The organism is Aliiruegeria lutimaris, assembly GCF_900099935.1.
GTDB lineage: Bacteria > Pseudomonadota > Alphaproteobacteria > Rhodobacterales > Rhodobacteraceae > Tropicimonas > Tropicimonas lutimaris.
In genome coordinates this window covers 1-105,088 of record NZ_FNEK01000010.1, presented here as the reverse complement: position 1 = coordinate 105,088, position 105,088 = coordinate 1, and the positions used below count along the sequence as shown (strand labels likewise).

The following is a 105,088-nucleotide window of genomic DNA, read 5'->3' as shown; positions in this document are numbered from 1 at the left end:
AATTGAAAACCACGACCTCAGCCACACGCCACACCGCCTGTGGTTCAACCGGCATGCGCAATTCCAAATATCGGAGGGGCGAAGGTTGCTGAAATCAACGGGACACAACGCATATCGGCAAAAAGCCCGCACAAAACCCGATGAGTTTGCCAACACCAGCCCTACCAACCCAACCTGCCCAGTCAGATCCAGAGCAACCGAACGGCTCAAATCCCCATAGACACAGCTGATCCGCAAAGACCAACCCCGCGATTTCCCGCTTGCGCGCTTCTCCGACGCCAGGCAACGCCCCGCTCTTACTCAAACGTACCGCGTGGCGTCCGAGAAACCTGCACCAAAGCAGCCGGATTGAATTCGCGTCCTTCGCTCACGCAGCAAACCAGTTGTCCTGACCAGCCCGATATTTTTGCCGCACCACAGCCAAGAAAGCGGATGTTTGAAGTAAGTACAGCGATGTTGGGGAGACCTATGACCGCGTTGCAGACTTATTTGCCCGATGCTGATAAAAGTCACGTCCAAACCACAGTGGTTCGGACGTGACCGCGGAACAGATTGGGAGTGTATTCGCCGTGAAGCAACTCAAACGTCTCCTACTGCTCACTGTAAGTGTCGCTGCCGTCGTACAAGTCGCCACAGTATCCCTTGCTCAAGATGCTGAGCCCCTGTGGGCGCACGCGCCGGATACGATCTCGTCTGAATGGAGCGCGGTGCTTTCCGCACTCGGCCAAGGTCGGGACGCGGCGGTGCCTTCCCCGGATGATGTGCAAGCGTGGCAGGCACTACAGGAAGCCGACAGCACTGCTAAGATCAAAGCTGCGGCACCGTTCGTTGAGGCGTTCAACGGCACGCTTCGGGATATCACACTTGGTGGCGTCCCGACGGTCGAAGTCACGCCTAACAAACTGTTGCGCAACGACAAGATCGCAGTTTACTTGCACGGTGGTGCCTATGTCTTCAACTCCGCCAGAGGAGCCGTTACCTCGGCGATACTACTTGCTGATGAAACGGGTCTGACGGTCTTGGCCGTCGACTACACTCTGGCGCCACATGCCAAGTGGCAAGAAACAACCGATCAGGTCCTATCAGTCTTCGCCGCTCTTGATGAGCAAGACTTCGCGGCTTCCGATATCGTGCTCTACGGCGACTCGGCGGGCGGCGGTCTCTCGGCCGGCAGTGTGTTGAAGATGCGTGATAATGGCATGGAAATGCCTGCAGCATTGATTCTCTGGTCGCCTTGGACCGATATCTCTGAGACTGGGGATAGCTATGTGACGCTCCGGGATGCCGAGCCGTTCTTCACATACCAGGACGTCCTCGGTCCCTCGGCGCTGGCTTATGCCGATGAAACGGACCACCGGCACCCCTACGTCTCTCCGGTTTACGGCGACTTTGCAAAGGGCTTCTCCCCAACGCTCATCCAGGGCGGCACCAAAGAGATTTTCCTCAGCAATTTTGTTAGGCTCTATCAGGCATTGGATCAGGCCGGGCAGACAGTGAAACTCGACCTTTATGAGGGAATGCCGCACGTCTTCATGGCGGCTTTGCCAAAATCGCCCGAGTCAAGAGTTGCAATTAGAAAAGCAGGCGATTGGGTGTCCGAGTTCTTGCTGGATGATTAAATTGAGCCGCAGGAAGCGAACTGGTTGAAAACCCGCAGCAGCTAAGTCTGCAAGTGAGACTCAGTGTGCCTGTGCACTGAGAGGTCGATTTTAAGTGCGACGCATTTGATCATTCTTAATTTCTGGTTCGGGGAAGTATGCCGCACTGCCGCGACATGTTCGGCAACTTGACCAACACTTGGCGTAGAATTTCTCTGCATCAACATCAGGCAGGTTTGTCCGCTGACTTGACCTCGGTTGGGCGTGTGACGAAGATCCGGTCCACTTTGCCGAAGGCAGTTGATGAATGCGCACGGGAGGGGATGCTGCGATGCGGAGAATGACCGCAAGGTCGGCAAACCCGACATTGTAAAAGAAATTTTCGAGGGCATGAGAACAGTGTAGGGGCGTCACTGTTCCACCGGCCTCCCCGATCGGCCAAGGGTGGGGGGTGTTTGTAGGGAAAACATAAAGGTTGGACGGTTTTTCCCTCTTTGAGAGTTCCTTGTCCATTTCCCTGCTTTTGGATGGAGCCCTTTCTCTTGCGCTAGCAGGGTGGCCCACATTTCCTCGGCCGGGAACCCGTGAAGCGTGTCGGCCTCGATCAGCGCCGCCACAACTGCCTGATCGCGGGGCTGAGGTCGCGCTGAACAGGGTGTGAGGCCGTACATTTGAATCCCCGACAGGTGGCTATGCTGAAGACATCCACGCAATCGCGGGCTGGACAGGCCGGTGCGCCGTCGGTTTCTGGTCAGCGCACCCGCTCGCCGCGAGCCTCGAACGTGACGCCTGCGGCCATCAGTTCCTACACGATTTCGACCGCGGTATCCATCAGAACTCCCGCCAGTCATCGGGAACGAAAGGCGCGGCGATAGGGTGTTCTTCCCCGATACCCGGGTTTCTATCTGGAACACTGGAACTTTCATTTTTTTTCAATGTATTAGGCTGTTCCGTAAGTGGAACATTTGCGCCTGACGTTCCACTTAGGTTTTCGTCTAACTAATTGTTTATATTCGCTTGTTCCAGTGTTCCACTTAGAGAGTGGGTGTTCTGGGAAGCATACCGCGTACAGGCGTCCTCAACGTCGCTTCGTTCGTACCCATTCTTCGCTTCGCCACCAATCCGCAGCTTGCGCGCCCGCACGTCAAACGCCCTCACCTTGCGGGCAATACCAGTCTTGTTGATCGGGGACCCTCGCGACCACTCGGCCCAGGGACGGTCTTCCATATTTTCAAGGCACAATTGCATGTCTTCCGACGAAACGCGGTCGGCATTCTTTCTTTTGAACACCTCGTGCATGTCGTGCAAAAGCATTAGCGCGGCGTCATCCTCGTCATCCTCGTCATCCTCGTCATCCTCGTCATCCGCTTCCCGTGCGGATTCCTTCACGAGATAGGCCGTCCGTATGCGCTCGGGCCAGTGGCCGCCGAGAACAGCGGCGATGCGAAAAAGCGGCGTCCAGTTGTCCTGCGCTCGGTCGTTTCCGCAGTCGCCCGGTTCGTTCGTTGCTGCGCCAATGGCTTGCTTGCTGTCTTCAGCCCAGCGCAGTGCCTTGCGGCGGGTTTCGGTGCGCGAACTGAACAGATCAACGGGGATCTTTGCCTTACGCTCGCCCGGTAGCTGTCGCTTCAGATCGATGCGGATGGAGCGGTCTTCAAGCGTATCGCGCTGCTTGCCGATGCCGGTTACTACCTGAGCCGCCCAAACCGAGAACTTGCATGGCTCATGAGCATCGCCAACGAGACGAACCACGAATGCGGTTCTTCGCGTGTGACCGGCGTTCAAGATTCCGTTGGCTTCGTAATTCTGGGTAAGGAACGTATCGCTTTCATCGAGAAGGATAGTAGGCGCGTAAGCCTCAATAGTACGGAACAAGGCAGCAGCAGAGATGTTAGACACCAGCATGGGCCGATGAACTTGGGCCTCTATCAGTTCGGTGAGACTGCTTTTCCCGCAGCGCTTTGCGGGCGACGAGATAAACACTTTCGGCCAGAGCCGCCAAATGTCCATCAGGTATGTTCCAAGGATCCACAAGGTTGCCGCAATAGGATCGCCTTCTTCTTGAAATGTTATGTGGCGGCACAAGGTGTCGTGGATTTCGTCCGCCAGTTCCGCGCCATTCACTCCCGATTCCCACGGCTGCAATTGCTCGACAATCGAGTCGCCGCTTTCCTCGACTGTCCTTGTGCGGCCCCGCGCCCGTTCCACCTCGGCATCAAGCGTAGCCATTCTCACGCGCATTTCTTCAGCCTTGGCCTGCCGCTGGCGGTCGTATTCCATCGGCGTCAGTCGAGCGAGTTCGGCCACCTTTGCTGCATCTATCGTCTTGCCGTCCATTTCGAACGGTTCGGGTTCGGGCGCGTTCATGGCTGCACCTCCGTCAAAAAATCGTTCCAGTCCGTTCCGGCTTCGAGCCGCAAATTTCCTACCCGCCAGCCGCGCACGGTTCCTTTCAGCGAAAATCGCGCTAATTTCGGGTCGTTCGCCCGTCCAAGCGAATTATTCCACCCCGTGCCGCCGCCCCAAGCGGCCGGGGAATTCCTTTTGTCGGTCATCGGTCACGCAGCCTCGCCATCGCGCTGGGCTTTGAGGCGGTCAACGGCCTCGGCAATGTCGCTTTCCGGCCAGCGGGAAGAGTGGCCCAGCTTTACAGGCCTGGGAAGTATCCCAGCGGCGGCGTGACGCCACACGGTCGCCTTCGAGACGCCAAGGCGTTCGGCAACTTCGCGGTCGGTTAGAAATTGGTCGGTCATGTGATTTCCCATGAAGATTGAAGTCATGGGGTGATTCTCAATGATCCAGAACCTCAATGCACCGACAACAAGTCCGGTACTTTCTGGCGGACCAAGAAAATAGGCCTATTCGTCGTTTTCAAAGTTTTCCCAGCGTTCGAGATTTGCTCCAAACGCTTGTCGCGCTTCTGCCATACAGCGCTCCAAATCTCGCGAACTTCTTCTTCGTGATATCTTTTTTCCCTGGATTGCCGCGATACCATCGCAAAGGCGGACTATTCTGTCATTCACACCCATGGGCCGGCGGCCCATCTGCGTGGGTGGCTCCGCCATCAATGCCGCCCTAAGCAGGACGGTCACGTTTTCGGCCGGAATTGCCTCGTAATTGTCGGCCATCGTCTCAACAGCCGCAAACATCCCGTCCATGTCGCCACTCCCGGCGCATTTGATTGCTCGGTAGAGAGAGTTTTCCACAACGCGAGAAGTAGCCGGTCCACGGTCGATGCCAGCAATTTTGTACTTCTTCATGACCGTGCCTCGTTCAGTTTCACAACACTCGAGGTGGCCTTGCCTGTCACATGGTCAGCCCAGGAAGCCATGAAGGGACGGCGCTTCTCGATCAGGTCGGATCGCTGATAGGCTCTTTCCACGGCATTGCCGATCACATGCCCAAGCGCGGTTTCGGCCACCTCGAAGGGCTGGCCTGTTTCCTCGGCCCATGTACGCAAGGACGATCTGAACCCGTGCGGGCGGGCGCTCATGCCCCGATCCCGCATGTGCTTGCTCATGGTCATGTCGGAAATTGGCTTGCCCTTCAGGCCGGGAAACAACACAGGGCCACCGTAGCGCAGGGCTTGCTGCACAGCCGGTAGTTGTTCAGTCCTGATCTGACATCAGACGGCCTTTTCAAAAAACAGAACGCCCGCTGACGGGCAGCGGGCGTTTTCGTTCGTCTGGCGACCGGCAGGCGTGCCGGTCAGATCCGGCGTTTCAGGCGCAAGCTTCCTCGGCCGCTTTCTTGGCGAGGAAGTGGAAATCCGCGCGGCTCATGTTGAGATCCGCCAGATCGCGATCATCAAGCCTGTTCAACTCGGACATCGTCTCGCGGTAATGGGCATAGCGGCGGCGCCATGCGGCAAAATCAGCGAGAATACGGCGGGGGGCTTCAAACAGCGGGGCGGGGGCGAAAACAGCGTCGTTCATGCTCATGAATCTAATCCTTGGTACTTTTTGTTCCGTGTTTCCGTTATCGCTAACGGCGTCTTGTCCCCAATATAGCCCTTATGATTGCGCTAACAATTGGCGGGGCTGAATGCCCGCCTTGCTGCGGGCGCATGGGTCGTCCTGTCAAATTTCGTTTAGAATTATAGAATCTTGCCGCGCTGCAGCAGGAGTGGAGCTGTCGAAACCCGTCCCGATTTCCACCATGTCAGACATTCTCGGCCATGAAGATCTGCGCATTGGTTTCCAGGGGTTCCTCGACCTTGGCGAGGCGACCGAGTTGGCAGGCAATCGCTTCGGCGGCAAGGCGCGTTTCCCGCCGCGGGTTCTGGTCCAGAACGGCGTGGATGCGGCGCTGACGCAGAAGCTCCCGACGATTCGACGTCAACTCATGCGACACGATATGAACGGTTCCCTGCCGGCCAAGCCCTTCCACCGCTTCCACCACTTCCGTTGCTCCGACCGACAAAAGGTAGATGCCACGGATGAACGGATCGGCTTTCAGGCTCCGATGGACCAGCTGATGGGCAAGGTCGCGCTGCTCGCCCGTTTCGATCATCCGCGACAACACGCATTGCGGATGCCGGCGTTGCAGGATCTCGGAGAACCCTTTCGCACGCGCCCTGTGCCCGGCCATGTCCAGCCGGCCGACCAGCATCATCACATGCCCGCCACTCTCGCCCATGAACATCCCCAGCAGATCGCCGGCGATCCGCCCGGAGCGCTCGTCATTCGGGCCGACATAGGCAACACGGCCGCAGTCGGCGATGTCCGTGGCGAGCGTGATCACCGGGATCGCATCGCTGATGCTGCGGATCGCCTCGGCAATTTCGGGAACATCGGATGTCGAGATGATCAGTCCGTCGGCCCAGCTCCGCAAACCACGTATCCGCTTGGCAATGTCGGCATGGCCGCCCAGAGGAATGTGTACGACCTGCATCTGCACGGAGAGTGGTGCGAGCATCTTGCGCGCGGTCTCGATGCCGGCCTGCAACTCGGCGTGGAACGGATTGGTCGGCGGTTGCACCATGACGGCCACCCGGCGGATCTGGGAACTGGCAAAGTCCAGCCGCCGGTCCAGTTCGAGCAGGCGTGCCGCGCGCATCACCTTCTCTTCCTTGGATCGCTCTACGCCACCGCGACTGTTGATCACGCGGTCGACCGTGGCAATCGACACGCCCGCCTCGCGCGCAACATCCGTCAGGGTCGCTTTTCGTGCCATGCCGCCTCAAGCCTTCCGTGTCCGAAGATTAGTCAGGCTGCGGCGCCCTGTCATCCCCGTTTGATGGTTTTCCATCAAACTTGGCTTATTGGCGTGTTTTACCTTGCGGTAACGTCGGCCCCGATTGGCGGCCTGCCGCCACGGTTGGCCAAGGAGGATGGCGTATGTCGAAAATTGCCTTTGGGGTATGGGATGGAGTGGTGCACGACCCTCAGGCCGAGGCAGAAGGCGCCGAGACCCGCCTCTCCGCCCTGACCAATTTCGACGAGTTCGACGAAGGCAACGGCATCCGCGCGTTTTTCGGGGATCGCGGGTTTTTCGTGTTCGATGAGAATGTGAGCCTGGTCGATGCGCTCTACCACTACATGAACAAGGCCGCCGAGCAGTCCTGCGGCGCCTGCACGCCCTGCCGGATGGGCACCGTGCTGGTGCGTGACGCGCTCGACAAGATGCGCCGTGGGCTCGATTCTCCACTCGATTTCGACGATATCGAGATGCTGGGCGAGCAGATGCGTCAAACCTCGCTGTGCGGCCTCGGTCAGACCTGTGCGGTGGCGCTGCTGGATGTGATCCGGAACTACCGCGATAAGGTGGAAACCGAGATCGCCCATCACCGACCGATCCGCGCCCAGCACGGTATGGCCTACATGACCGCGCCCTGTATCGAAGCCTGCCCCTCCAAGATCAACGTGCCGCGTTACATTGACTATATCCGCGATGGACGACCCGAGCGGTCGCTTGGCGTGCTGCTGCAGAAATACCCGATGGCGGCGACCTGTGGCCGGGTTTGCGTGCGCTATTGCGAGATGGCGTGCCGGCGGAAATTCGTGGACGAAGCCGTGGGCATCAAGACGCTCAAGCGTTTCGTGGCCGACAAGCAGAAGGGCCCGCAGGCGCTCAAGTTCACCCGCGACATGATCCGCAAACCGCTGGATGACAGCATGAAGATCGCCGTGATCGGTGCCGGGCCGGCGGGTGTTTCCTGCGCCTATCACCTGCTTCTGCACGGCTACCAGGTGGATGTGTTCGAGAAATCCGACCAGGCCGGCGGCATGGCCCAGATCGGCATTCCCTCCTACCGGCTGCCCAAGGACACGCTGGCGATGGAGACCGACATCATCGTCGAACTGGGCGGGCGGTTCCTGTTCGGCCAGCAACTCGGGCGGGACTTCTCCATCGATGAGCTTTTCACGCGCGGCTACAAGGCCGTCTTCCTCGGCCTTGGTTGCCAGGAGGGCACCGCGCTCGGCATCGAGGGCGAGAGCGTCGCGCGCGATGGCTATTTCAGCGGCATCGAGTTCCTGCTGAAGGTGCATGACCACGTGGATGGAATCGAACGGCTCGACATGAAAGGCGAGGTCGTCGTCGTGGGCGGTGGCAACGTGGCGATGGACTGCCTGCGCTCGGCGGTCCGGCTAGGCGCCGACAATGTCCATGTGATCTATCGCCGGACGCGGGAGGACATGCCGGCCGACGAGGAGGAAATCGTGGCGGCGGGTGCGGAGGACATCCATTTCCACACGCTCACCAACCCGACCCGGCTGATCACCGAGAATGGGAAGGTCACGGGCGTCGAGCTGGTCCGCATGGAGCAGACCGAGCCCGATGAAAGTGGACGGCGCAGCGTGCGCCCCATCCCCGGTTCCGAGTTCACCCTTCCATGCGACACTTTCATTGCCGCCATCGGCCAACAGGTCGAGGATGGCACGCTTGTCGAAGGGGATGGGATCGCCTTCGACAAGTGGCGCTGCGTGTCGGCCGACAAGGGGCTTGCGACCTCGCGCCCCGGCGTCTTTGCCGGTGGCGACTGCGTGACCGGCCCCTCGACGCTGATCTATGCGATGGCCGCCGGCCTCAAGGCCGCGCGCAATATTGACGACTGGGTGCAGCTCGGCACACAACGCTTCTTCAAGCGTTCCCGGATGCGGGACCTGATCTCGGACAACCGCTTCCTGGCCAGCGACGTGGTGGAGGCCCCGGTGCGCAACGCCTATCGCGTGCATAACCCCGAACTCGACCCGGAGCTGCGCAAGCACATGTTCGGCGAGGTCGAGCAGACCATCTGCGAAAAGGAAGCCTATGCCGAGGCGCAACGCTGCATGCGCTGCTACCGGATCTATTCCGTTGTCACCCAGCATGCCATTCCCGAAGGAGCGTCCTGAGCCATGTGCACGACCGACCTCGCCCAACTCGCCGCGCGTGACCCGGAAGCCGCCACGATCTCGCTGACCATCAACAAAACCGCCTGCCGGGCCTTCCCCAACGAAACGATCCTCTCCTGCGCGCGGCGGCACGACATCTACATCCCGACGCTCTGCGAGATGGATGACATCGACCACACGCCCGGCGCTTGCCGTATCTGCATGGTCGATATCGTTCAGGCCGGCCGCGACAAGCATCAGATCGCCAGCGCCTGCGACACGCCGGTGCGCGAGGGAATGAATGTCGCCACCCGCACCCGCGAGGTTCGCGATATCCAGAAGCTGCAAGTGGAATTGCTCATGGCGGACCACCTGCAGGACTGCGCGACCTGCGTGCGCCATGGCGACTGCGAATTGCAGGATCTGGCGCAGTTCGTCGGGTTGACAGAGAACCGATTCTTCGACCGCGAACGTACGTTGGCGCGCGAGGTGGATACCTCCTCGCCCGCGCTCATCCGCGACATGCAGCGCTGCGTGCGCTGCCAGCGTTGCGTGGCCGTCTGCCGCCATCACCAACAGGTCGACGCGCTTGCCATGGAGGGCACCGGGCTGGACCGGCTGGTCACGCTGCGCCACGGCACCGATCAACTCAACTCCACCTGCGTTACCTGCGGGCAGTGCGTTCTCGTCTGCCCGACCGGCGCGCTCGGCGAGCGGGATGAATGCGAGCGTGCGCTCGACTTTATCTGCGATCCCGAGATCACCACGGTGGTGCAATTCGCTCCCGCGGTGCGCGTGGCCTTCGGAGAGGAGTTCGGCATGCCCGCCGGCACCAATGTCCAGGGGCATATCATCACCGCTTGCAAGAAGATCGGCGTCGATATCGTACTCGACACCAATTTCGCCGCCGACGTGGTGATCATGGAGGAAGGCACGGAGCTGCTTACCCGGCTCAAGGACCGCTCGCGGCCGACCTTCACCTCCTGCTGCCCGGCCTGGATCAATTTCGCGGAGATCCATTATCCCGAGATCCTGCCGCTGCTGAGTTCGACGAAATCGCCGCAACAGGTGCTCTCGACCATCGCCAAGACCTACCTGCCGGAAATACACGGGGTGAAGCCGGAGAATATCCGCGTGATCTCGATCATGCCCTGCACGGCCAAAAAGGACGAGGCCGTTCGCCCGCAACTCACCATGGATGGCGCGCCGGAAACGGACGTGGTGCTGACCACCCGCGAATTCGCCCGCCTGCTGCGGCGAGAGGGGATCGACTTGAAGGATCTGGAACCCTCCGCGTTCGACGATCCCTATATGAGCGAGTTCTCCGGCGCGGGCGCGATCTTCGGCACCACCGGTGGCGTCATGGAGGCCGCCGTACGCACGATCTATTCGGTCGTCAACAGCAAGGAACTCGACCAGATCGAGCTGGAGCAATTGCGCGGTTTCGAAGGCGTGCGCGCGGCGACGGTCGATCTCGGCGGACCCTTCGGCGAGGTGAAGGTCGCCATGGTGCACGGGCTCGGAGACACCCGGGCGCTGGTCGAAAAGGTGCTGGCGGGCGAGACGGATTTCGATTTCATCGAGGTCATGGCCTGTCCCGGCGGTTGCGTCGATGGGGGTGGTTCGCTGCGCTCCAAGAAGGCCTACCTGCCGCTGGCCATAGCGCGGCGCGACACGATCTACAATGTCGACCGCAAGGCGAATGTGCGTCAGTCCCACAATAACCAGCAGGTGAAAACGCTCTACCGGGACTTCCTCGAAGCACCCAACTCGGAGACGGCACACACGCTTCTGCACACCCATTACACGGACCGCCGCCGCGAAATGCAGCAGACCGTGAAGGATGTCTGGGACGACATCACCATGAGTTCGGTCGTCTACTGACCCCCAACCTGCTTCCCTACCATTTGCAAAGGACGCCGAATGATGAAACCTCTGTACGGACAGATTGACCGGCGCGCCCTGCTCGGCGCGCTGGCGGCCTCCGCGCTGTTGCCCCGGATCGCCACGGCCTCCGAACCACCGCTGACACTCTGGGGGATTCCGGCCTCGCCCTCGGCGGTCTTCGCCCGCGCGGTTGCGTCGGGCGATCTGCCCAATGTCGCGTTCGATATCTGGAAAAGCACCGACCAGATGCGCGCGGGAATCGCCTCGGGCCGCTTCAAGCTCTTCGCCACCTCCACCTATGCGGCGGCCAATTTCTACAATCGCGGTGCGGGCATCCGCATGGTCAATGTCGTCACCTGGGGCGTGCTCTACGTGATGGCGCGTGACGAAAGCGTGACCCGGATCGAGGATCTCGCCGGCAAGCGCGTGTTGCTCTCGAACAAGAACGAAGCGCCGGACCTGCTGTTCCGGCTGGTGCTGAAATGGTCCGGGCTCGACCCGGACAAGGATGTGGAGCTTGATTATGTGGGCTCGCCTGGTGAGGCGGTGCCGCTCTATCTTTCCGGTCGCGGTGACGTTGCCGTTCTGCACGAACCGGCGGCAACCGCCGCCCTGATGCGCGCCGCGAAGGCCGAGCAACCGCTTTTCCGCGCCATCGACATCACCGAAGTCTATGGCCAGCACACCGGACGCGGGCCGCGCATCCCGCAGGTCGGGCTCGCGGCAAACCCGGAGTTCCTTGCCGCCGAGGCCGAGCTGGTTGCCGCGACCCACGCGGCCTGCGTCGAAGCCGGGCGCTGGGTGCTCGACAATCCGCAGCAGGCTGGCGAAATGTCTGCCGCGTATCTGCCGCTCCCCGCGCCCGTGATCGCGCGCTCGCTGCCCTTCGTGCATCTCGATGTCCAATCGGCGAAAGAGGCACAGGAGGATATCGAGATCTATTTCAACCACCTCATGAGCCTTGATCCCGGCATCGTAGGCGGCAAACTTCCCCCCGACGATTTCTATTGGGGCTGAGCGATGTGAAACGCCTCTACGGCGCTTTGGGAATTCTGTTGCTGCTCGGTCTCTGGGAGCTGGGGCACCGCGCCTATGGTGCGTTGGTCCTGCCGGGGCTGGACGACACTGCCCGCGCGCTGCTGCGACTGGCGCGCGAAGGCGAGATCGGGCCGGCCCTCGCCGCCACGGCCTTGCACGCCGGTGCAGGCTGGCTGGCCGGCGCCGTGATCGGGACGCTCGCCGGTACCGCTTCCGGGCTGCGGGATGGCCTGCGCCGCATGCTCCACCCGGTCGCGATCATCCTGCTCGGCGTTCCGGCGATTGCCTGGGTGGTTCTGGCCCTGCTCTGGTTCGGTGGCGACCGCGCCGTTATCTTCACTGTCGCCATCGCCACCGGCCCCATCGTCTTCGCCGCCGCCGTTCAGGGCGCACGCAGCCTCGATGGCGGGCTGGCTCGCATGGCGCGCGCCTTTCAGGCCCCCCCCTCCGCGATGGTCTTTGATGTCTATGGCCCGCATATGCTCGGCCATCTCTTTCCCGCGCTCGCCACGGGCTTCGCCATGTCGTGGAAAGTGGCGGTCATGGCCGAGCTTCTCTCCGGCGCGGGCGGAATCGGCGATGGCATCGCCGGGGCGCGGGCGCGGGTGGATACCGCCGAAACCATGGCCTGGGTCGTTGTCATTGTTACCGCGCTGATCCTGCTCGACCACATGCTCCTGCGTCATTTGCGGCGGAAACTGGAGCGTTGGCGCGACGATGACGGCGGGGCGCAGAAATGACCGCTCCTATCCTGTCCTTCGACAATGTCGCCTTTCGGTACGGAGACATGCCTGTTCTGGACGGCATTTCCATCGACATCCCCAGAGGCGCCATCACCTGCCTGATGGGCCCATCAGGCTGTGGCAAGAGTACCCTTATCGCGATGGCCGCGGGCTTGCTGACGCCGGAGAGCGGCGTTCTTCGTCGGGCCGACGGCTGCCGGACCGCGCCGATGTTTCAGGACCCGTTGCTGCTCCCCTGGCGGGATGCGCTGTCAAATGTCGCCTTCGGGCTCAAGGCCGAGCCGATCCCGGCGGCCGAAAGAGTGGAACGCGCGCGGACGGTGCTGGAAGAGACCGGCCTGTCGGGGGCGGAACTCGCGAAGTTCCCGCATCAGCTTTCCGGCGGGATGCGGCAGCGGGTTGCACTGGCCCGCGCGCTCGCCGTTGCGCCGGATCTGCTCTTGCTCGACGAGCCCTTTCGCGCGCTCGACCCGCCCCTTGCGCGGCGCATGCATGCGCGGGTGCGCCGCGTCATCGAGGAGCGCCACGCGACTGCGTTGATCGTCACCCACGATGCGCGAGAGGCGGTGCGCATTGCGGACCGGGTGGTGTTGCTGTCCGCCGCGCCCGGCCGGATTCGTGCTTTTCGGGAGCTTCCCGACCGGCCCGAGACCCGAACCGCAGCCGAAATTGCCGAACTCGCCGAGGAACTGGACGCGCTCGCCGACGGGGAACTGCCGGTCAGGCCCCATCCTCGGGTGGGTCAAAAGTAATGAAAAGCCGATACGCGGAGTAAATGCCTGCCGCGAGGAACAGCACCGCGAAACCAGCCGAGCCCATGGACAGCTCGACCAGCCCCCAACCGACGCTGAAGCCAACAGTCGCGATCCGGACCCAGAGCGGTCGGAAAAAGGGGAGATCGAAATTGAACATGTCGACGGCTCTTCCATGGCAATCGGGGCTGTTCCCGGCATGGACAGTTTCCGCGCAAATCGCGCCGGTTTCCAGTGGCATTTGCCTGGCCGATACCGCGCAGCCCGAGGGGCCCGAGCGGACCCCTCTTTCGAATTGGCCTCGATGTCATCCTTGCCAGGGGATCCATGATCTCACAACGCCGCCGTGCAGCGCGCCCGCAGCACCTCCATGACGGCAGTCGGCAGCTGCAGGCACGGCTGTTCGATTGCCTGCCCGTCAAGGCGCAAAACGAGGGTGTGGAAATACCCCTTCTGGTTGTTCGGAGCCGCAATGAGCGAGAAATGCGTCACCCGTGCATAGGGAACGAAGATGTCATTCGACGCATACCAGGCCTCGCCGCGGCGGTGCGAGGGTTTGTCCCGGTTGACGATGACAAGTTCCGACGGTGTGTCCAGCAGCAGAACGCCTGTGGAGACATGCCGGTCGCCATTGGCATCGAAGCACCGCTGGCCCTCCGGCTCGAAATGGATGGGCGTGAAATCCTCCTCGCTGCGACGCCGGATCTCGAGCATTGCGGATCCAAAGAACAGGTCCGCATCCGTGATCTCGATCGGTGGCAGCGAGACATCCGGAAACTCCGTGCTGAGGGAGTCGCCACGCAGGCAGGCGCGCACGAAATCCGTCACCTTGTCCATCAGGTCGGTCGACACCCTGTTGAAGGTCAGCGTGCTGCGCGTTCCGTCCTTGAGATAGAGCGTCCAGACGCCCTGCAGCTTGTCGCCGTAGCTGCCCACGGCGGCCACGTCATCCCATGCCGCATAGGTCCGCGTGATGCCACCATCCTCCAGGCGGATGACGGCGACACCGTCCTTGTCCACCACGAACACGGCCTCATAGAGGTCCATTCCCGGGCGCAACTGCCGGCGGTCTGCGTTCTTCGGCACTTTGAGCAGGAACGTGGCGTCCTTGTTCTCGGCATAGAAGGCGCGGAAGCGCGGAGGCATTTCCTCTTCGGCCTTCACCGCGGTCAGCCATGGGCCGAAGGCGTCATATTCCTTGCGATCCTCGGGGCTTGCCGCCTGGTACCAGTTCAGGATCGGGGCGTGATCATCCAGTGTCGCAGCCATTTCCTTTTCCTCCACTTCGCGAAAATGCGCGGTCAGCACGTCCAGGCCGTCCGCCGCGAGGCGCCTTTCGTTCGGCGCCATCGGGACGAACAGGTCCCGCAGCTTCTCCTGACGGTCGGTTTCGAACTGGCGCGCAAAAGCCGCTCCCCGCGGCGTCAATTCGGCGATGTAGCTTCGGTCGTCTTCGGGGTTGTCGGTCCGGGCAATCACCCCCAACCCTTCGAGACGACGCAGAACCGATGTCAGGCTTCCCTTCTGCATGTTCAGCCCGCGGCTGATCCGCGTCGGGGAAAGCGGCCCGAGCCGTTCCAGCAGCATCACGACCATCACTTCGCTCTCGGTCAGCATCCGGCCGTTGCACTCGGCGCGGTACAGGATCGGGGCGATGTACACGGGCACGTGGCGCAGAAAATCCGTGACGCTCCGACCTAGCCTTTCATCGGGCGAAACCATCACTCGATTCCAAACTTGTTTGATTTCTTACTATATGCCGAAATCGGGAATATGTCAATAAAACTTGGGTGTTTGTTGCCGTCCGGGTGGGGTTTCTGGTGGGATCCTCACTCGGCCACGGTAGCCTCGCGCGTGCCCGGCGCCCGACAACCGGACGGACGGGCTTCCCGGATGATCGCGGAAATCAGGGACTTCTGCATCGGTTTGGTCAGGTAGTGATCCAGGCCGGCAGCCAGGATGTCTTCCTTGTCCCCCAACAGCGCATGCGCCGTCATCGCCACGATCGGAACATGACGTTTCCCGGCTTCCAGCCGCCGGATCTCACGGGTGGCTTGCTTTCCATCCGTGCCCGGCATGGAGATATCCATGAAGATGAGGTCGGGCTGGAAATCCTTGTAGAGTTCGATGGCTTCCTGCCCGTTGGAAGCGATTTTCAGGTCGATATCGAGTGTCTTCACCAGCTTCTGGAAAACGAACTGGTTGGTCCTGTTGTCCTCTGCTGCAAGCACGCGCATCGCCCGCCCCACGTCCTGTTTGTGCAGCGCGCCATGGCGGCATGAGGCGAAAGCGGGCGTCTCCGAAGGCTCGTTCGGAGCTGGCGCTTCGGCTTGGGGGACGGAGTCCCGATGCGCGGTCAAAGCGGCAAGCGTTCGGAAGAGTTCGCTCCTCAGGATCGGCCGCCCCAGCACGGCGTCCACCGTTCCAAATGCTTCTGAAGGATGGTTCACATGCTTGTCCGCGCACAGCAGAACCGTCGCGGAATGGAGACCGGCCAGCCGCACCGCCCCTGCGAGCTCCAACCCGGTTGCATCCGACAGCCGCTCGTCGATGAGCAAGATCTGTGGCCGGAACCCGTCGCCGATTTCGGCAAGCGCGGCGCTGCCACTGGGCACGCAATGCACATCCATGCCGAGCTGGCGGAGCTGCCGCGACAGGATCTCCTGGTCGAGATCGCCGCCGCCGACCATCATCGCTTTGGCCAGCCCGTCCGCCAGCCTTTGCGGAACGTGCCGGTTCTCTTCGCCACAGGGCAGCGAGATCCGGAACCCGAAGCAGGACCCCTTGCCCTTTTCGGACTCGACCCAGATCTGCCCGCCCATCCTGGCGATGATCTCGCGGCTGATCGCGAGGCCGAGCCCCGTCCCTTCGAAGGCGCGATTGCGCTCCTGTTCCTCCTGCGCGAAGGAATCGAAGATATGCTCCTGCATGTCGGACGCGATACCGATGCCGGTATCCTCCACAGTGACGTGGATCTGCCAGTTGTCGCCATCCGACTCGATCCCGACCACTCGGATGAAAACATGGCCCTCCTCGGTGAACTTCACCGCGTTCCCGATCAGGTTGGTCAGCACCTGCCGGATGCGCCCTGGATCGCCTAGGAGCTTGGTCGGAAGGAACAGGTCGTAATCCACATGCAGCTCGAGCCCCCTGTCGCGCGCCATGGGCGCGACCAGCGTCAGGACCTCGTGCAGCATCCTCTCCATGTCGAAGGGTTCGGGGCGCAGCTGCATCTTCTCTGCTTCCAGCTTGGAGAAATCCAGAACGTCATTGATGATCGACAGCAGGGATTCGCCGGAGCTTCGGATCGTACGCAGATAGAGCCGTTGCTCCTCGTCCAGATCGCCTTCCAGCAGCAGGTCCACCATGGCCACCACGCCATTCATGGGGGTGCGCAACTCGTGGCTCATATTGGCCAGAAAAGCAGACTTGGCGCGGTTGGCGGCCTCCGCCCGGCTGCGGGCCTCGCGCAACTCCTCCTCCCGCCGCTTCATCACGGTAGTGTCGACGGCAAGGCACACCATGTCCCCGTCGCGGGATCGCTGGTCCAGCAGGCGGAAATACTGTCCGTTCCACAGCCGGATCGTGACCTCGGGGATGTCGGGCCTGTCCCAGCGATCGAGCATATCGGCCAGCCAGTTCGACGGCGTCATGTCCCCGATATCGAAGATGCCTTTCTTGGCGGCGAAGCGGATCATTTCGAGATAGGGAATCCCCGGCTGGATGACCTCCGAATAGTCGAACAGCGCCAGCCAGGCAGAGTTTGCCGCGATCAGCCGGTCCTGCTGGTCGAAGACGGCAAAACCGTCGCTGATCGCCTCGACCGAATCCCACAGGCGACGCTCATGGATTTCGGCCAGCTTCTCGGCCCGCTCAAGCTGCGCCTGCGTCTGCTGGTTGCGGTCCTTTAGCGCTTCGGCCTCGTTTCGAACCTGCGCAACCTCCTCCCGTTGCTCGATAATTTTTCCCGACAGTTCCAGCGCATGTTGCGACAGCTTGCGGTTGGCCTCGAACAATTCACGGCTCTTGAGCTCCAGCTTGCGCTCCGCCGCCAACCGGGCCCGGCGTTCCATAACCAGTTTGTCCGTCAGGCTCATCTCGTGGCATCTCCCGCTCAGCCGGTTCAGGCGATCTCGTTGCGCAATCCTTCCCGCACTTTGGTGAACAGGGGTTTAATCCCGGCCGGGATAGCCGGTGGGGAATCGTTGCAAAGCTGCGCCGCGTTGTGTCACGCTAAGGGGTAGGCTTGCCCGCGGAGTTCTTGCCATGCGTTTCGATTATTTGAAGGTTTTCATTTTCGCCTGCTGTCTTCTCACGGCGCTTCCGATGCAGGCACGGGCACAGACATTTGACAGCCCGATCCCGGAGCGGCGCCTTCTCGTCGAGCGAGACACGGATTTCTACGGCGACGACCTGCGCTCGCTGTTCGACACCACCTTCGAGGCCTGCCAACAGGCCTGCCTGACGGACCCAAACTGCCAGGCCTTCACCTTCAATTCACGCTCCAACAGCTGTTTTGCAAAGCGCGCGGTGACGAAGCGTGAGCCCTATACCGGCGCGATCTCGGCAATTGTCGTGAAAACCCCCAGGGCCACCCTTGAGTCGGCTAAGCTGCGCTCCGCCCAACTGGGCTTCATGAGACCCGAGGATCTGGTGGCTGCCCGGAAGGAAGCCGAAGCTATCGCGATGCGCCACTTCACCAGCGGCTGGAGCCCTCAAGCCTTGATAAGCGGCATGGAGGAGGCGCGCGTCGCCGGTGACCACAACGCCGCGCTCAAATGGTCTGGCTCCTATACGGCCATGACGGATGCGCCGGACGGCTGGCTTGCTTATGCGGAATCTGCCTTGCAGGCCAAAATCAATGACCGAAACAGGCAGAACGAGCTGCGCCAGCGTGCCATTCCGGCGGCGGTGAATGCCTATCTGCGTGCGACCACACCGCAAATGCAGGCCGAAGCGCTGCTGGTTCTGGCGCGCGCATTGGAGGACAGCAAGCGCGAGCGTGAAATCCTGCCCGCCCTGCGCCTGGCCGACAGCATCGCGCCTTCTGGCGCGGTCATGACGGCCCTGAACGAGGCTATCTCGCTTTATGGCTTCCAGATCGTCGATCACCGCGTGGACAGCGACCCGGCCCGTCCGCGCATCTGCGCCATCTTCAACGAGCCCCTCGCCAAGGGCGTGGATTTCGAACCCTATTTGCAACTGCCCCAAACCGGATTCTCCGTCGAGGCCGAGGACAGGGAACTTTGCGTCGAAGGCGTGGAGCATGGTGCGCGATACCAGCTTAGGTTCCGTGCCGGCACACCTGCGGAATCCGGCGAAGGGCTGATCAAGGACGTGGATCTGAACGTCTATGTGCGCGATCGCTCGCCCTCCGTCCGTTTCCCCAGCCGCGCCTATGTGCTGGCGCGCACGCCCGATGCGGCGCTGCCCATCGTGACGGTCAATCTCGACGAGGTCGAACTGGCGTTGCACCGGGTGGACGATCGCAACCTGATGCAGATGATCCAGCAGAACATGTTCGGCGAGCAGCTCTCCCCGTGGGAGACCGACCGGCTCGAAGCCAGGCTGGCCGAGGAAATCTGGCGAGGCACCGGGGAGGTCGACCGCGCGCTCAACCAGGATGTGACCACGCTTCTGCCCATGGCGGAGGCCATCGGCGATCAGCCCGCCGGTCTTTATGCGCTGCAGGCCTCGGTTGCGGGCATGGACAGCTACGACGCGCCGACGGCGACGCAGTGGTTCGTGATCTCCGATCTTGGCCTTGCCAGCATGAGCGGCGCGGACGGGTTGCACCTCTTCGTGCGCTCCCTCGGCACGGCCGATCCGCTGGAAAGTATCGACGTCTCGCTTATTTCCCGCTCGAACCGGGTGCTGGCCAGTGTCGCGACCGATGCCGACGGTCATGCCGCCTTCGAGCCCGGCCTTGTCAATGGTCACGGCGGATCCGCTCCGGCGCTGGTTCTGGCGCGCAAGGGCGAGGAGGATCTCGGCTTCCTGTCGTTGTCCGATCCGGAATTCGACCTCTCCGATCGCGGTGTTGAGGGGCGGAAGGCCGCCGGCCCGGTGGACCTGTTCCTGGCCACGGATCGTGGTGCATATCGCGCGGGCGAGACCATCCACGCCACCGTGCTGGCCCGCGACGGCAAGGCGCAGGCGATTGCCGGCCTGCCGGTTACCGCGATCCTGTCGCGGCCCGATGGCGTCGAATACAGCCGTCATGTGACGGATAGCGGAACGGCCGGGGGCCATGTGGTCTCCATGCCGCTGGGCGGAACCGTCCCGCGCGGCACCTGGAAGATCGCCCTGCACACGGATCCGGACGCCCCCGCGCTCAGCACGCGCGAGCTGCTGGTCGAGGATTTTCTGCCCGAACGGATCGATTTCAAGATGGTGCTGCCCGAAGGCGCGCTGGACAGCACGACTGAGCCGGCCCTTGGGGTCAACGCGCAATACCTGTTCGGCGCTCCGGGCAGCGACCTGCCGGTCGAGGGCGAGGTACGCCTGAGCGTGACCGACATGATCGAGGGATTTCCCGGGTACGTCTTCGGTCGCTATGACGACCCGTTCGAGCCGCATATGGCCGCGCTCGAGGCCACGCGTACCGGCGCGAACGGTGTCGCGATCCTGCGGGTTGCCTTCCCGGATATCCCCGAGACGACCCGCCCGCTCGAAGCACAGGTAAGTGTGCGGGTCTCCGAAGGCTCCGACCGCCCGGTCGAGCGGCAGATGACCCGCCCGGTCGCGCCCAGAGGGCCGCTGATCGGCCTGCGCCCACTCTTCGACGGTGTTGTCGGCGAGGGCAGCGAAGCCGGTTTCGAAGTGATCGGGATTGGCGCGGACCTGTCCGCGATGCCGATGCGCGTCTCCTGGAAACTCAACCGTATCGAGACCCGCTACCAGTGGTACTCCGCCTATGGGAGCTGGAACTGGGAACCGATGACACGGCGCAGCCGGGTTGCCAGCGGCGAGGCCTCGCTGGAGGGCGCCCCGCTGCAGATCTCGGCCCCGGTGGATTGGGGCCAGTATGAACTGGTCGTGGAGCGGGTGGACGGGTCTTATGCCGCCGCCGCATACGCCTTCGACGCGGGCTGGTACGCGCCCGCCGAAGCGCTGAGCACGCCCGACCTGCTAGAAGTGTCGCTCGACCGCGAGGCCTATCGCGCAGGTGATACCGCGCGCCTGCGGGTCGTGCCTCGCCATGCGGGTAAGGCACTGATCACGGTCGCCTCCAATCGGTTGATCGACATGAAGACGGCCGAGCTTCCGGAGGGCGAAAGCCTGATCGAGCTGCCCGTCACCGACGATTGGGGTGCGGGCGCCTATGTCACCGCCACCTTGATCCGGCCGATGAACGCTCCCACTGAGGGCCACGCGCCCGCCCGCGCGCTCGGGCTTGCCCATGCCAGCGTCGATCCCGGCGCCGCGCGCCTTTCGGCGAGCTTCGAAGTGCCCGAGAAGGCCGAGCCGCGCGCGCCAATGGAGGTTGCCCTCAAGGTCGAGGGCATGACCGAAGGCGAAACCGCTTTTGCCACCATCGCCGCGGTTGATCAGGGCATCCTGAACCTGACCGGCCACCTGCCGCCCGATGCGCCCGGCTATTATTTCGGCCAGCGCAAGCTCGGGGTCGGGCTGCGCGACATCTATGGCCGCCTGATCGACGGGCAATCCGGCAATCGCGGCAGCCTGCGCTCGGGTGGCGATGCCGAGGCCCAGATGCGCATGCAGGCACCGCCGCCGACGGAGGAGCTGGTTGCCTATTTCAGCGGCCTGCTGACCGTGGGGCCGGATGGGTATGCGCGCACGTCTTTCGACATGCCGTCCTTCAACGGGCAGGTAAAACTCATGGCCGTTGTCTGGAGCAATTCCGGCGTCGGTAAGGCCGATGCGGATGTTCTGGTGCGCGATCCCGCCGTGCTGACCGCTTCGCTGCCGCGTTTCATGGCGCCCGGCGACAGCACCGAGATGCGGCTGGAACTGGTTCATGCCGAGGGGCCTGTCGGAGCCTTTGGTATCGAGGCAATGGCAGAGGGCGTGACGCTCGACGCGAGCGCCATCCCGACTGCGGTGGAGCTTGGCGAAGGGGAGAAGACGGTTCTCTCCGTACCTGTTCTGGCCACGGAGACCGGTCTTGCGGAGATCGAGGTCGCCATCACCACGCCCGGCGGCAAACGGCTTGAGAAGACGCTGAAACTGCCGGTGCAGGTCAACGATCCGGAAGCCGCGACCACTACGCGCTTCCCGCTGGCGGCGGGCGCGAGTTTTACCCTCTCGCGGGATGTGTTTGCCGGGATGCGTCCGGGCACCGGCTCGGCCACGCTCGCGCTGGGCCCGTTGGGCCGGCTGGACGCACCCGGCCTGCTCTCCGCGCTCGACCGCTACCCCTATGGCTGCACCGAGCAAGTGACGAGCCAGGCGCTGCCGCTGCTCTATTTCGACCAGATGGCCAGTGCCATGGGGATGGAGAAGAACGCCACGATCCCCGAAAGGATCGGACGGGCGATCGACATCGTACTCTCCCGCCAGACCTCCTCGGGCGGCTTTGGGCTGTGGAATGCCTATGACAGCGACATGTGGCTCGATGCCTATGTCTCCGACTTCCTCAGCCGCGCCCGCGCGCAGGGTTACACCGTGCCGGACCTCGCCTTCCGGCAGGCGATGGACAACCTGCGCAACGAGCTGAATTACGCGAGTGATTTCCAGACAGGTGGCGAGGATGTCGCCTATGCGCTGTTGGTGCTGGCCCGCGAGGGTGCCGCGCCGATCGGCGATTTGCGGTACTATGCCGACGTGAAGGGCGATGATTTCGGCTCGCCACTGGCAACGGCCCAGATCGGTTCGGCGCTCGCGATGTATGGCGATCAGCCGCGCGCGGATGCCATGTTCCGTCGGGCGGCGGCGCAGCTTCTGCCAAGGCTCGCCGATGAGCAGGAAGCGATATGGCGGGCCGACTATGGCACCAACCTGCGCGATTCCGCCGCCGTTCTGACCCTTGCCGTCGAGGCGGGCAGCGAAGCCTTCGATCACGACGTGCTCGTGGATCGTTTGGCCGATACCGACCGGCGTCGCTCCACGCAGGAAAGCGTCTGGTCGCTTTTGGCCGCGCATGCGCTGGTTGAAACCAGCGCGGGCGACTTCCTGATCGACGGAGACCCGGTGGACGGCCCGCTGGTGCGGGTGATGGAGGACGAGACCTCTGCCGAGCCAATCGTCGTCACCAATACCGGGTCGCAGGAGGCGCAACTCACCCTGACCACATTTGGTGTGCCCGCGCAGCCCGAGAGCCGCAACGGCAACGGCTATTCGATCGACCGCGCCTATTTCACCATGGAGGGCGAGCCCGCCGATCCCGGCATCGTGCAGCACGGCACGCGGCTGGTGGCGGTTCTGACCGTCAAGCCTTTCCAGCAGAGCGAGGCGCGGCTGATGGTGAATGACCCGCTGCCCGCGGGCTTCGAGATCGACAATCCCAGCCTTGTACGCTCCGGCGACATTCGCGGGCTGGACTGGCTGCAAACGGCCGAGGCGCGCAGCACCGAATTCCGTCAGGAGCGCTTCCTCGCGGCGGTGGACTGGCGCTCGGACAAGCCGCTTCGGCTGGCCTATATCCTGCGCGCTGTGTCGCCCGGCAACTACCACCACCCCGCCGCCAGCGTCGAGGACATGTACCGGCCGCAATTCCGCGCCCGCGGTGAGGAAGGCCGGGTGACGGTCACCGAATGAGACGGTACGGCCTCTTCCTGCTGGCGCTGGTGCTGTATCTCGGCGCCGCCGGGCGGGATGCGTTCGATGCCTGGGTGGACGCGACCGATATCCCGGTACTCGTGGTCGAGACCTCGGTCGAGGTTCTGGACCGGGAGGGGCGTCTGTTGCGTGCCTTTACCGTCGCCGATGGCCGCTGGCGGATGGCCGCGCGGCTGGCCGATGTGGACCCGGTCTATCCCGCGATGCTGGTCGCCTTCGAGGACAAGCGCTTCTATCGCCATCATGGCGTGGACTGGTTGGCCATGCTGCGCGCCACGGGGCAGGCGGTTCTGAATGGCCGCGTCGTGTCGGGCGGCTCGACCCTGACGATGCAGGTCGCCCGCCTTTTGGAGGACGGGACGACCGGGCAGATGGCGGGCAAGATCCGGCAATTCCGGCTGGCCCTCGCGCTGGAGCGGCAACTGGACAAGGAAGAGATCCTCGCCATCTATTTCGAGCGTGCGCCCTTCGGCGGCAATCTCGAAGGGGTGCGGGCGGCGAGCCTGGCCTATTTCGGCAAGGAGCCGAAGCGGCTCACCCCGGCCCAGGCCGCGCTCCTGGTGGCGATCCCGCAGGCGCCGACATCGCGCCGCCCCGACCGGCACAACCAGAACGCGACGCTGGCGCGGGACAGGGTGCTTGGCCGCATGGTCAGCGCTGGCGTGATCGATGCCGACACGGCCGAGGCCGCAAGAACAACGCCGGTTCCGTCCGCCCGTCGTAGCTTCCCTGCCTATGCGCCGCATCTGGCCGAGCGGCTTCAGGCGGAACATCCGCTGCGGGACGTGCATCTGACGACGCTCGACCGCGACCTTCAAGCTTCGCTGCAAACCCTCGCTGCGGAGGCTGCAAGCGCCTCGGGCGAGCGGCTTTCGGCGGCGATCATGGTGGCCGATCATCGAACCGGAGAGGTTCTGGCCTCGGTTGGCTCGGCGGGCTATCTCGCCGAGGAGCGCGGCGGCTGGCTGGACATGACCCGCGCCCTGCGCTCGCCGGGATCGACCCTGAAACCACTGGTCTACGGGCTGGCATTCGACGCCGGCCTCGCGCATCCGGAAACGCTGATCGAGGACCGCCCGGTCTCCTTCGGTCGCTACGCCCCGGTCAATTTCGACGGGCTGTATCGTGGCACCGTCCGGGTGCGGCGAGCGTTGCAGATGTCACTCAACATCCCCGTTGTCGCGCTGACCGAGGCCATCGGCCCGGCGCGGCTCGTCTCGCGGCTGGAGCGGGCGGGCGTCACGCCGGTTATCCCGAACGATACGCCCGGCCTTGCCGTGGCCCTCGGTGGTGTGGGCGTCACGCTCGAAGACCTGATCCGCCTTTACGGTGCCATCGCGCGGGGCGGGGTGTCGATGCCGCTGCACGACACGCTGGGTTTCGAGTTCAAGGAAAAGCGCATTCTCACGGATGTCTCGGCCTGGCAGCTCGGCCATATCCTGTCGGGCATGCCGCCTCCGCCCCATGCCGCGCGGCTGAAGCTCGCCTACAAGACTGGCACCAGCTATGGCCACCGCGACGCCTGGGCGATCGGGTTCGACGGGCGGCACGTGGCCGGTGTCTGGATTGGCCGCCCGGACGGGACGGCGGTGCCAGGTGCCTTCGGCGGCGATCTGGCGGCTCCCGTGCTTTTTCAGACCTTCGGGCGGATCGGACCAAGGGTCGAGCCGCTTTCCCCGCCGCCCGCCGCGGCCCTTCTGGCGGCGAATGCGGATCTGCCCGCCCCGCTGCGCAATTTCCGCCCGCGCAATGCCGTTTTCCGGGAAGCCGCCGATGCGCCCAAGCTCGCCTTCCCGCCCGATGGCGCCGAGGTCGAGGCGTATGACGGGCTGTTGCTCAAGGTGCGCGACGGCACTCCGCCCTTCTCATGGTTGGCAAATGGTGCGCCGGTCATCCTGCAGACGCGCCAGCGCGAGAGTCTCCTGCCCGATCCGGGCAAGGGCTTCCTCGATCTCTCGGTCATCGACGCCGAGGGGCGGACGGCGCGGGCATCCATCCAGCTGAAATAGCGCCCGCGCTCAAATCACAGGCGTTCCAGCGCCAATGCGATCCCCTGTCCGCCGCCGATGCACATGGTGATCAGCGCGCGCTTGCCGCCCGTGCGTTCCAGCTCGTAGAGCGCCTTGACGGTGATGATCGCCCCCGTGGCCCCGACGGGATGGCCGAGCGCGATTGCGCCGCCATTGGGGTTCACCCGGGCCGGGTCCAGCCCGAGCGCGCGGTTGACGGCAATCGCCTGCGCGGCGAAGGCCTCGTTCGACTCGATCACGTCGAAATCCGACACGTCGAGCCCGGTCCGCGCGCAAAGCTTCTCGACCGCCGGCACCGGTCCGATCCCCATCACCTCGGGGCGCACACCGGCATGGGCATAGCCCAGGATCCGCGCCTTGGGCACAAGCCCCGGTGCCTCGGCGGCTTCCGCCCGGGCCAGCACCAGCGCGGCGGCGCCGTCATTGATGCCCGAGGCGTTGCCTGCGGTCACGGTGCCATCCCTCTGGAAGGCCGGGCGCAGGGCGGCCAGCTTCTCCAGAGTGGTCGCTTTCGGGTGCTCGTCACGGGCAAAGGAAACGGTCTCGCGCTTCACCTTGACCTCGACGGGCACGATCTCGCGCTCGAAATAGCCCGCCTCGATAGCTTTGGCTGCGCGTTGCTGGCTCTCCAGAGCAAAGGCGTCCTGATCCTCGCGGCCGACGCCATGTTCCCCGGCGACGTTCTCCGCCGTGATGCCCATATGCCCCGTTCCAAACGGACAGTTCAGTGCGCCCAGCATCATGTCCTGTGCGGTGGCATCGCCCATCTTGGCCCCCCACCGCGCCGCCGGCACGATATAGGGTGCGCGGCTCATGCATTCCGCTCCGCCCGCCAGCGCGAAATCGGCATCTCCCAGCATGAGACCCTGTGCGGCGGACACGATGGCCTGAGCGCCCGAGCCACAGAGGCGATTGACGTTCATCGCTGGTACGCTGTCCGGCACCCCGGCTTCCATCGCGGAAACGCGGCTCAGATACATGTCGCGCGGCTCGGTGTTGATGATGTGCCCGTAAGCGACGGTACCGATCTTTTCGGGCGCAAGGCCCGAGCGCTCCAGCGCCGCGCGGGCCACGATGGCGCCAAGCGTGATCGGCGCCTGTCCGGCGAGCGCGCCACCAAAGGCCCCGATGGCCGTGCGCGCGCTGCCGAGAATGACGATGTCCTGCATGTGATCCTCCCAGATCCTGTTCCCCGGCCTTGCTAGCAAAGTGCGCGCCGTTGTGCGCGCCAAACGTGACGTCTCAATCGCCGTCTTCGCCCATGCGTTCCAGCGCGGCCAGAAGCCCCAGCCCACCCGGCCCGGTTCGCTTGAGCAACTCGGCCTGGTAGGCGTTCGCCATCTGCGCCAGCTCCTCCATCATTTGCAGCCCGGCCGGAGTCAGGGAGAGCTTTACCAGCCGGCCATCGACCGGGTGATCCTCCTTGCTGAGAAGCCCCTCGCCTTCCAACCTCGTCGCCGCGCGCGAGACCCGGCTCTTGTCCATGTCGACGCGCTTGTGGATCTCGCCGACACTGGCCGGCCCCGAGGCGGCGAGATGGGCGATCACCCGCCATTCCGCGCGCGAAAGGCCGAAGCGTTCGTTGTAGTGCCGGGAAAATTCTCGGCTCACCTTTCCGGCCAGAACAGCCAGCCGGTAGGGGATGAATGTGTCGAGGTCGAAGTCGTTCAAGGGGCACTTCCTGATCTGGTCCGCCCTATAGCTGAAACACCGGCTCGAATTCGTCAAGCGCGGTCGGTTTCGGTCGACCCCGACCAAAATTTGGGGGCATGATACGGACAACTGGACGGAGAGATCGGCATGACACCGGAATATGCACGTCACCTTGCAGAGACATTGGCCGAGATCGAACAGCAAGGGCTGATGAAGCAGGAACGCCCCATCGCGACGCCGCAGGGCGGGCATGTCAAAGTCAATGGGCGCGAGATGCTCAATCTCTGTGCCAATAATTACCTCGGGTTGGCGGACGATCCACGCCTCGTGGCCGCCGCCAAGGCCTCGCTCGACGCGGATGGCTACGGGATGGCCTCGGTGCGTTTCATCTGCGGGACCAAACCCATGCACCGGGAGCTGGAGCAGGCGATTGCCCGGTTTCTGGGCAAGGACGACGCGATCCTGTTTGCCGCCTGCTTCGACGCCAATGGCGGGCTGTTCGAGCCGCTGCTCGGGGCGGAAGACGCAGTTATTTCCGACGCGCTCAACCATGCCTCGATCATCGACGGGGTGCGGCTGTGCAAGGCGCAGCGATACCGCTACGCCAATTCGGACATGGACGACCTGGAAGCGCAGCTCAAGGCCGCGCGGGCAGCGGGAGCGCGTCATATCCTGATCGCCACCGACGGCGTTTTCTCCATGGATGGCTACCTCGCCAAGCTGCCCGAGATCACCGCGCTGGCCGAACGCCATGACGCGATGGTCATGGTGGATGACTGCCACGCCACTGGCTTCATGGGCCCGCAAGGGCGGGGCACGCCGCATCACCATGGTGTGGCCGACAAGGTGGATATCCTCACCGGCACATTGGGCAAGGCGCTTGGTGGCGCGATCGGCGGCTATATCGCCGGGCCGCAGGCGGTGGTGGACCTGCTCCGGCAGCGCGCGCGGCCTTATCTCTTTTCCAATTCGCTGCCGCCCGCGGTGGTGGCCGCCGGGCTGGAGGCGCTGAAAATCGTGGAGGCGGGCGACGCGCTGCGCGCGCGGCTCTTCGAGAACGCCGCCTATTGGCGCGCGGGATTGGAGAGCCTCGGTTTCGATTTGCTGCCGGGCGAGCACCCGATCGTGCCGGTCATGCTGGGCGATGCGCGGCTCTCGCAGGAGATGGCAACACGGCTCTACGAGCACGGCGTCTACGTGGCGGGGTTCTTCTTCCCCGTCGTGCCGAAGGGGATGGCGCGGATCCGAACGCAGATGAATGCGGCGCTGAGCCGGGAAGACCTCGACCAGGCGCTCGACGCCTTCGGCAAGGCGGGGCGCGAGACGGGAGTTCTGTCATGACACAGATGATGAAGGCGCTGGTGAAGGCAAAGCCGGAGATGGGGCTTTGGATGCAGGAGGTTCCGATCCCGTCGATCGGCCCCGATGACGTGCTCATCAAGATCAACAAGACCGGAATCTGCGGCACCGATATCCATATCTGGAACTGGGACGAGTGGGCCCGCAAGACCGTGCCTGTGCCGCTGATCACCGGGCATGAATTCGCTGGCGAGATCGTCGAGATCGGTCGCCGGGTGGAGGATCTGCATGTGGGTATGCGTTGCTCGGGGGAGGGCCACCTGATTGGTCATCACTCGCGTCAGTCCCGCGCCGGCAAGTTTCACCTGGACCCGGAGACCAAGGGCGTGGGCGTGAATGTGCCCGGTGCCTTTGCCGAGTATCTCTGCCTGCCGGCCTTCAACGTGGTGCCGTTGCCGGAGGATATCGAGGACGATATCGGCGCCATCCTGGACCCGCTGGGAAATGCCGTGCACACGGCGCTGAGCTTTGATCTCGTAGGCGAGGACGTGCTCATTACCGGCGCCGGACCCATCGGCATCATGGCGGCGGCCATCGCCCGGCATGTCGGCGCGCGGCATGTGGCGATCACCGATGTGAACCCCGACCGGCTGGCGCTGGCCACGCAGGTGGCAGATGTGCGCCCGGTCCATGTGCGCCACGAAGACCTGAAGGACGTCATGGCCGAGTTTGGCATGAAGCAGGGGTTCGATATCGGGTTGGAGATGTCGGGCAACCAGGCCGCGCTCGACCAGATGGTCGAGGCGCTGACCATGGGGGGGCGGATCGCGCTGCTCGGTATACCGCCCGGAAAATCGCCCGTTGACTGGTCCCGGATCGTGTTCAAGGCGATCACGATCAAGGGTGTCTATGGGCGCGAGATCTTCGAGACCTGGTACAAGATGATCGCCATGCTCCAGAACGGGCTGGATGTGCACAAGGTCATCACTCACCGTTTTAAGGTGGATGATTACCGGACCGGGTTCGAGGTGATGCGCGGCGGCTCTTCGGGCAAGGTCGTGCTCGACTGGACCTGAGCGCCGCCGCTTATGGTCAGGGGATCTCGGGCGCGATCATGTGAAGCGCCTGCATAGCCTGACCGGGCTGAAGATTGGGCAGGGTCTGTTCGTAGATGCGCTTCATGAAGCCGTTCTGATACATGGCAGACAGGATCTGGTCGACGAGCAGGCGGAACTCGCTATCTCCGCGTGCGAGGGCGAGGCCCTGCTTCTCGACCGTCAGAAGCTGGTTCGTGAGACGTAATTCGCTGCCGAGATTCAAGGTGTTCACCTTGTGGACGATGATCGACTGATCGCCGAAAAATGCATCGATCTCGCCATTTTTCAGAGCTTCAATGCCGCCATCGTAGCTGTCGAAGGCAACTTCTTCGGCGGAGATTCCGGTGCTGGCAATCGTATTGGTGAGCGCCCGGGCCGTGGTGGTGTTGGAGCGAACGCCGATCTTCTTGCCGTCGAGCGACTGGAAGGAGGGATTGCCGTTGCGCGGCAGAAGGACGATTGCGCCGTCGACATAGGTCGGGATCGAGAAATCGACCAGCTTCCGGCGTTCCAGGGTGATCGTCGAGGTGCCGCAGAGCAGGTCGATCTCGCCCGAGGCGACCTTGTCGAAGCGATCCTCGCCGGTGACCTTGTGAAAGGTCACGTTGAGGTCTTCCATCTCGAGGTTCTGGGCGAGGGCTTGCGCAAGGGTTACACAGACAAGGACGGAGTATCCGGCCGCGTTCCCATCTTCATTGGCATAGGAGATCGGGGCGGCGTCGGTACGATAGCCGATTTTCAGCTCACCGGTCTCGCGGATGCGGTCGATGGTCTGGGCGGATGCCTGACCGGCGACGCCTAGGGCGAGGGTCAGGACAAGGTAAAGGATGCGCATGGGCTCGAACTGCCTTGGTCTGTTTCTGTTTGGCGAAGCCTATCGGCCACGCTGCCTCGGCACCACTCAATTCCGCGGCATCGGTGTGCGCGCCTGTGGTTGCGGGGGCGACAGGCTTGACATCGTTGCAAGTGCAACGATATGGCAGATCCATAGGTGAGACGCAAGAACAGGGCGCAGCGAAGAGGAGATCTGAATGACCCGACATGAGCTTCCCGAAGGTATGATCCGGGCCGCCAGCCTGTCCGGCCCGCATGAGGGATACATGCCCGGCTTCGGCAATGATTTCGAAACCGAAGCGCTGCCCGGTGCGCTGCCGCAGGGCATGAATTCGCCGCAGAAATGCAATTACGGCCTTTATGGTGAGCAGCTTTCGGGAACGGCCTTTACCGCCCCGAGCCACCAGAACGAGCGCACGTGGTGCTACCGCATCCGGCCCTCGGTGAAGCATTCCAGCCGCTATACGCAGATCGACGTGCCCTATTGGAAATCCGCGCCGAATGTCATCCCGGACGTGCTTTCGCTTGGGCAATACCGCTGGGATCCGATCCCGCATGAGGAGCAGGCGCTCACCTGGATCACGGGGATGCGCACCATGACCACCGCGGGCGACGTCAATACCCAGGTCGGCATGGCGAGCCATATCTACCTCGTCACGGAATCGATGAAGGACGACTATTTCTTCTCTGCTGACTCCGAACTGCTCGTTGTGCCGCAGGAGGGTCGGTTGCGTTTTGCGACCGAGCTGGGGATCATCGACCTTGAGCCCAAGGAAATCGCCATCATCCCGCGCGGTCTTCTGTACCGGGTCGAGGTGCTGGAAGGCCCCGCCCGCGGATTTGTCTGCGAGAATTACGGGCAGAAATTCGAGCTTCCCGGCCGTGGCCCGATCGGAGCCAACTGCATGGCAAACCGGCGGGACTTCAAGACGCCGGTGGCTGCCTTCGAGGATCGCGAAGTACCGTCGACCGTGACCATAAAGTGGTGCGGCCAGTTCCACCGCTGCGAGATCGGCCAGTCGCCGCTGGATGTCGTGGCATGGCATGGCAATTACGCGCCGGTGAAATACGACCTGCGGACCTACTGCCCCGTCGGCTCGATCCTGTTCGACCATCCGGACCCGTCGATCTTCACCGTTCTGACCGCGCCCTCCGGCGTGCCCGGCACGGCGAATATCGACTTCGTGCTGTTCCGGGAGCGCTGGATGGTGATGGAGGATACGTTCCGTCCGCCCTGGTATCACAAGAACATCATGTCCGAGCTGATGGGCAACATCTACGGCCAGTACGATGCCAAGCCGAAGGGGTTCGTGCCGGGCGGCCTGTCACTCCACAACATGATGATCCCGCACGGGCCCGACAAGAACGCTTTCGAGGGGGCGTCGAATTCCGAGCTGGCGCCGGAGAAGCTCGACAACACGATGTCCTTCATGTTCGAGACCCGCTTCCCGCAGCACCTGACGGAGTTTGCCGGCAAGGAGGCGCCGCTGCAGGACGATTACATCGATTGCTGGGCGGATCTGGAAAAGAAGTTCGACGGAACCCCCGGCAAGAAGTAACGGTCGGGGCGTATTCCGAGCGATACCATTGGTTCGCGTCCCCCGATGCGCGTCATCAGTTCAAAGGCCAGAGACAGAAAAAGCGCGCCGGAGAAATCCGGCGCGCTTTGATGTTCAGATTGTCGCCAGCCGATCAGGCGACGTTGAATTCCAGCGGCGAAACATTGCGGAACAGGCCCGTCGCCTTGAGCTTGGCGATCACCACCGGATCGACCGGCCCGTCGACATAGAGCAGCGCGATGGCGTCCTTGCCCGGCTCGGAGCGGCCGAGGGTGAAGTTGGCGATGTTGACGCCGTTCTCGCCCATGGTCTGGCCGAGCGTGCCGATGATGCCCGGAACGTCCTCGTTGGTCGTGTAGAGCATGTGCTCGCCGATCTCGGCATCGATGGTGATGCCCTTGATCTGGATGAAGCGCGGCTTGCCGTCGGAGAAGACGGTACCGGCGATGGAACGCTCGCGGGTGTCGGTCACGACGGTGAGCTTGATGAAGCTGTCGAAGACGCCCGACTTGGCCTGCGTGGTGCGCGAGATCCCGATGCCGCGCTCGGCGGCCTGGATCGGGGCGGAGACGAGGTTCACGTCCGGGTTCGAGGCCTTCATCACACCGGCAATGGCGGAGCAGCCGAGGGCGTCGAGATTCATCGACGAGACCTTGCCGTCATAGAGGATGTTGATCGCCTTGATCGGCTCGTCGGTCATCTGGCCGATGAAGGCTCCGAGATGCTCGGCCAGTTTCAGCCACGGCCCCATGACCTTGGCTTCCTCGGCGGTCACAGAGGGCATGTTGAGCGCGTTCTCGACGGCGCCGGTATTGAGATAGGCCGACATCTGCTGGGCCACCTGCAGTGCCACATTCTCCTGCGCCTCGGTGGTGGAGGCGCCCAGATGCGGGGTGCAGACGACATTGGGCAGGCCGAAAAGCGGGTTCTCGGTGGCCGGCTCCTTGGCGAAGACGTCGAAAGCGGCACCGGCGATGTGGCCGGATTTCAGCATGTCGGCCAGCGCTTCCTCGTCCACGAGGCCGCCACGGGCACAGTTGATGATGCGCACACCCTTCTTGGTCTTGGCGAGGTTTTCGCGGCTCAGGATATTCGCCGTCTTTTCGGTGAAGGGCACGTGCAGGGTGATGAAGTCGGCACGCTTCAGCAGTTCGTCCAGCTCCACCTTGGTCACCCCGAGCTTGGTGGCGCGCTCGTCGGAGAGGAAGGGATCATAGGCAATGACCTTCATCTTCAGGCCAACCGCCCGGTCGCAGACGATGCCGCCGATATTGCCGGCGCCAATCACGCCCAGCGTCTTGCCGGTGAGTTCCACGCCCATGAACTTGGACTTTTCCCACTTGCCGGCATGGGTCGAGGCGGAGGCCTCGGGAATCTGCCGGGCACAGGCGAACATCATGGCGATGGCGTGTTCGGCGGTGGTAATCATGTTGCCGTAGGGCGTGTTCATCACGATCACGCCCTTCTTGGAGGCGGCGGTGATGTCGACATTGTCGACACCGATGCCGGCGCGACCGATCACCTTCAGGTTGTCGGCGCGCTCCAGCAGCTTCTCGGTCACCTTGGTGGCCGAGCGGATGGCGAGACCGTCGTAATTATGGATAAGCTCCAGCAGCTTGTCCTTTTCCTTGCCGAGGGTAGGAAGGAAATCCACATCGATGCCGTTGTCACGGAAGATCTGGATGGCGGTTTCGCTGAGCTTGTCGGAAACGAGAACTTTGGGGGCCATTGGAAGCTCCTTTGGCGTGTATCTTTTGTGGGGACGGGCGCCGGGCGGGTGGCCCGGCGCGAAGGCTTACTGCGCGGTGACCTCGGACTCGAAGGCCCAGACCAGCCAGAGGACGAGCGCCTCCAGGTCGGAGGTTTCCACCGTGGCGCCGCACCAGATGCGCAGGCCCGCAGGTGCGTCGCGGTAGGCGCCTATGTCGAGGGCAACGCCTTCATCGGCCAGCCGCTTGGCGACGGCCTTGGCGAAGGCTGCGCCGTCCTTGATCCGGTCGTCGGAGAATTTGAGGCAAACGCTCGTGTTCGACCGGATCGCCGGGTCGACGGCGAGGAAGTCGATCCAGTCGTTCTCGGCCACGAATTTCCCAATCACCGCGGTATTGGCATCGGCGCGCGCAATCATGCCCGCGAGGCCACCCACCGATTTCGCCCAATCCAGCGCGAAGAGGTAATCCTCGACGGCCAGCATGGAGGGCGTGTTGATCGTCTCGCCGCGGAAGATGCCTTCGATCAGCTTGCCGCCCTTGGTCATGCGGAAGATTTTTGGCAGCGGCCATGCGGGCGTGTAGCTTTCCAGCCTTTCGACGGCGCGGGGGCTGAGGATCAGCATCCCGTGGGCGGCTTCACCGCCCAGCACCTTCTGCCAGGAATAGGTCACGACATCGAGCTTGTCCCAGGGCAGGTCCACCGCGAAGGCGGCCGAGGTGGCGTCGCAGATGGTCAGGCCATCGCGGTCCGCTGGGATCGCGTCGCCATTCGGCAGGCGCACGCCGGAGGTGGTGCCGTTCCAGGTGAAGACGACATCACGGTCGAAATCGACGGTCGTGAAATCGACGATCTCGCCGTAATCGGCGGTCTTCACCACGGCGTCGAGCTTGAGTTGCTTGACGACATCGGTCACCCAGCCGGAGCCAAAGCTTTCCCATGCGAGCATTTCCACCGGGCGTTGGCCCAGAAGCGACCACATGGCCATTTCCATGGCGCCGGTATCGGAGGCGGGCACGATGCCGATACGGTAATCGGCGGGGATGCCGAGGATCTCGCGGGTCGTCTCGATGGCGTCCTTGAGCTTGGACTTGCCGATGGCGGCGCGGTGAGACCGGCCAAGCGCGGCATCCTTGAGCGCATCGAGCGAGAATGTGGGGGGTTTGGCACAGGGGCCAGAGGAGAAACGCGGGTTCACCGGCCGCGTGGCCGGAGCTTGAATAGCCATTTCTGGTATCCTTCCAGATATATGCCTCTCGTTGGGGAGAGGTGTCCCGCCGACGCTCATATGTTGGGCAGGGGTTGTCTGGCAATAGGGAAAATGGAGCTCTTCCGACTCTTCTGCGCGGAAAAACGACGGGTAAGGTCCACTATCGGAAACTTCGCGGCGCGGTCCGTCCCAAAGCCTCCGCGATCAGCATCATGCGGGGTAGCGAAAAGCTGGAGATCCTGATTTATGCAGCCTCGGACCGAAGCCAGGACAAATGCCATGTACGTCGTCACGCTCTTGAGCAATCCCGCAACGCCACGCCTTGAGCGAGCGACCGTCGAAGCCCTGCGCAACGCTTGGGGCGGTGGAACGGCGCAGTGGTTGGCGCCGGATGTGGCGGCGGAATTCGAGATGGAGTCGGTGCCCGCCAATCGCTGGCAGGTCTGGGAGGACATGCAGGCGCTCGGTGTTGACCTTGTCGTGCTGCCCGCCGAGGGGCGGCGCAAGAAGATGCTGCTGGCCGATATGGATTCGACCATGATCGGGCAGGAATGCATCGACGAGCTGGCCGATGTCGCGGGCGTGGGGCCGCGGGTGAAGGAGATCACCGCGCGGGCGATGAATGGCGAGCTGGATTTCGAAGGCGCGCTGTGCGAGCGGGTCGGGCTGTTGAAAGGGCTCGATGCCAGTGTGATCGAACAGGTCCTGGCCGAGCGGATCACCTTCACACCCGGCGGTCGCGAATTGATCGCGACGATGAAAGCCAATGGCGGCTACGCGGCGCTGGTTTCGGGCGGCTTCACGGCCTTTACCTCGAAAGTGGCGGCCGCGCTCGGCTTCGACGAGCACCGCGCGAACACGCTGCTGGAGGAAGGCGGCAAGCTGACCGGAGCGCCGGGCGTTCCGATTCTCGGGCGGGCGGCGAAGGTCGCGGCGCTGGAAGAGATTTCCGAACGGCTCGGGATCACCCATGCCGATGTGATGGCGGTGGGTGACGGGGCCAATGACCTTGGCATGCTGGAACTGGCCGGGGCGGGCGTCGCACTGCACGCCAAGCCGAGCGTCGCCGCGCAATGCGACATCCGCATCAATCACGGCGATCTCAGCGCTCTTCTCTATATCCAGGGTTATCGCCGCGACGAGTTCGTGGGTGTTTGAGGTTTCCTTTGACGTGCTGGCCATATTGGTCGGCACGGCGTTTGCGGCCGGATTCGTGGACGCGATCGCCGGTGGCGGTGGGCTGATCTGCCTTCCGGTCATGCTCATGGTGGGCGCGACACCGGTCGAGGCGATCAGCACCAACAAGCTGCAAGCGAGCTTCGGCTCCGCAACCGCCGCGCATAGCTATGCCCGCGCGGGGCATGTGGACCTTTGGAGCCAACGATGGCCGGCGGCGGTGTCCTTCCTCGCTTCGGCCTGTGGCGCGGTCCTGGTCACGACCCTGCCGACGGATGGCGTGCGCGCCTTTCTTCCCTGGCTGCTGATCGCCATTGCGACCTTCTTTGCATTGCGCCCGGGGTTGAACGATATCGACCGCTCGCCGCGCATGCCGGCGCCGCTCTTCGTGCTGACCGTCGTGCCGGCCATCGGCTTCTATGACGGTCTGCTTGGGCCGGGCACGGGCAGCTTCTTCATGCTGGCGCTCGTCTTTCTCGCAGGCCAGGGCATTCTGAAGGCCACCGCCCATACCAAGGCGCTCAACCTCGCCTCCAATCTGGGCGCGTTGGTGCTCTTTGCCTTTGTCGGCCAGATCTGGTGGGCAACCGGGCTGGTCATGGCCGTGGCGCAGATCGCCGGGGCCCGGCTTGGAGCCGGGCTTGCGATGCGCAAGGGGGCGCGGCTGATCAAGCCGCTGCTGGTGGTCGTTTCGCTGCTTCTTGCCGGACGGTTGCTGATCTCGGGATAGATCGGCCCCTGAAAAGGGTATTCCGCAGCCTTTTGGGGTGCTGACGAATCGGCCCCTTGTCGCCATGCTGTTCAGTCAGGGAGGGCAGACCGACGGCGCGCACGGGCTGCTTCCAGGATTTTCAAAGCGGGTTTCCAACAGGGAGGACACCGATGCCCAAATTCGTATTTGCATACCACGGCGGCAAGAAGCCCGAGACGGAAGAGGAAGGTGCCCAGGCAATGGCGGCCTGGGAGGCATGGTTCGCCGAAATGGGGGCGGCTGTTGTCGATGGCGGCAACCCGGTCGGACAGTCCTGGACGGTGAAAAAGGGGTCGGTCGAGCAAACCGGCGGCGCCAACCCGATCTCGGGCTACACGTTGATCCAGGCGCCGGACATGATCAAAGCGGTCAATTACGCCAAGGGTTGCCCGATGGTGAAGGACGGCTCCGGCTCCGTCGAGGTTGCCGAAGCCCTGGACATGGGCTGATCCGGGAACTTGTCGCTTCAGGCGTCAAACGCGCCGGGCACCGGCCGTAACTGGCCGGCGTCCACTCCGCGGCGGTTTAGGATACGGGGGCACATGTGCTTGAGAGCCGCCGGATGCTCCGGATCGAGCACGCCCAGCCGAACCAGGATCGCCGCGATCGCGCTGTTTGAGGCGCGCGTGCTTCCATCCTCGATCTTCAGCGCCACGCCCAGCCCCTTGCCGGGCAGGATCGCGGTGAAATAGGCCTCTGCGCCTGTCTTGATCACGCCTGCGCCACCGAGCGCGCGCATGATGTTGGTGCAGGCGCGGCCTTCGCCCGCCACCAGGTCGGGGTGTTTCATCATCGCCTGAACCAGCCGGAACTGCGCGTCCTGGCGCGTGCCCTGGCCCTCGCGCGCGGCAGCGAAAGAGGCCATTGCCCGCGCCATGCCATGCAGTGTGCTGGCGAAATTCGGCGCCGAGCAGCCGTCGATGGCGTAGCCCGTGACCGGCTCCTGCGTGACCTCCTCCCAGGTGGCCTTCAAGGCTTTCTGCACCGGGTGGAGCGGGTCGATATATTCCGGCCCGCCACCCAGATGCTTCGACAGGGTCAGGAAACCGCTATGCTTGCCGGAGCAATTATTGTGCATCTGGCAGGGCGCGCTGTCCGAACAGATCAGCGCCTTGCGGGCCTGCCGGTCGTCCGGCATTTGCGGGCCGCAGCGCAGGTCGTCATCGCCCAGCCCAAGATCGGACAGCCAGCGCGACACCCGCTCGGTATGGATCGCCGCGCCGTTATGACTGGCACAGGCCAGCGCCAATCGTTCGGTGTCGAGGCCAAACCTGTCGGCGGCGCCGGATTCGACCAGCGGCAGCGCCTGGATCATCTTGGACGAGGAGCGCGGAAGGATCACCTTTTCCGGCTCTCCCCAGGCTTCGACGATCGCCCCCGAGGCGTCGCAGATAACGGCGTGTCCCCGGTGAACCGACTCTCGGAATTCCCCACGCCGGATTTCGACCATCTCGACTGAGGCCATTGTGCAATCCTTTCTGGCGAATTTCCGCCGGGAGGGGTTCACCCAACCGGCACATCTGCGTTACCATGCGCAGCAGCGGGTTGAAATCCCAGCCGCTTCAAGGATGGTCCATCTATAAGGACCCAATGCGGTACGAAACGAGGCAGAGGCAGCTGGAGGCTGTAGTAGAGATGTTTTCCCGGATCATTGCTGGCATGATGGTTGGCGCGTTTGCCGTTATGGGCGTTCAGGTTGCCGCCCAGGAATCCGACAATCGTGTTGCCGCCAAGACGGATTGGAGCGTCTTTGTTGAAGACGACCCGACCGAGTGCTGGGGCGTTTCCGCGCCCAAGGAAACGGTGAATACCCGCGACGGGCGCACGGTTTCGGTTCAACGCGGCAAGATTCTTCTGTTCGTCACCTTCCGTCCGGGTAACGGCGCGGCCGGCGAGGTCTCCTTTACCGGCGGCTATCCCTTCGCCAGCGGCTCGACCGTGACGGTAGAGGTGGGCGACAGTTCTTTCGAGCTTTTCACCGAGGGTGAATGGGCCTGGCCGGCCTCCCCCGAGGATGATTCAAAGCTGGTCACCGCACTGAAACGTGGCGCCGAGGCCAAGTTCTCCGCCCGGTCCAGCCGCGGCACCAAGACCGAGGATACGTTCTCGCTCATGGGCTTCACCGCCGCGATGGACGAGGCCGAGCAGCGCTGCGCCCAATAAGGCGCGGCCGCTTCGGGAGGTTTCCGCCACGGGACTTGGAAATGCCTGCGACAATCTGTATATCGGGGCCTCAACCCCGAAGGATCAGCCTATGACCGCCAGCGCCCCGATCACGCAGGATGTCGTGACCATTGCCCGCAAGCTGCCCGAAACCGACAGGATCAACCTTGTCGGCCTGACTCGTACGCAGCTCAGAGACACGCTGATTGCGCATGGTACGCCGGAGAAGAAGGCGAAGATGCGGGTCGATCAGCTCTGGCAGTGGATCTACCAGAAGGGCGTGCGCAACTTCGACGAGATGACCAATCTCAGCAAGGTCTATCGCGCGGAACTGGCCGAGGCTTTCGTCATCGAGCTACCGGAGATCGTCTCCAAGCAGGTCTCCGAGGATGGCACGCGGAAATACCTTCTGCGCATTGCCGGAGGGCACGAGGTCGAGACTGTCTACATCCCCGAGGAAGGGCGCGGCACGCTCTGCATTTCGAGCCAGGTCGGCTGCACGCTCACATGTTCCTTCTGCCATACCGGCACGCAGAAGCTGGTGCGCAACCTGACCGCGGGCGAGATCGTGGGGCAGGTGATGTTGGCGCGCGATGACCTCGGTGAATGGCCGGAACCGGGCCGCGCACCCAAGGATGAGTCGCGGCTGGTTTCCAATGTCGTGCTGATGGGGATGGGCGAGCCGCTCTACAATTTCGAAGCGGTTCGCGACGCGATGAACATCGTGAAGGATGACGAAGGGATCAGCCTGAGCCGCAAGCGGATCACGCTTTCCACCTCCGGCGTCGTGCCAGAGATCGCGCGGACGGCCGGGGAGATCGGTTGCCTGCTGGCGATCAGCTTCCACGCGACCACCGACGAGGTGCGCGACACGCTGGTGCCGATCAACAAGAAATGGAACATCGAGACGCTTCTGAACACGCTGCGCGAGTATCCGCGCCTGAGCAATTCGGAGCGGATCACCTTTGAATACGTGATGCTCAAGGGCATCAATGACAGCAACGCGGATGCGAGGCGACTGGTGAAGCTGATCGCCGGCATCCCTGCCAAGATCAACCTAATCCCGTTCAACGAATGGCCCGGCGCGCCCTATGAGCGCTCGGACTGGGAGCGGATCGAGAGCTTTGCCGACATCATCTACAAGGCCGGTTACGCCAGCCCAATCCGCACTCCGCGCGGCGAGGATATCATGGCGGCTTGCGGCCAGCTCAAATCGGCGACCGAGCGCGCCCGCAAGAGCCGGGCGCAGATCGCGGCCGAGGCCGGGCTGGAGAGCTGAGGCCAGCCGCGCCGCTTTTCAGGAATACCAGACGCCACCCGGCTCGATAGCCCGGCGGCGTTTTTCATTTGACGCCGATCAGGCCTCCCCCGCGCCCTTCGCGTCGGAGGTGAATGCCATGGCAAGGGCCGAGGTGCCGTCGAAGATCAGGTTGATGCCGAGCAGGATGCCGAGCGAGCTGACGGCAGAGGCCGGGAAATTGGCGAAGATCATCAGCCCGAGTACGAGCGAGGCAATGCCCGAGATCAGCACCATCCAGAAAAATCCGCGGTCCTGCAGCGAGAAGGACAGGATGATCTTGGAAATGCCGGTGGCAACGAACATCGCTGCAACGACCGTGGTCAGCGCGACCATGCTCTTGAGCGGCTCGCCCAGGATCATGATGCCCAGCACGACGGCAAGCAGGCCGAGAAGGATGTTCCATATCTTGGCGCCCGTTCCCTCGGCGCGGAAACCGGCCACCACCTGAACGATCCCGATCAAAAGGAACATCCAGCCCGCGATAACCGTCGCGGCGACGGAAGCGGCGATGGGATTGGCCAGCGCGAAGACGCCGCCGGCAATGGCGATAAGCGCCATGAGAAACCAGAGAATGCGATTGGTCATGTGATTTGCCTCGATCAGGATCAACTGGCGCCTCCTCGATCATCCGGAAACCCAGCAACTGGATCAGAAACTTCACAAACCGGATGGCGACAGGCGTCTAAATACAGATACCTGAAATTCCTGCTTTTTCCCAAGAGGAGTTTCATGAAGATGACGCTGCGACGTGACGGGCTCGAATGCGTCCGGCAGAATGACCGCCAGTGCATCCCGCAAACTGTCGGGTGAATAGCGTGCCACCGGAAGGCCGGCGCATTTCTCGGGACCGTCGAGATCGAAGGTCGCGAGGATCGCGTGGCCGCCGGGCTGGAGTGCATTGGCCATCACGTTGAAATAGGCGTCGCGCCGCTCCGGTTCGGTCAGGAAATGCAGAACGGCCCGGTCATGCCAGACGCTGTAAGTGCGCTCGGGCGCCCAATCCAGAACATCGCCTTCGATCCAGTCGATTTCGGTCGCCCTGGCACCAAGGCGCGCCTTGGCGAGCGAAAGCGCGGTATCCGACAGATCTAGCACCGTCAGCGGTCCGAAGCCGTCTTTGAGCAGGCCGTCCACGAGCCGCGAAGCGCCTCCCCCGACATCGACGATTGGCTGGCCAGGTGTCGCGTATCGCGCAACGAGCTGGCGTGACAGGGCCGCTTCCTCCTCGAACCACGTTAGTGCAGTCTCCTCCCGACTGCCGTAAAGCGCGTTCCAATGCTCCCTGTCGGGCATGCCTACCTCCCTGGAACTTCTCCCCGCTTGATTCCGACACCTTCCCAGCTGTCGATCGCAGCAACCGCCTCCTCTGCGGTTTCCACGACGCGGAAGAGCTCGAGATCTTCCGGGCTGATCGTGCCGACCTCGGCAAGGGCCTTGAAATTGATAACCTTTTCCCAAAAATCTCGTCCGAAGAGCAGGATCGGTACCTGCCGCATCCGTCCGGTTTGCACCAGAGTCAGCGCTTCGAACAACTCGTCCATCGTGCCGAAGCCGCCGGGGAAAATCGCGATGGCCGAGGCGCGCATCAGGAAATGCATCTTGCGGACGCCGAAATAGTGGAAATTGAAGCTGAGTTCTGGCGTGATATAGGCGTTCGGCGCCTGTTCATGCGGCAGCACGATATTGAGCCCGATGGATTTGCCGCCCGCATCGGCGGCGCCGCGGTTGCCCGCTTCCATCACGCCCGGTCCGCCCCCGGTGATGATGATGTCTTCCCGGCCCCCCGAACGCGCGATGCTGCGTTCCGTCATGATGCGGGCGAACTTGCGCGCCTCGACATAGAACCGGCTCATCGCAGCCATCTCGGGCGTCAGCGCCTTGTCGGCTTCCTCCGGGGGCCGTATACGGGCCCCGCCAAAGAGCACGATGGTGGATTCCACCTCCTGCTCCTTCATCATTATCTCGGGTTTCAGCAATTCCAGCTGCAGCCGCACCGGTCGGAGCTGGTCGCGCAGGATGAAATCCAGATCGTCATAGGCGAGACGATAAGCCGGGGAGCGTGTCTGCTCGGTATCGGGCACGCCGGAGGATGTTTTAATGTCTTCCTGGGCGTCGCGGAAGGAGCGTTTGGTGGGATCGTCTTTCATCGCGCGCTTTACTGTGTTTTGTGTGTTCAACAAACGCTAGACCGTGCCGGCGCTGGAGGAAAGCCAAATGAACGACTGGAAAGAGCGGATCGATGCAGCAGCGGATCGCACCGCCGGGCTGTTGCGCCGAACGCCGCTGATGGAAACCCGCGCGCTTTGGAACGAGAAGCTCGTGGAGATCAAGCTCGAGCAGATGCAGCATACCGGAGCGTTCAAGCCGCGCGGTGCGTTCAACACGCTGCTGTCGAACAAGATCCCGGAAGCTGGTGTCGTTGCGGCCTCGGGCGGCAATCATGGCGCGGCCGTGGCCTATGCGGCGGCGAAGCTGGGCATGAAGGCCCGCATTTTCGTGCCGGAACTGGCTGGTCGAGCCAAGATTTCCCTGATCGAACAATACGGCGCGGACCTCGTCGTCGTGCCGGGCTCTTATGCCGAAGCGTTGGAAGCGGCCCGCGCCTGGGAGGCCGATACCGGCGCGCTTCAGGTCCACGCCTACGATTCTCCCGAGACCGTGGAAGGGCAGGGAACGCTGTTCCGCGAGTGGGAAGGACAGGGGCTTGAAGCCGATACGATCCTTGTCGCGGTCGGCGGCGGCGGGCTGATTGCCGGCGCGATGGCCTGGTTCGAGGAAGAACGCAAGGTTGTTGCTGTCGAGCCGGAAGGGTGCGCAACGCTGACGACGGCGATGCGTGAGGGAGTCGAAGCCGAGATCGAGGTTTCCGGCGTGGCCGCCAACGCGCTCGGCGCGCGTAAGATCGGCAAGATCTGCCATCAGCTTGCCGTCGAACAGCTCGTGGAAACGGCCGTGGTGAGCGACGCGGCGATCTTGGAGGCGCAGAAGCTGCTCTGGCAGAAGCTGCGCCTGCTGGTCGAGCCGGCCGGCGCCACCGCGCTGGCCGCGCTGCGTTCGGGTGCCTACCAGCCCGAGCCGGGCGAGCGGGTCGCGCTGGTGCTGTGCGGCGCCAATGTCGAGCCTGACCCGCTTGGCGTTGCCTGATCAAGCCCGTCCGTGTAGAGCGGGCGGAACGAATTCGAACCAACAGGACCGTCACATGTCGAGTGCTCAGACCAACGCCCAGCTGGAACAGGCCATCGAGGCCGCCTGGGAGATCCGCGACACAATCAACCCGCATACCGGCGGCGAGACGCTGGAAGCCATCGAGGATACGCTCGCCGCGCTCGACAGCGGCAAGCTGCGCGTGGCCGAGAAGCTGGAGAATGGCGACTGGCACGTGAACCAATGGGCCAAGAAGGCCGTTCTGCTCGGATTCCGTGTCAAGGACATGGAACAACACGATGGCGGCCCGCAGGGTGGTCATTGGTGGGACAAGGTCGACAGCAAGTTCAAGGGCTGGGGCGATGCGGAGTGGAAGAAAGCCGGTTTCCGCGCCGTTCCCAACTGCATCGTGCGCAAATCGGCCTATGTCGCGCCCGGCGTGGTGCTGATGCCGTCTTTCGTCAATCTCGGCGCCTATGTCGACGCGGGCACGATGGTCGATACCTGGGCCACCGTCGGCTCCTGCGCCCAGATCGGCAAGAACGTGCACGTCTCCGGCGGCGTCGGCATTGGCGGTGTGCTGGAACCAATGCAGGCCGGTCCGACCATCATCGAGGATAACTGCTTCATCGGCGCGCGCTCGGAGGTCGTCGAGGGTTGCATCGTGCGCGAAGGCTCCGTGCTCGGCATGGGCGTCTTCATCGGCAAGTCGACCAAGATCGTCGACCGCGAGACCGGCGAAGTCACGTATGGCGAAGTGCCGCCCTATTCGGTGGTCGTCTCCGGTTCCATGCCCTCCAAGAACGGCATCAACCTGTACTGCGCGGTGATCGTGAAGCGGGTGGACGCACAGACGCGCTCCAAGACCGGCATCAACGAGCTGCTGCGCGACTGATTCGTCCGAGGCAGACCCACGTGATCTAAGGCCCGCCATCCGGTGGGCCTTTTTTAATGCCTGTGACTAAAATCCGGCCAATTCTATCTTTCCGGGCGTAGCCGGACCCGGAAGGTGTTCGAATTGTGGCGCTGGCCCAAAAATGAACATTTTCAATAAATTAAACGCCAACATTCCGGCGAATTTGCCAGGCATTGTTTACAACCATGTTGGTACCCGATCCTCCCCCGCTCGGTTTCCGAGTCTTGCAGGCCATAATGGACCTGCGCGTCGCCGCCGGGCGGCAACCGCAATCGGCTATTCGCGGCATTGCCGCCAGAATCCCGCCTTCGGATCAGGAGCGCGGTGGCGATAGCCAGACGCTGACCCGCATTGTCCTGCATCAGGGATGCCGGCTCGAAACAGAGCGGGATCGTGCGTTGATCGATGCGCTGCAACTTGCCGCCTCTCAGCCCGAGGCCGACACGGCCGCCTTCTCCGCCGCCACGGCAATCCTGCTCGCCGATCGCCTTCAACATGGGCTTTACCAAGGCGAGATGGGGGATTTCTGGGAGAGCTTCCAAGATGATTACAGCGCCTTGCCCCAACGCGACAGGGCGGCCATTTTCCAGGCTTTTCTGACAGGCGCCGGCGCGGGACGCGTGACGATCACCGGTCCGCGCCACGAGACCTGCCATCTGAGCGAAAGCCGGGAAAAGGTACAGGGCGCCCTGCTGGAATACGCCAATCATGGGCAGGCACTGTTGCAGGCGAACGTTTCGGAGGCCGTTGGCGCGCAAATGGCGCTCCTGCTGCTGCCCGAACTGAACGGGCTTCTGAAGGGCGAGCGGAGCGGCAGCCTGACCGGGGACAGCCCGCTTTTCGCACCTCTGCTGGCAATGGCGTCGGACCGGAAGCACGAGGCGCATGACTTCGCCACGGCGCTCCTGCTCCGGGAAGCAATCGAAAACGGGGATTCCGAGGGCTGGTTCTCGGTGACCCTGTGGCCGGAAATGGCGGCGGATTGGCTGTCCACCGATACTCCCTCGGCCCGTCCGATCCTGGCCGGGCTGCGGTATCTCTACGAAGCCTTCCCCGACTGGGAGCCGATGCCCGTGCGCGCCACCAGCCCGAAGCGGATGGAAAAACTGCCGATGATGCCTGTCCTCGACGACAGTTTCGCCAGCGGCAGAAACGGCAGCCGGACCGGTTGACACCCATCGTTCCCGGGTTGGCAAGAATGCCGGAACCGCCTATGGCCATGTCATGAGCGAGAATAAGCAAAAGAAGCCCCGCAAGCCGCAACAGGCATATACCCTGCTTGTCGAGGTCGGTCGTCACGAGGGCGACGGGCTGCCCGACGATTCCACGGGGGCAGCGCTGATGTGCTACGCCTCCGGCGTGGACGAGGCCGAGGCCGTGCGGGAAACAGTGGCGATTCTCAAGCAGGCAGAGCTGGCCCCGCTGGACGTCACGGGTTACGGCACACTGGAAGAGCGCTTGGCCGAAGGTCACGAAGTGCCCGACGAGGAACGCGTTCTGATGCAGCGCGCGCTGGACGAGAACGCGGTTATCGTCGCCCAGATGACACCTTTCTACGACTGACGGCCTGCTGCACCACACGGCGCGAAATATGGCGATCACGTGGCGACATTGGCGCGAGGGCCGGGCATTTGCCTCAAGCCCGCCCAATTCATGACGTGGCGGAATGGGACAACGGTCCCAAGCCCACCAAACCGAGGTCGCCATGCAGATCATGCCAGCCCTTCGCACAACCGCTGCCACCGTGACATTGATGGCGGGGCTCTTTTCCGCCGGTGTCCGTTTCGGACCGATGGTTGCCCCGGAACAGCATGAAGCGGCGATAATCTCGCTGGCCGCAGCCTTTGGCGAGGATATCGGCCCCGTCAAGGCGCCCCCACAAGCCCCCGTCCTCATCGCATACTAGGTGCCCGCTCGGGCAGCTTGCCCGTTGTGTCGGCTTCATGCGAAATGCGTGGAGAACGACACGGGACGAGCACAGGCATGACAGGCATTTCGCACCGGAAGCGCATCTGGGGCTGGTTCTTTTTCGATTGGGCGAGCCAGCCATATAATACTCTGCTGATCACCTTCATTTTCGGCCCGTATATCAAGGAGCTGCTTTCGGACGGGGCGACCGCGCAGGCCGCCTGGGGCTATACAATCGGGCTGGCAGGTGCGCTGATCGCGATCCTGGCGCCCTTCCTGGGCGCGATGGCCGACAAGGGCGGGCACCGGATCGGCTGGGTCGCGGCGTTTTCACTGCTATATGTCGTCGGCTCGGCCGGGCTCTGGTTCGCGGACCCGGCGGGTTTCAGCCTTCTGCTGGTCCTGGGCCTTTTCGCCATCGGCCTGGTCGGCATGGAATTCGCGACGATCTTCACCAATTCGCTGCTGCCAGACCTCGGAGATGCCGACGAGATTGGCGGCATTTCCGGCTCCGGCTGGGCCTTTGGCTATCTCGGCGGGCTGATCGCTCTTGTGCTGATGCTGTTCTTTTTCGCCGAGAGCGCGGAGGGCACGACGCTTCTTGGCCTCGCCCCCGCGTTCGGCCTCGACGCCGCCGCGCGGGAAGGGACCCGATTTGTCGGCCCGTTTACGGCGCTGTGGTACATTCTGTTCATGGTCCCGTTCTTTCTCTGGGTAAAGGACCCGCCCAACCATGTCAGCGAACCGTTGCGGCAGGCGGCGAAAGATGCCTGGCCCGAGTTGCGCTCGACTCTGAAAAAGCTGCCGCAGGCACCGTCGCTTTTTGCCTTTCTGGCGTCCTCGATGCTCTATCGCGATGCACTTAACGGGCTCTATATCTTCGGCGGGCTCTATGCGGCCGGCGTCCTCGGCTGGGGCGTGATCGATACCGGGATCTTCGGCATCATCTCGGTAATTGCGGCCGCGCTTTTCGCCTGGCTCGGGGGGATGGCGGATAACCGCTTCGGCCCGAAACCGGTGATCATCTTCTGCGTCCTGATCCTCACCGCGATCTGCATTGCCGTCATCTTCGTCAGTCGCGAGCACGTCTTCGGTATGGCGGTCGGGGCGGAATCGAACCTGCCGGACCTCGTCTTCTACGCCATGGGCGCAAGTATCGGCGCGGCGGGCGGCGCCTTGCAATCGGCCAGCCGGACGATGTTGTGCCGCCAGGGCGACCCCGAACGAATGACGCAGGCTTTCGGCCTTTATGCGCTGGCGGGCAAGGCGACGGCGTTCCTGGCACCACTTGCCATCGGTTTGGTCACCGACATCACCCGGAGCCAGCAATTGGGAATAATGCCGCTGATAATCCTTTTTGGAATGGGGTTGGTGCTGCTAGTCTGGGTGAAACCCAATGGGGAGAGAGCAGCATGTCCACTTTCCGACTTGCCCGCGTCGCGGGACTGATTGCCCTTTTGATCTTGCCGGCCGCCGCAACGAATGCCGAGCCGAAGGCAAACCAGCTTTTCGGCGCCAAGGATACGGCATCTCGGCAGAAATCCCAGCCGATCGGCTTCTATTCCCAGGGTTGCGCGGCCGGCAACGTAGAACTCCCCGAAAGCGGGCCGACCTGGCAGGCGATGCGCCTGTCGCGCAACCGCAACTGGGGGCAGCCGGTGATGATCGATTTCATCAAGGACCTGTCGGCCTATGCGACGACGGTCGGCTGGAAGGGGCTCTATATCGGCGACATCTCGCAGCCGCGTGGCGGGCCGATGACCTCGGGCCATGCCTCGCACCAGATCGGGTTGGATGTCGATATCTGGATGAAACCAGTATCGAGTCTTCGGCTGAGCCGGCGGGACCGGGAAAAGATCAGCTCGATCAACGTGAGGGCAGAGAACCAGAAATCGGTGAACGGAAACTGGACCGCCGCGCATGCCGCGATCCTGAAAAAGGCGGCGCTCGACCCACGCGTGGACCGGATTTTCGTTACCCCGCCGGTCAAGATCGAATTCTGCAAAACAGCCAGCCGGAAGGACCGGAAATGGCTGCAGAAGATCCGTCCAATCTATGGCCACAATTACCATTTCCACGTTCGGCTGAAATGCCCCAAGGGATCCAAGGGGTGCGTGACCCAGAAGCCGACCGTAAATGAACTTTCCAAAGGCAAGGACGGCTGCGATTCCACCCTGCAATGGTGGGTGACCGACTATCTGAACCCGCCGAAAGCCACCAAGCCCGCGAAACCCTCAAAGCCCGCGCCCAAGAAAAAAAGTGCGCGTGATTTCACCATGGAGGATCTTCCCGGGCAATGTGGCGCCGTATTATCGTCGCGCTGATCGCGCTGGCGTGTCTGTTCCTTGCTGCGGGTCTTGCTGTACGCGAGATCCTTCCCGGGAATGTCACGGCCATATCCTGGAAAATGGAGAGCGAGCATTTCGGTGGATGGTCGGCGTTGGACCTGTTTCCGGACGGCGTGGGTTTCCTGGCCATCAGCGACGCCGGTGCCTTTACTCGTGGCCGCCTAGTCCGGGAAAACGGGCGTTTGGTGGCCGTGGAAGCAGGGGAGCCCGAGTGGCTGAAGAGCGATTTGGGTCCGTGGATCTACCCTTTCGTCGAAGATGCAGAGGGGGTCTCGCTCGAAAGCGATGGAACTTTCCTCGTGTCCTATGAGGGTTTCAGCCGTGTTTGGCGCCACGACCCCGATACGCCGTTGCCGGAGCAGCTTGTGAGGAGCGACGCTTTCAATCGCATGAATCCGAATGGCAGCCTCGAAGCACTGGCCAGCCTGCCCGATGGAACGATCCTGACCATTCCCGAGAAACCGAAGTCAAAATCTACCTATCCGGTTTACACTTATGACGGACAGTCGTGGCAACAGCCCTATTCGCTGTCGCGCAAAACCGGCTGGAACGCTGTCGGCGCCGATTTCGGCCCCGATGGCTGGCTTTACCTTCTGGAACGGGAGTTCGTCGGGTTCGGCTTTCGCAGCAGTATCCGCCGCTTCGACATTTCGCAGGCCGAGGAGATCCTGGACGGCGAGATGCTCTACCAATCTCTGCCGGGACGGCATGGCAACCTTGAAGGCATCGCCATCTGGCGGGACGATGCGGCACGGATCCGTGCGGTCATGGTCTCGGATAACAATTTCCGTCCTTTTTTACGCACCCAGATCGTTGAAGCCGTCCTTGATGAGGGCAAACCGGGCCCCTACAGAAACTCCGCGCTCGCCAACAGCCATCAATGACCTGCGGATTTTCTTCGATCCAGTCGTGAATCGGCTCGTTCATCGATTTGTTTTCTACCCGCGCGGCCAAGATCAGGTCCGACAAGCCGTCGGCGGGGATATCGATTCCGGACAGAAGGCGCGCCTCCTTCGGCTAAGCCGCCGTGGCATGATCCCGTCAAGCTTCCCGTTTCTTCGGCGGCCCATCGACACCCTGCCCGAGCGAGCGTTCCACCGCATCGATCAGTGCGTTGCGGCTGACTGGCTTGGTCAGCCAGGCATCGTGTTCCGGAAAACCATAATCCGTCTTGCCGGACGTGACGTCGTATCCGGACAGGAAGAGAACCGGCAGGTTCGGAACCATGCCACGGACCGCGGCCGCCAGTTCTGTGCCCTGCAATCGCCCCGGCATCACGATGTCGGTGAGCAGCAGGTCGATATCGGGCGATTGCTTGAACAGCTCAAAAGCTTCGTCACCCGTCTTCGCTTCGATCAACGCATAGCCCGCCGAGGACAGGATCGAGGACAGGACCTTGCGGACTTCGCGCTCGTCTTCCACGAGCAGGATCCGCAGCTTTCTGTTCGCCACGGTCGTGGCTGGGGCCTGTTCGACCCGGTTGGATATCGTGCCGGCCTTCAAGGCGCGGAAAAATAGCTCGAAGCGGGTGCCATTATCGGGTTCCGAGGTAACCTGAACCGCACCACCGGACTGCTCCATGAATCCCTGCACCATCGACAGGCCGAGTCCGGAGCCAGAGGCGAGCGGTTTCGTGGAGAAAAACGGCTCGTAAATTCGCGGCATGATCTCGGGCGAAATGCCGCCGCCCGTGTCTTCTACCACCAGGCGGACATAGGTTCCCGGCTCCAGCCCCTTGCACTCGCAAACCGGATCGCCCTCCTGCAACGTGACGCTCGAGGTGCTCATCGTGAGCGTTCCGCCTTCCGGCATCGCGTCCCGTGCGTTGACCATGAGGTTGATCAGGGCGTTCTCGGCCGATCCCCTGTCCAGTTTCACCTTTGGCAGCGCGTCGTCGAAATCGGTCTTTACCGTTATGGACTCCGGCATCGTGCGCCCGGCCCATGCGGCGGTTTCCCGAACGACCTGATTGAGGTTCAGAACCGCGGGTTCAAGGCGCGCACGTCGGGCGAAGGCGAGCATCTTGCGGGTCAGGCTCGCGCCCCGTTCGGTCGCCTGCAAGCTGTTCTCGACGAATTCGAGCAGATCCGGACGTGCCCCGGGACCGGTTTTCAGCGCGTCGCTGAGAAGTTCCTGGTTGCCCATGATAATGGCCAGAAGGTTGTTGAAATCATGTGCGACACCGCCGGTCAGCTTGCCAAGGCTGTCGTTCTTCTGCGCGAGATAAGCCAGTTCCTTCTGCCGCTCCAACTCGGCCTTGCGTTCGGTCTCGTCCGTTATATCGATTATCAGGCTGTACCAGCGCGTCGCTCCGTCTGGCAGTTTCGTCGGGTGCCCGCGACCTTCGAGCCATTTTTCGGTGCCGTCTGGCATGCGGGTCGCCCAGATAAAATGCCATTCCCGCAAATCAGTCGCAGACTCCGCGATCTCGTCCTGAAACCGTTCCAGAGCGGTTTCGTCGCTGACGAGGCTCCATAGCTTCACGATATCGCTTTCGAGTATGGCGGCGTCGATCCCCCAGATTTCCTTGCAACTTTCCTGGTTGAAAAAATGAACATCGTCTGCCGGTCCCGGGCGCACATGGCCGGGCGGCATCCGATAGGAAAAGATGACGCCCGGCATGTTTTGGAGTACGCCGGAGAGCTGGGTCTTGGTGGCTTCCAATGCCAGGATCGACTCCTTGCGGGAAATGGCAAAACGGTTAGCGAAGACCGCGGGCACGAGAATGATCGCGCCAAGCGCCAGCAGAAGGAGCCGATAGGAAAGCTGTGCCTCCCGGTCTGGGCGCCACCCGTCGAAGGGTCGCGCGAGGATGGTCCAGTACCCGGAAGGGAGCGAAATCCCCGACATTACGGCCTTGTCTTCCATGACATGCATCGCACCCTGGAGGACTCTTTGTGACCCCTCCGTGCCGTTCTCCTGCAGGACGAGGTACTCGATCTCGCCGGCCGGGTCCGGAATGCCGCTCAGCCGAAACAACTCGTCGACATCCAGTAATGTGGAGATCGTCCCGAACAGGGATCCGGGATTTTCATCACGTTTCACCAACGGGTGCCGCAACCCCAGAACGTTTGTGCCGTCGTCGAGCTTTTCTGGACCATATATGAAGGCGCTGATCTGCGATCTCAGACGGTGGGCGCCGTCGACAGGATCGGGCGTGCTCAGAATGTTGCGGCCGATACGCGCGCGATTTCCCTCCAGAGGATAGACGAGAGTGGTAACGAAATCGGGTGAAAACTCCCACAGGATCGCTTCGGGTCGCTGGTCAAAGGCGTCCTTGACGAGGGCCTTGAATTCGGGTTGCCGCAAATCCTTCGCCGTGCTCAGTTTTACGGCCAAATCGTGGAGTGCATGGATATCTCTGTCGAGACGCCGCTCGAAACGCGACCGGGTGGTTTCGACCGATCTTTCCACCGTATCCCTGCTGTCCTGCAACAAAACCCTGCCGTGTTGACGGTCTGCGAGAACGGCAACGAACAGAAGGATCAACGCGATCACGAATGTGGGTAAGTATCGGATTAAGGGCGGTCCTGGTATTTTTGGGGGCGATTTTCCCCCGTATGGGAAGTTTATCGCAGATGCGAATGCTGGCAAGTTCGCAACGATACCCAAACCGCCACAGAGTGACGCGCTTTTGCCTGTTTCGGGCACCCTGCCGCAAGATCAGCCGGATTTTCGGCTAGAGATAGACGGCCGGCTTGGTGATGGCCGACAAACCGGCACCTTCTAGCATCGCGGCGACTCGTTCCACACAGGCGCGATCGGCGGCCGGCCAGTCCCGTGCAGGACCGGCGACACCGTGATGTTGGAACGCGTTCAGGCGCAGCGGTGTTGCCGGATCCAAGGTCTTGATGAAGGTTGCGAGCGCTGAGATTTCCGCCACGCTGTCGGTGAGGCCGGGAATGACGAGGAGACGCAATTCCTCAAGGCGCCCTGCCTCATGCAGGTAGCGCGCGCTCTCCAGAACCTTGCCGTTGTTCCGGCCAGTCAGGCGCATATGCGTCTCGGGGTCCATCGCCTTGATGTCGAGCATCACGCCATCGGTCCATGGCAGTACTTGCTTCCAGCCGGCCGGGCCAAGATGGCCATTGCTGTCGATCAAGCAGGTCAACTGCGCAAGAGACTGGTCCTGTTTGATCGCCTTGAAAAGGGCGGTCACGAATTTCAACTGCACGGTCGCCTCGCCGCCCGAAACCGTGATGCCATCGAGAAAGACGCTGTCCCGGCGCAGCCTTTCGAGGACTTCCGGCAGGTCCATATGCTGAACCATCGGGTTGGCATGGATCGGGCACACCCGGAGACACTCATCGCATTGGTCGCAAGCGGCGGGATCGAAATGGATATGCCCATTCACGAGCGACAAGGACCCGGCATGACAGGCCGCCACGCAGTCTCCGCAATCGTTGCACAAAGCCATCGTGTGCGGGTTGTGGCAGGTCGCGCAGGAGAAATTGCACCCTTGCAGGAACAGCACCATGCGGCTCCCCGGCCCATCCACGCAGGAAAAGGAGAGGAGCTTACTGACCGTAGCCTTGGGCGTATTCATGAGCAATCACGCGTGGCTTGCGGTTGAGGATCCCTGTCAGTTTAGCCGCCTCGGCTCCGAGCCCGGTGGTATTGATCCGGGAGCCTTCCTCCCGACGGTATTTCTCCACATCCGACAGCCGGATCATGTAGCCGGTCACCCGGACGAGATCATTGCCCGCCACATTGGCCGTGAACTCCCGGAACCCGCTGGACAGCGCCCCCTTGCACAGCCGGTAAAGCGCTTGCGGATTGGCCTTGACGCTCTCGTCGATGGTCAGGATCTCGCTGATCCCCGCCGGGTAGAAGGCGTGATGCGGCGCAAGCGCCTTCACATGGCTGACGGGATCGGGCTCGTTTCCATAAGAAATCCGTACACCCGGCGTCGCGTCCAGATCCGTACTGATCCCGGCTTGTGCATGCAGCAGCGCGCGTGCGCGCCATGCGTGCCGCACCGGCGTCGCCTCGACCCGCGCGGCCATCGCCTCGGAGATGCGATAGCCAAGCGCATTCGCCTCCGCGTCCTGGCCATAGCGTGCCGTGCTGTTGTCGAGGCCCATGAGGTGATCGACTGCCTCCGCCATGCCATAGACCCCGAACATGGCCGTGAACCGATCCCGGTCGATCCAGCCTTCGCGGACGATGAAGTTCTCGAAGAAGCCGGACTGTTCGAAAAGGTAATCCATGCGCGCCTGGATCAGGCGGAATTGCAGGTCCATGAAATGCGGCAGCGCGCGTTTCAGGAAATCGTCAATGCCGCGCGCCCGCCGGGCGACCTCGTGCAGGTTCAGCCGCACAAGCGTGCCCGCGCCGCCGGCGGCCGGTAGGGCATTGTAGCAACTGACAATCCCGTAGCCGCGTTCGTCGAAGGCAGCCGCGTGAAGCGGGTGGTTGGCGATATGGGGCTTGGAGCAGGCGACGATATTGTCGGTCGCAAGGCGCAGGAGGTCCTCTCCGGTCAGTTCGGGATCGTAGAGAAGCGTCAGGTTCGGCGCGACCTGCTGCAATTCCCGGTCGACCTGAAGCACCGCGCGGGCAACGCGGTTGTCCTGCGGGCCGATATTCGCATGCAGGAAGGCATCCGGCAGAACTCGGTCGATATAACGCCAGAGAAGGCGGATCTTGCCGATCAACTCGGTCTCGCCCACCCCGTCGCAATAGGGCAGCAACAGCTGGTCGATATGACCGATGAAAACCGGCATGGCCGTGACGGAGGGCACATGGTGAAAGGCAATCATCAGGCAGTTGATCGCCTCGTCCAGCGTCTCGGGCGCGTCGAGTTCGAGATATTCGCTCCCCTTCGTGAGCAGAACGGAAAGATCCGGCAGAACGTAGCGCGGCTTGTAGGGTGCATGTCCCTCGGCCAGATCGCAGAGGATGCCATCGGCCAGCGCCTGCGCGGTTTCCGCGTCGGTTTCGGGATAAGGCAGCATGTTCTCGGCCTCCAGCGACAGGAACCGCGCCTTTTGGGCGGGGCTCAGCGTTGGGTCCGTGACGATGGCCTGAAGTCTTTCCAAGTTCTCGGGCATGGCGCCGCTCCGACTGTCCAGATCCGTCAAGTCTACCGCAAGTCAGGAGGCGACGGTATCGGCGCCTTCGCCGCGCCCGGCCCGGATATGCGGCGATAACGCCTCGATTAGCGCCAGCAGCTCGCAGGTGACGGCCTTGGTTCCCATATCCCCACCGAACTCCACTGGCCGCAGGCGGTTTGCCAGAAATCCACGCGCCACGGCCGTTTCTATCAGGGCCGCTGCCGCGCTGTATTCTGGAAGAGCCAGCTTCTCGCCGAGATAATCCAGCATCAAGGCCCCGCTGAGAATGGCTGCGAGCGGGTTCGCCTTGTCCCGCCCCATGATGTCCGGCGCGCTGCCATGGGCCGGCTGGAACAGCCCGATCTCGTCGCCGATCTCGCCACAGGCGGCCATGCCCATCCCGCCGACCAGCCCACCGGCCAGATCGGACAGGATGTCGCCGAACATGTTCTCGGTCACCAGCACATCGACGTCCCACGGCTTGCGGACAAGATCCAGCGCCTGCGCGTCAACATAGGCATGGGCGATCTCGATATCGGGAAATTCCGGCCGGATCTCGTCGAAGATCCTTCGGAAAAAGGCGAGTGAGGCGAAGACATTGGCCTTGTCCACGCAGGTCAGCTTCCCCGGGCGGCCACGGGCTTTCCGCTTGCGTGCCAGCCGGAAGGCGAAGCGGTGAAGTTTCTCACTGACCGCACGGGAGATTCGCAGTGTGTCATAGACCGCCTCATCGCCGACGATTTTGGAACGCCCGTGCACCGCGGCCGAATAGAAAAGCCCTTCCGTGGATTCCCGCAGGATAACCATGTCGATCCCGGCGGCGCGCGGATCCGCCAATCGCCGGGGTATATTCGGATAAGCCTTCACGGGACGTATGCCCGCATAGAGACCGTACCTGTCCCGTAGCCTCAGATGCGGAGAGATCTCGGTGCCATCGGCATGTCGGACCGATGGCAGGCCAACCGCGCCAAGGAATATCGCATCCGCCTCGCCCGCCCGCGCTTCGCCGTCCGGCTCGATATCGGCACCGGTCTGTCGGAAATAGGCCGCCCCAGCCTGTATTTCGTCATAGATCGGCAGCGACGCTCCCACGGCGGAAAGCGAAGCATTGACGATTCGAACCGCGGAATCGGCCACTTCGATTCCGATGCCATCTCCCTTTATGAGGGCAATCGTCAGACGGGTGGTCACGCATTACCTCCATGGCTTGCGACGGGAGTACCGGGTTGAAGGTCTCCCACTTCGTGGATCTTCGGCGCCACGTGCTTCGTGAAGGGAGAACGAGTCTCTGCTTTGGTTGCGGTCACCGCCCGGTTTGACCATCTCACCGGACAGATGCGGCGTCAAATACTTTATCGTATACATTGATTGGAGGATTCTTGGGAATTGATTGGTTTGCCGGTGGATGGCTCATGTCAGCGACGTGCCCGGCCTATCCACGCACCCGCGAACCTGCTGGTTCACTCGAAAGGCGAAAACCGCGAGATATCGCCTCCGGTCACGATCCGGTCCCGCCAGATCAGCCAGGCATGGGCGAGGAATCCCTCCGCATCGGTCCGGTGGGAGCCCAGTTCGATCCGGGTCTCGATTCCTTCCGCTGCCAGCCAATGCCGCGCCGCCTCTGCCTGAATAAGGCAATCGGAACGCCACGGAACCACGTTGGCCGCGCGCTGGATCGCGATGGACACCCGCTCGACAGTCTCCTCCGCGGAGCGATCCGTGTGCTGTGCCTGCTTCGCGGGATCGACGGGGCAGCACGCCAGGATCTCAGGGACCGAGGCGCTGGCAACTTGCTTTCGCGCACGCCACAGCTCGTTGCTGGCCCGGTAGAGATCCTGCAACTCCGCACGGTCGAGCTGCCGCGCCTTGCCAAGACGTCGAAACAGGGTGGCAAGGCTAGGCATTGGGCGAAATGAGCTTCTTCTCGGCCAGTTCCCGAAGGAAAGTCACGACATCCGCCCGTGCTGAGTCCGGAACATCCGTGAATTCCTCGGAAAGCCGGGCGATAATCTCGGCCGGCGCCTTCCCATCCTTCAAACCATGCCAGACAAAGCTGCCCACCGGGTCCAAGCCGAAATACTGGCCGCTCTCCATGTCCAGCAGAACGGTTTCATCGCCCAGTTTGCTTTCCAGCACGCCATCGGTGGTCGCGTAGGTGGCGTTCATGTCGAGTTGAACAGGTATCGTTGTCCTTTCGGAAGGCAGTTCGTTAGAGTCTCGGAAGCCCACTATCTGCTCGAACGATCCGGGGCGCCAGAGCCAAGCAGACCCGAAGCCTTACAGCTTCGCCACCGACTGGATTTTGTCGATCACTTCGGGCAAGGCATCGTAGCGTCTGGGATAGCGAAGAGAGAATACGGGTACGCGCCTGGCCATGTCCGAGGCCAACTCGAATCGGCGGGCGGCTTCCTTGTGATTGGTCGGATCGAGCGCGAAGCTGTTTTGGAGTAGGGTCATGCAGGCATCGGCCGGGCTCATGGCGCTTACCTCGACTTCTCTTGTCTCGGGGTCGTTCTCCAAAAGGAACAGGCACGCGGGTGGGCCATCTCCGTGCTGCCATCAACTTTAAGCCGCTGCTTTGAGGAGTAATGCGCCATGTTCTCACCCAGAGGCACGTCCGGCAGTATCGCGGAGATGGAACCCGAAAACATCCGCATACCGGAATAAAGCGGACGCGCGCCGAGCGGGTCCGCTTCGGGGTCGATCATGATCGCGTCATCGCTCAGCAATTCTGCACCATGACGGACAAAAGCCGCCGTCATTGTGGACTTCCCCGCGCCCGAGGGGCCGAGAAAGCCTATCGCGGCGTTTTCAAACGCAACCATGCCGCAATGAAGAACAAGGTGGCCATCGCGGGAAAGAAGGTTGGGGAGGAGTAAGTCGCAGACAAAGTGACCACGCGTGTCGACCGGTACGTCCGCGTCGGAGATGATCCAGAATTCCCGCGCTACGAAATCGGCGGCCGCGTTACAAAGCCCGTCAAATGGAAAATCCGAGTAGGTACCTTCGGTTTCGACGCGTTCGCCGGGGCGGAAAACACCCAGAAAGGTCCAACCATAGCGTTGGGGGACTTCCCGTTCCAAGCTCAGTTTAGCCAACCTTATACCAGCACCTTGGCAACATCTTATGACTTACGGAGGTGCATATGACTAAGGATAGCAAACCGGGCCAGTACGTGTCCATTGTATCGACCAAAACCGCCCCGGTTCTTGATATCATTTGCTCTGCTCTGGAATCAGGCTCTCTTACTCGACGACCCTTGTCCGGGCTTGTTCTCTGCGTCGCCTATGGAGCCCGCGGTCGTCACCTCAGACACAAGGGACCCTCGCCCGACTGGGCCAGTTGATGGGCGGCGATAGCCGTCGTCTCCCCGGAATCGATGCCGCCGCTCATCATCGAGCCAATTCCGCCCGCCTTGCGAAGCCTTGCCCGGGTCGCTGTCCGGAAGACTTCCATGAAAGCTTCGGCATAGGCCTCATTCGAATCCAGACGAAGCTGCTCCACGGGTTCCATTCGCCAAAACTCGCAAATAGAGAAACGCTGCCCGCTGGCAGAAAGAGTATGGCCGGGTGGAAGGCGAAACACGTCCTCGAAGAATGTCGAGCTAAGGCTGCTATGCTCAAAACCCACCAGCGCTTCGGCAATGCGCAGCTCGTTAAGCCTGCTCTCGATACAAGGTGCCGTAACCACCGCGTTGGCACTCGTCGCGCAGACGAGCCGCTTGCCGGGCCGGTGGGCATAGATGAGTTGCCTCACGCCCATGTGATCGCGGGCGCCGAAGAGTTGCTGACGGCGTGGGTCCCAGATCAGGAAGGCGAAGTCGCCCAGCAGGTGGCAGGGGCAGTCCTCGCCCCATTTTTCCCAGGCGCGCAGAATCAGCTCGCCGTCGCCGATTTGCCGCTCGCTGCCGTTCAGGCCAAAGGCGGTAAAAAGCTCCTCTCGGTTGTCGAGGCGCGCATCGGCGGTGATACAGCAGCCAGTCTGAGTATCACGCAGCGGCATCGGTTCGTTTACCGCTTCCGGGGTCGTCGCGAGCAAGCGGTGCCCGAGCGCCACGGGACCATCCGTCAGGCGCCCTTCGCCTTCCGGACCACGACGGCGCATTTCGTTCAGAACTTCCGTGAGGTCGTCTCTTTGCGCGGTGCTTCCGTCCAGTCGCAGGCAGGCGGCTATACCACTCAAGTTTGCATTCCTTTTAGCACTGCATCGCTCCGAATGGTGCCATTCTCCAACACTAGAATTCGATCGGCAATCTCAAGGCTGGCCGGCCGGTGGGTGATCAGGATAACTGTGCGCCCGGCCAGCGCCGCGCGGCATTCGGCAACAAATTCCGCTTCGCCCTCGAGATCGTACATGGAGGTCGCCTCGTCCAGGATCAGGATCGGAGGGTTCTTGAGCAAGGCGCGTGCGAGCGAGATTCGCTGTTGCTGCCCGCCCGAGAGCTTGACCCCCTTGTCGCCGACGATGGTCTCGTAGCCCTCGGGCAGGGCGGACACGAAATCATGCGCCTGGGCGATCCGAGCGGCTTTGACAATCGCCTCCATCGGGGCGTCCGGCATGCCGAAGGCGATGTTTTCCCGCACGGTCGCATTGCGCAGGTATCGGCTCTGCGGGACATAGCCGATCGCCCGCCGCAGTGCCCCGAGTTCCATATCGGCAATGTCCCGGCCATCGAGGATTATGCGCCCGCTATCGGGCTGATAAAGACCGAGCAACAGGCCGACGGCGGTGGATTTGCCGGCCCCGTTCGCGCCTGTCAGCGCAACGATCTCGCCGGCGCCGATCCGGAAAGTCAGTTTCCTGAGGGCCGGGGTCCGCCCGGGATAGGAAAAAGCGACATGGTCGAAAGCAATCTCGCCGGCGGTCTGCAGCGCCTCTGCGGAATACTCGAGGTTCTCCGGCGTCTCCCGCATGACATCTTGCAGCCGTTCAAGCGTCCCGCGTGCGGTTTGCACCCGGCCATAGACGGAGGCGAGTTGCGACACCGGCCGGACCAGCAGCGCGACATACATCAGGAAGCTGACCGCCTCCGAGGCCGATAGCTGCCCCGTGCGCAGGCTCTGCCCGGCCAGCACGAGCAGAACAACGGTGGCGGCCGAGACCACGAACTGGATGGCCGGGTCGATAAAGGCGTAGAGGCGCGTTTCCTTTAGGGTGAGATCCTTCAGCTTGGAGACCTCGGCATCGAAACGGGCCTGCTCGATTCTCTCGGCGTGGAAGGACTTGATGACCGGAAGCAGGTCCAGCATTTCTTCGGTGCCGGCGACGACCTCGGCATTTTGTTTCTGGATCCGGGTTCCCAATCCACGCAGCCGCCGGCCGATGAGCTTCTGAAGGATGAAGAATGCGGGCACCAGTACCGGAACCAGCAGGGCAAGCGTCGGATCGATAGCCAGCATCATCACGCAGGCACCACCAGCGGTCACCAGAAGCGGGAGCAACTGGACCAGCGTGACGGTGGCAAAATCGCTGAGCCGGACCAGGTCCCAGGAGATCAGCGCGATGGCGCTGCCGCGCTTTTCCCCTTGGTGCCAGAGGATCGGAAGCGCCTGAAGCTGAGCGAAAACCTGGCTGCGCAGTTCCGCGAGAATCGTTTCTGACGTACGCCCGCTCAGCCAGTTCGAGACCATTCGCAAAACGGATCCTGCCGCCAGCAGGCCAAGGATTGCCACCGTGAGAAGGACCGGGCCCATTTGCTGCCCTTCACCGAAGAAATAGCCGCCCAGGCGGCCGCCAACCCAGGGGATGCTCAGTGTGATCACGGATTCCAACAGCAGGATCGCCATCAGCAACATCAACCGGCCGCGATGCGGCGCAAGGATCGATTTGAGGAATAGTAGGGTCATCTCAGCGGGGCGATCTCTTCTGGCGCCGTTCGTTTCGCATGACCGCAGCCAGGCATTCATCAATCAGATCGGTCGCGCTTCTGGCCATCTCGGGTTTCAATGCTTGTGCAAACGGGTTGAAAAAGAGGCGCGTATCAAGCGGTCTCCGGTTAACTCAGCTGGTTCTGTTTTCTACGCATTAACTTGTCAACGAAGGGTTTCTTGGTCGCGTATAACATATATCGCAGGAACGCGCGTATCCGCGATTTCCTGCCCTCTGGTGGAACACGCGCGAGGCGGTCGCGTTTGGTCCTCCGGGCACTGCTGTCGCGTGTATGTCATTTCGTTCTGGTCTGGTGATACACAGAACCCCTCTCCGGCGCTTGCATCAGCCGGGAAATCGGGAAAGCATGGCGCATGAAACCTTCGTCTATGAAAAGCTGGGCCGAAGTTGCCCCCCGTCTTGTGGCTGTCGCGGCAGGTCGTCAGGCCGCCGATCTGGTGATCCGGAACGGGATTTGGGTGAACGTGCAGAGCCGCGAGCTTCTGCCGAACAACGATATTGCCATCGCAGAGGGCCGCATCGCTTATGTCGGTCCGGACGGCTCCCATTGTATCGGGCCGGAAACGCAGGTGATCGACGCCGCCGGGCGCCACATGCTGCCCGGCCTGTGCGATGCGCATATGCATATTGAATCTGGCATGCTGACGCCGGCGGAGTTCGCCCGTGCCGTCATTCCGCATGGCACGACCAGCATGTTCACCGATCCGCACGAGATCGCCAATGTGCTCGGGCTCGAAGGCGTGCGGCTGATGCATGACGAGGCGTTGCTGCAACCGCTCAACATCTTCACCCAGATGCCTTCCTGTGCGCCCTCGGCGCCTGGGTTGGAGACGACTGGCTTCGAGATCACCCCCGACGACGTTGCCGAGGCGATGAACTGGCCCGGTATCGTTGGCCTGGGCGAAATGATGAATTTCCCTGCCGTGGTGAATGGCGATGTCAAGATGCTGGCCGAGATCGCGGCCACGCAGAACGCGGGCAAGACGGTGGGGGGGCACTACGCCTCGCCCGACCTTGGCCCCGCCTTTCACGCCTATGCCGCCGGTGGACCGGCCGACGACCACGAGGGCACGCAGGAAACCGACGCGATTGCCCGCGTGCGCCAGGGGATGCGCGCCATGCTGCGGCTTGGCAGTGCCTGGTACGATATCGAGAGCCAGATCACGGCGGTGACCGAAAAGGGGCTCGACCCGCGCAACTTCATCATCTGCACCGATGATTGCCACTCGGGCACTCTGGTCAATGAAGGCCATATGAACCGCGCGGTGCGCCACGCCATCGAATGCGGTTGCGATCCGCTGGTGGCGTTGCAGATGGCAACGATCAACACGGCGAACCATTTCGGGCTGGAGCGCGAGATCGGCTCCATCGCGCCGGGCCGGCGGGCCGACATCATCCTGTCCTCCGACCTGCGCGCCTTGCCTATCGAAACGGTCATTGCCCGTGGGCAGGTGGTGGCTGAAGGTGGCAGGATCACTGTCGATTGCCCTCATCTCGACTGGCCGGACCACGCCCGCAAGACGGTGCATCTGGGCAAGACGCTTGCCGCGGAGGATTTCGAGATCGCCGCGCCTGCCGGTGCCAACAGCGTCCGGGTCAAGGTGATTGGTGTGGTCGAGAACCAGGCGCCAACGAAAGCGCTTTCGGCGGACCTGCCGGTGATCGACGGGCGCATCGAAGCGGAGGGCGAGGTCTGCCAGATCGCGCTTGTCGAACGGCACCGGGCATCGGGCGCGGTGAGCAACGCCTTTGTGCAGGGCTTCGGCTATCGCGGGCGCATGGCGATGGCCTCCACCGTTGCTCATGACAGCCACCACATGATTGTTGTGGGCACGTCCCGCGAAGACATGGCGCTGGCCGCGAACCGCCTGGGAGAGGTCGGCGGCGGGGTGGTGCTGTTTGCCGATGGTGTCGAGCAGGCGCTGGTGGAACTGCCGATTGCCGGGCTGATGTCGGACGATCACGCTGAAACGGTCGCCGCCAAGGCCGAGGCGCTGGGCGCGGCGATGGAGGCGGCTGGCTGTCGGCTCAACAATGCATATATGCAGCACTCGTTGCTGGCGCTGGTAGTGATCCCCGAGCTTCGGATTTCCGACAAGGGGCTGGTGGATGTGACGCGGTTCGAGGTGACGGACCTGATCGAGAAGGTTTTACAATGAATGACATGGCGCCGGTGGTGACACCGGATGTGCCCGACCGGGCGCTGTTCAACGATGCCGAGAAGGCCGTCGACCGGCTGATCCTGCTCTATGACAAGGCGACCCAGTTCCTGTCGGCCAGGTTTTCCGAGAGCCTCGCGGGCGAAAAGCCCCCGCATCGTTACCGGGCCTTTTACCCGGAAATTCGCCTTGTCTCGACGAGCTTTGCGGAAACGGATTCGCGGCTCGCCTTTGGTCATGTCACCGAGCCGGGCGTCTATGCGACCACGGTGACGCGCCCGGACCTGTTCCGGAAATACCTGATTCAGCAGATCGGGCTGGTGCTGAAAATGCATGGTCAGCCGGTGATGATCGGCCAGTCCGAGACGCCGATCCCGGTCCATTTCGCGGTGCTGAACGATGCCTCGCTCAGCGTGCCGCAAGAAGGCGCGCTGCGTTTCCAGCTGCGTGACGTGTTCGACGTGCCGGACCTTGCCACGACCAATGACGAGATCGTCAACGGCTATGGTTTCACCTATGCCGACGGCGCGCGGCCCCTGGCGCAGTTCACCGCGCAGCGGGTGGATTACTCGCTGGCCCGGTTGAGCCATTACACGGCGACCGGCCCGCATCATTTCCAGAACCACGTGCTCTTCACCAACTACCAGTTCTATGTCGAGGAGTTCGAGGCTTATGCGCGCGCGGCGCTGAACGATCCCGAGAGCGGATACACGTCCTTCGTTGCGCCCGGCAATGTCGAGATCACAGATGGCGAAACCGCGATCAAGGAACCGGCGAAACTGCCGCAGATGCCCACCTATCACCTGAAACGGCCGAACGGGGCCGGGATCACGCTGGTCAATATCGGTGTGGGGCCGTCCAATGCGAAGACGGCGACGGACCATATTGCGGTTCTGCGCCCTCATGCCTGGCTGATGGTGGGTCATTGCGCGGGCCTGAGGAATTCGCAGGCGCTCGGCGATTTCGTCCTCGCCCATGCCTATCTGCGCGAGGACAGGGTGCTCGATGACGATCTTCCGGTCTGGGTGCCGATCCCGGCGCTGGCCGAGATCCAGGTGGCGCTGGAGGATGCGGTCGAACAGGTGACGCAGTTGGAAGGTTTCGAGCTCAAGCGGATCATGCGGACGGGCACGGTAGCGACGGTGGACAATCGCAACTGGGAGTTGCGCGACCAGTCCGGCCCGGTGCAGCGGTTGAGCCAGTCGCGCGCCATCGCGCTCGACATGGAGAGTGCGACGATCGCCGCCAACGGGTTCCGATTCCGCGTGCCCTATGGCACGTTACTCTGCGTTTCGGACAAGCCGCTGCATGGCGAATTGAAGCTTCCCGGCATGGCCAGCGAATTCTACACGACACAGGTTGCACGCCACCTGCTGATCGGGATACGAGCGATGGAACTGCTTCGCGGAATGCCTCTTGAGCGGCTCCATTCGCGGAAGTTGCGCAGTTTTGAGGAAACAGCTTTCCTCTGACCCTCGAAAACTGCAGAAATGCCCTTGTTTTCCTGCGCATTCACCCACAAAAAGTTGTGGGCTGAGCCAACATGACGTAGAATCAGCCGAACAAGCCCCAATAGAATGGGCAACAACGAGGAGACCATACATGGCCACCAAACCGATGACCAAGACGCAGCTTGTTGCCGCTATTGCCGAGGCAATGGACGCAGACAAGAAAACCGCCACTTCCGCTCTGGATGCCGTGATCGGCATCATCACCAGCGAAGTATCCGGCGGCGGCGCCGTGACCCTTCCGGGGATCGGCAAGATCTATTGCCGTGAGCGCCCCGCGCGCCAGGTTCGCAACCCGGCCACCGGCGACATGATCGACAAGGAAGCCGACAAGGTCGTGAAGATGACGATTGCAAAGGCGCTGAAGGATTCGGTCAACGCCTGAGGCGTGAACGATCCACGCCTGAGTTGAGGGGGTCGCCATCATGGCGACCTCTTTCATTTCTGGGGCAGTGTTTGGGGGCTGTCTGCTCCTCCCGCGCTCTGACGAGCGCTCCCCCCGAGGATATTTTCGGAAAGAGGATGCGCGGTACGGGTGGCCGTCATCCAGGCTCGGTTCAGGGGCTGGCGATGGATTTTCGAGCATTGGCGATGGGGCTGGCTTTCGCCCTGATGTGGTCCTCGGCCTTCAGTTCGGCGCGGATCATCGTGGCCCATGCGCCGCCCTTGGGGATCTCGGCGCTGCGTTTCCTGATCGCCGGGCTGATTGCCGTGACGATCGCGCGGGCGTTGGGACAATCCTGGCGGCTGAGCACGAGCCAGGCGCGGTCGATGCTGATTTTCGGAATCTGCCAGAATGCATTGTATCTTGGGTTGTTTTTCGTGGCCATGCAGACGATCGAGGCCTCGCTGGCCGCGATCATTGCCTCCACAATGCCGCTGCTGGTGGCGCTGGCGGGGCTGGTGATCTTCGGCGAGCGGGTGCGGCCGCTGGGGGTTGCCGGGCTGGTGATCGGTTTCGTTGGTGTCGCAATCGTCATGGGAAGCCGCTTGCAGGGCGGCGGGGTCGACCCGTGGGGGGTGGTGTATTGCGTGATCGGGGTGACGGCACTGACCTTTGCCACGCTGGCGGTGCGCGGGGCGTCCTCGGGCGGCAACGTGCTGATGATCGTGGGTATGCAAATGCTGGTTGGTTGTGTCGTCCTGTTGCCGGCGTCGCTGGCGCTGGAGACATGGGAAATCGACTGGACGGTGCAATTCGTGGCGGCCTTTGCCTATACGATCATCGTGCCGGGGCTGGTGGCGACGCTCACATGGTTCCTGCTGGTGCGGCGGATCGGGGCGGTGAAGGCGGCGACCTTTCACTTTCTGAACCCGTTTTTCGGGGTGGCGATTGCGTCGGTTCTGCTTGGGGAAAGCCTTGGGGCGGGCGATGTTCTGGGCGTGGAGGTGATCATGCTGGGCATCCTGGCGGTGCAGCTTTCGAAGCAGCCTGTAACAGATCCCACGCGGAAGTGACGCCGCGACAGAGGCTCGTGTGATGACAGTTTGCGCGCGATGCGGCATCTCTCGGGCATGGAGATTTTGCTTGGATATGGCGCGGGCCTGCTGACGCTGATCAACCCCTGCGTGTTGCCGATCTTGCCGATCGTGCTGGCCACGGCGTTGCAAGCCAGCCGATGGGGACCGGTTGCACTGGCCGCCGGCATGTCGCTGTCTTTCGTTCTGCTCGGCATAGGGGTGGCCAGTTTCGGCCACGTAATCGGTTTGACCGAGGATTTGGTCGTGAAGGTTGCGGCGGTGATGATGGTCGGCTTCGGCCTGGTGCTGCTGGTACCGCGCTTGTCGGCGAGTTTTGCCACCGCCACGGCAGGGTTTGCCGGTAGCGCAGATGCGCAATTCGACAGCATCGATCGCTCGGGCATTCCGGGGCAGTTCCTGGGCGGAATGTTGCTCGGCGCGGTGTGGAGCCCGTGTGTCGGTCCAACCTTGGGCGCTGCGATCTCGCTGGCAAGCCAGGGGGAGAGCCTTGGGCGGGCGGGCCTTATCATGCTGTCTTTTGCGGGTGGCGTCTCCACAGTCATCCTCGCGCTCGGCTATGGCGCGCGTTCGGTCATTCAGAAGCGGCAGGCCTGGATGCGGGCGGTTGCGACGAAGGGACGTCCGATCCTTGGCGCGGTTTTCGTCGCCGTCGGCGTCGGGCTGCTGCTCAATGTTCATCACATGCTTGAAGCCTGGGCGCTGGATGTGCTGCCGATCTGGCTTCAGGACCTTTCCGTTTCGATCTGATCAAGGGAGTTTCATCATGGATCGTCGTTCTTTCCTTTCCGCGGTCGGTGCGTTGGCTATCGTGCCGCTCGCGGGCCGCGCCATGGCTGCGCCGATGGAGTACAAGCCGGGGCTCGTCACCGAGAAGTTGAAGGCGGGCGAAACGGTCTTCCTCGATTTCAAGGCGAGCTGGTGCACAACTTGCAAGGCGCAGGAGCGGGTGCTGGATGCGCTGAAGGCCGAGAATCCGGCCTATGAGCAGGCGATCACCTTTATCAACGTGGATTGGGACGAGCATGGGAAGTCCGATCTCGCGAAATCGCTCAAGATCCCGCGTCGCTCGACGCTGGTGGTCCTGAAGGGCGACGCGGAGCTGGGCCGTATCGTGGCCGACACTTCCAAGGGATCGATCAAGGCGCTGATGGATACCGCGCTGACGGCGGCTACGGCCTGATCTCAGGTCAGTACGTAGAGCAGCGCGGACAGCGTGAACAGCGCGCCTATCGTGGCACCGAGCTGGGTGGCCGAGGCGAAACCCTGTTTGCCATGCACTTGCGCGATCACCGAGAAGACGCCGAGGGGCGGCATCGCGCAGCTCAGGATCAGAGCTGCGCGCATCTCCGGTGTCATCTCCGCCAGCCCGAAAGCCGTGCTCAGCGCGATGAGGGAAGTGATCACCAGCGGGTGCAGGATGAGTTTGCAGGCGACGATATAGCCTGCGAGCGCCCGCGTGCCCTTGGGTTTCAGATGCGCCAGCGTCCCGCCGATCACCATCAGCGCCGTCGCGCTGGCACCCGCAGCCAGCATGTGAAGCGGCCGGTCGATCGCGGAGGGAAGCTCCAGGGCGAGAAGCGAGAAGACACAGCCGAAGACGATAGAGAGGATCAGCGGTTCGCTGCCAAGCCGCCGCAGGGTCCGCAGCGCGATCTGGGCGCGGTTTCCTCCGTCTTCGTGCCCAAGTTCGAGCATCGTGAACAGTATCGGAAGAAAGATGATGTTTTCGACCAGCAGGTTCTGGGCAAAGGCCTGGTTGGCGATGCCTGGCATTGCCAGTAGCAGGATCGGATAGCCGACATAGCCGTTATTGGACACGGTCGAGCCCATGGTTGCCAGTGTCGCGGTGATATGGTCGTAGCGGCCCGCGCGGCGAAAGGCGGTATAGAGCGCCACCATGAGCGCAACCGTTCCGAGCCCGTAAATCAACACATAAGGTAGCTGGATCGCCGCGCCGATCGGCTGAGAGGCGATGGCGTTGAACATCAGCGCCGGCAGGGCCAGCTTGATGACGAAGCGGCCGAGCACGCGGATGTCATTGGCCGAGAAAACGCCCTGACGACCGAGCACGAAGCCCGCCCCGATCAGCACGAAGATCGGCAGGATAATGTCCAGAACGGTGAGCATTGGTTCAGCCGATCCGGCCGGGCAGCTCTTCGCCGATCTGGCCGCGGTTCAGCAGCAGGTGATCCAGAAGCACGCAGGCCATCATCGCCTCGCCCACCGGCACCGCGCGGATGCCGACACAGGGGTCGTGCCGGCCCTTGGTGACGATCTCGGTATTTTCGCCCGACTTTGTGATCGTCTTGCGTGGGGTCAGGATCGAGGAGGTCGGCTTCACCGCGAAGCGAACGATCACGTCCTGCCCGGTCGAGATGCCGCCGAGAATGCCCCCCGAATGGTTCGAGCTGTAGCGCGGGCCGTCATTGCCCATGGAAATCTCGTCGGCATTGGCCTCGCCGGTGAGCATCGCGGCATTCATGCCCTCGCCGATCTCCACGCCCTTCACGGCATTGATCGACATCATCGCGGCGGCAAGATCGGTGTCGAGCTTGCCATAGATGGGCGCGCCCAGCCCGGCCGGTACGCCGGAGGCGCAAAGCTCGACCATCCCGCCGACCGAGGAGCCTGCCTTGCGCAGCCCGTCGAGATAGGCCGACCAGTCGTCGACGGCCGCGGCATCGGGGATCCAGAACGGATTGTTCTCGATCTCGGCCAGGTCGAACCGGGCGCGGTCGATCATCTGCGTGCCCATCTGCACCATATAGCCGGTGATCTTCAGGTCCGGCGCCAGCGCCTTCAGCGCCGCGCGGGCAACGCCGCCCGCAGCCACACGCGCTGCGGTTTCGCGCGCCGAGGAGCGCCCGCCGCCGCGATAGTCGCGGATGCCGTATTTCTGCCAGTAGGTGATGTCGGCATGGCCGGGCCGGAATTTCTCGACGATCTCGCCGTAGTCCTTGGAGCGCTGATCCGTGTTGCGGATCATCAACTGGATCGGTGTGCCGGTGGATTTGCCTTCGAACACACCGGACAGGATCTCGACCTGATCGGGTTCGCGCCGCTGCGTGGTGAACCGGTTCTGGCCCGGCTTGCGCTTGTCGAGCCAGACCTGCAGCGCCTCGGCCTTGATGGGCACACCCGGCGGGCAGCCGTCGATCGTGGCGCCGAGCGCGGGCCCGTGGCTTTCACCCCAGGTGGTAACGCGGAACAGATGTCCGAAAGTGTTCAGGCTCATGGGGCGGCTCCCTTTTGAGTCCCGTTTAGAGGGCGGAAGGGAAAGGCTCAAGGGCGCGCTCGGGCCTATCCCTCTGTCTTCGCGACATGAGCCTTGCAGAAAATGCGTCTTGTTCTTGCATCTTTTGAAGCGCAGGGAAGGGCGAGGAGGAAGAAGACCATGATGCAAAACGTTTCCTTTGATCGCGGAAGCTGGATGAACCCGCCGAAATCCTGGAGTGTTTCGGGCAATACCCTTGCCATTGAGACCGCCGCGAAAACCGATTTCTGGCAGAAGACGCATTATGGTTTCGAGCACACGAATGGGCATGCGCTGCTGTTCGACACCCCCGAGCATTACGCGGCCGAGGTGACTTTCACCGGCGAGTTCACGTCGAAATACGAGCAGGCGGGTCTGTTGCTCTGGGAGAGCGAAACCCGCTGGATCAAGGCGGGAATCGAGAATGCGGATGGGCGGGAGACCCTTGCCGTTGTGGTCACGGATGGCCGGTCTGACTGGTCCATGGCGCCGGCGAATGGCGCGGTCTGCGACTGGACCATCCGCATGAGCGTGACGGACTCCGCCGTGATCGTGCATGCGCTTGGCCTCGGGAACTGGCAGATCCTTCGGGTGGCGAATTTCGTTGCCAAGGGGGCGCGGATCGGGCCCATGGCCTGTTCGCCGCTCAGCGAGGGGTTGAAGGTCGAGTTCAGCGATTTCCGGCTGGGCACCCTGCCGAAGGACCCGCTTTACATCTCTGCCTGACCGGGCACGGGCGGCCTGTCCTACTGCCCGCCGGGCGTCAGGACGCGCCTTTGGCGTTCGCGTTTGATGCCGAGGTGACGTTCCCGCAAAATGATCGCGATGCCCGCAGAGACCACGATCACGGCGCCGATGATGGTTGGAAGATTCGGCACCTCGTTGAAGATCATGTACCCGATCGCCACGGCAAGCAGCATCGAGGCATAGTCGAACGGGGCGATCAGCGAGGCGTCACCGAAACGGTAGGCCGAGGTCAGCATTCCCTGCCCGATACCCCCCGCCAGACCGGCCAGCACAAGGAACGCGGCCTCGCGGGGTGTAGGCACGACCCAGCCAAAGGCGAGCGTAGACAGTGACAGGACCGTCGCGCTCAGGCTGAAATAGAGCACGATAGTCCCCGCCTTTTCTGTCGCCACCAGCTTGCGCACCAGTGTCTGCGCCAGGGCGGCGAAAACGGCGGACATCAAGGCCAGAACGGCCCCGAGCGCCTCGGCATGGGCCAGCTCCTCGTCCGACACGGGGCTCAGCCGTGGCGCCAGGATGATCAGCACGCCGACCATGCCTGCTGCGACCGCGGAGAGACGGAAGACGCCGACCTGCTCGTTCAGGAACATCGCGGCGAAGATGACAACGAGAATCGGGCCGGCATAGAAGATTGCGGTGGCTTCCGGCAGTGGCAGGTAACCAAGCGCGGCGAAGCTGAGCCCCATGCCGCTCGCCCCCAGAAGCCCGCGCCATAGATGGCCGGTCGGGTTCGTTGTCTTGAAGCCATCGGCGAGCCCGCCATCGTGATGCAGCCAGAGCAGGATCACGGGAAGTGCAAAGAATGACCGGAAGAAAACCGCCTCGCCGGGGGGGATGCTTCCAGAGGTCGCCTTGATCAGGCTCTGCATGGAGACGAAGATGGCGACGGAGCCGAGCTTGAGAAGGATGGCGCGAGACGGATTCATGGTGCCAGATGTGCAGGTTTCGTTCGGAATGTCACCTGTGCGGTTTTGGCAAACGGCGCCCCGCAGAGAGTCCTTCGAACCATCCTGAATTCGGGCGGATCGTCAGGTTCCATTTGCGGCCTGCCTGCCGAAAGGTCAGGGGCCGAACACAGTGGGCGGGCCGCTCCGCTCCATGCGTGTTCCGACCAGGCAGAAATCGCAACCGCTTCAGAAACCGACAAGTTCGGTCAGCACCGAGCGACGCCTGGTAAAGGTCGGGCGTTTCTGGTTGCCACCGAGTTGTCGCGTCAGCCCAAGGGTGACCTTTGTCACCGGGCCGCCCTCCGCGTCGAAACGGACCTGGCCGAATGAGGCTGTCAGCCGGGTATCGCCCGTGGCACCGACCGGTATCTCTGCTCCGACGCCGTAGTCGTAATAGTCACGATCCCGCCGCCCGGATTCGCTTGTCGTGTCCTTGTTGAAGAACAATGTCGCGCAGACATCATTGGCGAAGCTGTAGCCCAGCGTGGCGCCCTTGCTGGTTACGTAGCCATCCTGCTCCAGTTCGTCACCCCATGTCTGGCCGAAATACATTTCGGCGGTGAAACCGTTCTGGGTCTTCCAGGCCAGCTCCAGGCCCGTCGCCGTTGCCGGCTCCGATGTCCCGCGCCCCAGGAGATAGGCGCCGAAGGAGAGGCCGTGCCCAAGGCGCAAATACGGATGCAGGCCCAATAAAGCAGCAGCTTGGGCCTCGTCTTCGGTCTCGAGGTATTCGAGCGCGAGATCGCCTTGCAGTCCTAAACGGTGCGAGACAAGAATCTCGGCGGAACCGAACCCTGCAAGGCCGCCCTGGGATGAGGCGCTGTCCACGTAGGACAGCTCGAGGCCGAACCCGCGATATGCGAGTTCGCGAGCGTCGGAGGCCGTGGGAAGAGCACCGAGGCAGGCGGCAAGAATAAATGAAAATGATCGGAACATGGCACGCTGGCTGCATTGACATTCACTAAGGGATCAAGCGTAGCAAACTGTCTGAGAATTGGACAGAAACCGAGATGGTCTGAGCGCACATGTTTTGGCATTGAGCCATTTCTGCAATCTCATAACCAAAGGGGCGCTCCTTTCGGAACGCCCCTTCGAAATGCTGTGAAACCCGCAGGCCGGATCAGGCCTCCTTGGCGGCCTTCTTGACCGGCTTCCAGATGCGCTTGTTGGTGGCATAGAGCAGCACCGTCAGCAGCGTCAGGAAGATCACCGCGATGAGGCCGGTTTTCTTGCGGTCCATCATCTTGGGCTCGGCGGCCCACATCAGGAAGGCAGAAACGTCCTCTGCCTCGTGGTGCAGCGAGTTGGAATGGCCATCGGCATATTCCACGTCCTCGCCGGCGAGCGGCGGCGCCATCGCAATCCAGCCGCCAGGGAAGGCGGTGTTCTGGTAGAAGATGCTGCCGGCCTCTTCCTTCTCCTTGCCGGTATAACCGGTCAGGATGGCCGTGATGTATTCCGGGCCGCCCATGCCGTTGAAGAGCTGGCTCAACCCGGTGCCGTAGGGGCCGTGGAAGCCCGCGCGGGCCTTGGCCATCAGGCTCAGGTCCGGTGCGCCGGCCGCGGTGTTCGCGGGAAAGTGGTCCGTCGGGATCCGCGGACGGTCCTCGTCCTTCTCGGCATCGTAGATGTCGAACTGGGCCGCGTAGGCGCGAACCTGATCCTCGGGCAGTTGCGGGCCGCCCTCATCCGCAAGCGTGCGGAGGGGGACATATCTCAGGCCGTGGCAGGCAGCGCAGACCTCGGTATAGACCTGCAGGCCGCGCTGCAACTGCATCTGGTCGTAGGCACCAAAGGGACCTTCGAACGAGAACGCGACGTCGTGGATACCGTGGCTGTCATGCGGCAGCACGGTTTCGTCTCCGCCGCCCGCCGCCATGGCGGAACTGCTGGCGAAGGCGAGGGCCACGGCCGCGGTGAGTGCGATTTTCTTGATCATGTCAGAACGATCCTTCCTGTCACTCGGCCGGGGTGGCCGCGGCATCGTCCTTGGACTTGCCGTAATGCGCGTTGAAATCGGCCTCGATGGTCTCGGGCAGCTCTTCCGGCTTCTCGATGATGCCAAGCAGCGGCAGGATCACGAGGAAGTAGGCGAACCAGTAAGTGGCACCGGCCAGCGCGATATAGGGATAGATCCCTTCGGCAGGCATGGCACCAACCCAGGTGAGAACCACGAAGTTGACCACGAAGATGGCGAACCACCAGCGGAACATCGGACGGAAACGACCGGAGCGGACACGGCTGGTGTCGAGCCACGGCACGAGCGCCAGAACGATGATCGCGCCGAACATGGCGATCACGCCGAAGAACTTCGCGTCCACGATGCCGAAGGTGATCCAGTCGGCAAACATCACGATCCAGACATCGGCGGTGAAGGCACGCAGAATCGCGTAGAAGGGCAGGAAGTACCATTCGGGCACGATATGCGCCGGCGTCACCAGCGGGTTGGCTTCGATATAGTTGTCCGGGTGGCCGAGATAGTTCGGCATCCAGGCGGTCACGGCAAAGAACACGACCAGGATCAGCGCCAGGGCGAAGAAGTCCTTGATCACGAAGTAGGGCCAGAAGGGCAGCGTGTCCTTCTTGGCGACTTCCTTGTTCTCGCGGCGGACGTCAACACCGGTGGGGTTGTTGTTGCCCGTGGTATGGAAGGCCCAGATATGGACGATCGTCAGGCCCGCAATGATAAAGGGCAGCAGGTAGTGCAGCGAGAAGAACCGGTTCAGCGTGGCATTGTCCACCGCCGGTCCGCCCAGAAGCCAGGTTTGGATCGGCTCGCCGATGACCGGGATCGCACCGAACAGGCCGGTGATCACGGTCGCGCCCCAGAAGGACATCTGGCCCCAGGGGAGCACGTAGCCCATGAAGGCGGTGCCCATCATCAGCAGGTAGATCAGCATGCCGATGATCCAGGTGATCTCGCGCGGCGCCTTGTAGGAGCCGTAGTAAAGACCGCGGAAAATGTGCAGGTAGACCGCAAGAAAGAAGAGCGAGGCGCCGTTCATGTGCAGGTAGCGCAGGAAGTGCCCGCCGTTCACGTTGCGCATGATGTGCTCGATGCTGGCAAAGGCCAGGTCGACATGCGGGGTGTAATGCATCACCAGGATGATGCCGGTAACAATCTGAAGACCCAGGCAGAATGCCAGGATGATGCCCCAGATCCACATCCAGTTCAGGTTCTTGGGCGTGGGGATCATCATGGTGTCGTAGATCAGGCCAATAATGCCGAGGCGGCTATTGACCCATTTCTCGGCACCGGTCTTCGGCTCATAATGGTCGTGGGGAATTCCAGCCATTGGTGTCTCCCTTAGCCGAGCTGAATGGTTGTTTCGTCGAAGAACGCGGCGGTCGGCACCGGCAGGTTCTCGGGAGCCGGGCCTTTGCGGATCCGGCCAGACGTATCGTAATGCGAACCGTGGCAGGGGCAGAACCAGCCGCCAATACCGGTCGGGCCGACATAGTCGCCCGCGTCATTGAGCGGCACGCAGCCCAGGTGGGTGCAAACACCCATCATCACCAGCCATTCACCGGCCTCGTCCAGCGAGCGGTTCTGGTCGGAGGCGTCGGTGCCTTCCTTGTTCACGTTGCGGGACATCGTGTCGCTCAACGCGGAGAGATCGACGGAGCGGGCATCCTCGATCTCTTCCGTGGAACGGCGGCGCACGAATACCGGCTTGCCGCGCCACTTGACGGTGATCTGGGTGCCCACCTCGATCGAGCTGATATCGACGAGGATGGAGCTGAGGGCCTGGACGTCCGCCGACGGGTTCATCTGATTGATGAGAGGCCAGACGGCGGCACCAGTGGCTACGGCACCGGCACCAGCGGTGGCGTAGTAGAGGAAGTCGCGACGGGTGCCGTCGTGGTCTTCTGCGTGGGACACGAGGAATCTCCCTTTCCTGGCTATGCGAATACCGTGCGGTGCCGAGGGCACAGCTGGTCTGCAAAGCTAATTAGAGGGCGAGATTTGACCCGTCCACCCGTCATTGACGTCAGCCTGCGGCGGGTCGTCGCAATCAACTTGAAAATATGTGGTTTTCGGCATGTGTCGCGCCGTTGTGGCAACACTTCGCGCGCTAACGGAAATGTGCCTGGCGTGGGACTGGCAACGCGCAGTCGCCGTGATAACCGCAGAAAGTAAATTCGTTTCGGGAGACTCGACATGGAGCGCATTCTGGCTGCCCTGTGCGCCACGACCGCCCTGGCCAACCCCGCCGCCGCAGAAATCGAGCTGAGCTTCTACACCGGCGTACAGGAAGTTTTCGACAGCCACGTGCGCGGCGATGCGAAGGGCAGCGAATTCGATTTCCTCGCCGACTGGGAGGGCCGTTCCTTCGAGATGCCGCCGCATTGGGGCCTCCGCGCCACCTGGTGGCGCAGCAAGAATCTTGGCTTCGGCGTCGAGTTCGAGCATACCAAGGCCTATGCCTCCGACGACACGCTGAAAGAGTTCGGATTCGAGACACTGGAGTTCTCGGATGGTCTCAACAGCTTGACTGCAAATGTTTTTTATCGCTGGCCAGGTCTCTGCGCCAAGGGCAGGCTGACACCCTATCTGGGGGCTGGCGTCGGTGTGGTGATCCCGCATGTGGAAGTGCGGCGAACCGGCAGCGAAGATGAGACCTTTGAATACCAGCTCGCCGGTCCGTCCGCGATGCTGGCCGCTGGCGCGCGCTATTCCCTGACCGAAACCTGGTCGGTCTTCGGGGAGTACAAGAGCACCTTCTCGATGCTTTCAACCGACCTCGATGGCGGCGGAGAACTCGAAGCGAACATGTCCACCTGGGGCATCAATTTCGGTGTCAGCTACAGTTTCTGAGCGAGATGAGGTGAAAAGACGGGCCGGTTGACCGCGAATCGGCCCGGATCATTCCGGTTGGGTGCGTTGCATTGATTCGCGTTCGGCGAATCGAACTTCCCACTGCGTGAGCGAATCACGCCCCTGCCGCCAGTCGCGGTCGCCATGGCGGAAGTCCAGGTAACCGAGCGCGCAGCCGCAGGCGATCTGTCCCATGTCCAGCGGTCCGGAAAGATGGCTCATCCAGCGTGTCTCCAGCGCGTCCAGCCCACGTCCGATCTTGGCCCATTGTCCCTCGACCCAGAAATCGTGGATCTTCTCCTCTGGTCGGCAGCGGGATTCGTAGACCATGAGCACCGCGGCCTCCATGATCCCGTCCGCCAACGCTTCGAGCGTCAGCACCTCCCAGATCCGCTTCTCGGGGTAGAGTCCTGCGCCCGCGCGGTCGTCGAGGAAACGGCAGATCACCCGGCTGTCGAATAATGCCGGGCCGGAGGGGCGCAGCAGCGTCGGGATCTTGCCCAGCGGGTTCTCCGTGCGCGAGACCCTGGACGTGTCGAGCGGGTTGCCCACGGTGGAGATCAGTTCCACTTCGTCGAGCTGTCCGGTTTCGTGCAATGTCACCATGACTTTGCGCACGAAGGGGGAGGCGGGGGAATGGTAGAGCTGCATGGCGGTCTCCTTGCGAAGCTGCGGGGAGTCTAGCCGCCGCCGTTCGGTCTGCGAACCGCCAATCGAGTCGTCAGGCCCGCAGTTGGTTCTGGCTATGGCCGGTAATCATGGTGGAGACGATCTGCCCCTCGAGCTGATCGGTCTCGAAGCTCACTTCGGTGAATTGCTCGGTGCGCCCCATCCGGGCGTTTTCCAGCAGCACGTTATGCCTGCGGCCGATCTGCGCCTCCAGGTGGCGGGCCACCTGTTCGTCGCCCCGCGCCCGCAGGCGCGCCGCCCGTTCCCGGATCGCGCCGCCATGGACCTGCGGCATGCGCGCCGCCGGCGTGCCCTTGCGCGGGCTGTAGGGAAAGACATGCAGCCAAGTGAGGTCGCATTCGCGCACGAGGTCGAGCGAGCGGGTGAACATCTCCTCGCTCTCGGTCGGAAAGCCGACAATGATATCGGCGCCAAAGGTCATCTCCGGACGCAGGCGGCGGGCCTCCTCGCAGAAGCGGATCGCGTCGCTGCGGCCATGGCGGCGCTTCATCCGCTTGAGGATCATGTCGTCACCCGCTTGCAGCGACAGGTGCAGATGCGGCATCAGGCGCGGCTCGGTGGCGATGGCCTGCATGAGCATCTCGTCTGCCTCGATCGAGTCGATGGACGAGATGCGCAGGCGCGGCAGGTCCGGCACCATTTTCAGGATCCGCATCACCATGTCGCCCAGCCGCGGCGCGCCGGGAAGGTCGGCGCCCCAACTCGTCAGGTCCACACCGGTCAGCACGACCTCGTTGAACCCCTTATCCACGAGCCGCTTGATCTGTTCCACGACCACGCCAGCAGGTACCGAGCGGGAATTGCCACGCCCGAAGGGAATGATGCAGAAGGTGCAGCGGTGATCGCATCCGTTCTGGATCTGGACATAGGCGCGGGATCGGGTGCCGAAGCCGTCGATCAGGTGACCGGCGGTCTCCTGCACCGACATGATGTCATCCACCTGAACCTTCTCGGTCGCCCCAATGAAATCTGGGCCGGACATGGCGGCCCACGTCTCGAGCTGCATCTTTTCCGAATTGCCGATCACACGGTCAACCTCTGCCATGGCGGCAAAGGTTTCCGGCTCGGTCTGCGCGGCGCAACCGGTCACGATCAGCGTCGCGTCCGGGTTTTCCCGCCGCAGCCGCCGGATTTCCTGCCGCGCCTTGCGCACCGCCTCGGCGGTCACGGCGCAGGTGTTGATCACCACGGCATTGTCGATCCCGGCCTCGGCCGAGAGCTTTTTCATGGCTTCGGTCTCGTAAGCGTTGAGGCGGCAGCCGAGTGTGGAGAAGACGGGCGCGCTCATCTCAGAGGCTCTCGAGGAAGGCAGGGGTGAGCGTGCCATTGAACACATGGGCCGTCGGACCGGTCATATGCACGCCGTCCTCCCGCCAGTCGATGAAGATCGTGCCGCCATCGAGCTCGATGCGGACACTGCGCCCGGTCAGCCCACGCCGCGCGGCGGCCACGGCGGTCGCACAGGAGGATGAGCCGGAGGCGAGCGTAATCCCCGTGCCACGCTCCCAAACCCGCATCCGCAAGTGGTCCGGTCCGATCACATGCGCGACCTGCACATTCGTCCGCTCGGGGAAGAGGCGGTGATGCTCGTGCTCGGCGCCAAAGGCGGCGAGGTCCACCGCGTCCACATCGTCCACGAAGAAGGTGCAATGCGGATTGCCCATGCCGGTCGCCGTCGGACGCCCCTCGATGGGCAACTCCAGCGTATCCATCGCTTCGGCCAGCGGAACCTCGGCCCAATCGAGCAGCGGTGCACCCATATTGACCCGGGTCAGCCCGTCGCCGGCATCCGCGCAGGCAAGCAATCCCCGCTCCGTCCGAAGCGTTACCGAGGACTTGCCGGATTCGTTCATCAGGTGCCGGGCCACACAGCGAGTCGCGTTTCCGCAGGTCGCCGAAAGAGATCCGTCAGCGTTGTAGAAGACCAGCCGCGCATCGGCCACCTCATCGGCCTCGATCACGGCAAGCTGATCGAACCCCACGCCCCGGTGGCGATCGCCCAGGGCTCTCGCAACGGGGCCGATGGGCGGCACGGCGCCATGCCGGCCATCGACAACGACAAAATCGTTGCCCAGACCGTGCATTTTCATGAAGTTCAGCGCGGGGTGTTGATCAGAATCAGCCATGGTGCGGGGGATATACGCGGTGCGCCCGCGCTTTTGAAGAGAGAGTGAATTTTATGCTTGACCCCATGCGGCAGGTCTTTTAGTCAGCGGGCCTCGGATGGGCCGTTAGCTCAGTTGGTAGAGCAACTGACTTTTAATCAGTGGGTCACAGGTTCGAATCCTGTACGGCTCACCATCCTTTCAAAGACTTGGGCGATCACATAAGGTGACGCCGACTGGCGGGCGAGACAGGGGGCGAGACAAGCGCTCGAATTCTTTTTTGAGCCCGTCGGCTCAGTCTGATCTAACGTAAAAAAACGTGGCTGATAGAGCGGCGTACTGGCGTCATGACGATATGACAAGCAGAAGTTGATTCCACCGGACCCAACTGTGGAGCCTTCCGCCAATGGATCCCCTTCAGAAACTCGACGCATACCTAACGTCCAAGGACGCACCCGAGGACTCCATGGCGATCTCCGATCTTGACGGCTTCCTGACCGGCGTGGCGTGTCTTCCAGAAGAGATCCCCGAGGAGGTTTGGATTGTCACCGCTCTCGGAGATCCCGATGCCGTGCCTGACCACATCAAGAAACTGGTCACCGATCGCTTTGACGAAATCTCTTCGATCCTCGAAGGCCAGTCTAAGACCATCGATCCGGTATTCTGGCAGATGAAAGAAGGCCATGTGATCGCCATGGACTGGTGCGAAGGGTTCATGGACGCCGTCAAATTAGCCCCCGCCGCTTGGAAGTCCAAAGTCGAAACATCCGAGGGAGCGAAGCTGATGCTTCCAATCCTCGTCCACATGTTCGACGACAATGGCAACTCGATGTTCGGGCTGGCGCAGGAGGAGATCGACGACGCGCTGGCCGCCGCAGCGGACGCAATCCCGGAGGTGGTTCCGGCGATCTATGCATTGTTGAGAGAGTAGACGTGACCTGTAAGTGGCTGCAGGCCGCTTCCCTCTACTAGTTCCAAATCGGCCACCACGAAACCATTCGTGCTTACCGTTACGCAACCGAGGTTGTTGTTCGTATTGCGCCTGTGGCTAGCGAGCCGGTTGGCGCATCGGGCTCAATTTATAGGGTGGCGATGATGGCGATCATGAAGTCGACGCCGAGAGTGAAGAAGACGGCGCCCATGGGATACCTCCGATGCCCCTAAAACGCCGAACGCCGCCCAATGGGCGGCGTTCCGGCAGGTCGGTCGTAGGTCTCTCCCTCAAGGGACGTGATTAGCGTCCCCACGCGCCATGATCAATCTGACCATCTCATCGACATCCATGTCTTCCAGTTCCTTCTGCGGTGCTGGCAGACAAATTCTAACCAGTCTCCGAACAGACAGTGAGCCTGCGGAATCAGGCGCACGTCATGTCCAAGCCCCTGCAGTTGACGCGCCCAGTTATTGGCAGTTGCACAAGCTTCGATTCTGTCCGTCGCCCTTAAACCTAGCTAACATGGCATTCGCCATAAATGCGCCGACGTGATTTCGTCCCGGACGTCCTGGCCTGTTTCATTCCATCACCCCGGCATTACTGCCAGATTGGGAGCAGAAAACGCACCTGTCTCACCTGTTCAGGCTTCCCGAGCCACCTCGCTCTTCTGCAGGCTGGAAACTGTTTCTGCGTCCCCTAGAGTGGCGAGAATGCCGCCGGAAGAAGAAACACGCTTTCCTGGTAGTCGAGATACGGAAGGATCTTCGGAACAAAGGCCTGCCATTCCGGATCTGCCGCGAGCTTCGCGCGTTGTTGACTCCTGTGGCCATAGTCCTCGTAGGACCAGAGAAAGACCACGGAGTTCAACGGGCCGCTGTCGGTTGTCCAGCATCCGTTGAGCGTGGCGTATTTGGTGATGATGCCTAGTCCCTCTGCTTCGTAGAGCTTGAGGAATTCAGGGGCTTTGCCGGCGGTAACTCGGTAGGTGCGCTTTTCGAATATCATGTCATTTGGCCTCGTTCGGGTGGTTCGGTTTTTGCGCCATCCAACAGAGGATAGACGGGCTTGTCATGTGCGTGCAATAAATAAGTCGTCGTCTGACGACATGCATCTGCTTCAGCCGGCCACCGTGTGGGACTTGGCTGTCCGAGGCGGGTGCTATAAGCCGGTGCGAGGCATGTTGAGGGGTCACCGGGTGAGAATGAAGGCGAACACGATGCGCAAAAGGACGCGAACGGCGTCGGATGAGGGCAGGGGGGCGTCCGGGGCGTCGCAATCGCGGCTTCCACATGCCGAACGGCGAGCGCAGATCCTGGACACGGCCGCTCAGTTCTTCTCCGAGAATGGCCTCTCGGGTCAAACGCGCCGGCTTGCAGAGGCCTGTGGAGTGTCCCAGCGGCTGTTGTATCGTTTCTTCCCGACCAAGGAAGAGCTCGTGGCGGAGGTCTATCGGGAAGAGATCCTTGGGGTTTTCAAGGCGAGCTGGTTTGTCGAATTGCAGGATCGGTCCGTGCCTGTGGAAGAGAGATTTTTCTCTTTCTATCAGGAATATTTACAAAAAACGTTGACCCGGAAATGGCTGAGGCTGTTTTTGTTTGCCTCGCTGACCGACGGAAGCATGGCGCCAGACTATATTGCCAGCATCATCACGCAGCTGCTGGAGGTCCTAATGCGCGAGGCGGCGCACGAGTTTGATGTGACTTTGCCCGAGGATCGCGCACTCGTGCTCGAAATGGGCTGGACCCTGCATGGAGCCATCTCACACTACGCCATTCGCAAACACATCTACAAGGCGCGGACCGTCGTGGATGATGACCGGATCGTGGAGATGCATGTCCGGATGTTCCTAGGTGGATTTGTGCCCATGGTCGAGGCGCAAGCTGCAGCCGACTAGTCGACGCCTGCACCGCAATATTCATAACCTGCTATCGAATTGAGCCGGGCTGTAGTCCGGCTTGATCGATTCTGCGTCGATTTATGGCACTTCTAGTTGTGCTATAAGTCGTCAATTGACGACAATTGAACGAATCGCTAGCGTTAGACTCATGCTGTCGGGTGCTCCGACGGCAAAGGTGGTCATTCGCGGCGAGGCTTCCGAGCTGTGGCGGCCGATAAGGACAACGGGGATCAAGAGATGTCAGGACTTCTGAAATCGAACTTTGGTCGGCGGGACTTCCTGCGGACCTCCGCCGCCGCGGGTGCCGTCGCACTTGCGGCGCCTGCGCGGATCGGCTTCGCCCAGGGCGGGCCGACGATCAACATGCAGACATGGTCGGCGGCCGTCGATACGGTGCAGAGCCATGTTAACGCCTTTACCGAGGCCACCGGGATTCCGGTCAACTATGGCAATGCGCCGTGGGCCCAGTACCGTGAGAGCATGGTGACCAAGTTCGTCGGCGGCGCGCCGCTCGACATGATGTGGGTCTCGGATGCGTGGTTGCCGGAATGGGCCGAGGCGGGCTGGATCTCGCCCGTGGATGAGTTTGACTTCCTGATGGCGTACAATGCCGAGGCGGAGGATTTTTGCACCAACTCGATGACCTATAACGGCCGTCAATACGGCCTGACCTACTACACCGACTTCATGGCCTTTCTCTACGACGAGTCGAAGATAAAGGAGGCGGGTTTCGACGCGCCGCCTGCAACCTGGGAGGAAGTGGTCGAGCAATCTCTGGTGATGAAGGAGAAGGGCATCTCCGACTATCCGATGATGCTCGCAATGGCCCAGGAGAGCTGGCTGATCGAATTTATGTCGGCGCTGGTGTTCTCGCACGGCGGCCGCTTCGTCGATGACGACGGCATGGCGGTCATGCAGGAGAAGGACAAGGGGGCCGTCGAGGCGCTGCAATGGGTCGTCGATGCCGTCAACACCCATGGCATCGTGTCGCCAGCCTGCGTCGAGACCGGGGAACTCTCCGGCTTGAAAGCCTTTGCGTCCGGAAACCATGCCTTCGCGATGGTGGCGAAATACCGGCTCCGGATGCTGAACGATCCCGAGCAGTCCCAAATCGCTGGCAACGTGAAGCAGGCGATGATGCCCAAGGGGCCGAACGGTGACCACAATACGGTCGGCTGGATGCGATTCCACGGTATGGCCTCACAAGCGGCGCAGGACAAGGCGCGGGCGGAGAGCACCGCCAAGCTGATCGAGTGGTTCGGTGGAAAGGCCAATGGCGCATACACCTTCCAAAAGTTCCTCTTCCTCGATATCGGGGCGGGTTTCGGGGTGAAGCCGCTCTTCGACGATCCCGAGATCCGCGCTGCCTACGATGCCTATGGCAATGTTGACATGATCCAGGCTCAGCAAGCCTTGGCGATGAAGAAGGATGTCGTGACGCCGTGGTTCGGGGAGTGGAACGAGACGAACGGGTCCGCTTGGCAATCCGCCATTCTGGGCAACACCGATGCCGCCACGGCGGTGATGAAATCGGCAGAGTTCTGGGACGAGTTGAAGCAGGACTACTGAAATCTGAAAGCCGTGTCCGGCTCGAGAGTCGCTCGCGCCGGATACTTTTCCGTGCAAGTTTGAAGGGCGGGCGCGCGTGTGGCGGACGTAAACTATCATCAACCGGTCAGGGGTTCCATGAGGCGCCTCTTCGGGTACGAGGAGCGCAGCGCGGCAATCTTTCTCGCGCCGGTTCTGGCGGTGCTTATGGGGGTCGCGGTGTTTCCGATCCTCTATTCGTTCTATCTGAGTTTCTTCCGCATCAAGCTCACACGGCCAAACCGGACGCCTTTTGTCGGGCTGGACAATTATCTCGATCTGTTCACTAACGATCTCTTCTGGGTCTCGGTGGCGCGGACGGTGACCTTTTCGGTGGTTTCCGTCGCTGCGATCCTTGCCATCTCGCTACTCGTCTCGCTGCTGCTAAACCAGAACTTCCGCGGACGCCGCGTTCTGTCGACGATCCTCCTGGTCCCTTGGGCGATTCCCTATGTCGCCAACGCGTTGATGTGGAAATGGATCTACGATTCAGGTTACGGCGCTCTGAATGGTATCCTTTATCAACTTGATTTCATTGATAAATACATGGTCTGGCTAGGGGATCAGGACAAGACGATCTTCCTGATCGCCAATGCCTTCGTCTGGAAGGAGGTCCCGCTCGCGACGATCCTGCTTCTGGTGTCGCTGAAAGCGATCCCTTCTGACCTTTATCAGGCCGCCCGTGTGGACGGCGCCGGCGTCTGGCAACGCTTCATCCATGTCACGCTGCCGGCGATGAAACCCGGCTTCATGCTGGTGCTGATCTACGAGACGATGATGGCAATCCGGCATTTCGACCTTTTCTTCATCCTCACCGAAGGTGGCCCGGGCAATGCCAGCCACGTGCTTTCCTGGCACATCTATGTTGAGACATTCCGTAACCTCTCCTTCGGCAGCGGTGCGGCAATGTCCTACGTGCTGGCATTGGTGACTTTCGCGCTGTCCTACACCTTCATCCGATCTCTTGGCCGAAAGGTTTGACCATGAGCGATGTGCCAAGCTCCAGCACGCAGGTCGTCGACTACCGGCGGCGCCAACGTCTCGCTCGGATAGCCCAGCGGCTGATAATATTCGGCGGCTCAATTCTACTGGCCGTCTACGTCATCGCTCCTGTGACCTGGCTGGTGTCCTCGTCCGTTCAGACCGAGGCGGAAATCGTATCGGTCCCGCCGCACTGGATCCCCGAGGAGCCGACGCTTCGGAACTTCAAGGCGATCTTTAGTGCAACGGAAGAAGAGACAGTCACATACGAGACGCGTAGCGGGCAGGACCCGGCGGCCGGCGGCTTCATTCCCTCCACCGCGAGCAGCCTACTGCCAGCGATGGCAAACAGCCTCACGGTCGCGACGCTGGTCGTCATCCTGAACCTGCTGGTGGCTGTGCCTGCGGCCTATTCCTTGGCGAAGATCCGAACCTGGGGCCGTAACGCGACAGTCTATTTCATCCTGATTACCAGAGTGATCCCGGATATCGCGCTGGTCGTCCCGTTCTTTCTGGTCATCCGAAAACTCGGCATGTTGGACACGATCGGTTCGTTGGTTCTAACTTATCTGGCAGTCACGGTTCCCTTCTCGGTCTTCATCCTGCTTCAGTATTTTGAGGGCCTTCCGGACGAGCTGGACAAGGCGGCGCGGGTTGACGGCTGCTCTCGTTTCCAGGCGTTGATACGGGTGTTTCTGCCCTTGTCGTTGCCATCTCTGGTGGCGGTCGTGCTCTTCACCTTCCTGACAAGCTGGAACGAATTCCTGCTTGCGCTGATGTTCACACAGACCGAGGCGTCGCAGACGCTGCCGATCCTGCTCGCGGCCTTCACGTCCGACTTCACGATCAGCTTTTCGTTCATCAACGCGGCTGGGGTGCTTGCTATTATTCCACCCGTGATCGTTGCGATCATCTTCGAGAGATACATCGTCTCCGGCCTCACTGCCGGTGCCGTGAAAGGCTAGAAAGGAAAGACCTCATGGCGGGCATTCGCTTTGAGAGTGTCGGTAAGAAATACTCCAACGGCTTTCATGCCGTGAAGGATCTCAACCTCGACATTCGTGACAAGGAGTTTCTCGTTCTCCTCGGTCCCTCGGGTTGCGGCAAGTCGACGACGCTCAACATGATTGCGGGGCTAGAGGAGGTCAGCGACGGTCGCCTCCTCTTCGACGACCAGATGGTCAATTACATGCCGCCACACCGGCGGGATGTCGCCATGGTGTTCCAGAGCTATGCGCTCTATCCGCACAAGACGGTCTTCGACAATATCGCCTTCGGGTTGCAGATGCGGAAAGTGCCGCGCGAGGAAACGGCCCGCCGGGTGCAGGACGCGGCGGATAAGTTGGAGATATCGCACCTGTTGGACCGTCGGCCATCACAATTGTCTGGCGGCCAGCGGCAGCGCGTGGCGCTCGGCCGGGCGATGGTCCGCAACCCGGCTGTTTTCCTGATGGATGAGCCACTGTCGAATCTCGACGCTGCGCTCAGGATTTCCATGCGCGCCGAGATCAAAGACCTGCACCACGCCATGCAGACGACCTTCGTCTACGTGACCCATGATCAGGCCGAGGCGCTGACTCTGGCGGACCGCATCGTGGTCATGAAGGACGGGGTGGTGCAGCAGATCGGAACACCGGACGACATCTACGAACGCCCGCAGAACACTTTCGTGGCCTCGTTCCTGGGCAACCCGCCGATCAACTATATCGACGGCGCGGTTGAGGTCTCGGACGGGGAGACGGTAAGTTTTGTCCGAGGGGATCTAAAGCTGAAATTCGCGGGGGAAACCGCCCGGAAACTGGCGAGCAGCAATGGCCGCGAAATTCGTCTGGGGATCCGGGCCGAAGACGTAGATGAAACCCGGAGCAGCGGTGAGGACTCCTTGATTAGGGGAAAAGTAAACTCGGTTCTGCCGGTGGGCTCGGATCAGTTCCTCGGCTTTGACTTCTGCGGAGAAGAGCTCTTCTTCCGCGTCGGAAAGGATCTCGATCACGCGCTTGGCGAGAACGTCGCGCTTTCGGTCGATCTCAGCCGGCTTCATGTCTTCGACAAGGCCAGCGGCGCCTCCCTGATCTGGTAGTTGGCCACGCAATGAAACCCGCCCCATTCTCCTATCACCGGCCACGCGAACTTGCCGAAGCGCTCGCGCTCCTCGGTCGGCTCGGTGACACGGCCAAGCCGCTGGCCGGCGGCCAGAGCCTCGGGCCAATGATGAACATGCGAATCACACGCCCCGAGCATCTCGTCGACCTGAATGACCTCATTGACCTCGACTATGTTCGCCCCTCGGCGGACATCGTGGAGATCGGTGCTATGACGCGACACCAACGGCTGGCGACTTCGGTCGAGACCCGGCGCGACCTGCCGCTTCTAGCAGAGGCGGCTGCAACGATCGGGCACTATGCCATCCGCTGGCGCGGCACGCTTGGCGGCAGCCTTTCACATGCTGACCCTGCCGCCCAGCTCCCGCTGGTCGCCGTGACCCTGGGGGCCGACATCGTTCTGCAATCGACCATCGGAACGCGGGTTGTGGCGGCTTCCAAGTTTTTTCTTTCGATCATGACGGTTGACCTAAAGCCGGGCGAACTGGTGACCGCGGTGCGCTTTCCGCGCATGGGGGCGCGGGCGTCCACGGCCTTCGAGATGTTCAGCCTGCGGCACGGGGATTTCGCAGTGGTCAGCGCGGCGGTATCTCTGACGCGCGACGCGTCTGGTGCCATCGAGACGCTCCGCCTAGGGATGGGCGGCGTGGCGCCGGTGCCGCAGCGGCTTACAGCAGTGGAAACCGCGGCCATGGGCTCTCCTTCAAACGCGGAGATGGCCAAGAGTTTCGCTGAACTGGCCGCAAACTCCGTCTCGCCCGAGGATGACACCCGCGTGCCGGCGGAGTTCCGTCGTGAACTGGTGAAGGACGTGACCATGCGCGCTCTGATCCGCGCTTTCGAGCGGAAGGAAGTGCCGGTATGACCGCTCCTGTCGAGATCTCGCTGGTGGTAAACGGAGAGACGCGCGAGATTCGCGTGCCGCCACGAAAGCTGCTGTCGGACGTTTTGCGCGAGGACCTGCACCTGACGGGCACGCATGTCGGATGCGAGCACGGCATTTGCGGTGCTTGCACGGTGTTGATCGACGGCGAACCAGCGCGGTCCTGCCTGACATTTGCGGTGCAGATGGAGGGTCATGAGGTGACCACCATCGAGTCGGTCGCGACCGGCGATGCATTTGGCCCGCTCCAGCAGGCCCTGCACGAGGAACATGGGCTGCAATGCGGGTTCTGTACCGCTGGCATCGTCATGACCTTTGAAGCCTATCTGCGTGAGAACCCCGACCCGGATGAAGCGGAAGTGCGCGAAGTGCTGTCGGGAAATATCTGCCGATGCACCGGCTACCAGAGCATCGTTGCGGCGATCCTGAAAGCGGCGCGGGTGATACGGGAGGGGCCGAGCGCATGACCGCGAAAAATGATTTCCGCTATATCGGTCAACCTCTGCCGCGCCGCGAGGACCGGCGCTTTCTCATCGGCAAGGGGCGGTATCTCGACGACATCGCGATGCCGGGCGCGCTGCATGCCTGTTTCGTGCGCTCGCCGCACGGACATGCGCGGATCTTGTCTGTCGACTGCGCCGCGGCTCGGGCAATGCCCGGGGTTGCCGGCGTCTTCGTCGGCGAGGACCTTGCGTGCTGGACGACGTCGCTCCGGCTCGCGCCGCCGATCGAGGGCCTGCATCCGGTCGAGATGACGACGCTACCCATCGACAAAGTACGGTTTCACGGCGACCCGGTGGCGGTGGTGCTCGCCGAGGATCGCTATGTTGCCGAAGACGCGGCGGAACGCGTCGAGGTAGAGTATGAGCCAATCGATTCCGTTGTCGACACGGATTCGGCGCTTCGCCCTGACGCGCCCAAGGTCGATGAAGCGCTTTCTGGAAATCTGGTGTCTCACCAGTTCTTCAGCGCCGGCGATATCGCCGCCCGCAGTGCCGAGGCAGAACGGATCGTGGAGGCGCGTTTCGACCTCCACCGCCATACCCATTCGCCGATGGAGACGCGCGGATGCCTGGCGGATTGGGACGCGGGCCGCGAACACCTGACCATGCATATCGGCACCCAGGCGCCGCACCCGCTGCGCGGGCAACTCGCAGGACGACTTAGGATGCGGGAAACGCAGGTCACGGTGATCAGCCCGGATATCGGCGGCGCTTTCGGGCAAAAGATTGCACTCTACCGAGAGGAACTGGCAGTGGCGGCCCTTTCGCGCCACCTCGCCCGCCCGGTGCGGTGGCGCGAGGACCGGATGGAGAACCTGACCTCCGCGAGCCACGCCCGGGAGACCCACTGCGTGACGCGGGCCTCCGTGCGGGCCGATGGCCGGATCCTCGGGTTGGAATTGGAACTGACCGAGGATTTCGGCGCCTATTGCTTTTACCCGGCGAACTACATGGCGCGGGTTATTGCCATGATCCTGACCGGGCCGTATCGGATCAACGACTACGCTTTCGACGTGAAAGTCGTGCTGACCAACAAATGTGGCAACGGGCCGATGCGGGCCCCGATGGCAATCACCAGTTGGGTGATGGACGGCACGATAGACGCGGTTGCCAGCGACCTTGGGCTGGAGCCGCTGGAAGTGCGGCGGGTCAATGCGCTGCGCGCCGAGGACCTGCCGTTTGCCATGCCGACCGGCGAGGTTCTGGAAGACGTTACGCCGCTGGAAACTCTCGAGGCTGCAGCGGCGGCGATTGACGTGCCCGCCTTCCGCCAACGGCAGGAGGAAGCACGACAGGCGGGGCGACTCCTCGGGCTCGGATTCTGCACGGTGATTGAATCCACCACCTATGGATCGCAATTCTACAAGGCGGCCGGCATTCCCGGCTCAGGCCACGAGGCGGCTTGGGTTCGGATCGAGCCGAGCGGCGTTGTCAATGCGTCGGTTGGGCTGATGGGGTCCGGGCAGGGATATGAGACGCCGCTCGCCCAGGCGGTCGCCGAAGGGCTCGGCGTGCCGACGGAATCTGTGATTGTCCACATGGGGCATACCGATATCGCCCCTTATGGCATGGGCAGCCGTGGCGGTCGCGGGGCGACGGCGGGGGGCGGAACGCTCTATCTTTGCGCTCAGAAAGCGCGAGACAAGGCGCTGGCTATCGCCGCAGGCATGCTGAACGTGAACGACGCACAGGGCCTTCGTATTCATGACGGGAGGATCGAACAGTACCTGGATGCCGAATGGCAGCACAGTGGCCTGACGCTCTCGGATGTAGCGCGGCGGGCCTATCTCGATCCGACGGCCCTGCCGGAGGGGATTACGCCGGGGCTCGATGTGTCCTTGACCTACGATCCGCCGCCCATGACCTATTCCAACGCAACCCATGCCTGCGAGGTCGAGATCGACCCGGCTACCGGCCGACTGTCGATTGCCCGTTATATCGTGGCGGAGGATTGCGGAACGGTGCTCAACCCGGTGGTCGTGAAGGGACAGCAACAAGGCGCTGTCGCGATGGGGCTGAGCGGTGCGTTGATGGAAGAGGTCGTCTACGATTCCGCCGGCCAGAACATCAGCGCGACATTCGCGGACTATCTGATCGCCTCCGCCTGCGAGGTTCCCCAGATCGAGATCCTGCCGATGCATACCCCCAATCGGCGCACTCCGGTCGGCATCAAGGGTATGGCCGAGGGTGGCATAATGGGATCGATCGGTGTGATCGCGAATGCCGTAAACGACGCACTGATTCCGATCGGGGTTCGCGTCGAGCAATTGCCGCTCACGCCACAGCGTATTCGCGCCCTGCTACGCGCGGCCGAGTGCACCGACTTTCGAAGAACAATTTCAGAAACGAGGATGAAGACACATGACGGCTGAGACGGGGAAAATGACGGTCGGCTTCATCGGCCTGGGGATCATGGGGCAATATATGGCCGGGCATATCCTCGATGTCGGCCACGTGCTTCGGGTTTTCAACCGTAGCCGCCATAAGGCAGAGGCTCTCGTCGATCGTGGCGCGGTCTGGTGCGACAACCTTGGCGATGTCGCCGCCGAATGCGACGTGGTGATCAGCATCGTAGGCTATCCTGCGGATGTCGAAGAGATCTATCTCTCTCCCGGCGGCATTCTCGATCGCGCTCGCGACGGCGCCATCCTGATCGACATGACCACCTCGAGCCCGGACCTTGCTCGGCGCATCGCGGACAGGGCCGCGGCGCAGGGGCTGTCGGCGCTCGACGCGCCCGTCTCTGGTGGCGAGGGAGGCGCCAAGGCCGCGGCGCTGGCAATCATGGTCGGCGGTGACCCCGACGCATTTGCGGCCGCGCGGCCGCTCTTCGAGATACTGGGCAAGACCGTTTCGCACATGGGGCCGGCCGGGTCCGGGCAGCACACCAAGATGGCCAACCAGATCGCGATCGCCTCGACCATGGTCGGCGTTTGCGAATGCCTGGCCTATGCCAAGGCGGCCGGTCTTTCGCAGGCGGCCACGCTCGATGTGGTCGGCACCGGCGCCGCTTCAAGCTTCCTGCTCAAGGGTTTGGGTCCAAAGATCGTGGCGGAAGATTTTTCGCCGGGCTTCTTCATTCACCATTTTGTCAAGGACATGTCGATTGCGCTCGAGGAGGCCGAGGCCATGCAACTCTCGCTTCCGGGGCTGGCTCTTGCGCGCAAACTCTATCGGCAACTCGTCGAAGAGGGGTTCGGGGAGGAGGGAACGCAGGCGCTCATCCGTGCCTATGCCGGCATCGTGGGGGGCAACCATGCGGCTTGAAGGGGACGCATTCATACCGGCCACGCAGGAGCGCGTTTGGGAGGGCCTGAACGATCCTGATGTCCTGGGACGCGCGATTCCCGGATGTAACGCCATCGAGCGGACTGGCGAAACGGAATTTACCTCGACCATCGTTGTGAAGGTCGGGCCAGTCTCGGCCTCGTTCAAGGGCAAGGTGGAACTGGCCGACCTGAATCCGCCAGTCTCGTACACGCTGCGGGGCCGGGGGCAGGGCGGCCCGGCGGGGTATGCCAAGGGAACTGCAAGAGTGTCGCTGGCACCGGAGGAGAACGGCACGCGGCTGACTTACGAGGCCGATGTCGAAGTTGCCGGAAAGCTGGCGAGCGTCGGTGGGCGCCTGATTCAAGGAGTCGCCAAGAAAACGGCCAACGATTTCTTCTCCGCGTTCTCGCGTGTCTTGACCGGTGAGGTCCCAGAGGTGGAGGCTGTCCCTGCGGAGGCCACGTCCGCGGCCAAACCTGCTGCATTGGCTGGTCACATCCCGGTCATCGACCGGGTCGCCTGGTTTCTGGTCGGGCTCGCGGCCGGCATTGGCCTGACGTTCGTCAGCGGGTGACGGCGATGCAGGTTTCGCGCGCGGTTCAGGAAATGGTGCCGTTGCTCAGAGAATGGCGCCACGACCTCCATGCGTATCCGGAGACGGCCTTCGAAGAACATCGCACCGCTGCGTTCATCGCCCGGGAGTTGAGGGCCATGGGGCTGGAGGTGCATGAGGGCATCGCCGGGACAGGGGTTGTAGGTGTATTGCGAAACGGGGAGGGGCGGTCGGTCGGGCTGCGCGCGGACATTGACGCGCTGCCGATCACGGAAACAACCGGTCTGACATTCGCCTCGACCGTTCCGGGCAAGATGCATGCTTGTGGCCATGACGGCCACACGACGATGCTCTTGGGAGCCGCGCGTGCGATGGTTCAGGAGCCGCCCGGCCCCGGCACCGTGGTCTTCATCTTCCAGCCGGCCGAGGAGAACGAGGGCGGCGCTCGTGTGATGATGGAGGCGGGGCTCTTCGAAAAGTTTCCGGTCGACATGGTCTTCTCCATGCATAACTGGCCCGGCTTGCGGGAAGGCCATTTTGCTCTCCATGCCGGCCCGGTCATGGCCGCTTTCGATACGTTTGAGTTGCGGCTGATCGGGCGCGGCAGTCATGGTGCCATGCCGCATGAGGGGATCGACCCGATCACGCTTGCCGCACAGGTCCAGATGGCCTGGCAAACCCTTGTCAGCCGTGCCATCGCCCCGACCGACCCGGCAGTCATTTCCATCACACAGATCTTTGCCGGGGACACGCTGAACGTCATTCCGGAGATGCTCACGCTGCGCGGCACGGTGCGCAGTTTTCGGCCCGAGACCCGCGATTTTCTCCAGTCCGAGATGGAACATCGCGCGGCGGCGATCGCGGCAGCCTTCCATGCTACCGCGCAGCTGGATTACCAACGCCGCTATCCTGCGACGATCAATGCAAATCCGGCCTTGGCCCTTGCTGAGGTCGCGGCAACGGCCGTCGTCGGACCAAATGCGGTGGAAAAGGACCTTCCCCCAAGTATGGCGGCCGAGGATTTTGCATTCATGTTGCAGGAGGTTGCCGGCGCTTATGTCTGGATCGGCAATGGCCCTGCAGAGGGTGGTGGCAATCTTCACAGCCCCAGCTATCGGTTCAATGATGCGATCCTGCCGCTCGGGGTGCAATATTATTGTTATCTGGCTGCTGGGGCATTGAATCGAGAGGGGCTGTGTCAGAGCGAACCCGGTTGAGTGGGGCAGGGTGGTCCCGCCAAGTTCCGAGCCAGCGTTTTCAACCATGCGTGTTCGGAGCGAGACAAGGGCCGTTGCGCTGCTGCTTGGCCGTCACACGGCGAACAGAGGACGACTTGCCCGGCGCGAACGAAACCAGTGCAAATAGCCTACGCCCGACCTGGATCCCCGCTCTGGATGCTTGGTTGCCGTTTTAGGATGCCTATTTTTGGGAAGCTTCCGGCGGTTTCCACACTCAAAGCCATTCCAGCGCCTCGAGGTCGGCTTTCGTGTCGACGTCGCCGAGGCAGGCAGCGGAAACGGAGACGAGTTGGTTTTCCGGCAGAGCGGTGAGAAGCGATCCGGCCCCACGGTCTCCTTCAAGGCGCTGGAAATCGGCGAGTTGTTGGCCGGGGAAACAGGCCGGAGGCATTCGACGCCTGCCGTCGGTGACAGCGCTGGCGTGCGTGTCGCTGCAGGTTCGGAGCACACGGTCGAGCAGATCGGCGCTCACGCAGGGCATGTCGGCGAGGGCGAACAGAACGCGGTTTGGTCGGTGGCGGGCAGCCTCCCGGATGCCGGCCTTCAGGCTGTCGGACTGCAGCATGTCACCTTCGGCGAGGGGCACGATGGTGAAGTCCTCCAGGAGTGGCGTCAGCGCCGGATCGGCCACCACTGCGATGCGGTGGTCCAGTTCCGCCGCGCGCATTGCGTTTGCGGCGCAGGTTGCCAGTGGTGCCCCGCGAAAGAGGGCCAACAGCTTGTTCGTTGGGCCGAAGCGTCGCGAATAGCCCGCAGCCAGCAGCACGCCGACCCGGATCATCGATGCAATTCCGCGGCTTTGGCGAGGATCTCGGCCAGCACGGAAACGGCAAGCGTGCCGGCATCTCTTGCCGACGGGATCAGCCCCACCGGTCCATGTAGTCGGGCGCGGCTCTTCTCATCAACGCCCATCGCCTCCAATATCAGCATTCGGGCGTCACGCGCTCTCTGGCTGCCTTGTGAACCGATGTAGAAGGCCGGAGTCTCCAGTGCAGCTTTCAGGATCGGTGGCTCCCAATCGTGGTCGTGAAAGAAGAGGGTGATGGCTGTCCACGGGTCCACCTCAAGTTCGTCGGGCATGTCCTGACGAAGGAGAAAACGGGTTCTGCACCCGAGGGGCGCGGCGGCTTCGAGCGTTTCCTCGTCCGGCGACAGCAGCAGATTAGGATAGCCGGCCGCTTGCACCAGTGCCGAGAAGGTACTGGCCTCCGGTCCCTTGCCGAAGACAAGGAACCGGATTTCGGGCAGGTATCTCACACGAAAGAGCGTCTCATGGCGCCCCGTGGTTCCGTCTTCGAGCAAAGACATCGCGCCGGTCTCGCAATCGACTTCCAGCACGCAGGGATGCCGGGCGGTGCGGCGGGCAACAAGCTCGCGCAGCGCCTGCCGGTCTGGCCTAGGAACGAGAAGGATATCGAGCCCGCCGCCACAGGGAAGCTGAATGTCCATGAATGGCGACCCGCGCCCGTAGCGCAGCAGTTTCGGTACCCCGGCCGAAAGAGTCTCCAAGGCGTGGTTGGAGATGTCTTCTTCCACACAGCCTGAGGAGAGCGTTCCCGCACGCCCCCTCCCCGCGAAAACCGTCATCGCCGCGCCGACGGGGCGGTAGGATGGGCCTTCGACGCCGATGATCAGTGCCAGAACGGCGTCCTCATCATTTGCTAGTAGCGTGGTGAAAGGGTCTGTCACCAGACCGAGAGCGGGTATCTGCACTGGCCTTCCTGTTATCGCGTTTTCCACTTCGCCTATCCGCCCGCAAGACGTCGAATCAAGAAGACCTCGGCGTTTTCAGGAAGTTCCACCGACCAGTCGTTCCGGTAGATCGTGCCGTCCATGACCACCGCCACTTCGTTCTTGATCGGCTCCCGAAGTCCCGGATACCGGTCCCCCAGCTGGCGCAACAATTCGCGAACCGTTCCGGCCTCGACCGTGACGGTTTGCTGATTGTCGGCAAGCGGGACGAGACCGGCCCATAGCTTCACGTCAACCACTATTGGTTCCTTTCGCGGTTCAACGCCGCCAGAATCCGGGGAGGCGACATCGGAATATGGGTCATCCGAATGCCGACCGCGTTGGAGATCGCGTTTGCGATTGCCGCGAGCGGCGGCACGATCGATGTTTCGCCCACGCCGCGCACACCATAGGGGTGGTTCGGATTGGGGATTTCCAGGATCTGCGTGTCGATCATCGGTAGGTCGGAACAGACGGGAATTCGGTAGTCGAGGAACCCCGGGTTCTGCAATCGCCCGTCTTCACCATAGATGTACTCCTCGTTCAGGGCCCATCCGATCCCCTGTGCCGCACCGCCCTGGTACTGGCCCTCCACGTAGGCGGGATGCACCGCTTTGCCGGCGTCCTGGATCACGGTGTAGCGGACGATGCGTGTTGACCCGGTTTCGGGGTCCACCTCCACATCGCAGATATGGGTCGCAAAGGACACCCCGGCGCCATCGGCGACCATTTCGCTGTGTCCCGCAATCGGCCCGCCCGTGTTGCCGGAGGCCGCTGCGATCTCCTTGATCGAGAGTGGCGAGAGATTTCCGTATTTTTCTCCACTGGCCTTTGCATTCCCGTCTTCCCAGGTGACGTCTTCGACCGGAATATCCCATTGCAGGGCCGCACGATGGCGCATCACGCCGATGGCATTCCGCGCAGCCGAGATCGTCGCCATCGAAGACGAGAAGGTGCCGCGGCTACCATCCGTCATGTCGTTGTAGCCGAGCGTCGCGGTGTCGGCCACGACGGCTTTCACGTCCTCGTAGGCGATGCCAAGTTCCTCCGCCGCGATCAACGACAGTGACGCGCGCGATCCGCCCACATCGACAGTGCCGACGGCCAGTGTGACGGTACCGTCCACGTTGACGTTCAGGTCGGTGCAGGTCTGACCGCCAAAGTTGAACCAGAAGCCACAGGCCATGCCGCGCCCCTGGTTCGGCCCCAGAGGCGCTTTCACGTGTGGATGTGATTGCGCGGCCTCGAGCGTTGGTCCGATCCCGATAGGTCCGTAAACCGGCCCATAGGAGGACTTGGTTCCTTCGCTGGCGGCATTTTGGATGCGAAACTCGACAGGATCCATTCCGAGCTCCTGGGCGAGTTCGTCTATCGTGCTTTCGACGGCAAAGGCCGCCATGGGTGCGGACGGCGCGCGATAGGCCGCGACCTTTGGCCGGTTCACGAGAACCTCGAAACCGACCGTCTTGACGTTCTCCAGGTCGTAGCAGGCAAAAGACGTCATCGCGCCGAGTTCTGCCCAGATGTCGGCGTATGGCCCGTTGGTGTAGCGGAGGTTGGCCGCGGCGGCGGTGATGGTTCCATCCTTGCGCGCACCGATCTTCACGTCGATCGACGTTGCGCTCGTCGGACCGGAAGCGCGGAAGACCTCTTCGCGAGACATGACCAGCTTCACCGGTCGTCCCGCCTTGCGAGACAGCGCCAGGGCCACGGGTTCGACCCAGACATGGGTCTTGCCGCCGAAGCCGCCGCCAATCTCGGAGGAGGTCACGCGAAGCTTCGAGACATCGAGCCCGAGCAGGTCTGCGCAGGTCTGGCGAAATACGAAATGGCCCTGCGTGCAGACCCAGAGTTCCGCCGTTCCGTCACTGTTGCAGCTTGCCACGCAGGCATGCGGCTCGATGTAACCCTGATGGGTTTGTTCCGTCCTGTAACTGCGCTCGACGACGATATCGGCCTGTGCGAAGCCGGACTCGATATCTCCGTGGCCAAACTCGGAGCGCAGCGCCACATTTGAAGGTGTCTCCGGCGTCGGCTCGACGCCACCCGTGAACAGGGTTTTGTCGATCAGCGGTGCGTCGGGCAGCATCGCCGCATCGACATCGACCACATGCGGCAGAACTTCGTACTCGACCTCGATCAGTTTCAGCGCCTGTTTCGCCGCATTTGCGTCGATCGCCGCAACGGCCGCGACAGCATGGCCGTCATAGAGCACCTTCGAACGGGCCATGCAGTTGTCGAGAATGTTGAACAGCGATTGGTTTCCATTGGTCAGGTCCGGCAGGTCGGAGGCGGTTACAATGGCCTTGACCCCCTTGACCGCCTCCGCCCGAGCCGTGTCGATCCGGACGATGCGTGCGTGGGCATGTGGGCTGCGCAGGATCCGGCCGACCAGTTGGCCCGGCATGTTGAAATCCGCGCCATACCGCGCCCGTCCCGTGACCTTGTCGATGCCATCGGGGCGACGCGGACGGGTGCCGACAGACCTGAATTTCTGGCTTCGGTAGGTAGGATCGAAATTCATGCCCGTTTTCCCCTCATCTCCTGCGCCGCGTCGGCGACCGCGCGGACGATCTTGTCATACCCGGTGCAGCGGCACAGATTGCCGGCCAGCCAGAACCTGATCTCCTCTTCCGTCGGATCCGGGTTGGCGTCGAGCAAAGCCTTTGCCGCCATCAGGAAACCGGGCGTGCAGATCCCGCATTGCAAGGCGGCATGTTCTATGAATTTCTTCTGGAGCGGATGGAGTTCGTTTCCGTCTGCCATGCCTTCGATCGTCTCGATTGTCCGGCCTTCGGCTTCGGCCCCCAAGACTAGGCAGGAACAGACGATCCTGCCATCCATGATCACGCTGCAGGCGCCGCAATCGCCGGTGCCGCAGCCTTCCTTTGCGCCCATGAGACCGAGGCGGTTCCGCAAGACGTCGAGCAGAGACTCGTCGGCCCGACACAGGAACTCTACTTCATCCGAGTTTATCGTCGTTGAAACAGGTACCGACACCATCAATTCTCTCCTGCACGTTTGTAGGCAAGTTTCGCGGCGCGTCGTGCAAGAACACCGACGACATGCTTTCGAAATTCTACCGTCCCACGCTTGTCATCTATCGGCGTACTTGCCGCAGAACAGGCTTCAGCGAGCGCATCGAGCGCAGCCTCTTCGAGCTTGGAGCCGACAATAGCGCGGGCCGCTTCTTCAGACAGGACAACCTTGGGGCCCACGGCCCCGAGCGCGACTCGCGCGGATTCGATCCCCCCTTGTTCGTCAAGCGTAAGCCTGACACCGGCACCAACAACCGCGATGTCCATTTCGGTGCGCGGGATGAAACGAAGATACGCATCGCCAGAACGCGGCGACCGCTTGGGAATCAGGATCGCTTCGATGAATTCGCCTTTTTTCAGTGATGTCTCGCCGGGCCCCACAGGTATTTCTTCCACCGCAACGATTTTGGCGCCATCTGGGGAGGCAATTCTCGCATGAGCCCCCGCAGCCACCATTGCCGGAACGCTGTCCGCCGCAGGCGACGCGTTGCAAAGGTTGCCGGCAATCGTGCATCTGCCCTGGATCTGTGTGGATCCGATCAGGTTCGCAGCCTCCACGACGCCGGGCCAGGCGGCCACGAGCGCCTTGTTTTCTCCAAGAACGGCGCAGGGAACAGCCGCGCCGATCTCGAAACCGTCTGCGGTCTCGGAGATTTCACTCATGCTGGGAATAGCCTTGATGTCGACAACAAGATCCACTTCGAAATCGTCGCTCTTCATGCGGACGAGCAGATCTGTGCCGCCCGCAAGTACAAAAGCTCTGCCGACCGCGCCTGCCAGCAGGTTCGTCACTTCAGCAGTCGTTTTCGGTCGTTCATAGCGCATAGGTGAAACCTTTCTGAGGCTTGCGTCTGATGACCGTAGCAAACTCGACGGTGGAGTCGTAGGGCCTTTTCGAATTCCCGAAATGGGTTATGCCGAAAGAGCTTACGTTGCCGATACATACAACTGGTCGTTAACATTTCCATGGGGAGGCAATCACGATGAACCGGAGACAATTCCTCGGCTGTGCAAGCACGAGCATACTGTACTGCAAACCCTTGGTGGCTGAAGAACCAGTTGCGTTTCGTTTAGGTCTCACACCTGTCTTCCTGGACAACGATGCGATTGTACTTAAACACTTTCAAAGTGCTCTGGAATCCATTCTGGGTGCCGCGGTGGGGTTCGAGCAGCGACGTACCTATGAGGAGGTCACCGGGCTTTTGCTTAGCGGATCTGTCGATGCGGCCTGGCTCTGCGGCTATCCTTTTCTTCAACATGCCGATGTTTTGTCCATTCTGGCAGTCCCCTTGTGGAACGGCCGGCCTCTGTACCAATCCTATCTCATCGTGGGTCGTGATGATGCGGCGTCTGCCCTATCGGACCTTGAAGGCGCGACGCATGCGTTCTCGGATCCGGATTCAAACTCGGGATATCTTGTCACAGCTTCGGAGCTTGCCCGTATCGGGCGCTCACCCGAGACCTTCTTTCGAAGGGGAATCTTTACCTACGGTCATCGCAACGTCGTCAGAGCTGTCGCAGATGGTTTGGTGAGATCGGGAAGCGTCGATGGATACGTCTGGGAAGCTCTGACCACCCGCGAGCCTCAATTAACGAAGGGAACTCGCGTGATATGGAAATCCGAGTGGATGGGGTTTCCGCCGTTCTGCGCGCGTTCGGATCGCTTGCGGGAGGCCACAGTCGAACGCCTCGGTAACGCGCTACGGGGAATTGGCAACTCGGATCGCGGACGCAATGCACTTGATCTGTTGACACTTGACGGCATGGCGCCGGCTAGTCCCGGTCTTTTCGACGGTATCGCTAAACGGATGGCAGAAATCGAGGCGCTTTAATAATGATGTTGCCTTTTTCGACCTCGCTTTCGATCCGAGTGCCCTTGATCGCTGCCAGCTTGATGGTTCTCGTCGGCGTGGTCGCTTCTCGGCAAGTTCTTGAAACTTTGACGGAGGTTCAGGATGAGAGAGTTCGAGAGATTGCCGAGCTGCATTTTAAGGCGCTTTCTGTTGCGCTTGGTCCCTTTGTGCTTCGAGAGGACATCTGGGAAGTATACGATACACTGGATCGGGCTACCCAAGGAGCCGAAGGGAATCGGCTGATTTTCACGGTGGTGAGCGACGAAACCGGCCAAGTGCTCGCAGCGACGGACCCGCGCCGCGCGCCTTTGGATAGCCCTGTTGCCGCCTTTTTTGTGAATGCAAAAACTCTCGATGATCTCAGCGTTGCCGGTCAGGCAAGCCAGATACTTCTGAGGGCCCCGCTGATTTTCCAGGGTCGGCGGGTCGGCGAGATAGTTTCGGAATTGAATATTTCCGATCTTGTTCAGGAGCGGCGGCGAGCCACCAGGTTGCTCTTGCTCGGAAACGCGCTTGCGACCGGAATACTTGCAATACTGGGCTATCTGGCAACCCGTCGGATGCTCTCGCCAATCACTCGACTCGCGAAACACATGGAAGAAACAACCGGAAGTCCCGAGGCTACTCCAATTTCATATGTGCCGCGCGGGGATACCGAACTTACAAGGCTCTTCGAAACCTACAACAACATGACCACAGCCATCGAGCACAAGGCTGAAGCGGAGCGACGATTGGCGGAGCGTGAGCGATTTGTCAGCCTTGGCCGGCTATCTTCTTCTCTCGCACATGAGATAAACAATCCGCTCGGTGGATTGCTAAACGCGGCAGACACAATCAAGGAATACGCCGAACGCCCCGATGTCGTTCGTTCATCAGCCGACCTGCTGACGCGGGGGTTGCGTCACATGAAGGACGTCACCCGAGCAATCCTTGACGAAAACCGTATGGACCGGTCCGCGACACCGTTGACGGCCGAAGATCTTGACGATGTGAAACTGCTGATCTACCCGGAAATCCGGTGGAGAGTGCAGAGACTATCGTGGACGGTTCGGCTTTCGCCGGGAAAAGAAAGAGAGGTTCCGGCGGCTCCGACCCGTCAAATCCTGTTGAACCTGTTGCTGAATGCCTCGACGGCGGCGGGTGAGGGTGGTGAGATCGGGTTGTCGTTTTCGGAGGCGGAGGATGGAACGGTCTCTCTCATTGTTTCCGACAATGGCCCCGGAATCTCCGAGTCCGCCCGCAGGCGTCTTTTGTCGTCAGAGCCGGTTGCTCCCGGTGGCGGCGTGGGCCTGCGGCTTGTGCGCGATCTGGTGAAGGGTCTGTCTGGAAGTATTTTTGTTGACCGGGAGGATGGTGAGACCAGAATTCGTGTCGACCTGCCTGCCGCGACATACGGCAGGAGATGCGAGCCATGTTAAGCGGTTACCGTATCGCGCTGGTGGAAGACGACGAGTTCATGGGCGCGTCGATCCAGCAACGTCTGGAACTCGAAGGCGCCGAGGTGATCTGGCTGAAACAGGCGGCGAGGGCGGTCGGGGCGCTTCGAACGCCGCGGGCGCGGATCGACGCGGTCGTTTGTGATATCAGGTTGCCGGATGGAAATGGTGAGGCACTGTTCGAGACCCTCTGCGAAACGGCCACACCGCCCCCATTTCTGTTCATTACCGGCCATGGCGGCATCGAACAGGCCGTTCGGCTGATGCATGCTGGCGCGGCGGACTATGTATGCAAACCGTTTGAGATGTCGGTGTTTCTGGAGCGACTGGTAATGCTGCTTGCGCCTGTTGCCGGGAACGGCTTGCCGCCAATACTCGGCATTTCTCCCATTGCTCGCCGTGTCGAAGAACAAGCTCGCCTTGCGGCGCAAACGGATCGTGCGGTTCTTATCCGAGGCGGATCTGGAACCGGAAAGGAACAACTTGCACGGCGTATTCATGAGCTGTCAGACCGTTCTGCGGCCCCGTTCGTCGCAATCAACGTCGCCCGTGAACACGATCTGGAAACGTCGATTTCAGGTGCAATGCGCGGCACCGGAGAAGGTATCTTTTTTCTGCACGCATTGGACAGGCTGCCGCCGGCATCGGTCGGATCGCTTCTAGAGGCGATTGATCGCGGCTTCGCGGGTCGGATCGTCGCGTCCTGTGGACTGGATCCCGAGGAGGAGTCGCAGCATGGAAGCGAGAGGGCGGAACTGTTCTACCGGCTGAACTTTCTGGAAATTCCGCTGCCGCCACTTGGCGGCCGGACAGAAGATGCTCTTTGGCTCGCGTTGCAGGCCTTTCCGGACATGAACGCCCGCAGGACCAAACCATTACTCGGCCTCGGCAGCCTCTGCGAGCAGGCGATCCGGGCGCATGACTGGCCCGGTGGCGGGCGTGAAGTGAAGATGCGGCTGTCGAAAGGTGTCCAGTCCGCGACGGGCACCTATCTTCAGCCATCGGACATCTTTCCCGAACGGCTTGCACATGGCGGCCATTTCATGTCGCTGGCCGAGGTGCGGGCGGCCGCTGAGCGGCGTCAGATCATCGATGCGCTCGATCACACAGGCCACAAACTGGCGCGCACCGCGGAACTGCTCGGCATCTCCCGAACCACACTCTGGGACAAGATGCAAAAGCTCGGGCTTTCGGAAACACCCGAGTGAAACGAACCCTCGCGGGGATGTTCGGGTTTCTGAACGTCGTCTTTTTGGGTTGAAAAACAGATGATTACCGGGCGTCAACGCCCAATCCCCACAGCCCGACGCTTTCGGCCGCGTGATAAGCTGCTCCCACAAAGGGAGGAAATGCCAATGAGATGCAAGAAAATGGTCGATGTCGGCCGGCGTCAGTTCCTGCGTGGTGGGGCCGTGGCAGCAGCGGGAGCCGCTGTTTCCACGATCGCGCCAGCACCGGCAAAAGCTGGGCCGGCGAACGCGCAATTGGACTACCCGTCCAACAAGCTCGCCAACCTGTCCGACCTCGCAGTCAACGAGCCGATGGACATCGAATATCCGGACGCCGACAGCCCGGGCATCCTGCTCAAACTGGGAGAGGCCGTTGAGGGCGGCGCTGGCCCGGATAACGACATTGTCGCCTACTCCGTGCTGTGCCCCCACAAGGGCTGGTACTTGACGTATAACGGCGAGGACCGCAGCCTGAACTGTCCAGGGCACTACTCCCGCTTCGATGCGGAGGCCGGTGGCCAACAGATCTGGGGACACGCAACCCAGAATCTTCCGCAGTTCACGCTTCGCGTGGATGACAATGGCGACATCTACGCCGAAGGGTGCAGCGACCTGATCTTCGGTCGTCCGTCCAACGTGATCTGAGGGAGGAAAGACAGATGGCCTATAAAAGACAAATCGACCGCCTGCCGATCCCGCCGTCGGATGCCAAGGTGCAGAACGTCACCTGCCACTACTGCATCGTCGGTTGCGGATACAAGGCATACACTTGGCCGCGTAACAAGCAGGGCACGGCGACCGACAACGCCTTCGGGATCGACCTGAGCGAGCAGCAGCCCGCTGACGGGAAATGGATCGCTCCGTCAATGTACAATGTCGTTCGGCAAGATGGCCAGGACGTACACCTTGCCGTGGTCCCCGATGAAGAGTGCGTCGTGAACTCGGGCCTCGCTTCGATCCGAGGCGCGCGCATGGCGGAGAACCGCCCCTCGCGGGTTACCGGCACGCAGCAACAACGCCTTTCCGACCCGCTGGTCTGGCGCAACGGGGTCTGGCAGCCGAGCACTTGGAACGATGCGCTCGACCTCGTCGCTCGAGTTACGGCGAAAGTCGTCAACGACTATGGCGAGGACGAACTGGTGGTATCCATGTTCGATCACGGCGGATCCGCCGGCGGATATGAAAACACCTGGGGAACCGGCAAGCTCTATTTCGAGAGCATGAAGGTCAAGAATTGCCGTATCCACAACCGCCCGGCCTACAACTCGGAAGTCCATTCGTCGCGGGATATGGGCGTGGGCGAGCTAAACTACAGCTATTCCGACTACGAAGTGACCGACACGATCTTCATGATCGGTGCGAACTCGCTGGAAACCCAGACCAACCTGTTCCTGAACCACATGGTTCCAGGGCTGCGGAATGGGGCAAGGTTCATCATGGTGGACCCGCGCCGGACAGTCACGGTCCATGCAGCCGAAGAAGTCGCCGGCAAGGACAACGTTCTGCACCTGGCAATCAAGCCAGGCACGGACATGGCCTTGTTCAATGCGCTTCTGACCCACATCGTCGACAATGGCTGGACCGACAACGAGTTCATCGCAGCGTCGACCTTCCAGGACGGCGAAGCGGTGGCCGAAGGGTCAAGCCAACCGGCCGGTCTCGGCAGCCTCGACTACGCGTTGCAGACCTGCCGAACATCGATCGAGGAAGCGGCCGAGATCTGCGGCGTCGATGGTGCCGACATCGTGAAGGCCGCCGAGTGGATCGCCAAGCCTCATGATGATGGCGCGCGCCGCAAATGCGTGACGGCCTACGAGAAAGGCATCATCTGGGGCAACGACAACTACCGTACTATCGGCTCGCTGGTGAACATCTCGCTTGCGACCGGCAACATCGGTCGCGAAGGCGGAGGCTGCTGCCGTCTGGGTGGTCACCAGGAAGGCTATTATCGTCCGGGAGACGCGCATGTCGGACGTCCGGCTGAATATGTCGACCAGTTCCTCATCAAGGGGGGCGGCAAGGTCTATCACATCTGGGCCTGCGACCACTACAAGACGACGCTGAACGCTTCGCAATTCAAACGCGTGCTCAAGAAACGCTCGGACATGGTCAAGGACGCCATGGATGCTGCCGCCGGCGGCACGCGCGAAGAACTGGTGGATGCCATTGTCGCGGCGGTCAATGCCGGCGGCATTTTCGTCGTCGATGTGGACATCATCCACTCCCAGGTTGGTCGGAATGCCCATGTCATCTTGCCGGCCTGTGAATCGAACGAGATGAACCTCACGTCGATGAACGGCGAACGTCGCATGCGCCTGTCCGAGCGGTACATGGATCCGTTCGGCAACTCGAAGCCCGATTGCCTGATCGCGGCCAATATGGCCCAGCACATGGAGCGGGTCCTGCGCGACATGGGCAACGAAACCTATGCAGACCAGTTCAAGGGCTACGATTGGGAAACCGAAGAAGACGCCTTCATGGACGGCTACAATGCCGGTAATCCGGAAGTTACCTATGAGCGCCTGCGCGCCATGGGCAACAACGGGGTACAGGAACCTGTCGTGGGCTTCGAGGACGGCAAGCTTGTCGGCGTGCCGCGCCTCTACGCCGATGGCAAGTTCGACCGGCATGGACGCGAGGACAAGAAGGCGCTGTTCTGCGCCGCCCAATGGCGTGGCTATGCCGCGGCCGGAAAGGCACGTGAAGCTGAGAACCACGATTTCTTCATCAACAACGTCCGCGCCAACATCTTCTGGCAGAATCAGTTCCTGGATCAGGACAGTGACTTCATCCAGGACCGTTTCCCGTATCCGTTCATCGAGATGAATGGCGAAGACATGGCGGAACTGGATATCTCCGCCGGCGATCTCATCGAGATCACCAACGAGAACGGGGCAACACAGGGCATGGCATATCCCACGGATACCGCCAAGCGCGGGCATGTCGCGATGGTCTTCGGCTCGCCTGCCGGTAGTCAGGGCAATGTGGTGAACCCGGGCGTCAGTGAGCTGATCTTGCCGGAGTACAAGCTCACATTCGGCAACATCCGGAAACTTGCGGATGCGCCCCCCCAAGCCCGAGCCGTGTCGTTCAAGTCAAAAGAATACAAGGCCTGAAGCCAGGTTCCGAGATAATGGTGCGGGCGGCCCTGAGGGCCGCCCGCATCGATATTACAGACTCGAACGCGAAATGCCTGTCTATTCCCATTCCATCTGTTGAAAGACCACCTGCGCGTTTCGGCCGGACAGGCTTTCAGATTGCTCGAGATGGCTGAACGCGGACTGGTCCACCGTTGGTGCTTCCACTATGTCGCCTCCTCCACCCCATCTGCAGGTTCAGTCGAGCGTTATCTACAAGGACTGGCTAGTCGGCACCTTCATCAACAACCATACACAGAAGCCGTTCATTGCTATGGAAAGCCGGGTAATGGACCCGGTCTTACGCCTCGTTCACTACCCTCATTCCCGCGTGACGTTCATGGAACTAATTTGGGACGACGAACGCTTTTCCTATGGTCAGACAGACTTACGGTTCCGATTTCACCACAGGGATGATCAACCGTACGACGTCTGGGTCACGGTTCAATCGGAGGCCACTGGTTTTTATTTCGACATCCCGCAAAATAGTGGCATGGGGCTCGAAATTTTCATGGCAGCCTTTATTAGAGGTGGCTCGGTTTGTCTGAACAGGTTGAAGCCGTTTTCTAAGTGGATCTTCCGCTCAGTTATTCCGCGACCGGGACTGGCCGTGGCGGGTTGAGATATGCCTGATCGGGCGTTTGCCCGTCCAGCGATGAATGCGGTCTCCGCGTGTTGTAGAAGGCCAGGTATCGGGCGAGGCCCGCGCGAGCCTCGGAGACGCTGTCATAGGCGTGAAGGTAGACCTCTTCATACTTGATCGTCCTCCAGAGACGCTCGACGAATACGTTGTCGCGCCAGGCGCCTTTTCCATCCATGCTGATCTGGATCTCGGTAGCCTTCAGCGCCTTGATGAAGTCGATGGATGTGAACTGGCTGCCCTGG

96 protein-coding genes and 1 tRNA gene are annotated in these 105,088 nt (G+C 62.1%); 50 read left to right on the top strand and 47 right to left on the bottom strand.

Annotation, left to right across the window (positions count from 1 at the left end; genetic code table 11):
* The first annotated feature begins 569 nt into the window (after positions 1-569).
* On the top strand, positions 570-1,619 hold the full coding sequence (locus BLR85_RS07015) for an alpha/beta hydrolase (RefSeq protein WP_170844472.1): 1,050 nt from the start codon (positions 570-572) through the stop codon (positions 1,617-1,619).
* Between the two features lie 978 nt (positions 1,620-2,597).
* Here BLR85_RS07015 and BLR85_RS07010 read toward each other — a convergent pair.
* The 7 genes from BLR85_RS07010 to BLR85_RS06985 form a co-directional block, all read right to left on the bottom strand.
* Positions 2,598-3,965 (bottom strand): DUF3631 domain-containing protein, encoded by a 1,368-nt coding sequence (locus BLR85_RS07010; protein ID WP_093152354.1) that lies wholly within the window; start codon positions 3,963-3,965, stop codon positions 2,598-2,600.
* On the bottom strand, positions 3,962-4,153 hold the full coding sequence (locus tag BLR85_RS28410; protein ID WP_139188322.1) for a hypothetical protein: 192 nt from the start codon (positions 4,151-4,153) through the stop codon (positions 3,962-3,964). Before BLR85_RS28410 ends, BLR85_RS07010 begins: the two co-directional genes overlap by 4 nt.
* 3 nt (positions 4,154-4,156) lie before the next feature.
* Positions 4,157-4,351: a helix-turn-helix transcriptional regulator gene (locus tag BLR85_RS07005; RefSeq protein WP_093152398.1), complete on the bottom strand. Its 195-nt coding sequence runs from the start codon at positions 4,349-4,351 to the stop codon at positions 4,157-4,159.
* A 105-nt stretch (positions 4,352-4,456) separates the two neighbouring features.
* The gene (locus BLR85_RS07000; protein ID WP_093152349.1) at positions 4,457-4,858 is read right to left on the bottom strand and encodes a hypothetical protein; all 402 of its coding nucleotides are present in this window, start codon (positions 4,856-4,858) and stop codon (positions 4,457-4,459) included.
* On the bottom strand, positions 4,855-5,091 hold the full coding sequence (locus BLR85_RS06995) for a hypothetical protein (RefSeq protein WP_139188321.1): 237 nt from the start codon (positions 5,089-5,091) through the stop codon (positions 4,855-4,857). The genes BLR85_RS07000 and BLR85_RS06995 overlap by 4 nt, the downstream gene beginning before the upstream one ends.
* A gap of 229 nt (positions 5,092-5,320) precedes the next feature.
* Positions 5,321-5,539 carry a DUF1127 domain-containing protein gene (locus tag BLR85_RS06990; protein WP_244520635.1) on the bottom strand — a complete coding sequence of 73 codons (219 nt, stop codon included), beginning with the start codon at positions 5,537-5,539 and terminating at the stop codon, positions 5,321-5,323.
* Between the two features lie 220 nt (positions 5,540-5,759).
* Positions 5,760-6,773 (bottom strand): LacI family DNA-binding transcriptional regulator, encoded by a 1,014-nt coding sequence (locus tag BLR85_RS06985; protein WP_093152340.1) that lies wholly within the window; start codon positions 6,771-6,773, stop codon positions 5,760-5,762.
* A gap of 164 nt (positions 6,774-6,937) precedes the next feature.
* On the opposite strand from BLR85_RS06985, the gene BLR85_RS06980 reads away from it, so the two are divergent.
* From BLR85_RS06980 to BLR85_RS06960, 5 genes are read left to right on the top strand one after another with little or no spacing between them, the layout of a single operon-like run.
* Complete coding sequence (locus tag BLR85_RS06980) at positions 6,938-8,935, top strand: FAD-dependent oxidoreductase (protein WP_093152335.1); 1,998 nt, start codon at positions 6,938-6,940, stop codon at positions 8,933-8,935.
* 3 nt (positions 8,936-8,938) lie between these two features.
* Complete coding sequence (locus BLR85_RS06975) at positions 8,939-10,798, top strand: [FeFe] hydrogenase, group A (protein ID WP_093152331.1); 1,860 nt, start codon at positions 8,939-8,941, stop codon at positions 10,796-10,798.
* 39 nt (positions 10,799-10,837) lie between these two features.
* The gene (locus BLR85_RS06970) at positions 10,838-11,818 is read left to right on the top strand and encodes an ABC transporter substrate-binding protein (protein ID WP_093152326.1); all 981 of its coding nucleotides are present in this window, start codon (positions 10,838-10,840) and stop codon (positions 11,816-11,818) included.
* A gap of 5 nt (positions 11,819-11,823) precedes the next feature.
* Positions 11,824-12,579: an ABC transporter permease gene (locus BLR85_RS06965; protein ID WP_244520634.1), complete on the top strand. Its 756-nt coding sequence runs from the start codon at positions 11,824-11,826 to the stop codon at positions 12,577-12,579.
* On the top strand, positions 12,576-13,334 hold the full coding sequence (locus BLR85_RS06960; RefSeq protein WP_093152323.1) for an ABC transporter ATP-binding protein: 759 nt from the start codon (positions 12,576-12,578) through the stop codon (positions 13,332-13,334). The genes BLR85_RS06965 and BLR85_RS06960 overlap by 4 nt, the downstream gene beginning before the upstream one ends.
* On the opposite strand, the gene BLR85_RS06955 is transcribed toward BLR85_RS06960, so the two are convergent.
* From BLR85_RS06955 to BLR85_RS06945, 3 genes are all read right to left on the bottom strand, one after another.
* The gene (locus tag BLR85_RS06955; RefSeq protein ID WP_093152320.1) at positions 13,303-13,494 is read right to left on the bottom strand and encodes a hypothetical protein; all 192 of its coding nucleotides are present in this window, start codon (positions 13,492-13,494) and stop codon (positions 13,303-13,305) included. The genes BLR85_RS06960 and BLR85_RS06955 overlap by 32 nt on opposite strands.
* A gap of 173 nt (positions 13,495-13,667) precedes the next feature.
* Positions 13,668-15,056, bottom strand: coding sequence for a MarR family transcriptional regulator (locus BLR85_RS06950; protein WP_093152316.1), 1,389 nt, complete (start codon positions 15,054-15,056; stop codon positions 13,668-13,670).
* 107 nt (positions 15,057-15,163) lie between these two features.
* Complete coding sequence (locus BLR85_RS06945) at positions 15,164-17,431, bottom strand: ATP-binding protein (RefSeq protein ID WP_093152312.1); 2,268 nt, start codon at positions 17,429-17,431, stop codon at positions 15,164-15,166.
* Between the two features lie 169 nt (positions 17,432-17,600).
* Here BLR85_RS06945 and BLR85_RS06940 point away from each other — a divergent pair, with 169 nt between their 5' ends.
* On the top strand, positions 17,601-23,057 hold the full coding sequence (locus tag BLR85_RS06940; protein ID WP_093152307.1) for an alpha-2-macroglobulin family protein: 5,457 nt from the start codon (positions 17,601-17,603) through the stop codon (positions 23,055-23,057).
* Entirely contained in the window at positions 23,054-25,087 is a 2,034-nt protein-coding gene (gene pbpC / locus BLR85_RS06935; protein ID WP_093152303.1) for a penicillin-binding protein 1C, read from the top strand. The genes BLR85_RS06940 and pbpC overlap by 4 nt, the downstream gene beginning before the upstream one ends.
* A 14-nt stretch (positions 25,088-25,101) precedes the next feature.
* Here the strand turns inward: pbpC and BLR85_RS06930 are convergent, their stop codons facing one another.
* Positions 25,102-26,277: an acetyl-CoA C-acyltransferase family protein gene (locus tag BLR85_RS06930; protein WP_093152298.1), complete on the bottom strand. Its 1,176-nt coding sequence runs from the start codon at positions 26,275-26,277 to the stop codon at positions 25,102-25,104.
* A gap of 73 nt (positions 26,278-26,350) precedes the next feature.
* Entirely contained in the window at positions 26,351-26,779 is a 429-nt protein-coding gene (locus BLR85_RS29775) for a MarR family winged helix-turn-helix transcriptional regulator (RefSeq protein ID WP_244520633.1), read from the bottom strand.
* A gap of 129 nt (positions 26,780-26,908) precedes the next feature.
* Here BLR85_RS29775 and BLR85_RS06920 point away from each other — a divergent pair, with 129 nt between their 5' ends.
* Together BLR85_RS06920 and tdh are read left to right on the top strand one after the other, a co-directional pair.
* On the top strand, positions 26,909-28,102 hold the full coding sequence (locus BLR85_RS06920; protein ID WP_093152295.1) for a glycine C-acetyltransferase: 1,194 nt from the start codon (positions 26,909-26,911) through the stop codon (positions 28,100-28,102).
* Between the two features lie 8 nt (positions 28,103-28,110).
* Positions 28,111-29,136, top strand: a complete 1,026-nt coding sequence (tdh, locus tag BLR85_RS06915; RefSeq protein WP_170844473.1) for an L-threonine 3-dehydrogenase — start codon at positions 28,111-28,113, stop codon at positions 29,134-29,136.
* Between the two features lie 16 nt (positions 29,137-29,152).
* Here tdh and BLR85_RS06910 read toward each other — a convergent pair whose 3' ends face one another.
* On the bottom strand, positions 29,153-29,992 hold the full coding sequence (locus tag BLR85_RS06910; protein WP_093152287.1) for an amino acid ABC transporter substrate-binding protein: 840 nt from the start codon (positions 29,990-29,992) through the stop codon (positions 29,153-29,155).
* 196 nt (positions 29,993-30,188) lie between these two features.
* Between BLR85_RS06910 and hmgA the strand changes: the two genes are divergently transcribed.
* On the top strand, positions 30,189-31,550 hold the full coding sequence (hmgA, locus tag BLR85_RS06905; protein ID WP_093152282.1) for a homogentisate 1,2-dioxygenase: 1,362 nt from the start codon (positions 30,189-30,191) through the stop codon (positions 31,548-31,550).
* 133 nt (positions 31,551-31,683) lie between these two features.
* Here hmgA and serA read toward each other — a convergent pair whose 3' ends face one another.
* On the bottom strand, positions 31,684-33,279 hold the full coding sequence (serA, locus tag BLR85_RS06900) for a phosphoglycerate dehydrogenase (protein ID WP_093152277.1): 1,596 nt from the start codon (positions 33,277-33,279) through the stop codon (positions 31,684-31,686).
* A 66-nt stretch (positions 33,280-33,345) separates the two neighbouring features.
* On the bottom strand, positions 33,346-34,488 hold the full coding sequence (locus BLR85_RS06895; protein ID WP_093152273.1) for a phosphoserine transaminase: 1,143 nt from the start codon (positions 34,486-34,488) through the stop codon (positions 33,346-33,348).
* Between the two features lie 261 nt (positions 34,489-34,749).
* Between BLR85_RS06895 and serB the strand changes: the two genes are divergently transcribed.
* The 3 genes from serB to BLR85_RS06880 all read left to right on the top strand — a co-directional run bounded on the left by serB (position 34,750) and on the right by BLR85_RS06880 (position 36,846).
* Positions 34,750-35,628, top strand: coding sequence for a phosphoserine phosphatase SerB (serB, locus tag BLR85_RS06890; protein WP_093152270.1), 879 nt, complete (start codon positions 34,750-34,752; stop codon positions 35,626-35,628).
* Positions 35,621-36,376, top strand: coding sequence for a TSUP family transporter (locus tag BLR85_RS06885; RefSeq protein ID WP_093152266.1), 756 nt, complete (start codon positions 35,621-35,623; stop codon positions 36,374-36,376). Before serB ends, BLR85_RS06885 begins: the two co-directional genes overlap by 8 nt.
* Positions 36,377-36,528: 152 nt before the next feature.
* Positions 36,529-36,846, top strand: coding sequence for a YciI family protein (locus BLR85_RS06880; RefSeq protein WP_093152262.1), 318 nt, complete (start codon positions 36,529-36,531; stop codon positions 36,844-36,846).
* Positions 36,847-36,863: 17 nt separating this feature from the next.
* On the opposite strand, the gene BLR85_RS06875 is transcribed toward BLR85_RS06880, so the two are convergent.
* Positions 36,864-37,862: an asparaginase gene (locus BLR85_RS06875; RefSeq protein ID WP_244520632.1), complete on the bottom strand. Its 999-nt coding sequence runs from the start codon at positions 37,860-37,862 to the stop codon at positions 36,864-36,866.
* Between the two features lie 170 nt (positions 37,863-38,032).
* On the opposite strand from BLR85_RS06875, the gene BLR85_RS06870 reads away from it, so the two are divergent.
* Together BLR85_RS06870 and rlmN are read left to right on the top strand one after the other, a co-directional pair.
* On the top strand, positions 38,033-38,560 hold the full coding sequence (locus BLR85_RS06870) for an invasion associated locus B family protein (RefSeq protein ID WP_093152259.1): 528 nt from the start codon (positions 38,033-38,035) through the stop codon (positions 38,558-38,560).
* Positions 38,561-38,651: 91 nt separating this feature from the next.
* Positions 38,652-39,839, top strand: coding sequence for a dual-specificity RNA methyltransferase RlmN (rlmN, locus tag BLR85_RS06865; RefSeq protein WP_093152254.1), 1,188 nt, complete (start codon positions 38,652-38,654; stop codon positions 39,837-39,839).
* A gap of 78 nt (positions 39,840-39,917) precedes the next feature.
* Here rlmN and BLR85_RS06860 read toward each other — a convergent pair whose 3' ends face one another.
* From BLR85_RS06860 to BLR85_RS06850, 3 genes are read right to left on the bottom strand one after another with little or no spacing between them, the layout of a single operon-like run.
* Positions 39,918-40,469 carry an HdeD family acid-resistance protein gene (locus BLR85_RS06860; protein ID WP_093152250.1) on the bottom strand — a complete coding sequence of 184 codons (552 nt, stop codon included), beginning with the start codon at positions 40,467-40,469 and terminating at the stop codon, positions 39,918-39,920.
* A 48-nt stretch (positions 40,470-40,517) separates the two neighbouring features.
* A complete protein-coding gene (locus BLR85_RS06855) occupies positions 40,518-41,153 on the bottom strand; it encodes a class I SAM-dependent methyltransferase (protein ID WP_093152247.1) in 636 nt (211 codons plus the stop codon).
* A 2-nt stretch (positions 41,154-41,155) separates the two neighbouring features.
* The gene (locus BLR85_RS06850; protein ID WP_093152242.1) at positions 41,156-42,007 is read right to left on the bottom strand and encodes an LOG family protein; all 852 of its coding nucleotides are present in this window, start codon (positions 42,005-42,007) and stop codon (positions 41,156-41,158) included.
* A 67-nt stretch (positions 42,008-42,074) separates the two neighbouring features.
* Between BLR85_RS06850 and BLR85_RS06845 the strand changes: the two genes are divergently transcribed.
* From BLR85_RS06845 to BLR85_RS06810, 8 genes are all read left to right on the top strand, one after another.
* Positions 42,075-43,004 carry a threonine/serine dehydratase gene (locus BLR85_RS06845; RefSeq protein WP_093152239.1) on the top strand — a complete coding sequence of 310 codons (930 nt, stop codon included), beginning with the start codon at positions 42,075-42,077 and terminating at the stop codon, positions 43,002-43,004.
* A gap of 55 nt (positions 43,005-43,059) precedes the next feature.
* Entirely contained in the window at positions 43,060-43,899 is an 840-nt protein-coding gene (gene dapD / locus BLR85_RS06840) for a 2,3,4,5-tetrahydropyridine-2,6-dicarboxylate N-succinyltransferase (RefSeq protein ID WP_093152234.1), read from the top strand.
* Between the two features lie 257 nt (positions 43,900-44,156).
* Positions 44,157-45,092 carry a hypothetical protein gene (locus BLR85_RS06835; RefSeq protein WP_093152229.1) on the top strand — a complete coding sequence of 312 codons (936 nt, stop codon included), beginning with the start codon at positions 44,157-44,159 and terminating at the stop codon, positions 45,090-45,092.
* Between the two features lie 52 nt (positions 45,093-45,144).
* On the top strand, positions 45,145-45,483 hold the full coding sequence (locus BLR85_RS06830) for a hypothetical protein (RefSeq protein ID WP_093152225.1): 339 nt from the start codon (positions 45,145-45,147) through the stop codon (positions 45,481-45,483).
* Positions 45,484-45,625: 142 nt separating this feature from the next.
* Positions 45,626-45,826 carry a hypothetical protein gene (locus tag BLR85_RS06825; protein ID WP_093152220.1) on the top strand — a complete coding sequence of 67 codons (201 nt, stop codon included), beginning with the start codon at positions 45,626-45,628 and terminating at the stop codon, positions 45,824-45,826.
* Positions 45,827-45,903: 77 nt separating this feature from the next.
* The gene (locus BLR85_RS06820) at positions 45,904-47,277 is read left to right on the top strand and encodes an MFS transporter (RefSeq protein WP_093152217.1); all 1,374 of its coding nucleotides are present in this window, start codon (positions 45,904-45,906) and stop codon (positions 47,275-47,277) included.
* Entirely contained in the window at positions 47,241-48,152 is a 912-nt protein-coding gene (gene mepA, locus BLR85_RS06815) for a penicillin-insensitive murein endopeptidase (protein ID WP_093152213.1), read from the top strand. The genes BLR85_RS06820 and mepA overlap by 37 nt, the downstream gene beginning before the upstream one ends.
* A complete protein-coding gene (locus BLR85_RS06810) occupies positions 48,125-49,060 on the top strand; it encodes an esterase-like activity of phytase family protein (RefSeq protein ID WP_093152210.1) in 936 nt (311 codons plus the stop codon). Before mepA ends, BLR85_RS06810 begins: the two co-directional genes overlap by 28 nt.
* Before the next feature lie 157 nt (positions 49,061-49,217).
* On the opposite strand, the gene BLR85_RS06805 is transcribed toward BLR85_RS06810, so the two are convergent.
* From BLR85_RS06805 to BLR85_RS06760, 10 genes are all read right to left on the bottom strand, one after another.
* Positions 49,218-51,590 (bottom strand): ATP-binding protein, encoded by a 2,373-nt coding sequence (locus tag BLR85_RS06805; protein ID WP_139188320.1) that lies wholly within the window; start codon positions 51,588-51,590, stop codon positions 49,218-49,220.
* A 265-nt stretch (positions 51,591-51,855) separates the two neighbouring features.
* Entirely contained in the window at positions 51,856-52,722 is an 867-nt protein-coding gene (locus BLR85_RS06800; RefSeq protein WP_093152202.1) for a YjjW family glycine radical enzyme activase, read from the bottom strand.
* Complete coding sequence (locus tag BLR85_RS06795) at positions 52,694-54,229, bottom strand: YjjI family glycine radical enzyme (protein WP_093152199.1); 1,536 nt, start codon at positions 54,227-54,229, stop codon at positions 52,694-52,696. The genes BLR85_RS06800 and BLR85_RS06795 overlap by 29 nt, the downstream gene beginning before the upstream one ends.
* Positions 54,230-54,271: 42 nt before the next feature.
* Positions 54,272-55,423, bottom strand: coding sequence for an isocitrate/isopropylmalate dehydrogenase family protein (locus tag BLR85_RS06790; protein ID WP_212635028.1), 1,152 nt, complete (start codon positions 55,421-55,423; stop codon positions 54,272-54,274).
* 269 nt (positions 55,424-55,692) lie between these two features.
* Complete coding sequence (locus BLR85_RS06785; protein ID WP_093152196.1) at positions 55,693-56,136, bottom strand: lasso peptide biosynthesis B2 protein; 444 nt, start codon at positions 56,134-56,136, stop codon at positions 55,693-55,695.
* Positions 56,129-56,398, bottom strand: coding sequence for a PqqD family protein (locus BLR85_RS06780; RefSeq protein ID WP_093152193.1), 270 nt, complete (start codon positions 56,396-56,398; stop codon positions 56,129-56,131). Before BLR85_RS06780 ends, BLR85_RS06785 begins: the two co-directional genes overlap by 8 nt.
* A gap of 111 nt (positions 56,399-56,509) precedes the next feature.
* The gene (locus tag BLR85_RS06775; protein WP_139188319.1) at positions 56,510-56,689 is read right to left on the bottom strand and encodes a hypothetical protein; all 180 of its coding nucleotides are present in this window, start codon (positions 56,687-56,689) and stop codon (positions 56,510-56,512) included.
* 26 nt (positions 56,690-56,715) lie between these two features.
* Positions 56,716-57,315: a phosphoenolpyruvate carboxykinase (ATP) gene (locus tag BLR85_RS06770; RefSeq protein WP_093152184.1), complete on the bottom strand. Its 600-nt coding sequence runs from the start codon at positions 57,313-57,315 to the stop codon at positions 56,716-56,718.
* Between the two features lie 220 nt (positions 57,316-57,535).
* On the bottom strand, positions 57,536-58,336 hold the full coding sequence (locus tag BLR85_RS06765) for an asparagine synthase-related protein (protein WP_093152179.1): 801 nt from the start codon (positions 58,334-58,336) through the stop codon (positions 57,536-57,538).
* 74 nt (positions 58,337-58,410) lie between these two features.
* Entirely contained in the window at positions 58,411-60,078 is a 1,668-nt protein-coding gene (locus tag BLR85_RS06760) for an ABC transporter ATP-binding protein (RefSeq protein ID WP_170844470.1), read from the bottom strand.
* Between the two features lie 396 nt (positions 60,079-60,474).
* On the opposite strand from BLR85_RS06760, the gene ade reads away from it, so the two are divergent.
* The 6 genes from ade to BLR85_RS06730 all read left to right on the top strand — a co-directional run bounded on the left by ade (position 60,475) and on the right by BLR85_RS06730 (position 66,450).
* A complete protein-coding gene (gene ade / locus BLR85_RS06755) occupies positions 60,475-62,280 on the top strand; it encodes an adenine deaminase (protein WP_093152169.1) in 1,806 nt (601 codons plus the stop codon).
* Positions 62,281-62,285: 5 nt separating this feature from the next.
* Entirely contained in the window at positions 62,286-63,752 is a 1,467-nt protein-coding gene (locus tag BLR85_RS06750) for an AMP nucleosidase (RefSeq protein ID WP_425284467.1), read from the top strand.
* A 130-nt stretch (positions 63,753-63,882) separates the two neighbouring features.
* On the top strand, positions 63,883-64,173 hold the full coding sequence (locus BLR85_RS06745; RefSeq protein WP_093152159.1) for an HU family DNA-binding protein: 291 nt from the start codon (positions 63,883-63,885) through the stop codon (positions 64,171-64,173).
* Positions 64,174-64,358: 185 nt separating this feature from the next.
* Complete coding sequence (locus BLR85_RS06740) at positions 64,359-65,246, top strand: DMT family transporter (RefSeq protein WP_093152376.1); 888 nt, start codon at positions 64,359-64,361, stop codon at positions 65,244-65,246.
* A 57-nt stretch (positions 65,247-65,303) separates the two neighbouring features.
* Positions 65,304-66,017, top strand: coding sequence for a cytochrome c biogenesis CcdA family protein (locus tag BLR85_RS06735; RefSeq protein WP_093152371.1), 714 nt, complete (start codon positions 65,304-65,306; stop codon positions 66,015-66,017).
* Positions 66,018-66,033: 16 nt separating this feature from the next.
* Positions 66,034-66,450, top strand: coding sequence for a thioredoxin family protein (locus BLR85_RS06730; protein WP_093152155.1), 417 nt, complete (start codon positions 66,034-66,036; stop codon positions 66,448-66,450).
* A 2-nt stretch (positions 66,451-66,452) separates the two neighbouring features.
* Here the strand turns inward: BLR85_RS06730 and BLR85_RS06725 are convergent, their stop codons facing one another.
* Together BLR85_RS06725 and aroC are read right to left on the bottom strand one after the other, a co-directional pair.
* Positions 66,453-67,397, bottom strand: coding sequence for an AEC family transporter (locus tag BLR85_RS06725; protein WP_093152150.1), 945 nt, complete (start codon positions 67,395-67,397; stop codon positions 66,453-66,455).
* A 4-nt stretch (positions 67,398-67,401) separates the two neighbouring features.
* Positions 67,402-68,505 (bottom strand): chorismate synthase, encoded by a 1,104-nt coding sequence (gene aroC, locus BLR85_RS06720; protein ID WP_093152145.1) that lies wholly within the window; start codon positions 68,503-68,505, stop codon positions 67,402-67,404.
* Between the two features lie 159 nt (positions 68,506-68,664).
* Between aroC and BLR85_RS06715 the strand changes: the two genes are divergently transcribed.
* Positions 68,665-69,249 (top strand): DUF1349 domain-containing protein, encoded by a 585-nt coding sequence (locus tag BLR85_RS06715; RefSeq protein WP_170844469.1) that lies wholly within the window; start codon positions 68,665-68,667, stop codon positions 69,247-69,249.
* A 20-nt stretch (positions 69,250-69,269) separates the two neighbouring features.
* Here BLR85_RS06715 and BLR85_RS06710 read toward each other — a convergent pair whose 3' ends face one another.
* The 5 genes from BLR85_RS06710 to petA all read right to left on the bottom strand — a co-directional run bounded on the left by BLR85_RS06710 (position 69,270) and on the right by petA (position 74,100).
* Complete coding sequence (locus BLR85_RS06710) at positions 69,270-70,196, bottom strand: DMT family transporter (RefSeq protein ID WP_093152137.1); 927 nt, start codon at positions 70,194-70,196, stop codon at positions 69,270-69,272.
* A 207-nt stretch (positions 70,197-70,403) separates the two neighbouring features.
* Positions 70,404-71,153 (bottom strand): hypothetical protein, encoded by a 750-nt coding sequence (locus tag BLR85_RS06705; RefSeq protein WP_093152132.1) that lies wholly within the window; start codon positions 71,151-71,153, stop codon positions 70,404-70,406.
* A gap of 184 nt (positions 71,154-71,337) precedes the next feature.
* Entirely contained in the window at positions 71,338-72,156 is an 819-nt protein-coding gene (locus BLR85_RS06700; RefSeq protein WP_093152129.1) for a cytochrome c1, read from the bottom strand.
* A gap of 19 nt (positions 72,157-72,175) precedes the next feature.
* Positions 72,176-73,513 (bottom strand): cytochrome b, encoded by a 1,338-nt coding sequence (locus BLR85_RS06695; RefSeq protein ID WP_093152125.1) that lies wholly within the window; start codon positions 73,511-73,513, stop codon positions 72,176-72,178.
* Positions 73,514-73,524: 11 nt separating this feature from the next.
* On the bottom strand, positions 73,525-74,100 hold the full coding sequence (gene petA, locus BLR85_RS06690) for a ubiquinol-cytochrome c reductase iron-sulfur subunit (RefSeq protein WP_093152121.1): 576 nt from the start codon (positions 74,098-74,100) through the stop codon (positions 73,525-73,527).
* A 279-nt stretch (positions 74,101-74,379) separates the two neighbouring features.
* Between petA and BLR85_RS06685 the strand changes: the two genes are divergently transcribed.
* On the top strand, positions 74,380-75,036 hold the full coding sequence (locus BLR85_RS06685; protein ID WP_093152118.1) for an outer membrane protein: 657 nt from the start codon (positions 74,380-74,382) through the stop codon (positions 75,034-75,036).
* Between the two features lie 48 nt (positions 75,037-75,084).
* Here the strand turns inward: BLR85_RS06685 and BLR85_RS06680 are convergent, their stop codons facing one another.
* The 3 genes from BLR85_RS06680 to dapF all read right to left on the bottom strand — a co-directional run bounded on the left by BLR85_RS06680 (position 75,085) and on the right by dapF (position 77,852).
* Positions 75,085-75,687 (bottom strand): glutathione S-transferase, encoded by a 603-nt coding sequence (locus tag BLR85_RS06680; protein WP_093152115.1) that lies wholly within the window; start codon positions 75,685-75,687, stop codon positions 75,085-75,087.
* Positions 75,688-75,757: 70 nt separating this feature from the next.
* Entirely contained in the window at positions 75,758-77,014 is a 1,257-nt protein-coding gene (gene mtaB, locus BLR85_RS06675; protein ID WP_093152111.1) for a tRNA (N(6)-L-threonylcarbamoyladenosine(37)-C(2))-methylthiotransferase MtaB, read from the bottom strand.
* 1 nt (position 77,015) lies between these two features.
* Complete coding sequence (gene dapF, locus BLR85_RS06670; RefSeq protein WP_093152106.1) at positions 77,016-77,852, bottom strand: diaminopimelate epimerase; 837 nt, start codon at positions 77,850-77,852, stop codon at positions 77,016-77,018.
* 99 nt (positions 77,853-77,951) lie between these two features.
* Here dapF and BLR85_RS06665 point away from each other — a divergent pair.
* Positions 77,952-78,027 (top strand) — tRNA-Lys (locus BLR85_RS06665).
* 210 nt (positions 78,028-78,237) lie between these two features.
* Positions 78,238-78,762, top strand: coding sequence for a UPF0149 family protein (locus BLR85_RS06660; protein WP_093152101.1), 525 nt, complete (start codon positions 78,238-78,240; stop codon positions 78,760-78,762).
* A 699-nt stretch (positions 78,763-79,461) separates the two neighbouring features.
* On the opposite strand, the gene BLR85_RS06655 is transcribed toward BLR85_RS06660, so the two are convergent.
* A complete protein-coding gene (locus tag BLR85_RS06655) occupies positions 79,462-79,770 on the bottom strand; it encodes an NIPSNAP family protein (protein WP_093152096.1) in 309 nt (102 codons plus the stop codon).
* On the opposite strand from BLR85_RS06655, the gene BLR85_RS29770 reads away from it, so the two are divergent.
* From BLR85_RS29770 to BLR85_RS06600, 11 genes are all read left to right on the top strand, one after another.
* Complete coding sequence (locus tag BLR85_RS29770) at positions 79,769-80,659, top strand: TetR/AcrR family transcriptional regulator (protein WP_342028775.1); 891 nt, start codon at positions 79,769-79,771, stop codon at positions 80,657-80,659. The two genes, BLR85_RS06655 and BLR85_RS29770, sit on opposite strands and share 2 nt — an antisense overlap.
* A 240-nt stretch (positions 80,660-80,899) precedes the next feature.
* Positions 80,900-82,231 carry an extracellular solute-binding protein gene (locus BLR85_RS06645; protein WP_093152368.1) on the top strand — a complete coding sequence of 444 codons (1,332 nt, stop codon included), beginning with the start codon at positions 80,900-80,902 and terminating at the stop codon, positions 82,229-82,231.
* Positions 82,232-82,348: 117 nt separating this feature from the next.
* A complete protein-coding gene (locus BLR85_RS06640; protein ID WP_093152088.1) occupies positions 82,349-83,230 on the top strand; it encodes a carbohydrate ABC transporter permease in 882 nt (293 codons plus the stop codon).
* Positions 83,231-83,232: 2 nt separating this feature from the next.
* Positions 83,233-84,195, top strand: coding sequence for a carbohydrate ABC transporter permease (locus tag BLR85_RS06635; protein WP_093152083.1), 963 nt, complete (start codon positions 83,233-83,235; stop codon positions 84,193-84,195).
* 14 nt (positions 84,196-84,209) lie between these two features.
* Positions 84,210-85,310: an ABC transporter ATP-binding protein gene (locus BLR85_RS06630; RefSeq protein ID WP_093152078.1), complete on the top strand. Its 1,101-nt coding sequence runs from the start codon at positions 84,210-84,212 to the stop codon at positions 85,308-85,310.
* An 11-nt stretch (positions 85,311-85,321) separates the two neighbouring features.
* Positions 85,322-86,197: an FAD binding domain-containing protein gene (locus tag BLR85_RS06625; RefSeq protein ID WP_093152073.1), complete on the top strand. Its 876-nt coding sequence runs from the start codon at positions 85,322-85,324 to the stop codon at positions 86,195-86,197.
* Positions 86,194-86,682 carry a (2Fe-2S)-binding protein gene (locus tag BLR85_RS06620; RefSeq protein ID WP_093152068.1) on the top strand — a complete coding sequence of 163 codons (489 nt, stop codon included), beginning with the start codon at positions 86,194-86,196 and terminating at the stop codon, positions 86,680-86,682. The genes BLR85_RS06625 and BLR85_RS06620 overlap by 4 nt, the downstream gene beginning before the upstream one ends.
* The gene (locus tag BLR85_RS06615) at positions 86,679-89,090 is read left to right on the top strand and encodes a xanthine dehydrogenase family protein molybdopterin-binding subunit (protein ID WP_093152064.1); all 2,412 of its coding nucleotides are present in this window, start codon (positions 86,679-86,681) and stop codon (positions 89,088-89,090) included. Before BLR85_RS06620 ends, BLR85_RS06615 begins: the two co-directional genes overlap by 4 nt.
* On the top strand, positions 89,080-89,985 hold the full coding sequence (locus BLR85_RS06610) for an NAD(P)-dependent oxidoreductase (RefSeq protein ID WP_212635026.1): 906 nt from the start codon (positions 89,080-89,082) through the stop codon (positions 89,983-89,985). The genes BLR85_RS06615 and BLR85_RS06610 overlap by 11 nt, the downstream gene beginning before the upstream one ends.
* A complete protein-coding gene (locus tag BLR85_RS06605; protein ID WP_093152060.1) occupies positions 89,975-90,562 on the top strand; it encodes an SRPBCC family protein in 588 nt (195 codons plus the stop codon). The genes BLR85_RS06610 and BLR85_RS06605 overlap by 11 nt, the downstream gene beginning before the upstream one ends.
* Before the next feature lie 5 nt (positions 90,563-90,567).
* A complete protein-coding gene (locus tag BLR85_RS06600; RefSeq protein WP_093152056.1) occupies positions 90,568-91,758 on the top strand; it encodes a M20 aminoacylase family protein in 1,191 nt (396 codons plus the stop codon).
* Between the two features lie 235 nt (positions 91,759-91,993).
* Here the strand turns inward: BLR85_RS06600 and BLR85_RS06595 are convergent, their stop codons facing one another.
* Genes BLR85_RS06595 through BLR85_RS06570 form a run of 6 tightly spaced genes read right to left on the bottom strand, consistent with a single transcriptional unit; the run spans position 91,994 to position 97,373 of the window.
* Entirely contained in the window at positions 91,994-92,560 is a 567-nt protein-coding gene (locus BLR85_RS06595; protein WP_093152052.1) for a nucleotidyltransferase family protein, read from the bottom strand.
* On the bottom strand, positions 92,557-93,492 hold the full coding sequence (locus BLR85_RS06590; RefSeq protein ID WP_139188318.1) for an XdhC family protein: 936 nt from the start codon (positions 93,490-93,492) through the stop codon (positions 92,557-92,559). Before BLR85_RS06590 ends, BLR85_RS06595 begins: the two co-directional genes overlap by 4 nt.
* A gap of 32 nt (positions 93,493-93,524) precedes the next feature.
* Positions 93,525-93,770 carry a MoaD/ThiS family protein gene (locus BLR85_RS06585; protein WP_093152043.1) on the bottom strand — a complete coding sequence of 82 codons (246 nt, stop codon included), beginning with the start codon at positions 93,768-93,770 and terminating at the stop codon, positions 93,525-93,527.
* A complete protein-coding gene (locus BLR85_RS06580; protein WP_093152038.1) occupies positions 93,770-96,034 on the bottom strand; it encodes a xanthine dehydrogenase family protein molybdopterin-binding subunit in 2,265 nt (754 codons plus the stop codon). Before BLR85_RS06580 ends, BLR85_RS06585 begins: the two co-directional genes overlap by 1 nt.
* A complete protein-coding gene (locus BLR85_RS06575; protein ID WP_093152033.1) occupies positions 96,031-96,513 on the bottom strand; it encodes a (2Fe-2S)-binding protein in 483 nt (160 codons plus the stop codon). Before BLR85_RS06575 ends, BLR85_RS06580 begins: the two co-directional genes overlap by 4 nt.
* A complete protein-coding gene (locus BLR85_RS06570) occupies positions 96,513-97,373 on the bottom strand; it encodes an FAD binding domain-containing protein (protein WP_093152029.1) in 861 nt (286 codons plus the stop codon). The genes BLR85_RS06575 and BLR85_RS06570 overlap by 1 nt, the downstream gene beginning before the upstream one ends.
* 158 nt (positions 97,374-97,531) lie before the next feature.
* Here BLR85_RS06570 and BLR85_RS06565 point away from each other — a divergent pair, with 158 nt between their 5' ends.
* The 5 genes from BLR85_RS06565 to BLR85_RS06545 all read left to right on the top strand — a co-directional run bounded on the left by BLR85_RS06565 (position 97,532) and on the right by BLR85_RS06545 (position 104,182).
* Entirely contained in the window at positions 97,532-98,380 is an 849-nt protein-coding gene (locus tag BLR85_RS06565; protein WP_093152025.1) for a substrate-binding domain-containing protein, read from the top strand.
* 2 nt (positions 98,381-98,382) lie between these two features.
* The gene (locus BLR85_RS06560) at positions 98,383-99,819 is read left to right on the top strand and encodes a sensor histidine kinase (RefSeq protein WP_244520629.1); all 1,437 of its coding nucleotides are present in this window, start codon (positions 98,383-98,385) and stop codon (positions 99,817-99,819) included.
* On the top strand, positions 99,813-101,045 hold the full coding sequence (locus BLR85_RS06555; RefSeq protein WP_093152020.1) for a sigma-54-dependent transcriptional regulator: 1,233 nt from the start codon (positions 99,813-99,815) through the stop codon (positions 101,043-101,045). Before BLR85_RS06560 ends, BLR85_RS06555 begins: the two co-directional genes overlap by 7 nt.
* A 147-nt stretch (positions 101,046-101,192) precedes the next feature.
* The gene (locus tag BLR85_RS06550; protein WP_093152016.1) at positions 101,193-101,711 is read left to right on the top strand and encodes an arsenate reductase (azurin) small subunit; all 519 of its coding nucleotides are present in this window, start codon (positions 101,193-101,195) and stop codon (positions 101,709-101,711) included.
* A gap of 14 nt (positions 101,712-101,725) precedes the next feature.
* Positions 101,726-104,182 carry an arsenate reductase (azurin) large subunit gene (locus tag BLR85_RS06545; protein WP_093152012.1) on the top strand — a complete coding sequence of 819 codons (2,457 nt, stop codon included), beginning with the start codon at positions 101,726-101,728 and terminating at the stop codon, positions 104,180-104,182.
* Positions 104,183-104,790: 608 nt separating this feature from the next.
* On the opposite strand, the gene BLR85_RS06535 is transcribed toward BLR85_RS06545, so the two are convergent.
* Positions 104,791-105,088, bottom strand: a 298-nt coding sequence (locus tag BLR85_RS06535; protein WP_139188317.1) for an integrase core domain-containing protein, incomplete at its 5' end; no start/stop codon positions are given.

What these genes read in the sequence shown, in the direction of transcription:
- BLR85_RS07010 (WP_093152354.1), bottom strand. Translation starts at nt 3,965, where the DNA reads ATGAACGCGCCCGAACCCGAACCGTTCGAAATGGACGGCAAGACGATA.
- BLR85_RS28410 (WP_139188322.1), bottom strand. Translation starts at nt 4,153, where the DNA reads ATGACCGACAAAAGGAATTCCCCGGCCGCTTGGGGCGGCGGCACGGGG.
- BLR85_RS07005 (WP_093152398.1), bottom strand. Translation starts at nt 4,351, where the DNA reads ATGACCGACCAATTTCTAACCGACCGCGAAGTTGCCGAACGCCTTGGC.
- BLR85_RS07000 (WP_093152349.1), bottom strand. Translation starts at nt 4,858, where the DNA reads ATGAAGAAGTACAAAATTGCTGGCATCGACCGTGGACCGGCTACTTCT.
- BLR85_RS06995 (WP_139188321.1), bottom strand. Translation starts at nt 5,091, where the DNA reads ATGAGCGCCCGCCCGCACGGGTTCAGATCGTCCTTGCGTACATGGGCC.
- BLR85_RS06990 (WP_244520635.1), bottom strand. Translation starts at nt 5,539, where the DNA reads ATGAGCATGAACGACGCTGTTTTCGCCCCCGCCCCGCTGTTTGAAGCC.
- BLR85_RS06985 (WP_093152340.1), bottom strand. Translation starts at nt 6,773, where the DNA reads ATGGCACGAAAAGCGACCCTGACGGATGTTGCGCGCGAGGCGGGCGTG.
- BLR85_RS06980 (WP_093152335.1), top strand. Translation starts at nt 6,938, where the DNA reads ATGTCGAAAATTGCCTTTGGGGTATGGGATGGAGTGGTGCACGACCCT.
- BLR85_RS06975 (WP_093152331.1), top strand. Translation starts at nt 8,939, where the DNA reads ATGTGCACGACCGACCTCGCCCAACTCGCCGCGCGTGACCCGGAAGCC.
- BLR85_RS06970 (WP_093152326.1), top strand. Translation starts at nt 10,838, where the DNA reads ATGATGAAACCTCTGTACGGACAGATTGACCGGCGCGCCCTGCTCGGC.
- BLR85_RS06960 (WP_093152323.1), top strand. Translation starts at nt 12,576, where the DNA reads ATGACCGCTCCTATCCTGTCCTTCGACAATGTCGCCTTTCGGTACGGA.
- BLR85_RS06955 (WP_093152320.1), bottom strand. Translation starts at nt 13,494, where the DNA reads ATGTTCAATTTCGATCTCCCCTTTTTCCGACCGCTCTGGGTCCGGATC.
- BLR85_RS06950 (WP_093152316.1), bottom strand. Translation starts at nt 15,056, where the DNA reads ATGGTTTCGCCCGATGAAAGGCTAGGTCGGAGCGTCACGGATTTTCTG.
- BLR85_RS06945 (WP_093152312.1), bottom strand. Translation starts at nt 17,431, where the DNA reads ATGAGCCTGACGGACAAACTGGTTATGGAACGCCGGGCCCGGTTGGCG.
- BLR85_RS06940 (WP_093152307.1), top strand. Translation starts at nt 17,601, where the DNA reads ATGCGTTTCGATTATTTGAAGGTTTTCATTTTCGCCTGCTGTCTTCTC.
- pbpC (WP_093152303.1), top strand. Translation starts at nt 23,054, where the DNA reads ATGAGACGGTACGGCCTCTTCCTGCTGGCGCTGGTGCTGTATCTCGGC.
- BLR85_RS06930 (WP_093152298.1), bottom strand. Translation starts at nt 26,277, where the DNA reads ATGCAGGACATCGTCATTCTCGGCAGCGCGCGCACGGCCATCGGGGCC.
- BLR85_RS06920 (WP_093152295.1), top strand. Translation starts at nt 26,909, where the DNA reads ATGACACCGGAATATGCACGTCACCTTGCAGAGACATTGGCCGAGATC.
- tdh (WP_170844473.1), top strand. Translation starts at nt 28,111, where the DNA reads ATGAAGGCGCTGGTGAAGGCAAAGCCGGAGATGGGGCTTTGGATGCAG.
- BLR85_RS06910 (WP_093152287.1), bottom strand. Translation starts at nt 29,992, where the DNA reads ATGCGCATCCTTTACCTTGTCCTGACCCTCGCCCTAGGCGTCGCCGGT.
- hmgA (WP_093152282.1), top strand. Translation starts at nt 30,189, where the DNA reads ATGACCCGACATGAGCTTCCCGAAGGTATGATCCGGGCCGCCAGCCTG.
- serA (WP_093152277.1), bottom strand. Translation starts at nt 33,279, where the DNA reads ATGGCCCCCAAAGTTCTCGTTTCCGACAAGCTCAGCGAAACCGCCATC.
- BLR85_RS06895 (WP_093152273.1), bottom strand. Translation starts at nt 34,488, where the DNA reads ATGGCTATTCAAGCTCCGGCCACGCGGCCGGTGAACCCGCGTTTCTCC.
- serB (WP_093152270.1), top strand. Translation starts at nt 34,750, where the DNA reads ATGTACGTCGTCACGCTCTTGAGCAATCCCGCAACGCCACGCCTTGAG.
- BLR85_RS06880 (WP_093152262.1), top strand. Translation starts at nt 36,529, where the DNA reads ATGCCCAAATTCGTATTTGCATACCACGGCGGCAAGAAGCCCGAGACG.
- BLR85_RS06875 (WP_244520632.1), bottom strand. Translation starts at nt 37,862, where the DNA reads ATGGCCTCAGTCGAGATGGTCGAAATCCGGCGTGGGGAATTCCGAGAG.
- BLR85_RS06870 (WP_093152259.1), top strand. Translation starts at nt 38,033, where the DNA reads ATGTTTTCCCGGATCATTGCTGGCATGATGGTTGGCGCGTTTGCCGTT.
- rlmN (WP_093152254.1), top strand. Translation starts at nt 38,652, where the DNA reads ATGACCGCCAGCGCCCCGATCACGCAGGATGTCGTGACCATTGCCCGC.
- BLR85_RS06855 (WP_093152247.1), bottom strand. Translation starts at nt 41,153, where the DNA reads ATGCCCGACAGGGAGCATTGGAACGCGCTTTACGGCAGTCGGGAGGAG.
- BLR85_RS06850 (WP_093152242.1), bottom strand. Translation starts at nt 42,007, where the DNA reads ATGAAAGACGATCCCACCAAACGCTCCTTCCGCGACGCCCAGGAAGAC.
- BLR85_RS06845 (WP_093152239.1), top strand. Translation starts at nt 42,075, where the DNA reads ATGAACGACTGGAAAGAGCGGATCGATGCAGCAGCGGATCGCACCGCC.
- dapD (WP_093152234.1), top strand. Translation starts at nt 43,060, where the DNA reads ATGTCGAGTGCTCAGACCAACGCCCAGCTGGAACAGGCCATCGAGGCC.
- BLR85_RS06835 (WP_093152229.1), top strand. Translation starts at nt 44,157, where the DNA reads ATGGACCTGCGCGTCGCCGCCGGGCGGCAACCGCAATCGGCTATTCGC.
- BLR85_RS06830 (WP_093152225.1), top strand. Translation starts at nt 45,145, where the DNA reads ATGAGCGAGAATAAGCAAAAGAAGCCCCGCAAGCCGCAACAGGCATAT.
- BLR85_RS06825 (WP_093152220.1), top strand. Translation starts at nt 45,626, where the DNA reads ATGCAGATCATGCCAGCCCTTCGCACAACCGCTGCCACCGTGACATTG.
- BLR85_RS06820 (WP_093152217.1), top strand. Translation starts at nt 45,904, where the DNA reads ATGACAGGCATTTCGCACCGGAAGCGCATCTGGGGCTGGTTCTTTTTC.
- mepA (WP_093152213.1), top strand. Translation starts at nt 47,241, where the DNA reads ATGTCCACTTTCCGACTTGCCCGCGTCGCGGGACTGATTGCCCTTTTG.
- BLR85_RS06810 (WP_093152210.1), top strand. Translation starts at nt 48,125, where the DNA reads ATGTGGCGCCGTATTATCGTCGCGCTGATCGCGCTGGCGTGTCTGTTC.
- BLR85_RS06800 (WP_093152202.1), bottom strand. Translation starts at nt 52,722, where the DNA reads ATGAATACGCCCAAGGCTACGGTCAGTAAGCTCCTCTCCTTTTCCTGC.
- BLR85_RS06795 (WP_093152199.1), bottom strand. Translation starts at nt 54,229, where the DNA reads ATGCCCGAGAACTTGGAAAGACTTCAGGCCATCGTCACGGACCCAACG.
- BLR85_RS06785 (WP_093152196.1), bottom strand. Translation starts at nt 56,136, where the DNA reads ATGCCTAGCCTTGCCACCCTGTTTCGACGTCTTGGCAAGGCGCGGCAG.
- BLR85_RS06780 (WP_093152193.1), bottom strand. Translation starts at nt 56,398, where the DNA reads ATGAACGCCACCTACGCGACCACCGATGGCGTGCTGGAAAGCAAACTG.
- BLR85_RS06775 (WP_139188319.1), bottom strand. Translation starts at nt 56,689, where the DNA reads ATGACCCTACTCCAAAACAGCTTCGCGCTCGATCCGACCAATCACAAG.
- BLR85_RS06765 (WP_093152179.1), bottom strand. Translation starts at nt 58,336, where the DNA reads ATGCGCCGTCGTGGTCCGGAAGGCGAAGGGCGCCTGACGGATGGTCCC.
- BLR85_RS06760 (WP_170844470.1), bottom strand. Translation starts at nt 60,078, where the DNA reads ATGACCCTACTATTCCTCAAATCGATCCTTGCGCCGCATCGCGGCCGG.
- ade (WP_093152169.1), top strand. Translation starts at nt 60,475, where the DNA reads ATGAAACCTTCGTCTATGAAAAGCTGGGCCGAAGTTGCCCCCCGTCTT.
- BLR85_RS06750 (WP_425284467.1), top strand. Translation starts at nt 62,286, where the DNA reads ATGGCGCCGGTGGTGACACCGGATGTGCCCGACCGGGCGCTGTTCAAC.
- BLR85_RS06745 (WP_093152159.1), top strand. Translation starts at nt 63,883, where the DNA reads ATGGCCACCAAACCGATGACCAAGACGCAGCTTGTTGCCGCTATTGCC.
- BLR85_RS06740 (WP_093152376.1), top strand. Translation starts at nt 64,359, where the DNA reads ATGGATTTTCGAGCATTGGCGATGGGGCTGGCTTTCGCCCTGATGTGG.
- BLR85_RS06735 (WP_093152371.1), top strand. Translation starts at nt 65,304, where the DNA reads ATGGAGATTTTGCTTGGATATGGCGCGGGCCTGCTGACGCTGATCAAC.
- BLR85_RS06730 (WP_093152155.1), top strand. Translation starts at nt 66,034, where the DNA reads ATGGATCGTCGTTCTTTCCTTTCCGCGGTCGGTGCGTTGGCTATCGTG.
- BLR85_RS06725 (WP_093152150.1), bottom strand. Translation starts at nt 67,397, where the DNA reads ATGCTCACCGTTCTGGACATTATCCTGCCGATCTTCGTGCTGATCGGG.
- aroC (WP_093152145.1), bottom strand. Translation starts at nt 68,505, where the DNA reads ATGAGCCTGAACACTTTCGGACATCTGTTCCGCGTTACCACCTGGGGT.
- BLR85_RS06715 (WP_170844469.1), top strand. Translation starts at nt 68,665, where the DNA reads ATGATGCAAAACGTTTCCTTTGATCGCGGAAGCTGGATGAACCCGCCG.
- BLR85_RS06710 (WP_093152137.1), bottom strand. Translation starts at nt 70,196, where the DNA reads ATGAATCCGTCTCGCGCCATCCTTCTCAAGCTCGGCTCCGTCGCCATC.
- BLR85_RS06705 (WP_093152132.1), bottom strand. Translation starts at nt 71,153, where the DNA reads ATGTTCCGATCATTTTCATTTATTCTTGCCGCCTGCCTCGGTGCTCTT.
- BLR85_RS06700 (WP_093152129.1), bottom strand. Translation starts at nt 72,156, where the DNA reads ATGATCAAGAAAATCGCACTCACCGCGGCCGTGGCCCTCGCCTTCGCC.
- BLR85_RS06695 (WP_093152125.1), bottom strand. Translation starts at nt 73,513, where the DNA reads ATGGCTGGAATTCCCCACGACCATTATGAGCCGAAGACCGGTGCCGAG.
- BLR85_RS06685 (WP_093152118.1), top strand. Translation starts at nt 74,380, where the DNA reads ATGGAGCGCATTCTGGCTGCCCTGTGCGCCACGACCGCCCTGGCCAAC.
- BLR85_RS06680 (WP_093152115.1), bottom strand. Translation starts at nt 75,687, where the DNA reads ATGCAGCTCTACCATTCCCCCGCCTCCCCCTTCGTGCGCAAAGTCATG.
- mtaB (WP_093152111.1), bottom strand. Translation starts at nt 77,014, where the DNA reads ATGAGCGCGCCCGTCTTCTCCACACTCGGCTGCCGCCTCAACGCTTAC.
- dapF (WP_093152106.1), bottom strand. Translation starts at nt 77,852, where the DNA reads ATGGCTGATTCTGATCAACACCCCGCGCTGAACTTCATGAAAATGCAC.
- BLR85_RS06660 (WP_093152101.1), top strand. Translation starts at nt 78,238, where the DNA reads ATGGATCCCCTTCAGAAACTCGACGCATACCTAACGTCCAAGGACGCA.
- BLR85_RS29770 (WP_342028775.1), top strand. Translation starts at nt 79,769, where the DNA reads ATGTCATTTGGCCTCGTTCGGGTGGTTCGGTTTTTGCGCCATCCAACA.
- BLR85_RS06655 (WP_093152096.1), bottom strand. Translation starts at nt 79,770, where the DNA reads ATGATATTCGAAAAGCGCACCTACCGAGTTACCGCCGGCAAAGCCCCT.
- BLR85_RS06645 (WP_093152368.1), top strand. Translation starts at nt 80,900, where the DNA reads ATGTCAGGACTTCTGAAATCGAACTTTGGTCGGCGGGACTTCCTGCGG.
- BLR85_RS06640 (WP_093152088.1), top strand. Translation starts at nt 82,349, where the DNA reads ATGAGGCGCCTCTTCGGGTACGAGGAGCGCAGCGCGGCAATCTTTCTC.
- BLR85_RS06635 (WP_093152083.1), top strand. Translation starts at nt 83,233, where the DNA reads ATGAGCGATGTGCCAAGCTCCAGCACGCAGGTCGTCGACTACCGGCGG.
- BLR85_RS06630 (WP_093152078.1), top strand. Translation starts at nt 84,210, where the DNA reads ATGGCGGGCATTCGCTTTGAGAGTGTCGGTAAGAAATACTCCAACGGC.
- BLR85_RS06625 (WP_093152073.1), top strand. Translation starts at nt 85,322, where the DNA reads ATGAAACCCGCCCCATTCTCCTATCACCGGCCACGCGAACTTGCCGAA.
- BLR85_RS06620 (WP_093152068.1), top strand. Translation starts at nt 86,194, where the DNA reads ATGACCGCTCCTGTCGAGATCTCGCTGGTGGTAAACGGAGAGACGCGC.
- BLR85_RS06615 (WP_093152064.1), top strand. Translation starts at nt 86,679, where the DNA reads ATGACCGCGAAAAATGATTTCCGCTATATCGGTCAACCTCTGCCGCGC.
- BLR85_RS06610 (WP_212635026.1), top strand. Translation starts at nt 89,080, where the DNA reads ATGACGGCTGAGACGGGGAAAATGACGGTCGGCTTCATCGGCCTGGGG.
- BLR85_RS06605 (WP_093152060.1), top strand. Translation starts at nt 89,975, where the DNA reads ATGCGGCTTGAAGGGGACGCATTCATACCGGCCACGCAGGAGCGCGTT.
- BLR85_RS06600 (WP_093152056.1), top strand. Translation starts at nt 90,568, where the DNA reads ATGCAGGTTTCGCGCGCGGTTCAGGAAATGGTGCCGTTGCTCAGAGAA.
- BLR85_RS06595 (WP_093152052.1), bottom strand. Translation starts at nt 92,560, where the DNA reads ATGATCCGGGTCGGCGTGCTGCTGGCTGCGGGCTATTCGCGACGCTTC.
- BLR85_RS06580 (WP_093152038.1), bottom strand. Translation starts at nt 96,034, where the DNA reads ATGAATTTCGATCCTACCTACCGAAGCCAGAAATTCAGGTCTGTCGGC.
- BLR85_RS06575 (WP_093152033.1), bottom strand. Translation starts at nt 96,513, where the DNA reads ATGGTGTCGGTACCTGTTTCAACGACGATAAACTCGGATGAAGTAGAG.
- BLR85_RS06570 (WP_093152029.1), bottom strand. Translation starts at nt 97,373, where the DNA reads ATGCGCTATGAACGACCGAAAACGACTGCTGAAGTGACGAACCTGCTG.
- BLR85_RS06565 (WP_093152025.1), top strand. Translation starts at nt 97,532, where the DNA reads ATGAACCGGAGACAATTCCTCGGCTGTGCAAGCACGAGCATACTGTAC.
- BLR85_RS06560 (WP_244520629.1), top strand. Translation starts at nt 98,383, where the DNA reads ATGATGTTGCCTTTTTCGACCTCGCTTTCGATCCGAGTGCCCTTGATC.
- BLR85_RS06555 (WP_093152020.1), top strand. Translation starts at nt 99,813, where the DNA reads ATGTTAAGCGGTTACCGTATCGCGCTGGTGGAAGACGACGAGTTCATG.
- BLR85_RS06550 (WP_093152016.1), top strand. Translation starts at nt 101,193, where the DNA reads ATGAGATGCAAGAAAATGGTCGATGTCGGCCGGCGTCAGTTCCTGCGT.
- BLR85_RS06545 (WP_093152012.1), top strand. Translation starts at nt 101,726, where the DNA reads ATGGCCTATAAAAGACAAATCGACCGCCTGCCGATCCCGCCGTCGGAT.